The sequence below is a fragment of the Mesorhizobium sp. LNHC209A00 genome (genome assembly GCF_000502915.1).
Lineage (GTDB): Bacteria > Pseudomonadota > Alphaproteobacteria > Rhizobiales > Rhizobiaceae > Mesorhizobium.
In genome coordinates, this window is the sequence record NZ_AYWT01000015.1 from 1 (window position 1) to 86,906 (window position 86,906).

Sequence of the window (86,906 nt, forward strand, 5' to 3'; positions counted from 1 at the left end):
AGCGCCGGCGGCGTGCCGCGCTGCGGCTGCGCCACCTCTGCGTGATCCTGCCGTTCGGTATCCGCCACGCCGATCGCGGCGATGCGGGCCCGAAAGGCGTCGCTCACGTCGAGGCGCGGCAAGCGGCTGACCGCGCCTCGCAAGGCAAGGATGCGCGCATGCTCGGCGGCAAGCCGGGGATCGACGGCGATGCGACGCTCCACGGCAAGGGCCGCCGCCGCATCAAGCTCGCCATCAACAAGGGCGTGGATCATCAGTCTGATACCTTCGGGATCATTGGGCAGTCCGTCGTCATGGCTGGTCATGGCGCTCTCCCCAGTTCGGATGCCAGCAGGCCGCGGGCGCGGGCCAGCCTGGACATCACCGTACCCATCGGCACGTCGAGCATGGCCGCTATCTCGCGATAGCTGAGGCCGTTAATGTCGCGCAGCACCAGCGTTTCGCGAAACGGCTGCGGCAGGGCGGCGATCGCGGCCTCCAGTGCCGCCGTGTCGGCCCTGGCGATCAGGCTCGCTTCCGGACCGTCCTCGTCCGGTAGGCTGGTGCCATGGGCCGCCGCCATGTCGTCGAGATCGCCGAGGTCGCCGACGGCCATCATGGCGCGCGGCCGATTGCGCGCCATCCAGGTGTAGGAGGTGTTGCGCACGATGGTCAGCAGCCAGGCGCGGGCATTGCCGCCAGCGTAGCCTGATATGCCGGCATGAGCCTTGATGCAGGCGTCCTGAACGACATCCTGGGCGTCGGCGGCATTGCCGGTCAGCCAGCGGGCAAGCGCCAGCGCATCGCCGAGATGCGGCAGCACTACGTCGCTGAAACGCTCCGCCAGGGCCCTGTCGCTCAAAGCAGCACCATTATCCCCTCCGGAGCGGACAGACCGTGCCGCCTCAAGATGCGACAGCGATTTCGCCTGGCTTGCAGGAGCAAAGCCCCCGGAAACGCGCAAAGTCGTCTGCCTTGCTGAAAGTGAATTCATCCGCGTCACCAGTGTCAAGCGCAATGAAAAAGAAGGGCGCCATAGACGAGGGACTGATGACGATCATGCTCGGCAGCGCATGACGGCAGCGCATGACGGCAGCTGATGTCGCAGCCGTGTCCGCTGTGCTCGCGATGATGGGGCATGCCAGTCTCCTCGACGCCAGCCGTGGCGTATGTCGAGGAGACTTGTTGAAGAGACGATTTATTCCCGCGTCGGCAAATCCGGTTGTTCACAGTCGCGTGATCAGCCGGGTGCCTTCGGCATGGCCGGTTCAACGATCAATCCGGCCAGCGCAAGACGCCTGACGAATCCTTGCGAGCGACCTTCATCGCGTCGGCCGGGCGCTCCTCTGCGGTCAGCACGGCGCGCAGCCGTTCGGCGACGATCTCCGCCTCGCCGGGGTGAAGGTTGCAGGGGTCTAGGAAGAAATGGCCGCGCTCGACCTCGTGGTTGCGCACGATGATCGGCGGCGAGCCGGCGGCAAGGACAGAGGCAAGACCGGCGGCGGTGAAGCGGCTTTCGGGCGATATGAAGATTTGCAGGCGGTCGAGCGGATTGGCGGTGGGGTCGGGAATGATGATGGCGGCGATGCCGGGCAATCCCTGCAGCGCGTCCTTCCACAGATTGAGTGCTGCCTCCTCGCGCCGGCGGATGCCGGCATGATCGCGCTTCTCCCAGGCTTCGAGTGCCGCCATGGTGCCGGCGATGCTTTCCTTGCCGACCTTCATGGCGCGCGCGACGCCGCGGTTCTGCAGATAGGCGGCCCGCACCAGGTCCTTGCGGCCGGTGACGATGCCGCTGGTCGGCCCGCTCAGGAATTTATGGCCGCTGTAGATGACGATATCGGCGCCGCGCGCCAGAAAACCGCGCAGATCATACTCGGACGCGGCGTCGACGATCACCGGCACGCCCTTGGCGTGGCAGATCTCGCAAAATTCCTCCAGCGACAGCATGCCGTATTGCACGGTGTGGTGGGCGACGACATAGAGGCCTGCGGCCGTACGCTCGTTGATCGCCTCGCGTACATGATAGTCCTGGGTCACGCTGACTGTGCCGGCTGGCACCACCCTGGCGCCGGCGACGCGGACCGACTGGTCGATCGGGGCGCCGTAATTGACGATGTGGCCGAGCTGGATGACGACCTCCGATTTGAGATCGCCGGTGTCGTCGGGCAGGCGCTCGATGGCGAGCAGGTTGGTTCCGGTCATCGCACCGGCGATCGCCATGGTGATGCCGCTGGCGCAGCAGGCGGTGATGAAGCCGGCCTCGCCGCCGGTGAGGCGTGCGACGACCGTGCTCGCGGCGCGCTGCAGATCGTCCATTTCCACCCATTGCGAGGCCATTTCGGCCATGGCGGAGATCGCTTCCGGGACGATAATGGAGGCGCCGAGCGCGGTCATGGTGCCGGAGACGTTGATGATCGGCCGCAAGCCCAGCCGCTCGCGGATGGTGGTGTTGGAGCCGGTATCGGAAGAGGTTTTCATGTGAGCTAATCCCGTGGGTGGCAGGTCAGGCGGCGATCTCGACGACCGCTTCGATTTCGACGGTGATGTTTCCAGGCAGCGAGCCGGCGCCGATCGCCGAGCGGGCATGGCCGCCGATCTTGTCGAAGACATCGGCGAATAGGTCCGAGCAGCCATTGACCACTTTCGGGTGGTCGCTGAAGGTCGGCGTCGCGTTGACGAAGCCGAGCAGCTTGACGACGCGCACGATACGGCCGAGATCGCCGGCGGCGGCATGCATGACGGCAAGCAGGTTGAGCCCGGTCAGCCGTGCATGCTGATAGGCCTGCTCGACCGTCACGTCCTCGCCCACCTTGCCGGTGCAGAGCGTGCCGTCGGCGCGCAGCGGCCCCTGGCCGGAGAGGAAGATCAGCCGCCCGCTCTCGGCATGGGTGACGAAGTTGGCGATGGGCGTCGGCGGCTCGGGCAGCGTCAGGCCGAGTTCGGCGAGCCTGATATAAGGCGTCATGGATGAAGGCTCCTTGGGCGGCTTTGGCCGCCTGAGTTTAGAAATGCGAGGCGCGGAAGCGCGCCAGGAAAGTGCGGAGGCGCTCGTTGCTGGTCTCCGCCGCGAGGATCTCCTTCGGCGGCCCGACGGCGCTGACGCCGCCATCGGCCATGAAGACGATGCGGCTCGAAGCGTCGCGGGCAAAGGCCATTTCGTGGGTCACCATCAGCATGGTCATGCCGTCCTCGGCGAGGCTCCGCACCACTGCCAGCACCTCGCCGACGAGTTCGGGATCGAGCGCGGAGGTGATCTCGTCGAGCAGCAGGATCTTCGGCTCCATGGCCACGGCGCGGGCTATGCCGACGCGCTGCTGCTGGCCGCCGGAGAGTTCGGCCGGCAGGCTGTCAGCCTTGTGGCCAAGGCCGACGCGCCCGAGCCAGTGCTCGGCGATCGATCGCGCCTCGGCATCCCTTTTTCCGCGCACCTTGGTCAGACCCAGCATGATGTTGCCGGCCGCCGTCAGGTGAGGGAAGAGGTTGAAGCTCTGGAACACCATGCCGGTCTCGGCGCGCATGGCGGCAAGATCGCGCTCGCTGCGGCGCTGGCGCGTTCCGGCCTTGCGAAAACCGACCTCCTTGCCGTCGATGCGGATCGAGCCGCTGTCGTAGCTCTCCAGGAAGTTGACGCAGCGCAGCAGCGTGGTCTTGCCGCTGCCGGAAGGGCCGATGACCGTCACCACCTCGCCGCGCTTCACCTGAAGGCTGACGGAGCGCAACACCTCGACGGCGCCGAAGGCCTTGGAGACATCGCGCACGTCGAGCAGCGCGGGACTGGCGTTTGGGGCTTCGGACATCGTTGCTATTCCCGGATGAAGGAGAAACGCCGCTCAAGCCGCCGGCTGGCGAGCGAGAGTGCGTAGTTGACCGCGAAATAGAGGAGCGCGCCCAGTATATAGAGCGGCATCGCTTCGTAGGTGCGGCCGATGACCTGGTTGATGGCCTGCATCAAATCGGTGATGCCGAGCAGCGACACCAGCGCGCTGCCCTTGACCGCGTCGGTGACGCCATTGATCCAGGGCGGCAGGAAGCGCCTGAACGCCTGCGGAAAGATGACGTAGGTGAGCCTCTGGCGAAAGGTCAACCCGATCGCCATCGCGGCTTCGGACTGTCCCTTCGGGATCGAGCCGACCGCGCCCCTGAGGTATTCGATGACCTGCGCCGTCTTGAACAGGGTGAGCGCGGACACCGCGGCCCAGAACGACGGCAGATGCAGCCCGATCGCGGGCAGGCCGTAATAGACGAAGAACATCAGCACCAGGATCGGAATACCGCGAATGGTGTCCGAGAAGATGCGCACCGCCCACCGCAAAGGAGCGGGACCATAGACCAGGCCGACGCCCAGCAGGACGCCGGCGATGAGGGACAGCACCACGACCAGCAGCGACACCCACAAGGTCACGGCGAAGCCTTCGGCAAGGAAGGGCAGTGCGTAGAGGATCTGGCTCAGCATGTCAGCGCGCCGCCCTGAATCGGCGCTCGACGAGCCGCAGCCCGAAAAGCAGCGCATAGCCGGTTACCAGATACATCGCGGTCGTGACCAGGTAGACCTCGACGATGCGGAATGTGTTGAAGTTGATCCACTGGGCGCCGAAGGTGAGTTCGGGCACCGAGATGACCGAGGCGATCGAGGTGTCCTTGAACAGCGAGATGAAAGTGTTGGAGAGCGCCGGCAGCGTGATGCGCAGCATGGTCGGCAGACGCACGTGCAACAGCCTTTGCCACGGCGTCAGGCCGATCGCCTTGCCGGCGTCGAGCTGGCCGCGCGGGACAGCCTCGAGCCCGGAGCGAAACACCTCGACCAGATAGGCGCCGCTATAGACCGACAGGGTCAATACAAACGAGGTTGGTGCGCTGTAGGCTAGGTCGACCACGGTCGGCAGGCCGTAGAAGACGAGATAGACCAGCAGGATCAGCGGCACATTGCGGATGAATTCGACATAAGCGGCGATCACCGCCCGCACCACGCGTCCGGCCGAGACGTACCAGACCGCCAGCACCAGCCCGATGACGACGCCGATGGCGATCGAGATCACGGCAAGCTCGAGGCTGAGCAGCAGGCCGCCCCAGAGCTTGTCGAAGTGCCGCCAGATCAGGTTGAAGTTAAGGGCATAGCCCATGCATCCGCCTCGGTGTGAAGGACCTCGAGTCGATTGCGGAAGGGCGACAACGCCACCCTTCCGCAATCCGGGATCAGATGACCGGGAAGCCCGGGTGACGCGCCGGCGGCTCCTGGCCGAAATAGTCCTTGAAGGCGGCGTCATAGAGCGCCGATTCATGACCGAACATGGCGATGGTGAAAGTCTGGTTGACGAAGGTCAGCCAGTCCAAATCGCCTTGCCGCAGTGCGGCGCCGTAAAGCATCGAATACCAGCTCTTGCCGGCATCGAAATACTTGTCGGGATTGCGCGAGGCGAGCCAGCGCACGGTGGACAAGTCGACCGCGGCGGCGTCGGCGCGCTTGGATTCCAGCGCCTGCAGCACGTTCGCCTGGGTGTCGATCTGCAACACCTGGGCCTGCGGCAGAGCGTAGTGGACCGAGCTTTCGGCGTCGACATTCTGCAGGATGGAAATGCGTGTCGCCGAACCACCGGCCAGCAGCTTGTCGAAGGTCTTGTTCTCGGCGGTCGGCAGGGTCAGCAAGGCAACGCCTTCGACATAGTAGGGCCGGGAGAAATTGATCAACTGCGAGCGCTGCGCCGTCATGGTCATGAACTGAATAGTAATGTCGACCTTGTTGGTGGTCACGTTGGGAATGCGCTGGGCCGGATCCTGCATGACGAACTCGACCTTGGTCGGGTCGTCGAAAAGGCCCTTGGCGAGAATGCGGCCCATGGTGATGTCCATGCCGACCAGTTCGCCGGCATCGTTCTCGAAATGCCAGGGTGCGTTGGTGCTGCCGGTCCCGACAATCAGCTTGCCTCTGTCGAGCACGGTGCGCAACAGGCTGTCGGATGCGGCCTGTGCGGCGGCCTTCCGCGCATCGACGGCTGTCAGGACGCCGGCCGTGGCAAGTCCCGCCATTCCCAATTTCAGAAAATCACGTCTTCCGGATGTGTCGTTCACGGCGACCTCCTTTCGTGTTGTGTTCCCCTATGCACAGGCCATACACGCGGCAATGATTATCACAGGTTGTCTATTACAAGAGACACATGTATCCTGTACAAGACAGATACTAGCACCGGGAATCGACAATGCAAGATGGGAGTGTTTTGGCTGCTTCGGCCGACGAGAAGGTACCGGGCTCTCGTGAAAAGGGCCTCAACCGGGTCCTGGAGATCCTGGAGTTCCTTCACACTACGCAGCGTGCGATCGGCATTGGTGATCTCGCCAAGGGCGTCAATGCGCCGCGTTCGACCACCTACACGCTGGTGCGGTCGCTGGTCGATGCCGGCCTCCTGGAAATGGCCGGTGATGGCAATCGCGTCTATTTCGGCAAGAAGCTCTACCTCTACGGAATGGACTATGTGCGCGGCAACGATTTGTTGCGGCGCGGGCGCCAGGAGGTCGATCATCTGTCGCGCGAGACGGGCGAGACCTCGGAATTGTGCATGCTGCAGAGCGGCCGCTATACGATCGTCCATTCCAGCCCTGGTAGCAGGCCGTTCCGCATCAGTTCGGCCACTGGCTTGCAGATACCGCTGCCCTGGACCGCGTCTGGCCGGCTATTGCTTGCGGGGCAGGATAGAGCCGCGGTCGAAGCCATGGTGTCTGATGACGATCTCGTGCTGCCTGACGGGCGCAAGCTGCGGCTCGACGATTTCATCGCCGACATCGCAAAGGCAGGGGTAACCGGCTACTGCGTCACCTCGGGCCTGGTCGACGCCTATACGAAATGCCTCGCCGTGCCGGTTTTTTCAGCGCCAGGCAAGGTCGAGGCGACGATGTGCCTGGTGGTTCCGATCGATACGTCGGAGGAGCGCACCGCCGATCTCATCGGCCTGCTGCGCGGCCGCGCCGCTGGGCTCTCGATCGGCGCATAGGCGGAAAGCGCCGGCGGCGCGGGCGCTCGCGTCTCAGGCGATGATGTCTGGAATGATCCTGTCTTCCAGCTTCATCAGCCGGTCCTTGAGGAACAGCTTCTTCTTTTTCATGCGCTGGATCTGCAGCGGGTCGCAATTCATGGCGATCATCGCGTTGATCGCGGCATCGAAATCGGCGTGTTCCTGCTTCAGCCGGGAAAATTCGAGGCGAGTATCGGCCTGTTCCTGATCGGACATTCTCTACCGTCTGCACGTCTGCGGCGCCCAAAACTGGGCCTGGTTGGGCGGGGGCGGCAATTTCTGCCACCGGCGCGCAGCCCATATCACATTTCACGTTGTCGTGGAATGCTACCACGCAGCATTCGACATCGCCGCTCGATGGTGGCACACTGTCATTGTGCCGTCACAGATACGACCTGCGGTGGACGTGCCTAGGCGGCTGCAATCGAGGAAACCATGAAAGGGAGAACCAATCATGTCTCTTGCATCCCATCTTGATGAGTTGCAGCGGAAACACGGCGACATCGAACGCGAAATCGATGACGCGATGAACCACCCGTCGGTTGACGACCTCGAAATCGGGAATCTCAAGCGACGCAAGCTGGCACTCAAGGATGCGATTGAGAAACTGAGGGCGCAACCAACCACGCATTGATCCTCACCTGACATAGCCGCTCACCACTGGCGGTCTTCCTTACCGGCGGCGCCAGCCGCCGGTGCAGTGATTGCGATTTTCAGCGCTGCACCATAAGCGGAAACTAATATCCTTCGGACCTATTTTGCCGACCTGGCCGCCGCCAGGTCGTGTGCTGTTCAGGTCCCGGCCGTGACCAATTGCTGCCAGTGGCGACCTGTCGCCATTGACAAGCCATCCTTGCTCCTCCACCTCATGCCGGACTTCAGCGCATCGGCCCGGCTTGTGCGTCCAGGTGGACGCATGCGCTTCAAGAGAGACGCATAGCGCTCAGAGACAAAGGCTGCCGGCATGACCGGATATTTTTCTTCTCCCTTCCCCCGCCGCACCTCGGTCGGCGTCGATGTCGGCGGCGTGGTCGTCGGCGGCGGCGCGCCGGTGGTCGTTCAGTCGATGACCAACACCGACACTGCCGATATCGACCAGACAGTCGCGCAGATCGCGGCGCTGCACCGCGCCGGCTCCGAGATCGTGCGCATCACCGTCGACCGCGACGAGAGCGCGGCCGCCGTGCCGCGCATTCACGAGCGCTTGCTGCGGCTTGGCATCAACGTGCCGCTGGTCGGCGACTTCCACTATATCGGCCACAAGTTGCTCGCCGATCATCCGGCTTGCGCCGAGGCGCTGGCCAAATACCGCATCAATCCGGGCAATGTAGGCTTCAAGGACAAGAAGGACCGGCAGTTCACCGATATCGTCGAAATGGCGATCAAGCACGACAAGCCGGTGCGTATCGGCGTCAACTGGGGTTCGCTCGACCAGGAGCTTCTCACCCGGCTGATGGACGACAACCAGGACAAGGGTTTCCCGCTGACGGCGCAGGAAGTGACGCGCGAGACGATCGTGCAGTCGGCGATCCTGTCGGCCGAGATGGCCGAAGAGATCGGCCTTGGCCCCGAAAAGATCATCCTGTCGGCCAAGGTCAGCGGCGTGCAGGACCTGATCGCCGTCTATACCGAGCTTGCCACCCGTTCCAACCACGCGCTGCATCTCGGCCTCACCGAGGCCGGCATGGGCTCCAAAGGCATCGTCGCGTCCTCCGCGGCCATGGGCATCCTCTTGCAACAAGGCATCGGCGACACCATCCGCATCTCACTTACGCCGGAGCCGAATGGTGATCGCACCCGCGAGGTGCAGGTGTCGCAGGAACTGCTGCAGACCATGGGATTCCGGCAGTTCGTGCCGATCGTCGCGGCCTGCCCCGGCTGCGGCCGCACCACCTCCACCGTGTTCCAGGAACTGGCGCAGAACATCCAGGCGGACCTGCGCAAGAACATGCCGGTGTGGCGGGAGAAATACCCGGGCGTCGAGAACCTCAAGGTCGCGGTGATGGGCTGCATCGTCAACGGTCCCGGTGAATCCAAGCATGCCGATATCGGCATTTCGCTGCCCGGCACCGGAGAAACGCCGACCGCGCCGGTCTTCGTCGACGGCAAGAAGGCGGCGACGCTGCGCGGGCCGTCGATCGCGGCGGATTTCGAGAAAATGGTCGCTGACTATATCGAGCAACGGTTTGGTCGCGGCAAGGCCGCGGCAGAGTAGGCCAGATGCGGCGTTTCCCCTGGGTGGCGCTGATTGTCCTGTGTGGTATGGCCTGGTCGACGCTTGCCCAGGCGGATCCACCGCAATCGGCCAAGCAGCGGCTGATCGACAAGGTCTGTAACCTGATCCAGGCGCATGCCGACCAGAACGGCCTGCCCCGGGATTTCTTCGCCCGCCTGATCTGGAAGGAAAGCCGGTTCGACCCCAACGCGGTGAGCCCTGTCGGCGCCGAAGGCATCGCCCAGTTCATGCCGGGCACCGCCAAGATGCGGGGGCTGGAAAATTCCTTCGACATCAACCAGGCGATTCCGGCGTCGGCTAGATATCTCGCGGAAATGAAGGCCGGCTTTGGCAATCTCGGTCTGGCGGCCGCTGCCTACAATGCCGGCGAGAGCCGGGTGTCGCGCTGGCTGAATTCTGGTGGCTTCCTGCCGATGGAGACGGAAAGCTATGTCTTCGACGTGATGGGCGAGCCGGTCGACAAGTTCACCGACCGGGCCTATGCCGGCAAAGTCGAGCCACTCGATGCCAAGCTGGATTTCGCGGTCGCCTGCCGCAAGCTGCCGGTGATCATGTCCAGAACCGTGGCGATGGCCTCGATCAATATCAAGCCATGGGGCATCCAGGTGGCGGGCAATTTCCGCCGCAGCGCCGCGATCAGCCAATGGCTCAGGGTGCGAGGCCGTTTTCCGGCTCTGCTTGCCGGGCATGATCCGGTGGTCAGCCGAGTGCGTACGCCGATCGGCCGGCGCGGCATCTACGCGGTCCGCATCGGCATCGACGACCGCGCCGCCGCCAATGTCATCTGCCAGAAACTGCAAAGCATCGGTGGCGCCTGCGTGGTGGTGCGCAACCGGTAGCCTAGGAGGGTTGGGCTGCACGGGCTCACGCCGCTTGAATGCGCCATCGTATCCAGCAACGATTTCAGCGATAGCGGCGCCGGGCCGGTGGGCTGGCCCGCCTTCGACAGCTACAGGGACAGCGATGTTCGACGCGTACATTATCTGCGGCACGCCTAGAACCGGCAGTACCTTGCTGTGCAAACTGCTGGCGGCCACCAGAACGACCGGCGATCCACACTCATTCTATCGGCGGCAGGATGTGTCGGAGTGGGCCGAAGAATGGAACCTGCCCCCTCGCGACCTGATGGGCGAGCCTGAATTCCAGCTTGCGTATCTCAATGCGGCGATCGATGCCGGCAAGGGTGGTACGGAAATCTTCGGTCTGCGCCTGATGCGAGAAAACCTGGACGAGCTTTCAGCGATCCTCGACCGGATCTTTCCGGGGCTTGCGTCGGACAAGGCGCGTTTCGAAAGGGCTTTCGGTCGCGTTCTCTATGTGCATCTGTCGCGTGAGAACAAGCTTGCGCAGGCTGTCTCCCTGGTCAAGGCGGAGCAGACCGGCCTTTGGCACGTCGCTTCCGATGGAACGGAGATCGAAAGGGTCGGATCGCCAGGAGAACCACGGTACGACTTCCAGCGTATCAGGGATGAAGTCGCCAAGCTCGAAGCATATGACGCAGCGTGGAACACATGGTTCGCCGAGCAAGACATAACGCCGCTGCGGATTGGCTACGAGTGGCTTTCAAGCAGCCCGGCGGCAACGCTGATTTCCATCTGTCAGGCCTTGGGCCTACAGCCGCCGAACGCCGGCGATGTGAAACCGGCTGTCGCGAAGCTCGCCGACGCGACAAGCCTCGACTGGATGGGCCGCTACCATCTGGACGCAACCGTCTGACGCCGGACGGAGTTCAGGCCGTCTTGGCCACCACCGTCTCGCTGAGCCAGGTGCCGATCTTGGCGCCGAGTCGATCGGGCGAAACGGGCTTGGGCAGATAGTCGTCCATGCCGGCCTCGATGCACTTGTCGCGGTCGCCCTTCAGCGCATGCGCGGTGACGCCGATGATGGGGATGTGGCCACCCGACGATGCCTCGATCGCCCGGATGGCGCGTGTCGCCTCGTAGCCGTTCATTTCCGGCATCGAGACGTCCATCAGAACCAGCCTCGGATGCAGCGACCGGTACATCTCGACCGCCGTGCGGCCATTGCCGGCGATGCGGTAGCTCAAGCCCAGCCCATTGAGGATCTGGCCGAACACCATCTGGTTCACGTCATTGTCCTCGGCGATGAGGATGTCGATCGGGATGTTCGGCGCGGCATTCGATTCCGGCATTGCCGCGATCGGCATGGCGGGGCCGCGGATAACCGTGAAGGCCGGCGGCGCCGGCTGAGGCACCGGTTGGATCGGTTCGCGAATGAAGTGCGCCTTGCCGACCTGCGAACNCTGCGAACGCGCCTTCTGGATGACCGAGATGACGGTGCCGAGCAGGACCGCCGAGCGCGCCGGCTTGGTCAGATGCGCCGATATGCCGAAGTCGATGATCATCTTGCCGAAATCGACCTGGTCGACCGAGGTCAGGATAACGACCGGGATGGTGGACAGCCGGCTGTCGGCGGCGATGGCCCGGGCGACATCGGCGCCGTTCATGCCGGGCATCTGATAATCGAGGATGATGCAGTCGACGCTGGCGCCGAGCTGGCAGGCGCGATCGAGGAAGGCGAGACCAACCGCGCCGCTTTCGGCGGCGGCGCAGTCGAAGCTCCAGCTTCTGAGCTGTTCGAGCAGGATCTCGCGGTTGACCGGATTGTCATCGATGACCAGCACACGCGCACCGGTGACGTCGACCGGCACGATGGCGTCGCGCGCCTCGGCGCGGTGGACCGGCAGCGGCACGGCGAACCAGAAGACGGAGCCGCGGCCGATCTCGCTCTCGACGCCGATCTTGCCGGCCATCAGGTCGACGAGACGGGCGGCGATGGCGAGCCCAAGGCCGGTGCCTTCGTGACGGCGGGTCGACGAGCCATCGACCTGGGCGAACTTCTCGAACACGTTCTGCAATTTCTCGGCCGGGATGCCGATGCCGGTGTCCTCGACGCGCAGCTTGAGCTGGACGACGTCGTTGACGGTTTCGCCGCCGACATCGATCAGCACATGGCCCTTCTCGGTGAATTTCACCGCATTGCCGACCAGGTTGGTGACGATTTGCCGGAAGCGGCCGGCGTCGCCGACCACATAGGCCGGCAGCCTGGGGTCGACGCGCACGATAAGTTCCAGGTTCTTCTCGGCGACACGCGCCGAGACAAGCGTCGCCACATCCTCCACCGCTTCCGAGAGGCGGAAGGGGGCTGGGTCGAGCGTCAACTGCCCGGCATTGATCTTCGAGAAGTCGAGGATGTCGTTGATGATGGTGAGCAGCGCGTTGCCCGACTTGACGATAACGTCGGTGAACGTCTTCTGGCGCGGGTTGAGCTCGGTCTTGGCCAGCAATTCGGCCATGCCGAGCACGCCGTTCATCGGTGTGCGGATCTCGTGGCTCATATTGGCCAGGAATTCCGACTTGGCACGATCGGCGGCCTCTGCCTTGAACAAGGATTCGGCAGACTGGGCGAAGGCGCGACGGATTGCCTGTTCCATCGGCCGGAAGATCCAGAAAGCGACGATGCCCAGGACGGCAAACAACAGGCCGCTGGCCCACAAAAGCAGCCGGTCGCTAGAGGCATCCGCCTGATGGCGTTCGTCGTCCATCGCGGTGCGGACACGCACCAGCATGGGCTGAACGAACAGGTCGTTCTGGTTGCGGATCTCGCGAGGGCTCCATTCATCGGTCTTTTGCGCCACCGACATCAGGTTGAAGTTGCGGACCATGTCTCGCGGCGACCAGAACAGGTCGCCATTGACCGAAGCGGCTGCGAGCTCGCTGACGGTCTTGGCCGACAGGCGCGGGCGGATCGCGGCGAGCTGGGCGGTCAACGTCTCGATCTCGCCGGTCAGCCGCTCGGAATGGTCTCGCGCCGAAGCCGTCAGCGCATCGCGCGTCTCGATCCGCCAGGCGGAACTGGTTGTCTCGGCGAAGCTGGTGGCGTTGCGCAGATCGCGGGTAAAAATGACGAGATTGCTGCTCAGCGCATCGATTTCATGGCGCAAGGAATTGACGCGATTGAGCGAAACCATGATGGCGGCTGAAGCCAGCGCGAAAACCAACAATCCTGAAAGATAACGTATCCGGACGGACCGGATGAAGGAAGAATATTCCGGCATGCGCAACCCCAACACATACGCATCATTCTAAGGATCGGGATTACGCTTCAGTTACATTAAGATTTCGTTGGCACAACCGCAGGTGCACCGCGCAACCCATATGAGCCTGCCGTCAGCTGTTACGGGTTGCGACGAAGATCGCCGCGGCCTTTAGCAGGGCGGCATTTTCGCCATAGGGTTCGAGCAGCGCGTGCGCCTGGCCGACGAGGCCGTCGAGCTGCTTGCGTGCCCAATCCGCGCCGTGCAAGGCCACCAGCGTACCCTTGCCCGCGGCGGCATCCTTGCCGGTCGCCTTGCCCATCTGCTTGGCGTCGGCCGTCAGATCCAGCAAGTCGTCGGCCAGTTGGAAGGCTAGGCCGATCGCCGAACCGAACTCGGCAAGCCTTTCCAGGTCATCCGGCTGTGCGCCGGCCAGGATCGCACCCGCCTCGCAGGCGAAGCGGATCAGTGCGCCGGTCTTCATCGCCTGCAACGTTATGATGCCGGCCTCGTCCGGTCGCACCTGTTCGGCTTCGAGGTCCAGTTTCTGGCCGCCGACCATGCCACCGGCCCCGGCGGCGCGGGCGAGCGCCAGCACCAGGGCCGCGCGGCGCCCCGCCGGCAGCGTCGTCGCTTCGCCGGCGATGATGTCGAAGGCCAGAGTCAATAAGGCGTCGCCGGCCAGGATGGCAGTGGCTTCGTCAAAGGCCTTGTGCACGGTCGGCTGGCCGCGGCGCAGGTCATCATCGTCCATGGCCGGCAGGTCATCGTGGATCAGCGAATAGCAATGCACGCATTCGAGCGCCGCCGCGACACGCAACGCCGCTTCGCCATCGGCGGAAAACAGGGCGGCACTTTCCATGACCAGGAAGGGGCGCAGGCGCTTGCCGCCGTTCAACACGCCATGGCGCATCGCCGCCATCAGACGATCGGGCCGCGCGATCTCGCCCGAAAGCGGTCGGTCGTCGAGCAAGCGGCGCAGCATCACCTCGACGGCGGCCGCGCGCCTAATGAGCGCCATTTCGAACGCCATTTCGTCGTCATTCGTCATGGCCGGGACCGGTAGCCGACACTCAGACGTTGCGCAAGAAGGCAAGCGCCATTATGCCGGGGCAGTAAGAGCCCGTTTGGAAACTCATCTCCTGCGGTCATCTGAAGGTGTTTCCGCGCTTCCGGTGTTCACGTACTCGAATGTACGCTCCGCTCCGGTTCTCGAAAACAGCGTCACATGACCGTCACATGACTGACAGGAGCCAGTTTCAAAACGAGTTCTCTGGCATGGGTTGGGCGGCTTGGCGGAACCGATCGTCGATCATGAGACCGAAAAGCTGGACATGGCGACGAGATCGCGAGGCGTGAGCCGCCGCAGTCTCAGGCGCTGGGTCCGGCGCGGCATCGTCGTGGCCGCCGTGCTGGCGCTTATCCCGGTGGTGCTGACCTTTCTCTACCTACCGTTCTTCGTGCATCCTGTGTCGACGCTGATGCTGAAGGACCTTGCGACATTCTCCGGCTACGACCGGCGCTGGGTGTCGATCGATGACGTCGCGCCTGTGCTCGCCCATTCCGTCATCATGTCGGAGGACGGGCAGTTCTGCTTTCACCGCGGCGTCGACCTCGGCGAACTCAGGGGGGTCGTCGACGATGCGCTGGCCGGCGAGGCGACGCGTGGTGCCTCGACCATCACCATGCAGACGGTGAAGAACCTCTTCCTGTGGTCGCGGCCGCTGGGCTTTGTGCGCAAGGTCATCGAACTGCCGCTGGCCGTCTATTTCGACGCGGTGATGTCGAAGCGGCGCATTATGGAGATCTACCTCAACATCGCCGAGTGGGGACCCGGCATCTACGGCATCGAGGCGGCGGCGCAGCACCATTTCGGCATTTCGGCAAAGCAGCTGTCCAGACGGCAGGCGGCCCTTCTCGCCGTCACGCTGCCCAATCCGATCGCCCGCAATCCCGCAAAACCAGGGCCGGGTTTGAGAAGGCTCGCCAATCTGATCGAGCGGCGCGCCGGCCGCTCCGGCGCCTATGTCGGCTGCCTAGACTAGCCGGTATAAAAAAGATTCACCGCGGTGCTGGCCAAAACGGTGTCAGGCGTGTATAGGCACCCGACTTTCTCAGATTTAGGCCCCGACATGGCCCTTTCACGAGGGCGGGCGGGGCTTTTGACCATGTAGTGGAGCACATCCATGGCCGTTCCGAAACGCAAAACCTCTCCGTCCAAGCGCGGCATGCGCCGCTCGGCCGACGCCCTCAAGGCCCCGACCTATGTCGAGGACAAGAACTCCGGCGAAATGCGCCGCCCGCACCACATCGACCTGAAGACCGGCATGTATCGCGGTCGCCAGGTGCTGACGCCCAAGGAAAGCTGAGACCAGCTTTTCCGAAGGCTAGACTATGTACAAAAGACCGGCGTTTGGCCGGTCTTTTGCGTTTGGCCTCGCCGTGCGCGCCGGCTACTTCAAGCGCTGAGTTTTCGTCTCTCGTTTTTCATGTCGGCCGGGCAACCGGCTGACATGGTTATTGCATCCGGTATTCGACCGTGTTTGCGGCCGTGCACGAAAAATCTTGACGCCGTGCCTGTGGGGCATTCTACAGAAGGTGCCCCCATATGGAGACGCCAGATGTTCGGTGCCGTCCCGCTTTTGATCGTGCCTTTCGTGCTCTACAATCTCGGCCTGCTCGGTATATTCGGCGGCGGCGACGATCCGTGGGCGAGCGAGATGTTCTCGTTCCGCATGATGTCGGGCGGGGTGTTCTCGATGACGCTCGGCGACCTGATCGTGCTGATCGGGCTGATTTTTCTCTTCCTTGAAATGGTGAAGTCGGCGCGCACAACCACCGCCTCGATCATGGACCATCTGTTGTCGACGCTTGTCTTCGTTGCCTTCCTGGTCGAGTTCCTGCTGGTGAAGGGTGCCGCGCACTCCATCTTCTTCACGCTGATGATCATCGCGCTGTTCGACGTGCTGGCCGGGTTCGCGGTGTCGATGCGGTCGGCCAGCCGCGACATCAATTTGAATTAGACCGGAGCCTCAGCCCGGATCGGCGGTGAAGCCGGCGGCTTCGATGCCGGCAATCGCGGCCGCCTCGTCATTGTCCGACGTGTCGCCGGAAATGCCTACAGCGCCGACGACACTCCCTGCCTTGTCGCGGATCAGCACGCCGCCGACGACCGGCAGCACGCGTCCCCCCGAAACGTCGGAAATGCCGGCAACCAGATGCGGGCGCTCCTTGGCGAAGGCCTCGACCTTGCGCGAGCCCATGCCGATCGCCAGCGCGCCATAAGCCTTGCCGGCCGACATTTGCGGGCGCAGGAACGAGGCTCCGTCCTGGCGCTGGAAGGCGACCAGGTGCCCGCCAGCGTCGAGCACCGAGACGCCGAGCGGCTTGAGGTTGAGATCGGCGCCCCTGGCGAAGGCGGCATTTATGATCTCGACGGCTTTTTCGAGCGACAGCGCGGTCATGGCAATCTCCTGTTGAACAGCCCAATCATCTGCCAGCCGGACCAGGCAATCCCGCTTTCGGTTGAAATTGCTTCCTGCGAAGCAGCGGGATTAAAGGCGCGCCTGTCGGATGCGTCACGACCGCTCGATCCAGGACGAGGCATTGGCAGAGAGACGGGGTTATTTTTTCTTGGCGCGAGCCGGCTTCTTGGCAGGTGCAGCAGGCGCGTTGGCTAGATCTTCGGCTTCCTTCGCCAGCCGCAGCGCCCGCAGCTTGTCGGTCTTGGCCTTGCGGGCATCGCTCTCAGCGACGTATTCGGCCATGGCTTTCTGCCGGACCGTCGCCGCCTCTTCCTGCTTCTTGAAGCGCAGATCGGCACGCGCGCGGGCAGTGTCCCTAGAGTTCTCAACCAAGAGTCTATCCTATCCCGTGAAGTGTGATTTCCATCCTTTGTAGCAGAGCCGGCCTTTCAACGGGGAAAATAGTTGGTCAGGCAGCCGGGCTGGTGTTGCGGGCCTTTTCGGTAACCACCGCTTCATAGGCGGCCTGCAGCGTCGCGCGGACGGAGGAGCCGGGCGCAGTATCGAGGGGTGTGCCGAGATGCTCATGGCGCAATTCGTCCATGAATTTCTCCCACATTGGAGGGCCGCCCTTTTCCAGGAGTTCGGCACGGATCGAGAGTTCCTCGCTGGTCGGCAGCCAGACGCGGCCCCAGGCGCCGAGATGGGCGAGGATGGGCACCAGCGTGATGGCCATCTCGGTCAGGCTGTAGATCGCCTTCTGCTTGTGGCTGGGGTCGTCCGCCTTGGTCAGCATGCCGAGCTCCATCAGCCGCTTCAAACGGTCGGCGAGGATGTTGGAGGCAATGCCTTCCATCGACCCGTTGAGCAGCTCGCGAAAATGGCGCCTGCCGCCAAAAATCATGTCGCGCAGGATGATCAGGCTCCAGCGGTCGCCGAACACCTCGAGCGAAAGGTTGATCGGGCAGCCGGACCGGCGATCGAGGGTCATCCGATTTTCTCCGCAAAACCGGTTGCATTATCGTATCGGTTTTAATATCGTGCAACCGATTGCAAAATGCAATCAGTTTAGGAGGCCATGAAATGACGAGCAATGATCGTCCCGAGATCGTATCCGAAGCCTTTGGCGATCGGGCCGATCCCGCCCTGCTGCTGATCATGGGCGCGATGGCCTCGATGCTGTGGTGGCCGGAGGCGTTTTGCCGGAAGCTCGCGGATGCCGGCCTTTACGTGATCCGCTACGACAATCGCGATACCGGCCGGTCGACCAAATATCCGGTGGGGCAGCCGCCCTACACTTTCGACGACATGGCTGACGACGCGATAGCCGTTCTCGACAGCCATGGCATCGGCAATGCGCATGTCGCGGGCATGTCGATGGGCGGCATGATCGCGCAGCTTGTCGCGCTCCGGCACCCTTCGCGCGTCGCTTCGCTGACCGTGATCAGCAGTTCGCCCCTGGGCACCGACACTTCGCATCTGCCGCAAACGACCGACGCCTATATGGAGCATTCGGCCTATGGGGCCAAAGTCGACTGGGCGGACCGCCGCCAAGTCATCGACTTCATGGTCAGCGATGCACGCGCGATCGCCAGCACCGCGCATCTGTTCGACGAGACCGGGATGAGGGCATTCATCGAGCGGGATTATACCAGGTCCGGCGGCTTGCTCAGCGCCACCAATCATTTCATGCTCAACGGCAATGACCGATGGAAGGGTCGTCTGCACGAACTGGCGGCGCCGCTTCTTGTCATCCACGGCACGTCGGATCCGATCTTTCCGGTCGAGCATGGCGAGGCCTTGGCCCAAGCTGTTGCCGGCGCGAAACTCATTCGTGTCGAAGGCGGCGGTCACGAACTGCATCCGGATGACTGGCCTGATTTTGAAGCTGCCATCATCGAGCATGTTCGATCCAGCTGAGACCTCGCGGGCGGGCCTTGACGAGCGAGGCCTGCCGCAATAGTTAAGTAGATGCTTCAGTGTTGCCGCGGAACAGATGAGCACAAGAATGTCCCTGACGCTGCATTTCCATCCGCTGGCCTCCTTCTGCTGGAAGCCGCTGATCGCACTCTATGAGAACGCCACGCCATTTGCGTCTGTCATCGTCGATCTAGGCGATGAGCAATCGCGCGCGGCCTTTCTGAAGGTTTCGCCGACCGGCAAGATGCCGGCGCTGCGCGACGACGCGCGTGACCGGACGGTGCTGGAATCGACCATCGTCGTGGAATATCTGGCCGCGCACTATCCGGGACCGGCCGAACTCATTCCAGCCGACGTCGACCTGGCGCTGGCCGTCCGCCAGGCCGACCGCTTCTATGATTTCTATGTGCAGGAGCCGATGCAGAAGATCGTCGGTGACAGGTTGCGGCCCCTCGACAACACCGATCCATTCGGTGTCGAACAGGCGCGGAGCCAGTTGCGCAATTCCTACGCCATCATCGAACGGGAGATGCAGTCGAGCGAATGGGCTGTGGGCGATGCCTTCACCATGGCCGATTGCGCGGCGTCTCCGGCGCTCTTCTATGCCAACAAGGTCGAACCGTTCGGCGATAGGTATCCCGCCGTGAAGCGCTATCACGACCGCCTGCTGCGGCGCGCCGCCTTCGCCAGGGTGATCGAGGAGGCGCAGCCTTACTTCAAGTTCTTTCCCTACAACAACGGCTGATCGCAATGTTGCACGATCCCGCCCAACTCGACCTGATGTTCCAGGCGCTCGCCGATCCGGCGCGGCGGCAGATGGTCGACCGGCTATCACGCGGCCCGGCGTCGGTGAGCCAGTTGGCCGAGCCGCTGGCGATGTCGCTGTCGGCGGTGATCCAGCACCTCAATCTCCTGGAGGCGAGCGGCCTCGTGCGCACGCAAAAGGTGGGACGGGTGCGCACCTGCCAGATCGAGCCGAAGGCACTGCGCGCGGCCGAGCACTGGATCAACGAGCGGCGTCTCTCATGGGAACGCCGGCTGGATAGGCTCGGCGACTTTCTTGCGGAGAAATGAAGAGGAGCATGCCATGTCAAAGAGAAAATCCGATCTGGTCCGCGGCTATTTCGCGGCCTTTCAGGCCGGCGACCGCGCCGTCATGGAGGCGGCCCTGGCCGACGATTTCACCTTCACCAGCCCCTATGACGACGCCATCGATCGCAAGGCCTATTTCGCGCGCTGCTGGCCGAACGGCAAGCTGTTCCGGTCGATGACGATCGAGCGGATCTGCGAAGACGGCAATGACGTATTCGTTCGATACAGCTGCGAGACGCTTGAAGGAAAGACCTTTCGCAACACCGAACTGCATTCGTTTCGGGGCGACGAGTTGCGCAGCGTCGAGGTCTATTTCGGCGCGAGCTATCGCGGTGGCACCTTCATTCCGCAGAATCCATCAAGCTGACCAACGAGGACCCAACCGTGACCGAACGTTCCGTCGTTCATTCCACTTTTGTCATCGAGCGCTTCTATCCGGCCGCGCCGGCGAAAGTCTTCTTCGCGCTTAGCAACCCTGATGCCAAGCGACGATGGTTCACCGATCCAGACAATCCCATGCCTGGCCGCTTCGAGATGGACTTTCGCGTCGGCGGCAAGGAGATCAACGCTGGTGGACCAAAGGATGGGCCGATCCATGTCTACACCGCCACCTATCAGGATATCGTGCAGGATCAGCGCATCGTCTACAGCTACGACATGCTGTTCGGCGATATCAGAATTTCGGTGTCGCTGGCCACGATCGAACTTTTTGCCGAGGACAAGGGCACGCGCCTGGTGCTGACCGAGCAGGGCGCTTTCCTCGATGGCCATGACACGTCCGACACACGCGAGCATGGGACCAGGGTGTTGCTCGATCTGCTCGGCAAGTTTTTGCGGATGGAAACCTAAATATTGTGGCTGCCGATCGAAGAGGATCAGGCTTCCCAGAATTGATCGAGCCAGATGTTGAGTCTGAGGAAGCCGGCATTGCTCACCGTATAGACACGGCGCGTGCCTTCAGCCTTGGCATTGACCAGTCCGGCGTCGAGCAACACTTTCAGATGCTGTGATACCGCCGGGCGGGAGACTGGCAGCCCGGCCGCCAATTCGTTGACGGTCTTCGGACCGCGTCGAAGTTCTTCCAGAAGATGGCGCCGATTGGGGTCGGCGATCGCCATGAAGGCGTCGGAAAACATCATGCCTCATTTGTGAGGCAAAGTTTTTCAAATCTCAACTGTTTGCTTCTGCTTTTCTTCTCGGATCGAGCCGCAATGCTTCGGGGGTCACCGAACGGTCGGCCGGCTGCGTCTTGAAGGCATCGCGATCTCCGATCGGCACCGGCGCGCGGCGGCTGATGCGCAGCAGCGTGTAGCCGGCCAGCGACAGATGCGCGAAGGCTGTCGCCAGGAACAGGCCCTCCGGGCGCATCCAGCCCATCAGGGCGGCGGCCAGCAATGGCCCGATCATGGTGCCGAAGCCGTAAAGCAGCAGCAGCCCGCCCGATACCTTGACGAAATCTTCCGACCGGGCGTGGTCGTTGGCATGCGCCACGGCGATCGAATAGAGCGTGTAGGCGAAAGCGCCATAGGCGGCGGTGAAGACGAGGACGAAGACCGCCGAGCGCGGCTCGAACAGGAAGATGAGAAGCGCAAACAGCGCCGCGCCGAAGGCGGCACCGGCCAGCACGAAACGGCGGTCGGTCTTGTCGGAGAGGCGCCCGGCCGGAAGTTGCATGGCAGCACCGGCGACGACCACCAGGCTCATCATCAAGGCGATTTCGGCCGTGGAGATACCGATGCGCGCGCCGTAGACGGCGCCGAGCGTGCCCCAGGCGCCGTTGGCGATGCCGATCAAAAGGCAAGCGATCGCCGACACCGGCGAGTTGGCGTAGAGTCCCTTGACGTCGAGCTTGACGTCCTGCAGCGGCTTGGGATGCGAGGCGGTCGACACCGCGGTCGGGATCAGTGACAGGCAAAACAGGATGCCGGTGATCATGAACAACGACGCCGATTTCACGTCGCCGCCGGCGACGATCATCTGGCCGCCCATGATCGAGGCATAGGTGACCATCATGTAAAGGCCGAAGACGGTGCCGCGGTTCTCGTTGGTGGCCTTTTCGTTCAGCCAGCTCTCGATGACCATGAAGGCGCCGGCCATGGTAAAACCGGTGAAGGCACGCAGCAGGATCCAGATATATTCGTCGATGACCAGGCCCGTGAGCAGTGCCACGATGGCGCCGGACGCGGCAAAGGCGCCGAAGGCGCGCACATGTCCGGCGCGGCGCACTATGCGCGGCGCAAAGAAACAGCCGGTGACGAAGCCGCCGGCCCAGGCCGTGCCCATCAGGCCGAGCGAAGCGGTCGAGAACCCTTCCACCTGGCCGCGCAAGGGCAACAGCAGCCCGTGCAGTCCCGATGCAGCCAGAAGAAAGGCAGTGCCGCGAAGCAGGGAAAGGATCGGTCTGTAGGCTGCGAGCATTTTTTGATCCGGCTGGGGGACTGGGCGGGACGCGATTTGAAGACAGTCGCATTCGGGCTTTTCGGCGGCGACCTAGGGATTTTTTTATCCGCGGCGGAACAGCGCCTCGGCAGCCGATTTGGTGGTGTCCTTGGTCTTGAGTTCGGCCTCCAGCCGGGAGATCTCGTCGCGCAGGATGCCGATGCGCTCGGACAGTTCACCGACGGAAAGCAGCGACAGGTCTTGCCCGATCTCGTGCGGACGTGCCTTCTTCTTGGGTTCGTCGTCGAAGATCGCCATGGTTGCTCCTCCTCCGCCAGACCAGATTGGCCATTTGCCTGATTTGGCAATGAGCATACATAGGGCAAGGACGTCGATGCAAACAGCCGGTAAGAGTGCGGCGAGGAAAGACGGAAAACTTCATGGCGAGCGGACAGAAAATTCCGGCACGGATGACGGCGATCGCTATCTCGGAGCCGGGTGGCCCACGGGTGCTGAAACCGGAAACGCGCGACGTACCGCAGCCCGGCCCCGGCGAAATCCTGATCAAGGTGCATGCCGCCGGCGTCAACCGGCCGGACGTGCAGCAGCGCAAGGGGGCCTACCCGCCTCCGCCCGGTGCATCGGACCTGCCGGGCCTCGAGGTGTCGGGAGAAGTGGCGGCCCTTGGTGACCAGATATCGCGCTGGCGCATCGGGGACAGGGTCTGCGCGCTCACGCCCGGCGGCGGCTATGCCGAATATGTCAGGGTTCATGCAGGCAGCGTTCTGCCACTGCCGGCGGGCTTCACCCACACGGAAGCGGCGGCGGTGCCGGAAAACTATTTCACCGTCTGGCACAATGTGTTCGAACGGGGCGGTCTGAAGAAGGGTGAGACACTGCTCGTCCATGGCGGCTCGTCCGGCATCGGCACCACCGCGATCCAGCTCGCCTCGGCCTTCGGCGCTTATGTGATCACCACCGCCGGATCCCAGGAGAAATGCGACGCCTGCCTGAAGATCGGCGCCGACCGTGCGATCAATTACCGCGAGCAGGATTTCGTCACCGCGGTCAGGGAGGCGACCGAAGGCCGAGGCGCCAACGTCATCCTCGATATGGTCGGTGGCGATTATGTCCAGCGAAACTACGAGGCCGCCGCTGTCGAGGGCCGGATCGTGCAGATCGCGGTTCAGGCAGGTGCTGTCGCCAGTGCCGATTTTTCCAAGATCATGGTCAAGCGACTGACCCATACGGGCTCCACGCTCAGGCCGCGCACCGTCGAATTCAAGGCGGCGATCGCGGCGACGCTGGAGGCACAGGTGTGGCCTCTGCTGGGCACGCGCAAGGTGGCACCGGTGATGGACATGATCTACCCGCTCACCGACGCCTGGCGCGCGCATGAGCGGATGGAGGAGGGCGAACATATCGGCAAGATCGTGCTCGACGTCGGCTAACACGCCAGCATTTTCGGCTCGGCCTGACCGGATATCGACACGGTCCGGCCAACGTCCTTCGCCCCTGCTTACAAGATGAACAGAAACTTAATGGTGCAATGCAGCATTTGCATCATTGCTATGCAAAATCGGCTGTTCAAGTCCCGCTCGCTGATCACTATTTGAGCATCATCGAAACGAACCCAATTCAGGAGGACCACCATGAACCCGATCCGTGCTTTCCGTAACTGGCGCATGTACAACGAGACCGTTCGCGAACTGAACCGCCTCAACGCACGTCAGCTCAGCGACCTGGGCATAAACCGCGGCGACATCGAGCGGATCGCCCGTCAGGCGATCTGATTGCAAGCGCGACCCGCCGAATGGCAGGGTCGCAATGCAGAGCCGCCGCAGACGCTTGTCGTCGCCGGTTCCAAACCCGCCGGACCCTGTCCGGCGGGTTTTGTCTTTTGGAGCTTTGGATTCATCTCGGCTCCGGCGTGATTTTGCCATGGCGCTCCGCAGCAAGTGCCATGGCAGGGTTTGGACCGCCGTGGCAAACGTTAGCGCTACCGCTGCGTTGGCTGGTTAGGTCGTTTCCAGCTCTTCCAAAAACGTTGCGAAAGCAGTCTGGAACGGTTATACAGGCCGCGAATTTCCCATTTTGGTGGCTCTAAAACCACCGCCCGCGCGGGAACGCGGGCGAACGAGAAGGATTTTGCACATGGCCAATACGCTGCTGATGCCCAAGGCGACCGCCGTCTGGCTGGTCGACAACACCGCGCTTTCCTTCGAGCAGATCGCGCAGTTCTGCGGGCTGCATCCGCTCGAGGTAAAGGCGATCGCCGACGGTGAATCAGCGCAAGGCATCAAGGGCATGGATCCGATCATGACCGGCCAGCTGACCCGCGACGAGATCGCGCGCGCCGAGAAGGATCCGAACCAGCGCCTGAAGCTTTCCGATCCCAAGGTGCGGGTGCCTGAATCCAAGCGCAAGGGCCCGCGCTATACGCCGCTGTCGAAGCGCCAGGACCGGCCGAACGCCATTCTGTGGCTGGTGCGCAATCATCCCGAACTGAAGGACGCGCAGATTTCGCGCCTCGTCGGCACCACCAAGTCGACAATCGAGCAGATCCGCGAACGCAAACACTGGAATTCGGCCAATCTGCAGCCGATGGACCCGGTGACGCTGGGTCTCGCCTCGCAGATCGACCTAGATATGGAAGTCAACCGCGCCTCGCGCGGCCGCGAGCAGGCGCAGCCGGTCGGCGACACGCTGCTGCCGGCGGCATTGACCGAGCGGTTGGTGCCTGCACCGGAGAAGCCGAAGGACGAGGATGCGGAGCTCGATGCAAACGCCGTCTTCGCCAAGCTGTCGGCGCTGAAGTCGAAGGACACCGATACCGACGAGGAATAGGCTTTTCGCCAACGCAACAAAATAGCCCGCTTCGAGCGGGCTTTTTTGTGCGGTCCGGCAAGTCTCAGCTTCGCGCCGCGCGGTCGGGCGCCATGCCGTAGTCCTCGCTGCGCTCCACCGCCCGGTAGAAATCGGCAAGCTGCTTGCCGCGCTCCGGCTTGAAGATTCGGCCGGCGATGACCACGGAGGCAATGCGGTCGATGCGGAAGGCGCGGAAATCATCGCGCATCTCGCACCAGGCGACCAGCGTCCACACCTTGCCCCAGAACCACAGGCCGAGCGGCCTGATATCGCGCGCGGTGCCGCGGCCGGCTTCGTCCGAATAGTCGATGGTCAGCACCTGGCGCTTTTCGACCGCGCGCTCGATCAGGTCGATCGCCTCGCGGGCGGCATCGCTGACCACCCACATCGGCGTGTGGATCTCGGTGCGGGCAATGCGGTCCTTCTCGGCATCGGGCAGCACGGCACCGATCTTGACCAGTGCCTCGTCGGCGGCCCGCGCCATGGCGGCTCCGCCAAAGGCGCGCACCATGCGTGCGCCGGCCACCAGCGCCACGATCTCGTCACGCGTGAACATCAGCGGCGGAAGGTCGAAACCCTCCCTCATCATGTAGCCAACGCCAGCCTCGCCGTCGATCGGCACCCCGGTCGACTGCAGGTCGGCTATGTCGCGGTAGATGGTTCGCTCGGAAACCTCGAGCCATGTGCCGAGCTTCTGAGCGGTGACCAGACGGCCACCACGCAGATGCTGCACAATCTGAAAGAGCCTGTCGGCGCGGCGCATCGTTTGCTTCCCCAGTGTTTTTCCCATGCATGCCGTGGCTCCCTGACCGGATCCACTTCCACATGACATGCATTACGGTTTCAGCCCTTCGCGCTTGCGCTGCGCGGCGACGAATTCCGCGCCGAAGGACAGTTTCCTCGTTGTCGGCGTCTTCGCATCGAGCACGCGCCAGAAGGGAGCGACGTCGCTGAGCATCATGCCGCGCTCGAGATCCTCCTTGGCAGCCTCGGCGACCGTACGCAGATGATAGCCCATGGTGACCGGGCATGTCACTTCGGCGCCATGCTCGATGGCAAGGGCCGTGCGCAGCGCGCGAACGTCCATCTCGACGCCTTCGGGGATGGAGCGGATGAAATCGTCGACCTGGCGCGCGGTCGGAACCAGCATGGGCTGGCCTTCGATAATGTCCCCTACGGTGCGCGGCGTTGGCTTCACGCCGTTGATACCAGGCGTGTTCAGCCTGTCGGTCCAGTTTTTCATAGATCGTCCTCTCGGCCGGCCATGCGCATTATCCCACCATCGCACGCACCTCCTGACAGCATACTGTCAGGAGGCTTCAGTATACTCCTTGGCGAACATGGTCCGCATCTGCGCGAGTTCGCTGCCTTTTTCCGGATAGAGCGTCTGCAGGAAGGCAAGGGCGAAAGTGCCGGGCGCCGAACCTGGCGCGGACACGATTTTGCCGTCGGCCACGGCATGTGGCACATCCTGATAATTGCCGTCGCCGGCATAGCCGGGCTCGTGACCGCTGATCCAATCACGGCCATTGCTGGTGTGCTTGGCGTTCTCGAACATGCCGGCTCGGGCCAGCGCCAGCGTTCCCGCACAGATGCCACCAACGACACCGCCGCGCGATGCGACAGCCATCAGCAGTTCGGCAGCATCCGGCGGTGCCTTGCTCGCCCAGTGGTCGGAACCGATAACGGCCACGGCATCGACATCGGTATTCTCATCGATGCTGGCCGAGCGGTCTGGCGTCAGCTTAAAACCGCTGATTCCGGTCACCGGCTTGCCGTCGGGCGTCAGCGATACGGCGCGAGCGCCGAACCAATCGACCGCCGAGGCCGCCAGCAGCCCATACTCCCAGTCGGCAAAACCTTCGATAAACAGAAAGCCGATTGTCTTCTGATCGGGCATGAGCTCGCTCCATCCCTCGCGCGCCGGACTTGATATCTGGGTGCTGACGCGTGAGCATCCAGATGCTGCGTTGAAAATTTCGTCTCAATTGCCGTGATGTCGACGCTCGGCATACATGTCTGGCCAGCCGATATCCTTGCGAATGTCGGCGGGAAGCGCGTTCATGAACCGCTGGGTCCGGATCTCGTTTCGCATCGTGCGGATCTTGCCGACATAATGCTGCATGCCGCGCAGAATGGTAAAACCGTTCATGACCAATCTCCTCTCTCTAACCGGAGACACTATCGCACACCCCTCCTGACAGCAGTCTGTCAGGAGGATGGCAGGTCGTGCGGCGACTGTTCCGTTCTTGTCGTGACGGGTCACGCGAGCGCGGATTGTTCATTAAAATAGAGCTAATCGGGGCGGTATTGTTCATAACTTGGTGACGGACTGTCGGGATAGGTGGCCTTCAGCGAAGTGACCGGAGTTCTGATATGAAAGTGGAAAATTCTTCCCCAAAAACAGGGAGACCACCATGAGCTTGCAACTGAGAGGAATTCACCACCTGACCGCCATCACCGCCAATGCGCCCGGTAATCTTCACTTCTACACGAAGGTGCTGGGGCTGCGGCTGGTCAAGAAGACAGTGAACCAAGACGATACCTCGGCCTACCATCTCTTTTACGCCGACGGCGAGGCAACGCCGGGTACCGACCTCACCTTCTTCGACTGGCCGATCGGCCGCGAACGGCGCGGCACCCACAGCATCGCAAGGACCAGCCTCAGGGTCGGCAGCCAGGAGAGCCTTGGCTGGTGGAAGCAGTACCTTGCCAGCGAAGGCATCGTGACAGGAGAGACTGCCGATGTCGGCGGCTACAAGTCGCTGGATTTCGAGGACCCCGAAGGCCAGCGCCTGAGGCTCGTCAGCGATGGCGGCAAGGGCGGCAGCCATCCCTGGGCGAAAAGCCCGGTACCGGCCGAGCATCAGATCCGCGGACTTGGGCCGATCGTTATCAGTGTTCCCGACATCACCAACACCGAGGCGGTGCTGACCGGGGTGATGAACATGCGCAAGGTCCGCGACTATGCTTCGCCCGACGGCGAGGGCCAGGTCCACGTCTTCGAAATGGGCGCGGGCGGGCCGGCGGCGGAGCTTCATGTGGCCGTGCAACCTGGGCTGGCACCCGCAAGGCAGGGCGCCGGTGCGGTTCACCATGTCGCCTTCAGGGCGCCAGACGAGGAGACGCTGCATCAGTGGACAGGGCGCCTGGCCGAATTCCGGCTGCCGTCAAGCGGCGAGGTCGAGCGTTATTACTTCCGCTCGCTCTATTTCCGTGAGCCGAACGGCATCCTGTTCGAGATTGCCACCGACGGGCCAGGGTTCACCGCCGACGAGCCGCTGGAGACGCTGGGCGAAAGCCTTGCCCTGCCACCGTTCCTGGAGGCAAAACGCGCATCGATCGAGGCTGGCCTCAAGCCGCTGAAGTAGATTGCTGCGCGGTCAAGGCGTGCGTCGCGTTCCAGTTCGGGTTCGCGGCGCCTTTTCTTTCCCGGAGACCGAACGAACCGCTTTGACAGGCGCAAGCGTTGCTGGTCAAAGGCAGCATGACGAAACTCCTCGCCCTTGTCATCGTCGGGTTCATGGTCATCCAGCTCATCAAGCCGCTCGGCTGGCCGGGGCTCAGGCGCCGCGGCGACTTCTGGAAATTGGCATTGCTCGCCATGGCGGCGATCTCGCTGGCGGCCGTGCTCGGGCACTTGACATAGGGCCTGGTGACAGCGCGGTCGCTCTTCAGTCGGCAAGCACTGGGCCGACGAGATGTTCCGCCCAGGCCCGGTAGCCGGCCTCTGAGGCATGAAACCCGTCGGAAGCAAAACCGGCCTCGGGGTTGGTGATCGGCAGGCGCGGCGCCGGCACCGCGCCGCGCTCCAGGCAGAGCCGTTCGCCCATCCGGTTCACCGCGGTGGCGCGGATCTCGAGGATCTTGCCGAGCGGCGACGGCATGGCCGGCGCACGCGTGAACTCCAGCACCGGCGACCATACCACGCGCGACTCCGGCCATTTGGCGCGCAGCGCGTAAAGCAGGCCGCCGAACTCCTTCTTGAAGCGCGGCACGGAATGAAAGTTCTTGGTGTCGTTGGTGCCGATGGCGAGCACGATATGCGTCCACGGATCAGCCGACAGATTGGGCAGGACATGGTCGCGGATCTGACCGGATGTCGCCGAATTGAAGCCGGCGGCACGCCAGCGCACAGCGCTGCCGGTGCGCTGCGCAATCATGACCGCAAGCTGCGCGGCAAGTCCGTTTTCGGAATTGCCGATGCCGACCGAGGCGGCGGAGGAATCGCCCAGCACCAACAGCGAGATTGCCGGAGGCTGGCCCGAGATCTCGTGCATGACCGGTCCCCGCGCCGGCAGCATGCGCGAGGTGCGGCGGCGGACACCCAATCCCTGCCAGACATAGATCGGGAAGGCGAGCCAGGTGAGGAAGGTCGGAAAGCGTCGCATCTGGTCCATTGAACTGGTTTTCGACCAGCATTTAACGCATGTCGCGAGAGAGGTGAACGAGCATTTCCGGCGAAAACAGGATCGCCTCGAACGCTCTACCCCCTTGTCTTACGCAATTCCGGAGGCGCTCCGCACTTTTGCTGGTCAGCCATCGTGGCAATCGCGCTCCGCTTGCGGCTCGCCTGCATATTCGTCATGCAGCCGCACCCAATCCATCAGATTGCGGTAGAGGCCGGTCTCATCGCGGCCCTTCGGCGTCAGGTCCAGATAGTGGTAGGCGCCGATCAGTTGTTCGCCGCCGCGGGCACGCGAAACGAAGGTCAGGAAAATGTCGCCGTTCTCGTCCCTGTAGAAAACGCTGGCGCCCGGAAGCTCCTTCGATGTCCGGGGTCGGGTCTCGAAATTGTAGGTGGTGTCGCCAGCCGCGATCTGCCTGTCGGTGAAGGAAACCTGCATATCGAAGTTGAAATCAGACGCATAGGACGACACCCAGTCGAACTTCCAGCCCATGCGCTGCTTGTAGGCTAGAAGCTCTTCCAGCGGCGCGCGCGAGATCACGACCAGCGATACGTCGTGGTGCATGAGGTGCTGGTTGGCACCGTCGATATGATCGGCAAGAAAGGAGCAGCCTTCGCAATGATTGACGCAGCCCGGCCCGAACATGAAATGGTAGACGATCAGCTGGCTGTTGGCGCCAAACAGATCGGCAAGTTCCTTCGGCCCCCGTTCGGTCTCGAAGACGTAGTCCTTGCGGATTTTCAACCAGGGCAGTTCGCGCCGCTCGGCCGCGACGCGCTCGCGAAGCCGCGTCAGTTCCTTCTCGCGGGCCAGATGTGCCTTATGAGCCTCGAACCATTCTTCGCGCGAAACGACCTTGTTGCGATGCATGAACTTCTCCCTGTCTGCACCCCAAGGACGTACGGGATGGGCTCGCCCCGACATCGCCGCTGTCAGGAATGCCCGGAGAAAATAAGAATTCGGATGCCTTGACCCAAGGCCGGTGCGCCAAAACAAAACCCGGGCATGTCGGCCCGGGTTTGAAGGGAAGGATAGCAGGGGCTTCAGGCAGCCTGTTCCAGGCTCGCCTTCCATTTCCCAAGTGCCGCCAGGTGGTTCATGTGGGCGCGGTGGGTGAAGGCGGCCTGGCCGGCGGCGATGTTCGAGGGCTTGCCGCTCCATGCCTTCTGCGGGGCGGCCTGCAGCGCGCGGCCATAGGAGAAAGTCAGCTTCCACGGATGCTGGCCGATGGCGTTGATGGCATTGAGGTTGGCGGTCGCCTCCTCGTCCTCCTGGCCGCCCGAGAGGAAGGCAATGCCCGGCACCGCGGCCGGCACCGTCTCGCGGAACAGTTTTATCGTCTTCTCCGCGACTTGCTCAGGACTGTCCACCGTGCCGGACTTCTTGCCAGAAAGCACCATGTTGGGCTTCAGGATCGTGCCTTCGAGGACGACACCGGCAGCGTGGAGCTCGTCATAGAGTTTTATCAGCGTCGCCTTGGAGACCTCAAAACAAGTGTCGATGTCGTGAGCGCCGTCCATCAGCACTTCGGGCTCGACGATCGGCACGATGCCGGCCTCCTGGCAAAGTGCCGCATAGCGGGCAAGCGCATGGGTGTTCGAGTTGATCGAAGTGACCGAAGGCACGCCCTTGCCGGTATCGATGTCGATCACCGCGCGCCATTTGGCGAAGCGGGCCCCGAGCTTGTAATAGTCGGCAAGCCGCTCGCGCAGGCCGTCGAGGCCCTCGGTAATGGTGTCGCCGGGAAAGCCGGCCAGCGGCTTGGCGCCGGCATCGACCTTGATGCCTGGAATGGCGCCTGCCGCCTTGATGATATCGACCAGCGGCGTGCCGTCGGCGGCCTTCTGGCGAATGGTTTCGTCATAGAGGATAACGCCGGAAATGTATTTGGCCATCGCGTCCTTGGCGCGGAACATCATCTCGCGGTAATCGCGGCGGCTGTCGGGGGTAGACTCGACGCCGATGACGTCGAAGCGCTTCTTGATCGTGCCGGAGCTTTCATCGGCGGCCAGCAGGCCCTTGCCGTCGGCCACAATCGCCGCGGCAATGTCTTCGAGACGTTCGCTCATCATGCTTCTCCTAACCGGTTGGTATCGGCCAGCACGACACTACCGCCAAAGGAATGACGCCGGAAAGCTCGAATCGAGCGAAAGTGGCCGGCGCTGCCGCCAGTTCCCTTCGAGTTGATCGAATTGCCGGTGAGCCGTGGCGCCCTCAGCGCTTCAGCACGTCCACGCCGGGCAATGGCTTGCCTTCCATCCATTCCAGGAAGGCGCCGCCGGCGGTCGAGACATAGGTGAAGTCGTCAGCGACATCGGCGTGGTTCAACGCAGCCACGGTATCGCCGCCGCCGGCGACCGAAACCAGCTTGCCTGCCTTTGTGCGCGCTGCCGCATGCCTGGCCGCCGCCACCGTGGCGTGATCGAACGGCTCGATCTCGAAGGCGCCGAGCGGCCCGTTCCAGACCAGCGTCGCGGCGCGGTCGATCCACTCGCCGATCGTCGTCACGGTCCTGGCGCCGACATCGAGGATCATGCCATCGGCCGGCACGTCCGAGATGGCGACGGTCTCGCAGGCCGCACCCGCCTTGAATTCCTTGGCGACGACGCCGTCGACCGGCAGGATTATGGCGCAGCCGGCCTCTGCCGCTTCGATCATGATCTGCTTGGCGGTCGGAGCCAAGTCGTGCTCGCACAGCGACTTGCCGACATCGGTGCCGCGCGCGGCGAGAAAGGTGTTGGCCATGCCGCCGCCGATGACCAGCGCATCGACCTTCTTCACCAGGTTCATCAACAGGTCGATCTTCGTCGAGACCTTGGCGCCGCCGACGATGGCAACGACCGGACGGACCGGGTTACCCAGGCCCTTTTCCAGGGCCTCGAGTTCGGCCTGCATGGTGCGGCCGGCGAAGGACGGCAAGAGGTGCGCCAGCCCTTCAGTTGACGAATGGGCACGGTGGGCGGCGGAAAAGGCATCGTTGACGAAGATGTCGCCATTGGCGGCGAGCCGTTCGGTAAAACCGGGATCGTTCTTCTCTTCGGCCTTGTAGAAGCGGGTGTTTTCCAGGAGCAGCACGTCGCCCTTGTCCATGGCGGCGACAGCGCTGCCTGCCGTGTCGCCGATGCAGTCGGAGGCGAATGCAACGGGACGGCCGAGCACCTCGGCCGTCGCCCTGGCGATCGGCTCCAGCGAGAATTCGGGCGAGGGACCATCCTTGGGCCGACCGAAATGGGCGAGCAGGATGACCTTGGCGCCCTTGCCGGACAATTCGGCGATAGTTGGCGCGATGCGTTCGATGCGGGTGGCGTCGGAGACCTTGCCCTCAGTGACGGGAACGTTGAGGTCGACGCGCACCAGCACGCGCTTGCCGCTGATGTTGCCGATATCGTCCAGTGTCTTGAAGACAGCCATGCCGGTTCCTTTTCGTCTGAAATCGCCGGGACCATACCTGGCATCAATGACGATGCAAGGCTTGGCTGGGGCCAGGTGCGAAATTTTGAGGCGGACGGGGACATAGTCCGTGAAGACCGCCCGGCCTATGTCGGGCGGGGCGAACGGTCGCTCGCGTCAGCTTTCGGCCGACGCTTTCTCGACCGGGGGCTCAGGGGCGTCATCCGCCTGTGTTGCCCCCCGCGCCCCAGCCGGCTTGCGCCAGTTGCGGATAAAGGCGGTGAGACGGTCGCCGATCTCGCCGGCGCTCAGGAACACAGGCACGCGCGCCACCGGCGCGGTCGGCTCGAAGGATAGGCCGAGCCCGGTGATTTTGCCCTTGTCGTCGACGTCGCGCACAATCAGCTCGATCGGACCAAGCAGCACGCGGTCGGCATATTCGGCATGGCCGCCGAGCCGCGCGGTGACCAGCGCACCGACGGTCTGTTTCTGCTCGGCCTCGCTGAGACCGGGCGCATAGGCGGCTTCCAGTTCGGCGGCGGAACGCGCCGGATCGACGGCGAAGGCGCCGAAGAAATCGGCATCCTCCGGATCGACGACGGCCCGGCTGGCGAACAGCTTGTCGAGCAGGCGGGGATAGCGATCGGGCACGAAGATGTAGACCTGATCGCCGGCGGCGAGCCGGCCCATGTCCTGGAAACGCATCGAGCGGCCGTCACGCAGCACCAGCGAGGGCCGCGCCCAGCGCGGGATGCGTTCGCCGCGCGCCACCGGACTGCCCGGCGCCACACGATAGGCAAGGAGTTCGTGATGCGCGGAGCCGGGCAGTTCCAGTTCGACCTTGTCCAGCGGTCCGAGCCGGGCCGGCACGATCAGGCCGAGGCGTCGCGCCAGCGGGCCGACGGTCCAGCCCTGGATGACCAGGGACACCAGAACGATGATGAAGGCGGCGTTGAAGATGGTGCGGCCGTTTTCCAGCCCGCCGAGCAGCGGTGTGATGGCGAGCAGGATGGATACGGCGCCGCGCAGGCCGACCCAGGAGACAAAGGCGACTTCGGGACGCGGCAGGCGGAAGGGGACAAGGCAGAGCCAGACCGCGACAGGACGGGCGACGAACATCAGGAACAGGCCAAGCGCTATCGCAGGCACCATGATCGCCGGAAATTGCGAGGGCGTCGCGAACAGGCCGAGGATGAGGAACATAATGATCTGCGCCAGCCACGACATGCCGTCCTGGAAGCGTTTCAGGATGGTGACAGCGCGGATGTCGGAATTGCCGGCGATGAGCCCGGCGATATAGACCGCCAGGAAGCCGGAGCCGCCGATGGCACCGGCGGCGGCAAAGACCATCAAGGACAAGGTCAGCACGAAGATCGGCAGCAGGCCATGGTCGAGGTTGAGCCGATCGACCAGGCGCACGATGGCTAGGCCGCCAAGCACGCCGACGATCGCGCCAAGCCCCATGTTTATGAGGAAGCCGAGGATCAGATTGGTGACCAGGACATTGGCTTCGGGGTTGGCGTGGGCGGCGATGATCTCGACCAGCGTGATGGTCAGGAAGATGGCGATCGGATCATTGGTGCCCGATTCAACCTCGAGCGTGGAGCGCACGCGCTCGCGCAGATTGATCTCGCCGGCGCGCAGCAGGAAGAACACCGCCGCCGCGTCGGTCGAAGCGACGGCTGCGCCGAGCAGGAAGGATTCCAGCCAGCTGAGGTCGAGCAGGTAGTAGGCGGCGGCGCCGAACAGACCGGTGGTGAGAAGGACGCCGAAGGTCGCCAGCGACAGGGCTGGTCCTGCCGCCTGCCGCAGGGCGTTGAGCGGCGTGCCGAAACCGGAATCGAACAGGATGACGGCGAGCGCCAGTGAGCCAGCAAAATAAGCGATGCGGGCATTGTCGAACTGGATGCCGAGGCCGTCGGTTCCAGTGGCGAGCCCGATGCACAGAAACAGGAGCAGGAGCGGGGCGCCAAAGCGGAAGGCGATCAGGCTCGAAAACGCCGCGGCGACAACAAGCGCCGTGCCGACCAGCGTAACGAGATAGATCGCATGCTCCATCCGTGATTTGCCCCTCGAATTCCTCTGCCTCCTGGCTTCGCGGCAGAGTGGGGCGAAGGCGTGACCAGTGCAAGGCGGGAGGGTGGTTTTTTGCCCGGCGCCGCCGATTTTCGCGCTGCTGCTCCGGCAGATGAAAACGCCCGGACGAAGCCGGGCGTTTCGAGTGTCGGGAAGATCGATCTTCGATCAGGCGATGGTCTTGCCGAAAGCGACGGCGGTGTCGCCCATGCGGTTGGAAAAGCCCCATTCATTGTCGTACCAGGACAGCACCGAAACGAAGTTGCCGTCCATCACCTTGGTCTGGTCGAGCGCCATGATCGAGGAACGCGGATCGTGATTGAAGTCGATCGACACGTTCGGGTGATGGGTGACGCCGAGGATGCCCTTCAGCTTGCCGTTGGAGGCGGCGATGACCGCCTCGTTGATTTCCTGCACCGTGGTCGAGCGCTTGGCGATGAACTTGAAGTCGACGACCGAGACGTTCGGCGTCGGCACGCGGATCGAGATGCCGTCGAGCTTGCCCTTGAGGTCGGGCAGGACGAGGCCGATCGCCTTGGCGGCGCCGGTCGAGGTCGGGATCTGCGACAGGGCGGCGGCGCGGGCGCGGTAGAGATCCTTGTGCATGGTGTCCAGCGTCGGCTGGTCGCCCGTGTAGGAATGGATCGTCGTCATCATGCCCTTTTCGATGCCGACCGTCTCATGCAGGACGGCCGCCAGCGGCGCCAGGCAGTTGGTGGTGCAGGACGCATTCGAGATGACGATGTGGTCCTTGGTCAGCTTGTCGTGGTTGATGCCGTAGACGACGGTCAAGTCAGCGCCGTCGGCGGGCGCCGAGACCAGCACGCGCTTGGCGCCGGCGGTCAGGTGCGCGGCTGCCTTGTCGCGGGCGGTGAAGATGCCGGTGCATTCGAGCGCGATGTCGATGCCGAGTTCCTTCCACGGCAACTGCGTCGGATCCTTGATCGCGGTGACCTTGAACTTTTCCTTGCCGACGGTGATCTGGTCGCCGTCGACCGACACTTCATGCGGAAAGCGGCCGTGCACGCTGTCAAAGCGCAGCAGGTGGGCGTTGGTCTCGACCGGGCCGAGATCGTTGACGGCGACGACATCGATGTCCTTGCGGCCGGACTCATGGATGGCGCGCAGGATGTTGCGGCCGATGCGGCCAAATCCGTTGATGGCAACTCTGACAGTCATTTTTCTCTCCCGGGGAGCTGGAGGGCAGACGATTGGTCCGCAGCTTCATAGCGGCGGATGGGCAAAGAATCCAGCCGCGGCGGACTGGATTTAAATCGATTAGGTTGAGCCAGCCCGGCGAAACCGCTTTTCACGCGATCTCGTCGGGTATTTTGTTTCGTGCATGTCGTTGTCCCAAATCGCGATACACTTTTGGGCGACATGCCAGGCCTCATCTGCCTTGCAGGCGGGCTTCCGCCGCCTTGGCAGCCGCCTCGGCTGTGATGCCGAAATGCGGATAAAGCTGTTCGATCGTACCGCTCGCACCGAAGCCGGTCATGCCGATGAAGATGCCGTCCGAGCCGATGAGATGATCCCAGCCCTGGCGGATGCCGGCCTCGATCGCCATCTTGATCGGTGCGTCGCCGATCGTCTTCTTGCGATAGGCGTCGCTCTGCTTATCGAACAGTTCGAAGCAGGGCACCGAGACGACACGGGTCGGGTGACCATGCTTTTCCAGAAGGTCGCGGGCGCCAAGCGCGATCTCGACCTCGGAACCGGTGGCGAAGATCGTCACAGCGGCCTCGCCGCTGGCGGCGGCGAGTTCATAGGCCCCCTGGCTGCTCAGGTTCTTTTCGGTGAACTCGGTGCGCACCGTCGGCAGGTTCTGGCGGGTCAGCGCCAGGGTCGACGGCGTCTTTTCGGATTCGAGCGCGATCTGCCAGCATTCGGCGGTTTCCACCGCGTCGGCCGGACGGAACACATTGTGGTTGGGAATGGCGCGCAGGGCGGCCATGTGCTCGACCGGCTGGTGGGTCGGCCCGTCTTCGCCCAGACCGATGGAATCATGGGTCATGACGAAGATCGAGCGGATGCCCATCAGCGAGGCAAGCCGCATCGAGGGGCGGGCATAGTCGGAGAAGCACATGAAGGTACCGCCATAGGCAATGAGGCCGCCATGCAGCGTCAGGCCGTTGATCGCGGCAGCCATGCCGTGTTCCCGGATGCCGTAATGGACATAGCGCTGGCCGTAATCGTCCGGCGTGATGTTCTTGGTCTGGCTGGTCTTGGTGTTGTTGGAGCCGGTCAGGTCGGCCGAGCCGCCGATGGTTTCCGGCACCGCGCCATTGATGACTTCCAGCGCCATTTCCGACGATTTGCGGGTCGCGACCTTCGGCTTGTCGGCTGAAAGCTTCTTCTTGTAGTCGGCGATGACGGAGTCGAAATTCGCCGGCAGCTTGCCACTGGTACGGCGCTCGAACTCGGCCTTCAGCTTCGGATCGGCCTTGGCCAGGCGGCCTTCCCAGTCCGTGCGCGCCTTGACGCCGGCCTTGCCGGCGGTGCGCCAGGCGTCGAGAATGTCAGCCGGGATCTCGAAGGGCGGCGAGTCCCAGTTGAAGAACTTGCGCGCGCCAGCGATCTCATCTGGGCCGAGCGGCGAGCCATGCGCCTTGTTGGTGCCGGCCTTGGTCGGGGCACCGAAGCCGATGGTCGTCTTGCAGGCGATCATCGTCGGCTTGTCGGAATGGCGGGCGGCCTCGATGGCATAGGCGATCGCTTCCGGATCGGTGCCGTCGATGTGGCTGGCGTTCCAACCGGAGGCCTGGAAGCGCGCGACCTGGTCGGTGTTGTCGGCAAGCGAGACCGGACCGTCGATCGAGATGTTGTTGTTGTCCCAGAAAACAATCAGCTTGTTGAGCTTGAGGTGACCGGCAAGGGCGATGGCTTCCTGGGAAACACCTTCCATCAGGCAGCCGTCCCCGGCCAACACATAGGTGTAGTGGTCGACAAGGTCGTTGCCGAAGGCGGCGTTCATGATGCGCTCGCCGAGCGCGAAGCCGACCGAATTGGCGAGGCCCTGGCCGAGCGGGCCGGTCGTGGTCTCGATGCCGGTGGCGTGGCCATATTCGGGATGGCCGGCGGTTTTCGAGCCCAACTGGCGGAAGTGTTTGATCTGGTCGATGGTCATGTCTTCGTAGCCGGTCAGGTGCAGCAACGAATAGAGCAGCATCGAACCATGGCCCGCCGACAGGATGAAGCGGTCACGGTCGGCCCAATGCGGGGCCTTGGGGTCGTATTTCAGGAAGCGGGTGAACAGCACCGTGGCAATGTCGGCGCAGCCCATGGGCAGGCCGGGATGGCCAGAATTCGCCTTCTCGACGGCATCCATGGAGAGAAAACGGATCGCATTGGCCATCCGGTCATGTTGTTCACGCGACGTCATGGTACCTCCAGGGTGGGGGTTTGGGGGCTTGGGAGAGCCCTTGAAAAGGGTGCGCGACACATAGCAGGCGCGGGCTTTTAGTCAACAAATCGGGTGCAGATTTGCCGGTCTTGTGATGTCGGCGGTGGACCTACTTTAGCGTTAGCGGGGGACAGTCGCGAGAGCTTTATTGACGTTGCCTTCACCCGGTGCCTAATGTTTCCGGGATAAGGCGTTCTGAACGCGAACGATTCGGTGATGGGCAGGGCACAGGACGAAGCCATGACCGGGGAAACCACGCTCAAGGAAGTAATCGCCAGGCTGAGCAAGGCCATCGAAGGGCTGGAAAATGCCGTCGCGGCCAAGCTCGAGCATGAACGCGACTATTCGGAAGCCGAGGCCGAAGTGCAGCGGATGAATGCCGACCGCTCGCGGTTGGCGCAGGAACTCGACAATTCCGAAGCGCGCGCCGAACGGCTGGAAGACGCCAACAAGGAAGTGTCGCGAAGACTGGTGACCGCGATGGAAACCATTCGCGCCGTGTTGGACAGATAGGAGCTGGCCCGATGGCACAGGTCACGGTTTCAATCGACGGCAAGCAGTACCGCATGGCCTGCGACGAGGGCCAGGAAGAGCATCTGATCGATCTCGCCGAGCGCTTCGACCGATATGTCTCGCATCTGAAGGATTCTTTCGGCGAGATCGGTGACCAGCGGCTGACCGTCATGGCCGGCATCATGGTGATGGACGAGCTTTCCGAGCTGCAGAAGCGCGTCAAGGGCATGGAAAGCGAAGTGCTGACCTTGCGCAAGACGCGCGACGAGGCGCTGACCAAGGCCGACAAGAGCGACAGCGTGCTGACCGGCGCGCTCGGCGCCCTGGCGCAGCGCATGGAAGATTTGACGGCGACGCTGGCAATCAACAAGGCCTGAGGCGTCTTTGCCGATTCCTGCCGCTTGTCCTCATGCCCGATATCAATCACGTCGTAATTTTTGGCCCTGATCCCGCGTGTGTGGAAAAATTTTTGCGCATCGAGTGAATGACCGTCATCTCCAGCGTTTAATCAGTCGCGCTGCGGTGCTACGATTAGGTGCCGGGCGCCGGGCGGCGAAGATACCGGCCACATTCACAAGGGGTAGGGATAGGTCATGAGTCTTCGTATCAACGATATCGCGCCGGACTTCACCGCCGAGACCACGCAGGGAGCCATCAAATTCCATGACTGGATCGGCGACGGCTGGGCGATCCTGTTCAGCCATCCGAAGAATTTCACGCCGGTCTGCACGACCGAGCTTGGCACGATGGCGGGGCTCGAGGGCGAGTTCAAGAAGCGCAACGTCAAGATCATCGGCATTTCGGTCGACCCGGTCGAAAGCCATGGCAAATGGCAGGATGACATCAAGACGGCGACCGGCCATTCGGTGCATTACCCGCTCATCGGCGACAAGGACCTCAAGGTCGCCAAGCTTTATGACATGCTGCCAGGCGGCGCCGGCGAAACCTCGGAAGGCCGCACACCCGCCGACAACGCCACCGTACGCTCGGTCTACGTCATCGGGCCGGACAAGAAGATAAAGCTGGTGCTGACCTACCCGATGACCACGGGGCGCAACTTCGACGAGATCCTGCGGGCGGTCGATTCCATGCAGCTTACCGCCAAGCATCAGGTGGCGACGCCGGCGAACTGGAAACAGGGTGAGGACGTCATCATCACCGCCGCCGTTTCCAACGAGGATGCGATCAAGCGCTTCGGCGCCTACGAGACGATCCTGCCCTATCTCAGGAAAACCAAGCAGCCCTCCGCCTAAGCCGGTACGTCGGAATAGTTTCCGGCTTTCCGCTCCTGCGAACCAAGTCACGCTTGACTGGTTCGTCGGGGCGGACAACGATGCTCACGGTGGGTTCCGGCGGAGAAAATCGTTTCTGCCGGCTAGGTTTGGGGAAGCCGGACGTGCAGATAGCTTTGGCGAAGCCGCAGGTCAGCGGCTTTTATGACAAGCCGACCGGGGCCATCCAGTATGTCGTCGCAGACCCGGCGACGAAGCGATGCGCCATTATCGATCCGATCCTCGACTTCGATGAAAAATCCGGCGCGACCAGTACGATGAGCGCGGATAGCTTGCTCGACTTCATTGGGGAAAACGGGCTGGAACTCGAGTGGATCCTCGATACCCATCCCCACGCCGACCATTTCTCGGCGGCGCATTACCTGAAACAGAAGACTGGAGCGCCGATGGCGATCGGCGACAAGGTCGTCGACGTCCAGGCACTGTGGAAAGTGATCTATAACTGGCCGGACTTTCCGGCTGACGGCTCACAGTGGGACAGGCTGTTCGCCGAGGGTGAGACCTTCCGGATCGGAACCCTTCCGGTCAGGGTGCTGTTCTCGCCTGGACATACATTGGCATCGATTACGTATGTGATCGGCGACGCCGGCTTCATCCACGACACGCTGTTCATGCCCGACAGCGGCACGGCAAGGACGGATTTTCCCGGTGGAAGCGCCGCGCGGTTGTGGCGCTCCGTCCAAGGCATCCTGGCCTTGCCGGAGGAAACCCGGCTGTTCGTCGGCCATGATTACCAGGCTGGCGGTCGAGAACCGATGTGGGAAAGCACGGTCGCGGCACAGAAGGCGACCAACATCCACCTGGTCGCCGCGCGTACAGAGGCCGAGTTCGTCGCGCTACGCGAGGCGCGCGATCGCACATTGCCGATGCCGCGGCTGATCCTGCATGCACTGCAGATCAACATCAATGGCGGGCGGCTGCCGGAGCCGGAAGCCAATGGCCGGCGCTACCTCAAATTCCCGCTGGACGGGCTGTGAGGTTTAGTCCCTTCTCCCCGCCACTATAAGGGGAGAAGGTGGCGGCAGCCGGATGAGGGGCGGCGCCAGCATTGATGATGATGTCCGGCATGTGCTGTTGCTCCGGCAAGAACCTGGCAACCTCAGCGCCGCCCCTCATTGTCCTGCCGGACATTTCTCCCCGTGTAGTGACGGGGAGAAAGGCGCTGCGTCGGCGGCTTCGCCAACAAAAAGGCGGCGCCAGTTTCCTGACGCCGCCCTGCTATTTCCTGCCCGAAGCCGGCTTTAAGCCGCCGGCTGTGCCTCGATGGTGCGCAGCGCCTGCATCTGGCGCTTGGCGGCGGCCTTGACCGCATCCTGCACCTTCTCGAAGGCGCGCACCTCGATCTGCCGCACGCGCTCGCGGCTGATGTCGAACTCGGTCGACAGTTCCTCGAGCGTCAGCGGCTCCTCGGCGAGGCGGCGCGCCTCGAAGATGCGCCGCTCGCGATCGTTGAGCACGGCGAGAGCGCCCGACAGCATGCCGCGCCGGTTTTCCAGCTCGTCCTGCTCGATCAGCATCTCTTCCTGGCTTTCGTGGTCGTCGACCAGCCAGTCCTGCCATTCGCCGGACTCGCCTTCCGTCGCCCGGATCGGCGCGTTGAGTGACGCGTCGCCGGACAGGCGGCGGTTCATCGACACCACTTCGGCCTCGGAAACGTTCAGCCGCGTCGCGATTTCGGCGATCTGGTTGGGCTTGAGGTCGCCATCGTCCAGCGCCTGGATCTTGCCCTTCACCTTGCGGAGATTGAAGAACAGACGCTTCTGGTTGGCGGTCGTGCCCATCTTGACCAGGCTCCACGAGCGCAGGATGTATTCCTGGATCGAGGCCTTGATCCACCACATGGCGTAGGTGGCGAGGCGGAAACCACGCTCGGGTTCGAATTTCTTGACGGCCTGCATGAGGCCGACATTGCCTTCCGAGATCACTTCGCCGATCGGCAGGCCATAGCCGCGATAGCCCATGGCGATCTTGGCGACGAGCCTCAAATGGCTGGTGACGAGCTTGTGCGCGGCCGTAGTGTCTTCATGCTCGGCGTAACGCTTGGCGAGCATATACTCTTCCTGCGGCTGAAGCATGGGAAAGCGGCGGATTTCTTCCAGATAGCGGCTGAGGCCGCCTTCACCGGAAACGATACTGGGTAATGACTGGGCCATGGTAGCGCCCCCTCTCTATTGGAGTGATGCCCCCGAAACGCGGCGGGCATGTGACGCGAACACCAAAAGGCTCGCTCGCGACAACAGATCTTATACAGGAACAAAACCAGAAAAGACAGGCATTTGTTCAACACGAAACAGTGTGTCACGTTGAAGTGAACAATGCCACTCAGGTTTTTGACGGCAGGTTCAGAGCTTGCGGAAGCCGCCGACGAGTTCCTCCATGTCCCCCGGTAACGGCGCCTCGAACCTCATCGTTAGATGGGTAGTCGGGTGCCGAAATGCAAGGAGCCGTGCATGCAAGGCTTGCCGGGAAAATGCCTGGACCTGGCTTTTCAGCGGTTCGGGCAGCCGATTGGCCTTGGTACGGAAGGCGAGGCCGTAGTCTGGGTCGCCAATCACGGGATGGCCGATATGGGCCATGTGGACGCGGATCTGGTGGGTGCGGCCGGTTTCCAGCCGGCATTCGACGAGGCTAGCGGCAGCGAATTCCCGCTGGCCCTCGCCGAAACGCTCCTGCACGGCAAAACGAGTGACGGCGTGCCGCGCGTCGTCACGGCCTTCCGGCACTACGGCGCGGCGAACCCGGTCGGAGGCGCGGCCAAGCGGCGCATCGATCGTTCCGGTCGGCCTCTGCGGTATGCCCCAGACCAGCGCCAGGTAGGCGCGCTCGAGATCACCCGTCAGGCCGTGGTCGGCGAACGCCTCCGACAGGGCCTTGTGGGCACGGTCGGTCTTGGCGACCACCATGACGCCGCTGGTCTCCTTGTCGAGGCGATGGACGATGCCCGGGCGGCGCACCCCGCCAATGCCAGACAGGCTGTCGCCGCAATGATGAATCAGCGCATTGACCAGCGTGCCGGTCCAGTTGCCGGCGCCAGGGTGCACGACAAGCCCCGCCGGCTTGTTGATGACGATCAACTCGTCGTCTTCGTGGAGCACCTCGAGCGCAATGTTCTCGCCCTCCGGCTGCGCCGGCTCCGGTTCCGGCATGGCTACCGACACATTTTCGCCCGCGCGCATCTTGCGCTTGGTTTCGTCGACCGGCTTGCCGTCGATGACGACGGCGCCTTGCCTGATCAGCATCTGCACGCGACTGCGTGACATATCCGGGCCAAGTGCTGCGGCCAGCCACTGATCTAGGCGTTGGCCGGCCGCGTCCGCGCCGGCGACCAGCAAGGTGGGCGCGGCCTCTATCAACAGGTCCTCTATCAATTCGGGGGCCTCTTCGCTATGAGCGCTCATCGAAAAACCATTCCGGAATGTTTGCCATGGCCCGGCCCGATGCCGATGAAGAGCAGGAAAAGCCTCTCGACCCCGAAGTCGACAAGCTGCGCGGCAAGCTCATCCGCTTCATGGCCATCAATCTCGGCCTGCTCTTTCTGGCTCTTATGGTGGTGATCGCGGCGATTGTCTACAAATCACGCAAAGCAACGCCGGTGAGGCCGCCGCTGGCTGGCGACGTCCAGGTACCCGCCAGCGAACCGCTCACCGGGGACATCGTTCTTCCGGTTGGCGCCAGGGTGGTCGGTCAGTCACTGTCGGGCAACCGCCTTTCGATCGACGCCGCGCTTGCCGACGGCAGCCGTGCGATCTTCATCTATGATATCGCCGAGCGCCGCCTGATCGGCCGTTTCGCGATCCGCAACAAATAGGCAGGCGCCAATGCGGCAAACACATTTGCCACGGACATGACCGGCTTCGCCGAACACCGTCGTGTCGCGACCGTGGCGCTGGTCGTCGCCAACTATGACGAGGCGATCGCCTGGTATGTAGAGCGGCTGGGCTTTACGCTGACCGAGGATGTCGATCTCGGCGGCGGCAAACGCTGGGTCACGGTCGCGCCGGCCGACGGGCCGGGCGCCAGGCTGCTGCTGGCCGAGCCGTCCGACGAGACGCAGAGGAAAAGCATCGGCAACCAGACCGGCGGCCGGGTTTTTCTCTTCCTCGAAACCCACGATTTCGCCGGCGACCATGCAGCGATGCTGACAAGGGCGTCGAATTCCGCGAGGCGCCGCGTCACGAAGCCTATGGCACGGTGGCGGTTTTCGCCGATCTGCATGGCAATCTGTGGGACCTGATCCAGCCGAAACGCTAACGCGGGGGCGGCTTTTCATTCGATGCGGCAAAGCCGCCGAACCCCAGTTGCTTTTTCCCGGCCGTCAGCCTATATCGCCCCTTCTTGAGCGCGCCCATCGTCTAGCGGTCAGGACACCGCCCTCTCACGGCGGGAACAGGGGTTCGATTCCCCTTGGGCGTACCAAGCTTTCCAAGCACTCCAGGCTGTCTCGACGATTTTCGTTGCTGATTTCGTTGCTTCGCGCTTTTGGCCGACGCCAGGCAAGCCGCGTGCAATCGCGTCTTCGCCAGATATTGCGACATACGCTAAAATGCTGATCGAGTTGACTAATATGCGCCTCCCCGATAATGTAATAGACAACTGGCCGTGTATGAAACTGTTGAAACGGATGTCTCGGATTTTGGCCAATCAACGTGAGCAGCATGCTCCGAACCGAGGTCATCCATGGGCATTCAACACAGCACCAATTCACCCGCCGTACTGACCGTCAGCGAGACGGCCGTCTATTTCCGCATCAGCCGGGCTTCGATTTGGCGCCTTTTACGCTCTGGCGATCTGAAGAAGATTCGCATTGGGGGTCGGACCCTGGTGCGCCGCATCGATGCAGATGCGTTTCTCGCCAAATGCGTTGAGGCCGCCTCGTGAGCTTGCTGCGGCGAGCTCTCACCGACCTTGATCGCGGCCCCGACGACATCGTGGAGTTGCTCGGCCCGGCCCGAGTGCGGGACGTCACCATGTCTGCCCTGCGCGATGATGGATGCAAACTCGAGGGTGACACCGCGACGGTCGAGCGGCTAATCGAGTACGCGACGAAGTTTGTGGTTGAGCCGTGGCTGCGGGAGTGGCGCCAATCCTTCGAACCGGCCAACCTTGGCCGGCCGCACACCGACCTTTTTGAAATCGTCATTTGCGCAGCGGCGCTGCACCGCTTCAGAGCCGACAATCGAAATCCTGCTGCACTCGCCGCTAGATGGCTCGGCGAGCCTGCGACCAAGGACAAGGTCGAAAAGCGCGAAAAGAAGTTCCGTCGGATCTTCTCGCATGTCTACGCCTATGCCGGGCTGTCGCGAGCCGAGTCAGCCGAGCGTTCGGCTCGGCTCGTGCTGGACGTCATCCTGGATCTGGAGGCCATTGAAACGAAGATGACTGCGGAACACGCCGCAGCGTCTAGCGCCAAAAGGAACACCCGACACGGCTCTTTTTCGGCGCGGCTCGCGCCGGCAAATTAGGCGCCCCCACACAAGGAAGGCGACCAAATTGCAAATCCGGAAATCCGAATATGTGCCCTGGCGTGACCGCGCTTTTCTGTCGATCGCGGAGGCGGGAGAAATCGTTGCCCGGTCTTCCGACTGGGTCCGAAACCGTGTTGCCGAAGGCCGGCTTCATGGCTGCCGTATCACCCCAGGCGGGCCGCTCGTCGTCACCGTGCGAAGCCTCGTCGATCTCGTCGACTGCGCGCTTCTGTCGGCGCCACCGATGCGCGTGCCGCGGCTCTATCTGGCGGTCGACAATTCATAAATTAAAGGCCGGGCGCTCCTGGCAGAGCGCGCCGGCCTGAAAGGTATTTGGACCCCGTGAATATACAGCAAGTCCCGACACCCGCGCAACCGGCGAAGGCAAGCTGGGCTCAAACGCTCGAGCAGGCAAAACAGGCTGCACGGCCGCCGCTTTCGCCTGCGGCCACCGAAGCAATTCAATTTTTGAAGATCCTCGATCCGACGGGCCGGCACAATCTCGTCGCGTTCGATCCTGCGGTCGACAGTGGGCCGCCGATCGGCGCGCGTTCGTTCACGGCCGGCGACTGGAGCGGGATCGCTGAGTTCGTTGACCGGCACAGCGGAACAGCCAATCTCTACCTGACAGGCAACGAGCCAATCGAGAACGCCCCGCACGGGAAGCTCGGCAAGAAACACATCGGCGGCATCCGCGCCGTATATGCCGATGTCGATCCGACTGGCGGTGTTGATTTCGACCAGGCACGCGCCGCGCTGGCGGCCCAATCCGAAACCTTAAAGGCCGGCGCCATCCCGCCAACTGTCATTGTCGATTCCGGCGGCGGGTTCCAATATCTGTGGCTGCTCACCGAGAAGCTTGATCCGGACCAATTCCAATCATGGGCAGAGGGCCAGGGCCGGGCGCTTGCGCATCTTCTCGGCGGCGATGCTGTTCAGAACATCGACAGGCTTCTGCGCCTGCCCGGCTCCCCGAACATACCGACGCCCGGCAAGGTGGCGAAGGGCCGGACCAGGCGACTGGCTCGCGTTGTGAGCGCAGAGACGTCGCGGCTCTACAAACCTACCGACCTTTCGAGCGCCGTGGCGCCGATGCTGAAGCCGCCAACTGCGTCAGATGAGACGGACGCTCACGTCGTCGCTGCGCGTGAGGCAATCGACTTCGCTGACGTCGAGACCTACACGTCCTTCGACGAGTTGGAGCCGGAACTCCGCGCGAAGTTTTCGAAGGCGTGCGAACAGCATCCCGGCTTGCGCCGGCTTTGGGGCGGCGATAGCACGGCGCGCATCGGCGAGCCAAACGACCAAACGAGTTCGGCTTGGCGGATGAGCTTGGCGCATCGGCTCGGCAACATCGAAGGTTTCACGGCAGCCGACTACGCACGGCTAGCTTGGACCTGGCCAGTTATCGCTGATCGCCAGCACCGAATGGACGAACGGCAGCTGTCGAAGGATTGGGGCAAGTTCGGCGTCCCGGCCGTGGAGCGCCGCCGAGCGATCGGGCAGTATCATGAGTATGTCCCCGCACCGCCGAGCGCCTGGATTGATCCCAGGGAGTGGACCGGCCAGAAGCCAGTGACGCGTGAATGGGAGGTGCAGGGCTGGATACCTCGCGGTGAAGTGACGCTGCTTTACGGCGACGGCGGTATCGGGAAGACCTTGTTGGCGCACCAGTACGCCACAGCAGCGGCGACGGGCCGCCCATGGCTCGGGCAGAAAACCCGTCCGGCGCGAGTGATGTGCTTCTTTTGCGAAGATAGCGCCGACGAGTTGCACCGCCGGCAGATCGACATCAATGCCGCGCTCGGCCTCGAGCACTGCGACCTCGCCAATCTTCGCCTGGCGTCGCGGAAGCACGAGGAAAACGCCCTTGGTGTATGGGATGACAAAGCCGGCACCACGAAGCTGACCGACGCTTGGCAGCGGCTGAAAGCTGACGCGGTTGCCTTCGGCGCCGATGTACTCGTGATTGACACGCTCTCCGACGTGTTCGTCGGCGACGAAGTTCGGCGCGCCCAGGTCAACAGTTTCGTCAAGAAGTGCCTTGGTGGCCTTGCCCAGGCGATCGGCGGTTCCGTCATTGCACTGGGGCATCCGTCGGTCGCCGGCAAGAACTCCGGCGAAGGGACGTCCGGATCGACGGGCTGGAGCAACGCGGTACGATCGCGCCTCTATCTTCGCTACCCCGACAAGGTCGACAGCGGCAACGTCCGCGAGCTCGCCGGCATGAAGCTGAACTATGGGCCGAAGGGATCGTTGCTAAAGATCAGATGGGAGCACGGCGCTTTCACCGTGCTGGCCGGTCGTTCGCCGGCCGCGGATCCTGGTGACTGGCCGGCGCCAATCGTGCCGAAGCTCGACGACGCGGTGGAAAGTGCTGTCGTTGCTGCGCTGATGGAATTGGCGGGCGCAAGGATGTCGACCGCGAAGAACAGCCAGCACTTCGCGCCGCGTGTGCTGAAGCGTCGGACCTCGAGCATTCTGGACCCCTTTTCGGAAGTCGAAGTCGATGCTGCGTTGGTGCGGCTCGAGCGCGGCGGGCTGATCAAAATGGACGAAGTCGGGCGCGATGGGTCGCGCCACATTATCAACGGTTACGTTGTTCAGGTGGACAAGTTGTCCGCTGTGCAGGCGCCGACCGATAGCGTTTTTGAATAAGGACTAATTGTCGTGGTGCGGGAAAGTAAAATGGGTCTGCGCAAAGTGACCGCTAAGTCATTGATTTCATTGCGGCGAAGTGCGGCGAAGTACTTTTGCGCGCAAAGTGCGGCGAAGTGCGCGAAAGCCCATCATTCCCAAGGGTTAGAGGGTTGCGCAGAGTGCGTGCGCAAAGTACCTCCCCTACGGGGGAAGCGCGCTTCGCCGCGCGCCCTCCCCAGGCGGGTCTTGGGGTCGCGTAAAATCGAGGGTGGGATCGGTTCTGACGCTGAGTGGGCGAAACCTCATAAAGCCTACTTGGGAGAGCGGCCGTGAAGCGCAAACGTCGCGTTGGTCCGCGCAAGCCCGGCAACGCGTGGCAGTCATCCGCGCAGTGGCGGGTGATCGCTTCGGCCGCTATTTTGGATTGGAATGCCCGAAGGCCGGTTTTGCCGAAATGCGGAGCCCGACGGAAATATGACGGCGGGGTTTGTCAGCAACTCGCCTTGGCGAATGGTCGTTGTGCATGGCACGGCGGCCGATCTCCAAAGGGCGATGCCTGGGGCCTTCCCGTTTGGCCCAATCCCGATTCCCCTGATGTCGAAAAGAAGCTTCAGCGCAAGCTTGCCGAGCGTGAGCGCGCCGCGAAGAAGCGCGCCGTCCGCCTGGCCACAATGTCCACGGACCAGCGCAAGCGCCACGATGCATGGCACGCTGCGCGCAAACCCGGTAGCGCCGCGGCCCGCGAGCAAGCTCGATCCGATCGCCGGCAGGCGACAGAGTTACGCGCGATGAGGGCAAAGCCGCAGCCGCCGCCGACCCGCGAAGCGGCTGATCTCGAAAGCCAGATCGCGGCATTGCGGGCCGAACTCGAGCAACGCCAACCCGACAACCCGAAACCGATTGGAGCATTTTCGTGAGCGACGACATGGACGACGAGCTTGACGATTTCGATGGCGACGAGCGCATGCGCGCGGAGATCCTTCGACGCGCCCGCACCGAAGGAATCAGGGTCGCTTTTGAGAGCGCGTTGGAAATCTGCCAGGACAAGAAACAGCCGGCTGTGGCGCGCGCCTCATCACAGCGAACCCTATTAATGGTGGGCGGCCTGCTAGACCGCAACGACCGAAACGCGAGCGCTGAGAAAGACCCGTCGGAGATGGACGGCGCCGAATTGCAGCGCGCGACAAATGACGCCTTGCGTAAGCGCCGCGCGCTTACCGGTAAATCGGCCGGAACGGGCTCGGGCGGAAATGGGGCGTTCGACTAAACGGGATCCGCGTCGATTTCGTCCAGCCCCCTTTTTCGCCGGTGTGCATTGATAGCTTCCAACCCCAGCGAGGCAGGCAATTGCACGTGCAGGACCTGGAGTTCCGACGAGTAACGGCGGCGGCCTCTGTTTAGAACCGGCACGCTCCATATCTCGACAAAGTTTATGCCCGGCGTGCCTTCATGCGCCGCTCGAAATTTCCTGCACCATGTGTGCCAGTCGGGTAACTCGTCCAGAAGGACCACGGTCTGCATCAACATCATTCGGGCGTCAGCCTCTGGAAGCTGATGGGGGTGAAGGGACGACCATCGAGCCGCGCCAAGTTCGTCCAGGGCATACTTGTCGCGGTACATCGTTATTTTCCTTTTTCCTTCGCTCGCAGGTCCCTTTCGAACTGCGAATTTTGTCTCGCGAGGAAGATGCGCTTCGCCAGCACGCCAGGATCCTCGAGCTCCGGTAAGGCATTCTTTTTCGACTTCGCAACGATTGGCGGGCTCGCCTGGCGCTTGATGCTTGCCAGATATTTTCCCAAGTCGGCTTCCTCGATCATCACGGGCCGGCCGGGGAGGTAGGCCAGTTGCCCGGTGATCCGGAGCCGCTTCACCTTGGACGCGGAGCAGCGCAGGCGTGCGGCGACTTCGTCCTGGGTCAGGAGTTTGGATGAATTGGACGCCATGAGTACAACGTGCTGCAAATACCTTGACTTGTCAATGGAACCCTAAGTATTGATCCTCTGTTGATTGTATATTGATTGTATGTCGATCTTCTATCGTCCACTATAAATGTGAATATCGTAGCCGCCATGGTAAATAACCTTGACTATATTTCCGACTTGCGCTTTATGCATCGCGGGTTTAGCGACCCGCACACGGTTGGGAAGCGTCCGACAGGCTTCCACGCTGATAGTTTGGTCCAGGGGCCGCGCGGCATGTCCAAGGCACATCGCCTAAAACCGCGCGGAACCGTTGTGCGGTTCGCTAACCCCTGGATTCAACCCTTTAGCGAGGTGCAGCACATGTTGAATGTAATTTCCTTCACCACCAAACAGCCGATCATCAGTGACGAAGCATCGTTCGAAATTCTCGATTGGAATGATCCCGTCATGCGCAATTACACCCGCGAGATAGGCCGCGTGACAGTTGACGGCCTAGTCCCGCTCGAGATCGCAGACAAGATGAAAGCCCTGTGCGACGAGTGGAACGCGAATCGACGTGTGGCCGGCTAAAGCCTTCGCGAAGGCGCGCAGACAGAACAAGGGCGCCCCGCCGCGCCCTTTTTTGTTGCAGTCCCAAAAAGATTTTTCAGCGGGTACCGGCGGCCGCCAAGACCTTCTGAACCGTGGCTTTGCTAAAGCCCACCTGAGCCGCGACTTTCCGAATGCTCATCCCGTCGGCGTTGAGCCTGGCAATCTCCGCCTTCACCTCGGGCGTCACTAGAGCTGGACGCCCGCCCGTCCTGCCTTCAGCCTTAGCCTTGGCGATGCCCTCCATCTGGCGTTCCCTACGCAGGGCCGTCTCGAATTCAGCAATAGAAGCCAGAATGCCGAACACCAGTTTCCCGGTTCGCGTCGTCGTATCAAGCGACGCATCGTCCAGCACTCTGAAGCCGACGCCCTTGGTGTTTAGGCCCTCGACGATCTGGTGAAGGTGCCCCGCTGATCTCGCCAAGCGGTCCAGCTTCGTCACCAATAGGATGTCGCCTTCCCGGGCGTAGTCCAGGCAGCGCGCCAGTTCAGGCCGATCGCGGTCAAGCCCGGACTGCTTCTCATTGAACACCTTGGTCGCGCCTGCGGCCTTCAGCCGCTCGACCTGTGTGTCGAAATCCTGCCCCGTCGAGCTTACACGAGCGTATCCGATCACCTTGCCGTCCATTTCCGTACCCTTTCGCCTTGAACTATGAGGTCCATATCGGTAGTGTACGCAAAGTGTACAGTCAATAGAGCTGTGTCTACAAAGTGTACTTTGTGTACAGCGAGGCTCACTCCGTGGCGGGTGAGGATGAACCCCCTGCAATGGCGTTGAAGGTGTCGCTGTGCTGTCGGCGAACGATCGGCCCACACTGCCGGGCCGCGATCCCATCACCGGGGTCACTGGCTGGCCGGGACCTAGGGCGCCCCCCGGCACACTCGCTTCTGTGCGGCCAGAACCTCGGCGGACGGGCATAGGAACTTAAGGCCGCGCCAAACTTGGACACCTCCAAGCCCGCCGAAAACCGACTGAATTAACCGATTTTTCCGCGCCGGAGCTTCCCTTATCGTCAGCATAGCCAAAATGGATCCTCGCCATGCCGACCGAATTCTTGATGCCTTTCGCTGACGACGGACACGCTGAAGGTGATCCGCCGAGCCGTGCCGAGATCGACTTCGACGGCGAGATCGACCGCTTCATCTTCGGCTTCTGGAAAGCGACCCTGCCGCATGTCGACATCACCTTCGAACTGCCTTTGACCCTGGGTGCGCTTCGCAAGTTCAAGCCAGTGTTCCAACTCGACGCCAAGCGTCGGGACAAGCTGATCAGGGCGATCGCGGGCGCTGCTGTCGCGGTCGTTCAACGACTGCCGCACGCATACGATCCCCACACCGTCGTGATCTGCATGAGCGCCGCAACGATCGTCGTGCGGCATTGGGCCGAAGACGAACAGGGGCGGGCGGCCCGTCCCCCGCACCGTATCGAAGACGCCAGGATGTACGTGCGGCTGCTGGAGCGCGACCTGCACAACATCTGCGACTACGCTTGGCTGCAGCAGCGCAAAGCGCAGCGCAGGCATGACATCGTTCGATCGATGGTGGGTTTGTCCGACAGCGTCGGCGCCGTGAAAGTCGCTGCATAATGCTGGTTTTTGCAGCAACAATTGTGTATTTTAGCAATAGCCGGAAAACTGCGGAACTCGGGCTGCCGCCCCGCCACGGGCTCGCCCGTATTCTCAACCGAACACATCCTGATCGCATCTCCCGCTGAGCACTGCTCGCATGCGTCGATGGTTCGAATTGGTGGAGGTTTCCGGTGCCAGCTAAGCCTTGGGAAAAATACGCCGCCGACATCCCGCTGGCGTTCCGAGTTGTTCCGCCGGCCGGTGCGACCACGCGCCGCTCTCCCGGCGCTCCTGTAGTCGCGGCTCCAGTTTCGTCTGACCCTTGGGCAGCCTTCCCGGACGCCAAGCCCGCCGCAAACGTGGTCGACCAGTTTGACGGCCCGGCCGCGAAAGGCGATCGGCTGCCACGCTTCCCCGGCGTGCCGGCCACCACAGCACCGGCGGCGAACGACCTGTGGTCCGCGTTCCCCGACGCAAAGCCTCCCGCTGATGGTCCGTGGACGAAATACGCGGTGCCAGCGGCTCCAGCAGGGACGACCCAGCAGATCAAGGCTCCCGACGGCTCCATGGTTGAGTTCCCTGCCGGCACGCCCGCTGACGTGATGGCGAAAGCGATGCGGGAGACATTTGGCGGCCCAACCGCACCGACTGATGGACCGTGGACGAAATACGCAGCACCGGCCGCTCCGGCGCCCGCCGAGCAGCCGTCGTCCGTCAAGGACTTCCTCTATTCGGCCGCTGCCGGCGTTCCGCGTGGCGCTGTCGAAATGGGCATGCTGCCCGTAACCGCGGCGCGCGTCGTGAAGCAAGGCGGCGAGTACCTCCAAGGCAAGGTTGAAGATCCGATCCGGGCGATGTTCGGCTACGACGCCGTAACGCCGGAAGAGAAGGCGCAGCGGGAGGCCGACGACAAGAATTCTTATCTCGGCGGTTTCCTGCAGCGCATGTTCGACGGCCAGGACGCTATCCGATCGAAGATGGATGATGACCTTTACGAGCCCCGTACCACGGCTGGCAAATACGGACGCACGATCGGGGAATTCGCCGCGCCGGGCGGCATGGCCGGCAAAACCGGTAAGATCGTGGGCGATGTTATTGCCCCTGCGGTTGCCTCTGAAGCCGCGGGCCAAGCTTCGGAAGGCACGCGTTACGAGGGGCTCATGCGTTTTCTTGGCGCCGCCTTCGGCAACTCGGGCACTGCGTTTGCGCGCTCGTACTCGGCTCCAGAGAGTTATATTCGACGCGCTACCGACGGCATGACCGATGCCGACTGGCAGCGGGCTCAAGCGCTACAGGACGCCAACAAAACCGGCGTGGCATTGTCTGGGCCGGAAGCTGTTACGCAGGCTAGGGGCGGCGCTAGCGCGCTGCCTGATCTGCTTCGTGTGATCGAGGGAAGTGTGGAGGGCAGGACAAAGACCGCGCCTTTCTTCGGCCGCCGCGCCGGCCAAGTCGACACAGCCGTAGGCAACGTTCTGGATCAGATCGCACCGCAGCACCCGCAGCCGTCCACGCTTGGACCGAACGCTGCGGAAGCGGCGGGCAATGTGATTGATCAGACGCGCCAGGGCATCAACGCGCAGACGCGCCCGCTCTACGACGCAACCGGTCCTGTCGGTCCAGGCGGCCCGGTACCGCCGCAAGTCGTGCCGCAAGCGCAGTTTGCGCCGATCGCCGCCGATCCGCGATTCGCCGCTGGTCTGGCGCGGCTGCGCGGCAATGCGGAGCTCGCGCCGGATTACGCCGGCTTGCCCGACAACTCGATCACCGTCGTTGACGCGGTGACGAAGGATCTAAACGCCCGCGGCGAAGCCCTCGCCAATGCGGCCAACCCGCTCTACGGCCCCGAACTTGCGGGCCGCAGCCGAGCCGCCGCGTCCGACGCTCGCAACGCCGCGACCACAGCATCGCCGGAATACGCTCAGGCACTGGCCGAGCAGGAACGGCTCCGCCGAACCGTGCTCAACCCAATTGAGCAAGGACCGGTCGGCAAGGTGGCCGCTGCTAGTGACACCACGACCGCCGGGAACGCCCTGCTGCCGCGGAACCCGCTTACGGGCTCGGCCGGCGAGGCGGGCGATGCCGCTCGCCGGCTGGTGGCCGAGGATCCCGCGACGACGGCCGCGTTGGTGCGCCAGAACCTCGCCGATCGCCACACCAAGGCGACAACGGAGACGCAAGGCGGCGACCGCAGTCGTGCGGGTATCAAGTTTCACCAGGATGTCGCTGGCAACGATACGCGCCAGGCTGTGCTGGATGCCGTGCTTCGCGAAATGCCGAACAAGCAGGCTGGCCTGTCGATGGACGAATTGCTGCCAGTCCTGCACGCGTCTGGCTACCGCCAGCCGGTGGGCAGCCTCACGGCGTTCAACGAGGCTGTTAAGGGTGCGCTCGGCGCCGCTTCTCCCTTGGGCGTGCTGGGCGACCTGGTTTCGACCGCCGGCTTGGGGTTGGCCAAGAAAGCTGGTGACGCGACGACGCGTGCGTCGCTGCGCGGCAACATCGAATCCCTCGCTAAAATGTTTATCGCACCCGATTCAGTCCAGCAGATCAAAGACGCTGTAGCGCGCGGCCCGCGGTCCACAATACCGGACACTTTGCGGCGGACAGCGGCAGAAGCCGGCGGCACGCTCTTCGACCCAGCCGGCACCCGATATCCTTAAAGCCCTGTGGGCTGACTCTGAGATTAAGTTCAGGCGTTGCATACGCTGCAAAGATGAATGCAGGCGATATGTGAGCCGGTGTAGAAAAGTATGGTTTGTTCTGTGATTAACCTGGCGTCATTGTCGTCTATGGCGTTGCAAGTTCCGTTGTTCCGGCGGATATTTCCACGCATCGTAAGGAGATTCTGAAGGAGCAAGTAGGCATGGAAGAAGCATCATGGCACGCGTCAAAAGATCCACGACCGACACCACCCCCGCGGCCCTCCCCGCCACCACCCCCGCCACCCACGCGCCCGTCCCAGCCGCCACCCGAGCCGCGACACAAGTCCGACACCCCGTTCGCTCCGCCACCACCGCCGCCGACGCGGAGGTAACGTCTGGCGAAGTCCACGCCGTTCGTTTTCAGCTTGTCGAGGCTATCGCGTATCACGCAATCCGTGAACAGTTCCTGGCAAGGCTCAATCGACTGTTGACCGGCCTTCAGGTTTTCCTGGGCACTAGTGCAATTGCCGGGATGACCGACCTTGTGCCATTCAGTGCTCTCGTGCCGTTGGTGGCCTCGGCCCTCGCCGGCGTGCTCCTGCTTGTAATTGATCCCGCCGGAGGCGCGCGAGAACATCGCGGGCTTCGGAGCCGTCTGCACAATGTCTTGGCCGACATTGAGGAGGCGACCGTTACCGGTGAACTGCTGCGACTCGGTCGCGGAAAGATGCAGCGCATCGCTGCCGATGCGCCGCCGGCTTATAGGTGCGTACAGGCAATGGCGTACAACACCGCCGTCAATGCCACCTATGATGAAGAAACCGCCGTACGGCATCGATATGTCGTCGGCCGCTGGCAACGCTTATGCGCAAATTGGTCGCCAATGAGGGGTTTTCAATTCAAGCGCAATCTAATCTCTGGCTGATAGCATCATTTCGCGAAGCTGGCTTTTCCCAGCGAATTCGACTATGATTATTTTGCCGGTACCGCGCAGAACTCGGGCAACTGCACCAAGCCGCTTCGGGAACCCCGGAGCCAACGTCAACGGACTTCCAACAAGCATCTCAAACGTGTCGCGCAGAGCATGGCTCGAGCGCCGCGGTGCTATCTGGAAGCGACGTTCTGGTGCATCCCGAATGCCTTTTCCCACGAAGCCCGTCATCGAATTCAGCTACGCGGTACTGGAGAACTGGCCGCAAGGTGGTACCGCACTCGACAATGACCTGGCGAACCTCGCCAATAGCATCGACCAGACGATTGACGCGCTGGCCGACGTCCGACGCGCGGACGGCGCGCTGCCGAACGGCAAAGTCACTCCTGAAAGCCTTTCACCCTCCGTCCTGGCGCTGCTGCGCGGCGACGGTCCTACGGGCCCCACGGGGCCGACCGGACCCGCTGGCGTCGGCCCGACCGGCCCGACTGGCCTGACGGGCCCGACCGGGCCGACAGGGGTCACCGGTCTGACAGGCGCTACGGGTCCGACAGGGGTCGGAGCAACCGGGGCGACTGGCCCGGTCGGCGCCACAGGCGTCACCGGCCCGACAGGGCCAACAGGCGCGACCGCAGTGCCGAGCGTGGCCGGCTTGACCGGCGCCATAACGGCCGTCGATCTGCGCGACGCTCTCGACACGCCGATCTATGTGACGGATTTGACCGCGCTGGCCGCGATAAACACGGCCAAGGACAAGGTCGCTCGCGTCTACGCCGCCGGCGGCCGGAACGGCGTTTTCGTCTTCAACTCTAGCAACCTGTCGACGCTGGTGACGGCTGACACGGCGCAGGGCGTCTACGTGGCACCGGTCAGTGACGTGACCGGCGCGAGCGGCGCGTGGGTTCGCCAGAACGATGGTAGATGGTCGGCCGCATGGTTTGGGCTCGATCCTGCCGGAACAGGCGCATCCAATTCGACGGCGCTTTCCGCGGCGATCAACCTGGCCAAAGGGCTGGTCGGCGCGTTGCATATTCCATCAGGCTCTTACAATCTAAGCGGCCTGCTTACCGTCACAATGGCCAATAACGACCGCTTGCATATGACGGGTGATGGCTATGCGGCTACAACTCTGCATTGGCCGGGGACGGATGGCATCAAGATCGATATGATCGCGGCGGGCTCGTGGTGGATAATGAGTTCCGTCCTACCGGGTAACGCCGTTACCTTCGATGGGATTGGTTTCGTTACGGACGGTAATGGCGTCGCAAATACGGCTGCTGGTAATGCTGTTGTTATCAATGGCAACAATTCGGTGGGTAAACCGCCATCTGCGTTCATTATGCAGAACTGTCGTTTTACAGCCAGTATAAACTCATCTTGTTGGGCTTTCGGCTTGACGTTGAACAGCTGTAGTTCTGCCGTTGTCGATAAGACGTTCTGGTATGGTTGCTCAAATCAGCGAGATATTGGAAAATTCATCTTCATTACGGCAACAACGTTGCATGATGCCTCTCCGTACCACATTTCAAATTGTGAGGCGTATTTCTTTAGCGTCGCGGTCCAGGCCACCAGTTACGTCGAAGGTATCCACATATCGCATTGCGACTTCGTGATTGGCCAATATGGCGTCTTCTGGGATGGCTCGGCAACCGGCGAGAGCCAGCTATGCATGGTCGGGTGTCATACGAACACGACCATTCGTGGAGTATGGCTCAAGAACGTTCAGAACAATCAGATCAACGACAACCTGATATTCATCACCGCTATTAGCGCCACCGGCATCGACATGGAGGACAGTTCATCGTCGTCCATTTCGGGGAACAACATCGCTGGCAGCGGTCTTGCTGGGACCTCCGGCATCGTATTCAGGACAACTGTATTCTCGGCAGCAAATTGGCTAGCGCGGGCTTCTGCTGTCAGCGGTAATGTTATCGAGAATTGCGCAATCGGCGTCAACATGGATGCTACAACGCGCAACATCGTGGTGTCCGCCGACAACGCCAACGTGGGCTGCACGGTCAACGTGAGCGATCAAAGCGCCGGGGCAAACGACACTGGGCGCGTGCTGTCGAAGAATGCCGGAACGGCCGGGACCACGGCGGTAACGACGCTCGAAACCTTAATGTCGTACACTATGCCGGCGAACCGGCTGGCGATCGGCAAGACCGTAAAGCTCTACGCCTACGGCAAGTTTGCCGCCAACGCCAACAGCAAGACGGTGCTGCTATATTTCGGAGCCACGCAACTCGGGGGTTTGGTCGTTACCTCCAACAACCTCGCCTGGGTGCTAGAAGCTGATGTCGACATTACCGGCGCGGCGACTGAAGAATTCCTCATCCGCTCTACTGTGTCCGGCACCGGCTCTACAGTGGTCCGGAATACGGCTGCGGAAGCGCTTGCCGCTGCGGTGGCGGTGTCGTGCAGGGCTCAGAATGGGGTGGCTACCGTCAACGATATCGTCTGTGAGTATTTCCGGGTGGAAGTGGTCTAGGCGAGAACGGCTCGGGCAGAGCCGCTTTCCCCGCTCGCAAAGGTGCCGTTTATCCAGTTTCGGGCCGGCTTCTCGATAATGGTGAAGGACAGCCACGAAACTGCGGTGGTCACGATCAGCGTGAGGCCTATGAAAAGCAGTGGGCTTGTCTCGTAAATAGGCAACTGCCGCATGACGAAGTGCACGGGCATGTGAAGTAGGTAGACTGAATAGCTGATCTTGCCAGCAAAAACGCCAATGCGCCCACCAAGCAGGACGTTAGCTCCCCGTGATTTGATGACCAGCAGCACAGTCGTCGGCACGGTCAGTAGGTATACCGGCGATTCCCACAATCCTGTCGGCCTGAAACCCATGGCTGCGCTTATGTCAGGCAGGGCGAGTGTAAGCACGATCGCGGCCGGTAGGATCATAAATTCGATCAGGCGCGAGTAGGGAATTTGCACGATCGACAGCAACAGCCCGGCCGCGAAGTACGGCAGGAAAGATTGAAACAGCACGGGCGTATCAATCCACGCAGCCTCGATCGCGCAAAAGACAAGAATGAGCAGCATCGATGCCGGGCCTGCCCTGCTGAAAAGCCACCAGATGACCGGAAACAGCGCGTAGAACTGCACCTCGACCGGGATGGTCCAGAGTACGTTTTCGCCGCGCCAGAACAGCAAATAATGCCACAGGGCATCAATGCTATAGGCCGGCCACACGCTTTGCCGGGCCATGAAAAGGGTGACGCTTGCCAGGACGACCAGGTAATAGAGCGGTACGACGCGGGCAAAGCGCTTGATATAGAACGCTTGCAAGTTGCCCCGTGTAAAGGGCGTCCTCATATATAGATCGCCCATGAGGAACCCGGATATGACGAAGAACAGCATCACCCCGACTTGGCCGACCAGATGTAGGGGTTGCAGAATTGTCTGACCGGCATAGTGGGAAATCACCACTGAATAGGCGGCCACCCCGCGCAGTCCGTCGAGCGCCTCAATCCAGTCTTTCTCCATCGGCGCTTAATATCTGGGATGATGGCCATTGCCAAGATATCGACATACGCCCGCGGCGTTTTCATCCACGGAACCGCTCGGTGTACCAGGTGATCTTGCCGTCCACCTTGTGGATCATCAGACGCTTGGGAAGGTGCTCGGGATGCACTTCGAGGAGCGTGACCTTGATCGATGGCTTGCACCGGTTGCAGTCGAAATTCAGCTTAAAAGGATCAACGCCGCCGCCATAGACCATCATGAGATCGGCTGATCTGCAGTAGCGAACGTTGCCGCAACTGCATTCCACTTTCACAAGCATATTGTGCCGGGTCGCCTTCCCCAGCGTGTCGATCGGATCGTGCGCCATGAGAACAGAAAAGGAACAAATTCCTTGCTCGTCAAGCCGTCTTGTGGAATCTATCTCGCATGAGCGACGAACCGACCAAGCTCGCCGACGGCATGACGCCGGCGCCGCGAGAGCGTGCCAGAGTGCTAGGCTGTGAACCGATAAACTGACGGGTCGCGAGTTAGCGGTCGCTTTGCCCGTCTAGCTCTCGGCGCGTTCGAACTGGCTGGCGAATTTGACATTGTAAGCATGGAAATCGCCTTCCGGCGTAATCATCAACTCGGTGATGTTGGAGCGTTGGAAGGCGGTCCTCTGCTGCTTGATCGTTTATCTTCAGACTGACGGTCAGAGCGCCATCGTCTGTATCGACCAGCTTGTAATCGTAGGAGACTACTTCTCCGAAGCAGATGATCTCGCCGCCCTGAACGATCAACGCCGAAGTTGAATCTTCCACGTCGATCCACCGGCCCTGCATTTCGACAGGAAGTGGCGCGTCGCGTTCAAGTCGTTCCATGATTGACCTTTCAAAAGCTGCTCGCATCATCTTGTCATCCGACGGTGGGGGCGGCAACGGCTCATTTCGCAAGTGGCGGCTTTGGTGGGAGGCAGATTTATGTTTCAGCATCAGAATGAGCCGATATGACCTGACTGACTTCGAATGGCGCGCAATCGAGCCGCTGTTGCCCAACAAGCCGCGAGGAGTACCGCGCGTTGATGACCGCAGGGTGCTGAACGGCATCTTCTGGATACTGCGATCGGGTGCGCCATGGCGCGATCTGCCGGAGCATTACGGCCCTCGCACCACCTGCTACAATCGCTTCGTTCGATGGCGGAAAGCAGGTGTGTGGGACCGCCTCATGGATGCCATCACAAAAGCCCATGACGGCACGGTGCAGATGATCGACACCTCCATTGTTCGCGTCCATCAGCAGGGCGCGACGGCAAAAAGGGGGATCGAGATCATTGTCTCGGTCGTTCCCGAGGCGGNTGTTCGCGTCCATCAGCAGGGCGCGACGGCAAAAAGGGGGATCGAGATCATTGTCTCGGTCGTTCCCGAGGCGGCCTGACAACCAAAATCCATGCTCTTGTCGACGCCCAGGGGAGGCCAATCAAGCTGACGCTCACGGCAGGCCAGATGAGTGACATCGCCTCCGCAGCGGACTTGATCAAGGATTTGCCGGGAGGTTCCATGCTACTCGCCGACAAGGGCTACGATGCCAACGCCTTGCGCAATGCTGTCAAAGACCGAAAGGCATGGGCCAACATCCCGCCCAAGGCCAACCGCAAGGACGCGATATGCTTCAGCCCGTTCCTCTACAGGGCGCGCAACCTCGTCGAGCGTTTCTTCAACAAGGCCAAGCAGTTCCGCCGCATCGCAACCCGATACGACAAGCTGGCTGAGAACTATCTTGCCGCCCTCAAACTTGTCGCAGTTCGCATCTGGCTACGCGGTAATGAGTCTACGTCCTAGGGCACATCTGCGAGCATTCGGAATGCAACAGGCATGCGGGCTTCGGTTTTGCCCGGCCGCGACAGGACCCGCATTGGTTCTGTTTCGAGCACCGGGATGATGGGGAAAGCTTTATCTAGACGTCGAACAGGTCGCTCGGCCCCCGGCCGATCTCGTCAATGATGTCGGGCGTGTTGTTGCGCGGCGACCCGACCTTGCTGTCGATCGGCCACATCTTCATCAGGCCGGACGAAAAAGGCTTCATCAGGTCGCGTGGATCCTGCTCCGGCCCCAGCCAGCGCATGTAATCGGACGGCGCCAGGATCACCGGCATGCGGTCGTGAATCGTCGCCATCAGATCATTCGGCTCGCACGTGGCGATGGCAAAGGTCCGCACCAGTTCGCCCCTCACCTTGTCCGCAAACTCTTCCCAGATGCCGGCCATGGCGAAAGGCTCGTCGGACTTCATCGCGATGGCGTATGGCTGTTTCTTCTTGCCCGACGCGTCGAGCTTCTGCCATTCGAAATAGCCGTCGACGGGCACCAGGCAGCGGCGTGCGTTGTAAGCCTTGCGGAACAAACCATTACTGGCGATGGTCTCACAGCGGGCGTTGACAGGTGGCGGGCGGCCACCACCGTCCCGAGCCCAACCGGGAACCAGGCCCCAACGGGCCGATACGAATCCCGCCATGCTGGTCGACAGCTCTTCGCGGATGATGATCGGATAGGTCAGGCTGGGCGCGCCGTTCCAGAGAGGAAAGCTGTTGCCCAGCCGTTCGACCTCGCCTGGGTGGGCGAATTCGAACCGACGAACCATGTCGGGGATTGTAGTCTTTACGAAAACACGTCCGCACATGCACGAGAGATAGGGACCCGGAAAGCAAGAGTCTACTTTGGGACGGCTATTCGATCGCGCCACCCTCCTGATTGCTGACAGCCTCCGCCATGCAAAGGCGCGTCGGCTGCAATCGGTTCGCTTCGCAATCGGCCTATATCGCTTAGGGCACGCTGTAGCGGGCTGATCCGCATTAGCGCTCACTCGGTGATAGCATGTGTGAAACCGCTCATCGCCGAAAACTCGTACCAGCTTTCCATCAGCTCTTTGCCAATAACAATCATTTGATTGCACGACACATGGCGTTTCGCCATGGCGCCTCTAAAAACGTCCGGGAGATCTACTTCAAGGAAGGGGCAACAAAAATGGTTCACCGCGTTACTGCTGTCGTGATCGCGTTTGTTTTTGTGGGACTTAGCGCAGGCCAGGCTGCCGCATGGGGGAACTCGAAAACCCTTAAAAGGACAGCGCTTTCGGGAAAGGAAATCAGCGTTTACGACGGGGCTAGCGTTAACCCCGACTGCTCGAACGCGGGCCCGGTCGATCTGAAGGCGGTTTCCGGACCGAGCCACGGGAAAATTTCGATCGTCAATGCGAAGACGTTTCCCCACTTCACCAAAAGCAACATTCGATGGAAATGCGATTTCCGGAAGGTGGACGGCATAAAGGTGCTATACCGGTCGCAGCCAGGGTTCAAAGGCCAAGACCAGATCGACCTGTCGGTACACACATATGATGGCGTATCCTACAGCGTTACGATCAACTTGAAGGTCAGATCGGAAGAGCACACGTCTGAACTCCNGATTCGGTTGGCATCTTCGATCATGCGCAACGCTTCTTCCGGAGTAATCCCACACTTGCGGGCATAGTAAGCGGCTTCTGTTTGCACCTCGTCCTCCAACTGCGGCGCGATGATCGCCTGCCTTGCTTTGTGCTTCGCCTTCTTGCCCATGTCACGAATCATACCACAATTGTGCATGGCCATCGCGCGGATCGTGTTGCCGGTGCCTCACCCAAAGTGAGGAATATGCCGCGCCAGAATGATCCTATGGCGAAGGTACGCTAGTTGCCCGCATGGTCCACGTGATATCGAGATTTCTACAAAGATGTGGGCTACGCCGTACCCTGGGTAAGCGTGACTATTGCCTATCCCGGAAATCGAGCAGCTTGGCGTGACGTAGCTTCTCCTCGCCCTTCAGGAATCTCACGCGACCGACCAGACCAGGCTTTAGCCATTCTGCCTTTGCCTTGGCCAAGCCAATCGGAACGGGTCCGCCGACCTTCCCTTGCACGCGGTCCCATAGCGCTTGCCGTTTGTGAGCCTTAAACGTGACGAAGGCGCCACCGGCATAGCGGCCCTTGNCCTGCACGCGGTCCCATAGCGCTTGCCGTTTGTGAGCCTTAAACGTGACGAAGGCGCCACCGGCATAGCGGCCCTTGTCCGCCATCAGGACCATCGTGGGTTTCCCGGCCTCACGCTGCACGCCAATGATGTCCATTTCCTTTTCGGCATAGCACTTGATCTTGCGCCAGTTCATGCTCGGCCCGCTGCGATAGGTGCTGTCCTTGCGCTTTGAAACCATGCCCTCCAGGCCGGCTTTGTCGACAAGGTGATAGACGGCATCGCCGGTTCCCGGCATTGCTTCGCTGAACTGGAGACGGCCGCCAGTCGGGATCAACGCCTGGAGAACGTCGCGGCGGTCTTCCACCGGCATGTCGCGTAAATCGTGGCCGTTGAGGTGCAGGAGGTCGAATGCCACCAGATTGAGGTCGCGCGACGGATTGCGGCTGGTGACGGCTGATTGCAGTGTATGGAAGTCCGACAGGCCAGCTTCGTTGATGCTGATCGCCTCGCCGTCGATGATGAAGTCTTTCGCTTCGATCGCCTCTGCTTCGCCGGCGAGTTGGATGTAGCGCCCGGTCCAGTCGTAGCCGTTCTTAGTGATCAACCGAATTCCGTCGTCATCCTTGATGACCTGGGTCCTGTACCCATCGAACTTGATCTCGTGGGTCCACTCATCGCCTTGGGGCGGGGTGTCGACCAGCTCGGGCTCCATTGCCTTAATGAACTTCAGACGCATCAACTCACTCACAACACCGTCCGATTCAATAAGCTTTAGCTAAAATGGTTCCGACTGCAAATGGCNCGGGCGCGATGCAACAAAGCCCCGGGGACCACGTTGCCACCCAGCGGAATGAGGCGGCGATGACGAAGTACCAAGTGGAAGAGATCAAAGGTCACACGGTGGTGTCATCGGGCATCGTCGTGGAGAACGATCCGATGAAGGCCGCCGAAGCAACGGCGGGCCAAAGCGTCTCACCGAGAGCACTACAGGATCATTGGTTCCGGGTGGTCGATGAAGAGCAGGCCGCCGTATACGAGTACAGCTTGGCCGGCCCTGACGAGCGTCCAGACCCCGTAGAATGGAAGGAGCTGTCGGACCTTGGCCCGCGCAATCTTGGTATGTTGCATGGCGGCGAGCCCGTTAACGACGGCGTGGATCACTTCTACACGTGCGCTGTTTGCGGCCAGAGAGTCGACATGCGAGATCTGAGGCAAGTCATGTGGCATGAAGTGTCGGATCACGAGCTGCTAAAGCCGGAAGCCGTCAAAGAATCCTGATGCGCAGGACGCGTCGCGGCCTCCTTCTCCTTCGGTCGCGGCGGACTAAATGCTCTCAACGAGTGCGCACCGGGCGGCTCGGTGGTTCGACTTTCGCAGGGGCAAACCGCCGAGCCTAACTGGCAACCGCGCCAGCTTACGCGAATCTAGCATTGTAGCCACCGACCTGCGTCGTTCAAACGCACGAGTGGCAGCGTAACTCCGCTCGTTCGGCGCTTGTATGATGATAAAGCGCAGGAGGGCTAACCACTAGGTCCGCCGCCAGCCAGAAGCCACTGGCTTACGTCGCCTCGCTGATACCGGCCGTTGTCCGCCACCAAGCTACATTGTGTATTCTGCGCCCGATGATCATCAGTTGGCGAGCGGTGTTGTTGCGCAGTCGGCGAATGCGCCACGCCAATCCGGTCTCGGTGGCGATCGCCTTGGCATAGAGGCTTGAACGCATCGCCGTTTCGTCGGCAGCGGTCTTGATCGGGTCGTCGTAAAAAGCAGAAATCTTTTCTGATCCATCCCCGGTGTAGCCAACCAAAGGGGAATGTACGTCGAACACAGGCGATCGACATCAGTAAGCGCCCGATGGATGCCGTCTCCTTGCGCCGGGCATGTCGTGGAGAACGCGTCGCCGATGAACACAACACCATTGCGCCGGTGACCGCTGGTGGTCGTCAGGCTGACCTGCCTCAGCTCGACCGGGCTGTTGACGGCGAAGTCGCCGCAATGAGCGGCAATCTCCGGCATCAACTGCAACAGCATTTGTTGTGGGTCTGCGCGAAACCCTTGGGTCCACGGATCTGGCAAGTCTCTGAACGCAATTTGAATGCCCACTCCTAACTGCTAGCCGCCGTTCCTACGCTCCACCTTATCCGAGTTTTGCCAGCTTTGCCGCCTGACGAATGGCCTTGACGGCATCAGGGTTGGCCACAGGGTAGCCGGCGATGAAGCGTTCGATCGAAAACTCCGGGAACTCGGTCTGTAGCCGGGCTGCCAACCCGGCCGCTTCAACGCCCTCACCGATCGCCGCATGGGCCAACGCCAGGAACATGATCACATTGGGAGAATCAGGCGTGGCCCTGCGCAGCGATGCGATGGCCTCGCGATGCCGGCCAGCGGCGAACAGGATGCGGCCCTGCATGCCGAAATACCAGGCTGGCGCGAGCGGGTTGAGGCGCATGGCACGCTCGATGAAAGGCATCGCCTCGGCCGGATCGCCAACGACCAGTGCCCGGCTGCCGGCCAGCAGCACCAGTGTGTCGGCATGATTGGAACCGTATTCAAATGCGCGCTGGAGCGCACGCTCCGCCGCCTCGAAATCACCCAGGCAACCCATGACGTCGCACAGGCAATTTTGAGCGCTGCTATCCATCGGATCGAAACGCAGTGCATTTTCGACCGCCGCCAGCCATCTTTCGATCGCTCCGTTGATGTCGCCGCCGAAGCCGTGGCAGGACTGGATCGAATAGGCGTAGGCCAGCTCGGTCCACCCCCTGACCAGGGTAGGATCCAGTTCGAGCGCTCGCGAAAGCAGCCGGATCGCCGCGGCATTGCCGGCGCGGCTGAAGGTATTGTGCTGTTCGACACCCAGCAGATAAAGATCATAGGCACGCAGGCTGGACGGCGGCTTGCGTATGATCTCGTTGCGGCCGATCGTGGCAAGCGCCCCATTGCTGCCGGCGAGCACATTGATGACGCTTTCGGTCAGGCTGTCCTGCAGCTCGAAAATGGTCTCGACGGGGCGATCATAGCGCTCGCTCCATAGGCTGACACCGCTCCTGGCATCGGCAAGCTCGATCGTCAGCCTAACCCGCCGGTCGTGGGCGCGCAGTTGGCCCGAGACGATATAGGTGGCGCCTAGCGCCTTGCCGTCGGCGGCGAAATCCACCCGCTTGCTGCCCAGCGATTTCATAGTGTGAAAGGCGATCACCGGCAGATCGGCGTAGCGAGCGAGATCGATGCTGATGTCCGACGACAGGCCGTCGGCGAAGCGGCGCCAGCGTTCGTCGCCGCTCAGGCATTCAATCGGAAAGATGGCGAGCACCGGCGAGGCCTCGGCCAGAGAAGGTGCCAGGACCGCGAGGGCTGCGCCATTGATTTGGGAGGCAAGCGCGATCTTGTTGTTGACGCCGAGCTTCTCGTAAATGGCGGCGATATGGGTGCGGACCGTCGAGGGGGCGATGAACAGCGCCTCGCCGATCTCGCGATAGGTCAGGCCCGACGCAAATCTTTCCGCCACCGCGCGCTCGCGGTCCGATAGCGCGTCAGTCTGTGAAGACGTAGCAATGCGGTTCATAAAGTTCCCTGCCATCGGATCGGCATGGTTTCAACTGCTGCCGCCGCAAAATACTACAAATGCAGGACGCGAAACACCGCATCTGACCGATGGCGCGTTCCCTCGCCGGAGCACAGGCTCCCAGCGTGCCCAGCGAACAGGGCCATTGATATCGAGGAGCACACCCATGACAACGACTCCGACTAGCCTATCCGATGTCTACGGCGCGATGCGCCTTGACCCCAGCGAACGGCAGCCGACGGCAGCCGGGCGCACGCAGAACCGGTCCGGTTTGAAGAGCCTGGTCAAGGAATGGAGCGACCGTGCCTACTTCCGACACCAGCTGGCATGTATGGCGACCAATTCGCCCGAGCTAATCGACGACATCGGGCTGACTTTAAAACAGGTAGAGGCTGAGATAGCCAAGCCATTCTGGCGGGAATGACTTTTGGCCGGGACCCGCCTCACCGCCAGTTCCGATTTAGGCCTCGGCGGATATGTTGGCTCCTTGGGGTCACGAGCGGCATCGGCTGGAGGTCAACCGCGGGATAAAAGAGTGCTCACTGACAATCGACTACGGCAAAGCCTGATCTCAGCCGTTATATCGAACCCGTGCCCCGTTCTCAGAAAGGCTGCACGTTGAGGAGCAAATATACGGCAGCTTCTACTCTGCGACCGATCAGTCGCAGACCGTTGATTTCAAGCGAATGGACTGGGCGCATCGGCTCAACATCTCCGAGCAATTTCCGACCAACTGCTTCGAGCCTAGCTCACGGTCCCCTCCTGTCATCGGGGCTTGGTGCGTTGCTACACAAGACCGCATCCTTATACGAGTTTGCCGCCGCTGACTTGTGGCCGGAAGCACGCGAAGGGCCCGATTAGGTCTTCATGACCTCTGGTAAACTACCTTGAACCTGTCTAACCCCGGGGTCGGGACGCCTGAGGCAAAGATATGGCGACCCGATCTTCGGTGAACCTTGGCACGGGATGACACCGAGCCGTATTATTGGGCCGTGCTGTCTGCGCTCGAGCACCTCAATCATAGACTGGCGATTTCTGGCGAGGAACTGGCACGGCGCCGGAAAGACTGGGAGCGCGCGTACTTGCGGACGCCGCACGGGCAGCCCATTATGCTCGAATGAGATCTTTGCCGCTTCAAGTCGGAAGTTGAGACAAGCGTTCGCAGGTTGTACTGAGGTGGCGTGCCGCAGAGATTGGACTGCTTCGTCGGACGTCTTGACCTGCCATAGAGTGGGGCAACAGCCAACGGCCGAAATCCAGAGCCAAGGAGTTGAACGTCTCGTACGGGTTGAAAGGTCGGCGTAGCTTCGCGGCGCCATCCTGACTACGGCGATCTCCTTCTCCTGCCCTTTCAGCCGAGTACGATGAATCTCATCATGAGGGGGGTCTAATGCCGTCAGTGAGGTACAGATGCGCCGGCATAACGGTCGAGACCGACAGTTTGGACGTAACTCTGCTCGACGTATCGATCGCCCATAAGATCACCCACTGGCACGAATGCGGTGGCAATGGTCGCTGCACTACCTGCCGGGTCCGCGTCCTGGACGGCGCATCGCATCTGTCTCCACCAACAAGGCGCGAGGCGGAACTGGCCCAGGCCCGCGGTTGGGACCCGACGATCCGGCTGGCGTGTCAGACGTCCGCGAGCGGGGACGTCACGCTGGAACGGATCGTGCTGAGCGAGGCGACGGCGAGCCAGCTTCAGGCCGAAACGGTCGGTCGAGAGGCCGGTGCGGAACGTCAATTGGCAATCCTGTTCTGCGATATGCGCGATTTCACCGCACTCGCGGATTCCAACAGCGCATTTGACGTCGTCCATATTCTCAACCGCTTCTTCGAGGCCCTCGGAGATCCGATCCTCATCAATGGCGGCATCATCAGCCATTACGTTGGAGATCAAATCTGCGGGCTTTTCGGACTTGACGACGCAGATCCTGCCCGAATTTGCAGTGGAGCGATGCGGGCTGCTTTTGGGATGGTGGAGGCGATTTACAGGCTTAACGAGGAGCTCGCGAGCTCCTTCGGCATCCGGATCAGGATGGGGATCGGAGTACATTTCGGCAACGCCATCGTCGGCGATGTCGGGCATCCAACGCTCCGCAGGCTCACAGTTATCGGTGACGACGTCAACACTGCGAGCCGGATCGAGTCGATGACGAAGGAGCTTGGAACCACGATCCTCGTCTCGCGCGCCGTCGCTGACAGGTTGGCCGATGGATCCCTCTCGGTCACCTCGACCAAAATGGCACGACTGCGCGGAAAGCGGAACGACGTCGAGCTTCTTGCCGTCGACGGCTTTGCCGACCCAAGTCCGTTCGCACTGGCTCAACGCTCAGTCGGCCTGCTCCTCGATGACCCTTCTGCGTTTGCCGCGCAGTTCTACGCGAACATGTTCGCGATACAACCCGAACTGGAGGGCCTCTTCGTCAACGGTACGGGAGCTCAGGGAGCGATGCTTTCCCATATGTTGCGGACCGTGGTGTCAGGCCTTGAGAGGCGCAAGCATGTACCCGCCGGTCTGCAAACAATGGGTCGGAAACACATCGGCTACGGTGTCGAGCTGGATCATTACGACTCATTCAGGGGCGCGATGCTTAAGACGATTGACGACATCATGGGGGCAGGCCTGACCCGCGAGATCGAAGAATCCTGGTCTGAGACTCTCGATGTGATCCTGGGTCTTATGAAAAAAGGTGCCAGCGCAGAGTCCCGTCCAAAGTGAACGAGGTAAGCAAGGGTGGCGATCATACGCGCGTTCGAACGGTGGAGACAGCCGCCCGGACCGCCGGACTCCACGGCGACGAACCGGGAGAACTCTCCATGACCCGGCATGGCATGGTCGAGCCTTCAGCCGCAGGCGCTCAGCTGCCGGCAACGGATCCACGCGTGTCCAGGGTGACTACGGACGCCGAAGGGGACGCGTCCGGGCCAGCGCCGAGCTGGCAACATCGCGCGGAGGCGCAACAAAGCGGCCTGCCCGTATCAATCGCGGCGATTTCCAACGGCGGTCGCGCCATCGCTGACCTCAGCAGCAGATCGAAATCCCATAGCCATCGACTGCGGCCAGCGGGTTCCTTACTCGGGGACTTTCGTACGCCTGGCGGCGCCCGAAAGTCTTCACGGAAGCAGACGGACCGCTTCGTGCGGCCGCCAAGCGAATAGCAGCCATACAAACGTCTCGTGCTGGCTCTCAGCAACGGATAGGCGCTCGGCGAGATGCGGTGTTGAGAGGTAGCGGCCGAACATCCTAGACGTCTGCGATGTCCGATCAGGTCGAGCGATATGGTGCCAAAGCATCGCCGAGCGCTGCTACCCAGAAGGGAGTTTGACCGCGTCCGGTCAGATCGATGCCGCCCCTGATTAGCTCAATCACGCTGTTGCGGAATTACGAGGGCTGCTCCCGAAATCAGATTTTCAGAACCACCCGCCCTACTGTTTCTCCTGCCTCCAGCGCCCGGTGCGCCTCGCCGATGCCGTCGAAGGCCACGATCCGATCGATGTGTGCACGCAGTTTTCCCTCATCGACCATGTTGGCGATCGCGTCCAGAATCTTGACCTGCCTGAGCCTGTTTCGATGATCGCGGGCGATCTGCGGTAGACCGATGTTGACGAACGAAATGTCCAGGTTCTTCCACTCGGCAAGCGCGTTGCCACCGCTTGGCCACTCGGAGACGACAGTATTGACCAATCGGCCATAAGGCGCGGCGTGTTCGAAGCTTCGAGCAAAGTTCTGATGCCCGACGAAATCGAACACGACATCGGCGCCATCCTTGCCACTCCACGACCTCAGCTTCTCGTTGACGTCCTCGCGCCGGTAGCGGATCGCCACCTCGGCACCCAAGCCTAGCGCGAACTCGGCTTTGATTTCGTTCGAGACAGTAGTCGCGGTGCGGGCACCGACTATCGAAAGAAACTGGATCGCGACATGGCCGAGGCCACCCGCCCCGCCGTGCACCAGGACATGGTCGCCGGACTTGACGTTCCCTTTGCCGAAAACAGCTTCCCATGCAGTCAGGGCGACGACGGGTAGCGCCGCGGCCTGCACGAAGTCCGCACGCGTCGGTTTCCTCGAAACATACGCCCCGGGGACCACCTTGTATTCGGCATAACTGCCCGGATTTCCGGGATAACCGCCATCGACATACCAGACTTCGTCTCCGACACTGATCCCGTCGACCGCCTCGCCGATCTGTTCGACGACGCCGACGCCATCGATGCCAAGAATCGTCGGAGACCCTGTTTCGGCATTGGGATCGTGCCTTTGTCCGCTTTTCCGGTTCTGCCAGTCAGCTGGGTTCACTCCAGCTGCGCGGACCTTGACCAGGACATCAGAGGGCCTCTCAACCTTAGGCTTCACTACCTCCCGAACCTGCAAGACTTCAGGTCCGCCCGGCGCATACATTACCAGGGCTCGCATCGTCTCAGACATTGCGCGCCACTCCGGCGCTGTGCTCGACATCATGGATCAGCCGATGCAGTTTGACGGCGTCTCCGAATGTCGGGCTCTGGCGCGTTCCGGAGATCAAGTCGGAGGCAAAGAGTTCGTAGAGCTTCTTTACGTTGCCCGTCAGGACGTTGTCGTCGGCGCCGAAGTCGTCCGGGACGGAGATTGGGTGGAGGGTCTCGTCTGCTTCCGCCCCCATAAGCTTGAAACCGCCCAAGCCGATGTAGCCGACGGGGTTCGTCAGCAAAAGGTCGCCTCTGCTGCCGTTGATCTCCACATGGAAATTGGTAGCGCGCGAAAGTCCGCCGCGGAAATGGCTCGTCACCACGCCGCCTGACGTGAGCTTGCCAGTGAAGGCAATCTGGTCCGCAACGTCGAGCGGGACGACTTCCTTGCTCTCCATCATCCTTATGGTCGCGCGACGACTGACCAATGTCCCCGACACGCTGAGGAACTCCTCGTCGAGCGCGAACAGCAGGGCGTCGATCGTGTGGGTGATGGTGCTCAGAAGGCGAGCCCACTGGCCTTTCTCAGCAAAGCCATTATGAGTTCAGCTATTGTTGCAGCAATCGGAGATACTGCATGTCGGAAGAGACAAGGACCAACCACGTCGAACTGATCGAACTCACCGCCGACATCGTGTCGGCTTATGTCAGCAACAACCCGGTGCCGGTTGCGTCTCTTCCCGACCTGATTGCCAGCGTGAATTCGTCGCTGGTGAGGGTTGGACAGCCCGGCGAGCCGGAGAAGCCGACCCAGGAGCCCGCGGTCAATCCGAAGCGGTCGGTATTCCCCGACTACATCATCTGCCTCGAGGACGGGAAAAAGTTCAAATCGCTGAAGCGCCATCTCAACGTGCACTACGGCTTGAGCCCCGATGCGTACCGCGAGAAGTGGGATCTGAAGGCTAACTATCCCATGGTGGCGCCGAGCTATGCAGCGACACGCTCGGCGCTGGCGAAGTCCAGCGGGCTCGGCCGGAAGGTGGCGGCAACGCCAGTGAAGAAGGCGCCAGCTAAGCGGAAGGCATAGCCTTCCTTTATTCGTCCCGCCAAACGACCTTCTCCATCGGATCGAGACGGAAGGAGCGCCCGCTACGAGGAGGAATCAGTTGAACGCGGGGATTGTGGTGACGGTCTCCTCCCGAAGCTTCGCCTTAATCTCCTCGGCCGTGAGGTCGGGGCCTCCCGAAATCAGATCGTGCTTCTTGAGCCACCAGATCGGTAGCTCCTCGGCGTCGCAATAGGCCAGGTTCGCCTTAATCTGGGATCGCAGCAGCTTCAGTTCCTGCACGGTAATCACTGTGCTGGCGACCTGGTCGAACTTCAGCCGCACCACGCCGATACTGGTGCGGACCTCGACCACAATCGGTTCGGCGAGCTGTAGTGAGCCTGGCCCGTCGAGCTCGAGTTTCGAGGGCAGCGCGCTATCGCCGGGGGCGAAGGTGAGCCCAGTGCTGCCGTCCGTGGCGGGCATGCGCACGGGAATGACCTTGTCGACCGATACGGGCGCCGTGCCGGTCGACGTCAGCTCAGCCTCGGCATGCATGCTGATCGAGCCGGCCGGGTCGTCGTCGAATGCCTTGAGCGTGGAGTAGCCCAGCACACCGCACGACACGAACGGAGCATTTCGTGCGAACCGCGACGCGGTCACCTTCAACTCGCCGGGGCTTAAATTCGTCACGCTCCATGTGCCGCCTACGGTTACTGCGTCGGCATCGGCCGAGAATGTCGTGATCGCGCCAGGGAGGGCGCTCGGTGCCGTGAACGGAATGCGAGCGCGGTACTGAAAGCGTGCGATATCCTCGACCGTCGTACCCTGCGGGAGACCGTCGATCCCGGAGGCGATCTCGGCGATGGTGTGGGACACCTCGTCTAGCAGCACGCCGAGCACCTCGTTGAGCACGATCGCCGCCAGCCAGCCGGCGAGCGGGACCAACGCTGCGACGAGGCCGGCGATCACGGCACGAATCCCGTCGGCAAGGTCGTCGGCCGCGGAAGCGTCGATTTCGACTACTACCTTGCCGGCCTCGTATCCGACCGAGATACCGAACGAGGCGGAGACGACGTTGGTGAACAACTCGACGCCGTCCTCCCACACCTCAAGATACGGCGTGATCGTAAAGGAGGCGCGATCACCGTGGCCAGAATACAGCACATCGACCGTGCGCACCCGATACTGGCCGAGCGCTTGTGTGAGCCGCCCCCAAATTTCCGTCTGGATCGTGAGGCTTAAGTCCCCTGGCAGGGCGACAACGGCCCAGTCGGCGCCGCCGAGTCTCTCCGTGATGGCTCCGTTGTAGAACTCGGTCCAGCGATAGGGATTGCCGTCGTTGGCCACCTCGGCGCGGATGACCAGCGCGTTGCCCGTCGCGTCGAGGGCGATCCCCTGGTTCCAGAACTGCAGGCCTTTGGCGAGCGTGTCGGAGAGATCAATCTTGAGAGGCTTCGGGTTGAGAAGCGATTTCAACTTGTCTATCGCCCATTGCTTCGGGTCGACGACGCGCGCTATCGACGGGAACGAGATGCCGACCTCGAGGTCGCGGAACCTCGTCTCGAGCGCCAGCACGCCGATCGAGGACTGCTTGACCTCGAGGTCGAAGACGAGCGTGCCGTCAATGGTGACGTCGGGAGTCGCGAGGCGGTTCGGCTGAGCTGCGATGTTGGCCTCGGACGTTATCTCGACGGTAACGTCGACAGCCAGTTGCGTCTGCCGAGCGTTGATGTCGTTGTAGCCGGGACCCTGGTCGTGGCCGGCGTTGACATGCAATAAGCGGTAGGACGCCATCACGTCGCGGCGAAGGCTCGCGCTGCGGTAGCGGACCCGCTGTAGCTGCATGCCGAGGTAGGAGTCCGGGAGCGGGCGCGGTGCCGCGAGCAGCGTCTGGAGCACCTGGTCGGTGAACTTCTTGGCGCTGACCTGAAGCTCGATCGTTGAGGTCATGACGATAATCCAACTGCCTGGAAGCGCTCAGTCGTGCCCGGTTGGTGGCGATAGAGCACGTAAACAGGGCTTGCATCCGCCACAACGTGATCATGCGAAATACACATTAGCAAGATCGTATATTTATTCTCACCGAAGACCTTTATAGGATTGGTGAACAACACGTTGACATGATCTTATGCATTCTACTTGTCTAGCCAGACGATCCGCTTCTCCTATCGGATCTCCACCAACTGAACGTTGGCCGGCTGGTATCAGCACCTTGAGGATATCGCGCCGAGGGAGCGGCTCGGCGACTAAGAGGCACGCCGGGCAGAACCGCCGAGCCTAGCTGGCGGCGACGCCAGCCCTAAACCAACCTAACGTTGTGGCTGCCGGAGTGAGGTCGTTCGAACAGACGAGCAGAACAGCCGTACCTGCCCGTTCCTCATAGCCCGCCGCCCCCATTTGCAGCGGGGGGCGTTCCCCGGGGAGCTCTCACTCGAACGCTCTGAAAAGATGCTGGCCGATAATATCGCGCTGCGCAACGGCGATGGCGCGCGGGGCGTCGATGGTCGCCGGCAGGGTGTCGAGATTACGCGATCCGTGGTTAGAGACGACTGTAGCATCAGCACCTGAATAGCTGTTCGGCATCATCAGGATCGAGAATATCTGTCAGGGTAGCGGTAGGATTGTTTAGGAACGCAGCCATGCTATTTCCGCCCAAGTCGGCATGGCCCGCTGCTGCGCAAGGCCAACTTTGAGCACGCCGGTGTTCCGGCCGTTGAAGTATGGCGTTGCGAGGCAGTCGGGAATTTTGAAACCTGCCCGGAACTGCCTGCGGCGATCGCCTGGCGTTGGCATGTCGATGGGTCACACTGATCGCCTTTGCGCCCAGTGCCGCCTTGCGCGTTAAAAGCTCACCATTAAAAGTGCGGTCGCTTTGCCAATAGAGCAGGAACCAGACTGGGACTGGCTCCCTGCCAGGCAATCTTCGATAGCCGCCGTTGCCATGACCGCTGTTGCCGCTTTGCCGCCTTGCGGCACATGGTAGCCTCCCTTCACATCCTTCCAGAACGCGCCGTGCGCGGCGCAGCATCCAATATCGAGACCCCCACCGGGATCCACTTTTCTAAGGGCAGCATAAAACGGCGCGCCGAACGCAGGCTGCCGCTTCTAGGTGGAAGCGGGATTAACCTCGCTGGCGTCGATTACAAGCGCCGACGGCGAATCTGCAACTGCTCTCAAAAGGCCCAGTTTCTGAACGGCAACAGCCGCACCGGGCACGACCTCCGACTCGGAGGGGCCTATATTTGCCGCCGCGAGCCTCAATCGAGCTTCTGGATGCGCCCCTTTTCGAGACGAAACGCCCCGTGCGTTCCGCCTTGACGTTCGAAGTCGGCCTGTAGTTCATCCCATGTGCCAAGATACTCGCCACAACCGACGCAATTGATCGGCGTGCTAGGTTGAGCGTCTTTGGGAATTTGCAGTCGGATAATGCGGCAATAGGGGCATTCCAAAAGATGGTCCAGATACTTGCCGGCCGTAGTTTCAATGATCGTTATCGTCGTCCTCGCCCGTCGCAATAGGTGGACAACGTTGCCGATTACGTCAGCGGGTCGCTTGGGGCCTTTAGGTCCGGTGGGCATACCTGGATCGTCCTTAAAGACAGTGCCCGGGCAAGCGGGCCAACTGCAGCGATAATCTCAGCCGTTGGGATATGCGCGTCAATTGCAGCAACGGTAAGGTTGAACACATGGGACCCGATCCCAAGGCCTTTAAGGTCAGGATGGTTGAGGCAGTTAGCCACGTAACTGTCGAACAGTTCTCGGGCGCGGTCCGACACGGGGTCCCCTCCAAGCTCTGGCTAATATAAGAGTTTGGCACGCGGCACGACAATTAGGGTTCGCGCGGCAAATCACCATCACGAGGCGAGCGAGAGCCGGTCAGCAAACAAAAAAGGAGCGGCTACTGCAACCAATGGCGGCCTGAAAAGTTGCAGGGCCTATCACCGTCGAGGAGGGTCTGACCTTGGGCGCTTTCCTGCCTGTGCGGATTGCATTTATGAACCTCAAAACGACGAGCTTCATCTCGTCGGTGGCCGAAGCCAGAGCGGCAATGGATGCGGGATGGAAGAACAAGCACTTGCATTCATACCGAAAGGCACTCCGATTGCTGGAGGAGGCTCAGGCAGGAACTTGCCGGCAATCCGTCGCGTTTGCAGCTTTTGTCAAAGCCGCAAGAGACCAGGACATGGTTGTTTCAGATCAGCCGAGTGAGGGTCTCAAGCGCCTAGACGCGCTGGCAAGCTCGATCTATGAGCAGGCTCGCCAGTTACCGCGCTCGGTTTGAGCAACAAGTTCACCGCGCTCCCTGCCGCGAACTGGAAGCCCGCGCCCCTCGGCAGAAAAGCGCGGGCCGACCAAGTTTGCCCTTGGCCAGCAGCGCGAAGGGACGTCGGAGTGCGCTGCGTTCGCCCGAACTTGCATTCGATCGGCCTGTTCCAGGGCGCATCGCGAAAAAGCCCGCCACCTCTCGGCAGCGGGCAGGGTCACTTGGGAAGACCGCAGGGGAAGCGTGCGGCCAGTTCCCGAACCCTGGCCTACCCAATATGTTCCAGCCACCTACCAGCATAGCTCAGGAGTGGTGTAGGGCTGGTTTCGGCGTTCAACCACCTCGCAGCACCCGCCAGATGTCCGTCCTTAGGCGGTGACCAGCGACGCCGACGCCGCCGCCGCCGCCGCCATGCCGGTGACACCCAGCGCACCCAGTCCCATCAGCAAAGGGGATTGGCGTGCCTAGGGGGATAAGCTCTACAGAAGCGCCGAGCATTCGACCTCATCGCGCATCAAGGCTAGATCGTCGCGAACGAGCCATTCCGAGTAGGCCCGCAGCCGTCTGAGGCTGGCAGTCTTGGCGTGCTGCTCGGCTCGTTCGGTTTTCAGCGTTGCTAACGCTGAGCACCAGGCATTAGCTCTCTGATGCTCCGCAATCCCAGCCGCCCGAACAGAACCGTAGCGATCCACTAACTTGATCCTTCAAACTTCGCTCGCCACCAGTTTCTCAAAATATCATCAGACTTGAAGAGGCACGTCGTCCGTCATTGTGATGATATGACACCGGCGAATGTGACGTGTCAGCATCCACTAATGCTGTCTGGACTCTCTCCCGCAACGGATGCATCTCCCCTAGGGATGAAGGGATCCGGACGTGGTTTTGAGAGCCCCCCAAGCGCGCTGGCGGGCTCGCTACGGCGCCTTGGCACCCTGTGAATACATAAATCACGCCGGAAGACTCGGATCAATCACGCCGGAAGACTCGGATCGTTCAGCTCATCGGTCCGCATCTGCATTCGAAGAGAAAGGCTCAGCCTCGCCACTTGGTTGCCCTTCTCGTCCCGGACCTGAATGAATAATTCCTGGCCATCGAGGTCCATCAGGTATTCTCTTGCTAAGTCGATCAGGCCTTCCATGGCCTCACGACGTGCCTCCTCAAGCCCATCGCATTCGATGCCTACCTGATCTTTGATGACGTCATCGCTGTCGCCGGTGTCAAAGAAATATCGCGCCATCCAGCCGCCTCTCACAGCGTTTTCGCGTTCCTTTGGTGCAGATAGGTCGTGTCAAAATCTCCTGCTCGAACCAGTCCGGGCCAGTCAACAGCGTGAAATCGGGAGCCCTCGGTCACAATCAGCCCGTCGCCTCGAAGTTCCTGTAGCGTTCGGTTCACGTGCACAGTTGACAAGCCCAACGCGTCGGCAAGTTCCGCCTGCGTGATCGGAAGCTCCGCCACATGGTCCTTGATGAGCCCCATGGAACGAAGGCGGACGATGAGTTCGCACAGAATGTGCGCCATACGGGCATACGCGTCGCGCCTTCCAACGTTGGTGACCCACTCTCGATATATCGCTGCGTCGATCACCGTCGAGCGCCAAAACACCGTCGCTATGGAAGGATGTTGGGCGCAGATGGCGCGCAAGGCATCGTGCCGCATGAGGCCCACGCTGACGCGCGTGAGCGGCGAGAAGGTGCAATCCATGACAGAGAGGTGCATTCCGTGGAGATCAGGAATGTCTCCCGGAACAAAGAACGACGTGATCTGCCGTTTACCCTCGCCAGTCAGTTTCGTGGATCCAACCAGACCCTCCAGGATCACAAATGAATATGTGGGTCGCTCTCCCTCGCTCACAATGTCCTGATTGGCCTGATAGTCCCGTTCCTGGAATTGGATGCTCTCTAAAACGGCGATATCCGACTGGGTCAGGTCAGAAATGTTCTGGAGCTTGCGGATTAAAACGTTCGGGGAAGGGACATGTGCCAAATTTGGTGACCGGATGGAGTTAGATGCCGAACTCGGACGAGGAGCTAATGTTCCCGGCCTCAGCCGCCTGATGGTTCACAAGCCGATGAAGGTCGTCGGCAAGATCACCTGGTACACCGAGCCGTTTCGGGGATGACGAAGACTGGACTGCACCTGGTTTGGCAGACAACGCAGGCCCATGCCGCGGCGCGCTTGGGAAGGTACTCGGGATCGACCTCAAGCAGCGTGATCTTGATCGATGGCTTGCATCGCGGTTGGAGTCGAATTTCAGCTTCAGAGGATCGACGCCGCCGCCATAGACCATCATAGGGCGGAAAGGGCTTCATCAGGTCGCGCGGATCCTGCTCTCGACCAGCCCGCGCATGTAGTCGGCCGGCTCCAGGATCACCGCCATGCGGTCGTGAATGGTCGCCATCAGGTCGTTCGGCTCGCATGTGGCGATGGCAAAGGTCGTTTCGCGGAATGACCGGCGGAACGCGCTTGTCGATTGGCCAAACTGGGCGGTGAACCCCTTGGTGACCGATGGGTAGAAAATGTCTCCGCGCGGCGACCAAACTTCGGCGCAAAATCGAACGTTCCGGGTGCTGGGCTTCGGTCGCAAGCAATCGGGACCTAGGTACGAGGAACAAGGCGAAAGGCCGAAGCCATAGGCGTTCCAACACACTTGATGATCTAATCGGAAAGAACTCCGCGTTTCGGGCCATCTGGACCGGTGCGCTCGGTTTCCCCTTTGCACAATTCATGACGGCTGCGGGCAAGCAGTTCCCGTGAGCGCTGAACATTGCACCGCCTCCCTTCGACGTCAGCACCACGAGCGCGCGTGGCAGGACGCTCCTCTTCGGACGCCTTTGCCGCGCTCGTCCGACAGGTCTCAAGCAGAACTCTGATCATTGTCTCGTCTGCCTCGGTGCCCGAAAAGGTTTTCGCGAGGTTGCGAGCTTGCTTGTCCCATTCGCATTCGGGAATGTCGCCCTCTGCGATTATGGCCTTCAGAGCGTTCTTTATGACCTCGAAATCAAAGGCTGAGATCACGGGGCGATTGCGTGTCATATGCTTCTCTCCGCTGTTCGACGAAGCTGCCGAAGAGCGGATCGGAAGCGCCAACTACAAGGTCTAACCCGTCACCAACTTGGCGCATTAACCTGCGTTAATAGCTGGTCCGTAACTTCTGCTCGTGACGCGAGCGACTTCCGACACGACACCATAGGCGGCGGAGAGATCGAATTGCGCCAAGCGTCGGGAGAAGGGCTCGACCTGACCTCCCGTGCGCCAAAGAGCGACCAATTCCTTGCTAAGCTGACCGGTACTCCAAGTTTCGTCCACTACGTCCCTTCCACGAAAGCGCCTAGACAATGATTACGGATTGGACTTCTTGCGTTGGGTCCCAACCGCGTGGAGATGGAGCGCTCGGAACACGGCCGAGTGGCCCGGCGTAGCCACCCCCATTTTCATTCCCAGTTGATGCATGCGACCGGAAAGCCACGCGACCTCGATGGGTTTCCCTCGTTCGAGGTCATTGGCCATCGAGGATTTCACGTGCGGGGGAAACGCGGACCATCTCGTCACGACGCGGCCCACGAACCCCTCGGCCATTGGGTGGCCGGCCGCTGCGGCTACCGCCATCCCTTCATCACGCAACTGTTCAATGAGGATACGCGCCTCCGGATCGGCTAGGATCGGACCGATGCCCGAGCGCATCAGCGATGTTCCTCCCGAGAAGGCGGCAAGCGTTACAAATTTCTCCCAAAGCACTTCGTGATGTGTGCGACTGGCTTCAGCTCAAGCCCGATGGCACGATCACACAGCTCCTGCAGTTCCTCGATGACAGGATCATGTTGGCCGCCGACCAGGATGTGCGGCAGCCCGCCTGAATGAACGATCTCGCCGGGTTTGTTGATGAAGCCAGAAAGATAAGTAGCCCCACCGATCACGCGGTCGCCCCCAACATGACGACCAAGAATTTTGACGCTGTCGATGCCGTTTTGCAGCGTACACGCGCGTATTATCGGCTATGAGTGGAGCGATCGACGCAGCGGCATCCTCGCTGTCGTAGAGCTTCACTGCAAAGATCACCAAATCGACGGGTCCGATATCAACCGCCGCTTCGCTCGCGGACACAGGCGTAAGAACAAAGCTGCCGAGATCACTCTGGATCCGCAGGCCGGCCCGGAGCATTGCGGCAAGGTGTGCCCCGCGAGCAATGAAGCTCACGTCGCCCCCTGCCTGGGCTAGCCTGGCGCCGATATATCCGCCAATGCCCCCCGCTCCCATCATTGCAATCCGCATGCCGTCCCCTCGACGTCAGCTTCGCCATCGACCCGTCCAGCGCTCGGACTGATCGGTGAGCCCGCAGAATATTAGCAGTTTCCGAAGTAACCAACCAGTTCGCAGGTCATTATTACAGGCCTGCAGTTCGCAGGCCTTCGATATATCTGGCACGGTCCTCTGACCGTATCAGGGGGTGGTATTTTTCGACCCAGTCGATGCTGAGATTCGGTTGTAGACGTTTGCATTCGACGAGTCCCTGTCGTGCGGTTTCCAGATCACCGGCTAGTCCTGCGGCTGCTGTGAGTGTGCGCCAAGCGGTTCCAAAGTTTGGTCTCATCAGTACGGCCCGACGTTCAGCTCTTACCGCCTCGGCGTAGCGGCCGGCGACCAGATGGCAAAGCCCTTCGACCGAAAGATTGGCTGCTTGGGTATGATCAAGGGGACTCAATCGTTGCGCAATTTCGAGCTGACGCAGGCCATCTTCAGCAAGCCCCGCATAGCCGTACGCTACCCCTAAGATTATGTGGACGAATGCAAAGTTCGGGTTGCGCTGCAGTGCCTCGTTCAGTTCCTCCACCGCCGGCCCAAATCGTCTCGAAAACGCTGAGATGTAACCTGCCGCGAAATGGGCCCATGCGTCGTCGGGATCGAGGTCTATCGCACCCTGGGCAAGCGCGAGGGCACTGGATATGCCTGACCCAAACTCCAGATTGCCGGAAATTACACGGGTGGCGAAGGCCCACGCGAGTAGGCTGCGGGCGCGACCGTAGTGGGGATCAAGCTCAATCGCTCGCTTCAGGAGGTTGATGCCGGTGTCCTCGTCCTGGATAACCCATGTCCAGATATAAGGCATTGCTCGTACGACGCAGCCCCACGCATCGAGACTCTCCGGCGCCTTACTTTGAAGGCGGAGGCGTTCAGCTGCGTAAATCTGCGGCTCTATCGCAGCGACAACGCTGTGAGTGATTTCGTCCTGCAATGCGAAAATATCAGAGGCGGGTCGGTCGTAGCGCTCTGCCCAGATGTGATTGCCGCTGGCCGCGTCGATAAGCTGGCCAGTTACCCGCAATCGCTCACCCGCCTTGCGGACGCTGCCTTCCAGTACATAGCGCACATTTAGCTCGCGCGCGACCTGACGGATATCTGGCGCCTTGCCTTTGTACGCGAAGGACGAATTGCGCGCGATAACGAAGAAGCCTCGCAGCTTGGATAAGGCGGTAATGATGTCCTCCGCGATCCCGTCGCCGAAGTATTCCTGTTCGGGGTCGCCGCTCATGTTCTGGAACGGGAGGACAGCAATCGATGGCTTGTCGGGCGCGGCCAGTTTTCCAGCGAAAAGGTCGGGTGCCGTCGGCTCTCTTGCGGTGTCGCGGTTTAAGGCTACGCGATAGACTCGCACCGGCCGTGCAATGTTTTTGAGTTCTTTGTCGCCGATATCCTCGAAATCGACTTTCAGCTTGTCCCGCACTTGTTCATATGCCGCAGCCGACAGGCAAATACCGTTAGGTTGGGCGACCCCTTGCAGACGGGCAGCAATGTTGACGCCGTCGCCCATCAAGTCGCCGTCGCTCTCCTCGACTACATCGCCAACATGGATACCTATGCGGAACTCGATACGTCGATCAGGGGGCACCCCGGCGTTGCGCTCGCTCATGGCGTTCTGCACCTCAATGGCGCACCGCACGGCGTCGACCACGCTGCGGAACTCGACAAGGGTTCCGTCACCGGTGCGTTTCACCACGCGCCCGATGTGTACCGCGATGGTAGGATCGACTAGGTCGCTGCGGAGTGCCCGCAGGCGCGCGAGCGTCCGATCTTCGTCCAAGCCAGCCAGTCGGCTGTATCCGACGACATCGGCGGCCAGGATCGCCGCAAGCTTGCGGGTCTCGCTCATTTGCCCCTCCTTCCTCCGACATAGCACAGACTCAGGAGGGCTGCTTCATTTAGATCGGCTCGACCGAGAGTCGCCTCGGGCCCGCGCTACCACACAACCGGCATGTATACTTCCAGGAGGGCCAAGGACGGACTGCCTGAATGACAAGTATGCCGGCCGCAGATACGCGAACGGCGGCTCTCGGCGAACTGGGATCTTAAGCGAGGACCCGGTTTGCGCCGCCGGCAGTGCATGCTCGCATTCGTGGTAGGACTGGAATACGCTCGCCACCGGAGCTTCGACCTACGGGATTCGGGACACAAGCATGGAGCGACGCCTCGCCGCAATTCTTGCTGCCGACGTCGTCGGCAACAGCCGCCTCATGGGAGCCGACGACCTTCGTGGCCAAAATGCCGAATGACCCCGACACCGACCTGGCCGGAGGCAGCAAAATCGAACCCCACAACAATGCGCGAGCCGATTTGGTTGGCGTAACAACTATCCGAATAATAGCTCCGGTCCACGATCAGGAACTCGGGACGATAACGTTCCGGATAACCGACTGGCACCCGCCCATCGATGGGGTGGCCCGCGCTGGGTCGCGTGCCGGATCTTCGGCTCTCTGCTGGCGACCTCATATCTCCCCAAAATAGCGAGCACGCGCCTGATCGTCTGACGGCGCCTCTGGCCCTAGTCCCAACGCATCCGGAACGCGCGTCGGATCGCGGGCAAAAAGCGCGAAGGCATGCTCACGTCGTTTATCAGCTGCCTCTCCGCATTCGAACAGCAAGGCTGTCTGCATCGCCTCCAAGTTTCGCATCCGGCGGTAGAAATCGTCATGGTCTCTGGCATAGGCCTCCGCCGCTGATCGCCAACCAGAGCTCTCCTGCAATCGGTCCCTCAGCAGTCGGACATCCCGAAGTGTCCTCGACAGGCCTCTGCCCCAGGCAGGGTCAGTGGCGGCCGCAGTATCGCCGACCAGAACCACCCCATCGCGAAAAGGGCCATCAACCCAACGATGTGATCCTTCGAAGCTGGCGAACGGACCTACCTGCCGTGCACGGTCGAACCAATGGCCGGGCGCTCCCACTGCCTGAAGCTGCCGTATCATTTCATCTACGGAGCGGCGGCCGGAAAGACGCTTTGGCAGCACGTCCTTGTGGTGGATGAGATAGATTCGGTTGCGCCCAGGGGCGATGCGCATCGCGATCACCATTCGCCCGCCTTTGGGATCGTAGAAAAGATTGACAGTGTTCGCCGTCGGCCTCGCCTCGCGGGCGAGGAACTCCGAGCAATTAACGTCGCCCTCCAGAACCATGCCCGCCGTAACGAGTTGCTCCGGGTCGTGCCGCACCTCGAAGCCGAGAAGCGACCGCAGCCGTGAATCTCGGCCGTCCGCCAAAACGACGAGGCGGGCAGAAAGTCCTTTGACATCGCCGCCAATATGAACCCGTGGCACGTCTCCAAGTGTCACTGCAGAGGCCACGTTCCCGCGCTTAACCTCGGTTCCCAGCATTTCGGCATGTTTCAGGAGAACTGCTTGCATCTCCGGGTGAGGAAACGTCAAGCAGCACGTGGCAGCCGGAGTCGTCGTAAGCAGATTCCGCACCACAGGCGATGAGCCATTTGTGAAACTTGAAAAGTAGGTTGTCTCGATAGCGCAGCTTTCTAGAAGCAAATCGTAGATGCCCAGGCGTTTCGCCTCGAGACTTCCCCAGGGCATCAGAACCTCGCCCCGGATCCGGTCCCTGAACTCTTCTTGCTGTTCGATGATAAGAATCTTGCCGCCGTGGCCGGCAAGCGCGATGGCAAGCGAAGAGCCTGCCAGCCCGCCACCGACAATGATCAGGTCATAGTCAACGCTGACCACGTTGGACGATGGAGTTTCGCCGTTTTTCCCGTCGGGCATGGCTCGCGCTGCTCAATATTCGCAATTCCTAATATGTTGAGCCTACGACGCTTCCAAGTCAAATCCCGGAGGCCGGCCCGAGCTTGCTCTATGCCGCCGGGCCCCATACTGGATCGCTGGCGTTGGACGTGTCCTGGATAAACCCATGAAAAATGGGCGCCACAAGAATACCGCTCATTTGGGCAGAACGACTTGGTCGTCATTCCGTTCGTCATTCGTGAATGGGCCGGACTTGCTAAATTAGCAATGGCAACTCCAGCGGGGACGCCAACGGAGGCCCTCTCATCCTGATGGAGTGAATTAAATGAAAAGATCTGATGAAGCGTCGTTGATCGTGACGCACCAGAAGTGAAGTCCGATTTGGGCCGAAAGCTGCTTGTCCGCTTTCAGGACGAAGTTACCAACAAGCGGCCGTTCCGTTGACGACCCCATGCGGTGTAGAGAGCAGACGCAATAGACGGCCCGATTGAGCCCAATCCAGTCGTTCGATGCAGTCAGAGATTTAGGAGTCCTGCACGGCGGTGCTGCTCCTGGTCTGCGCGTCGACGCATCGCCGGCTTAAAGCTGCCAGGGCGTTTTCTGTTTCAACCACTCCGACCAGAAGGCTTTCGCCGCTCCTAGCAGGTCTTCCCGCGTCCGGCCGATATCGCAGATCAGGTGGTCGTCATGCCTGGCGAGAATGTCGCGGTAGACTTCCGCGTCGTGTGGGGACCTCAACCGGTTCGTCTCGTCAGCGGGGCGAGATAGAGGTTGGATAGTCAAGAGGGGTGTCACTGCACTGGTCATTGTTGCCGCCACAAGTTTGGTAGGCGGAAGATAGCAAGCCGGTTGACATTCGAGAATTGAATAGTGATGATTGGTGCTATCAGCAACCGTGATACCCGAGGCAGGCAATGCTACATCCGCTGGACCCTGAGTTGTTGCGCACCTTCCTTGCCGTCGCCGACACCGGTACCCTCACCAAGGCAGCCGAGACCGTGCATCGAACGCAGTCTGCGATCAGCATGCAGATCAAGCGGCTTGAGGAGGAGATCGGCACGCCGCTCTTTCTGCGCGGTCCGCGCGGCGTCACGCTGACGCCGAAAGGCGATCAGTTGCTTGCGAATGCCCGGCGCATCGTCTCGCTCATTGACGAGACGACCGCATCCATGGGCGCACCGCCGCTCATCGGCCGGGTTCGCCTCGGGATTCCGGAGGAGTATGGCGTTTCGGTATTGTCCCCCGCCCTTGAAGCGTTCGCGAAGGTCCATCCCGAGGTCGAGGTCTCGTTGCGCTACGGCAGATCCAAGCAAAACAAGCAGGCCCTGGCGGCTGACGAGCTCGACGTGGCGATCGTCTTCGAGTGGCAGGAGTTCACTGACTGCGAGGTTCTGATGACCGATCCCACAGTCTGGATCACGTCCGATGCTCACGCCCTACACCAACAAAGACCTATCCCGATCGCTATCTCCGACGACCCGCATTGTTCGGATTTCGCCGTTCGGCTGCTCGACGTCCGGGGCCTGCCTTACCGGATTGCGGTTCGGTGCTCTACCATTGGAAACCTCGCGGTGGCCGTCCAGTCCGGGCTGGCAATTGCGCCGTTCTCGCGCAGCAACATTCCCATCGGCTGCCGGGAACTCACCCTGGCCGATGGCTTCGGTGATACCGATGCCGCAAGGGTGGTGATGCACCAAAACATGCGTTCGGGCGGACAGGCCGTCGAGTCCATGGCGCGGGCCATTCGCAATGCGTTTGCGCGCTCGGCGATGGCAGCCTAACCGATCAGACAGCGCCGCGCAGATCGATCTATTGGAATCCTGCCGGAAGGTCCGAGAAAGGCGCAATCCCGCTGGGCTGCTTCTGATGGGAACGGGGCCGGAAGGTGTCCGTGAGCTTTCGGGATAATCGCGTCGATAAGCCGGCCTTCCGCTTCCGGCCCAATCCGGTTTTTTCTTAGCATCGCTTGAACGGCAGGTTAGCGCCCGAATTGCTGCTTGCGCCTGGTCACCGGATGTTCGCCCGTCGCAAGAGTCAGGCGAGGAATTGAGCCTTTGGCGAGTAACACTCGCGACTGCCAAGCGTAGCGATTTCAGAATTACTACTTTGGAACGAGCGTCTCGAGGCGACGTACGTCATCAGCGGCCTCGGCCAACAGCCAGTTCCGGAATGTCGTGATTTTGGGCAGCATCGACGTCGCCTTGGGACACACGATCCAATAGGTCTTGGACAATCGCAGAGCCGTGGCGAACGGTCTGACGAGCCGCCCGTTGATGAGGTCCCACGCCGCAAGCGTCGTGCGGGCGAGTGCGACGCCCTGGCCGTCGACAGCGGCGTCTAT

Annotated in this window: 92 protein-coding genes, 1 tRNA gene and 5 pseudogenes; 44 read left to right on the plus strand and 54 right to left on the minus strand. The window is 61.7% G+C overall.

Features of this window, described 5'->3' with window-relative positions:
• The 8 genes and pseudogenes from X739_RS141730 to X739_RS141690 all read right to left on the minus strand — a co-directional run.
• Positions 1-305 (minus strand): annotated as a pseudogene (locus tag X739_RS141730) (anti-sigma factor); the annotation flags it as partial.
• Positions 302-841, minus strand: coding sequence for a sigma-70 family RNA polymerase sigma factor (locus X739_RS141725; RefSeq protein ID WP_023795674.1), 540 nt, complete (start codon positions 839-841; stop codon positions 302-304). The gene X739_RS141725 and the pseudogene X739_RS141730, both read right to left, overlap by 4 nt.
• Positions 842-1,254: 413 nt before the next feature.
• Entirely contained in the window at positions 1,255-2,460 is a 1,206-nt protein-coding gene (locus X739_RS141715) for an aminotransferase class V-fold PLP-dependent enzyme (protein ID WP_031252306.1), read from the minus strand.
• A gap of 25 nt (positions 2,461-2,485) precedes the next feature.
• Positions 2,486-2,947 (minus strand): RidA family protein, encoded by a 462-nt coding sequence (locus X739_RS141710; RefSeq protein WP_023773951.1) that lies wholly within the window; start codon positions 2,945-2,947, stop codon positions 2,486-2,488.
• Between the two features lie 37 nt (positions 2,948-2,984).
• Positions 2,985-3,779: an amino acid ABC transporter ATP-binding protein gene (locus X739_RS141705; protein WP_023795677.1), complete on the minus strand. Its 795-nt coding sequence runs from the start codon at positions 3,777-3,779 to the stop codon at positions 2,985-2,987.
• 5 nt (positions 3,780-3,784) lie between these two features.
• Positions 3,785-4,435, minus strand: a complete 651-nt coding sequence (locus tag X739_RS141700; RefSeq protein ID WP_023773953.1) for an amino acid ABC transporter permease — start codon at positions 4,433-4,435, stop codon at positions 3,785-3,787.
• Position 4,436: 1 nt separating this feature from the next.
• Entirely contained in the window at positions 4,437-5,102 is a 666-nt protein-coding gene (locus X739_RS141695) for an amino acid ABC transporter permease (RefSeq protein ID WP_015315334.1), read from the minus strand.
• 73 nt (positions 5,103-5,175) lie between these two features.
• Entirely contained in the window at positions 5,176-6,006 is an 831-nt protein-coding gene (locus X739_RS141690) for a transporter substrate-binding domain-containing protein (RefSeq protein ID WP_198019231.1), read from the minus strand.
• 170 nt (positions 6,007-6,176) lie between these two features.
• Between X739_RS141690 and X739_RS141685 the strand changes: the two genes are divergently transcribed.
• A complete protein-coding gene (locus X739_RS141685; RefSeq protein WP_023773955.1) occupies positions 6,177-6,965 on the plus strand; it encodes an IclR family transcriptional regulator in 789 nt (262 codons plus the stop codon).
• A gap of 33 nt (positions 6,966-6,998) precedes the next feature.
• Here X739_RS141685 and X739_RS141680 read toward each other — a convergent pair whose 3' ends face one another.
• Positions 6,999-7,202: a YdcH family protein gene (locus tag X739_RS141680; protein WP_015315337.1), complete on the minus strand. Its 204-nt coding sequence runs from the start codon at positions 7,200-7,202 to the stop codon at positions 6,999-7,001.
• Between the two features lie 238 nt (positions 7,203-7,440).
• Here X739_RS141680 and X739_RS141675 point away from each other — a divergent pair, with 238 nt between their 5' ends.
• The 4 genes from X739_RS141675 to X739_RS141660 all read left to right on the plus strand — a co-directional run bounded on the left by X739_RS141675 (position 7,441) and on the right by X739_RS141660 (position 10,938).
• Positions 7,441-7,620: a YdcH family protein gene (locus tag X739_RS141675; protein WP_015315338.1), complete on the plus strand. Its 180-nt coding sequence runs from the start codon at positions 7,441-7,443 to the stop codon at positions 7,618-7,620.
• Positions 7,621-7,950: 330 nt separating this feature from the next.
• On the plus strand, positions 7,951-9,201 hold the full coding sequence (gene ispG, locus X739_RS141670) for a flavodoxin-dependent (E)-4-hydroxy-3-methylbut-2-enyl-diphosphate synthase (RefSeq protein WP_023795678.1): 1,251 nt from the start codon (positions 7,951-7,953) through the stop codon (positions 9,199-9,201).
• A 5-nt stretch (positions 9,202-9,206) separates the two neighbouring features.
• The gene (locus X739_RS141665) at positions 9,207-10,061 is read left to right on the plus strand and encodes a lytic transglycosylase domain-containing protein (protein WP_023795679.1); all 855 of its coding nucleotides are present in this window, start codon (positions 9,207-9,209) and stop codon (positions 10,059-10,061) included.
• Positions 10,030-10,938 carry a Stf0 family sulfotransferase gene (locus X739_RS141660; protein ID WP_245273938.1) on the plus strand — a complete coding sequence of 303 codons (909 nt, stop codon included), beginning with the start codon at positions 10,030-10,032 and terminating at the stop codon, positions 10,936-10,938. The genes X739_RS141665 and X739_RS141660 overlap by 32 nt, the downstream gene beginning before the upstream one ends.
• A 13-nt stretch (positions 10,939-10,951) precedes the next feature.
• Here the strand turns inward: X739_RS141660 and X739_RS141655 are convergent, their stop codons facing one another.
• Together X739_RS141655 and X739_RS141650 are read right to left on the minus strand one after the other, a co-directional pair.
• Positions 10,952-13,300: a response regulator gene (locus X739_RS141655; RefSeq protein WP_023795680.1), complete on the minus strand. Its 2,349-nt coding sequence runs from the start codon at positions 13,298-13,300 to the stop codon at positions 10,952-10,954.
• Between the two features lie 112 nt (positions 13,301-13,412).
• Complete coding sequence (locus X739_RS141650) at positions 13,413-14,330, minus strand: polyprenyl synthetase family protein (RefSeq protein WP_023773960.1); 918 nt, start codon at positions 14,328-14,330, stop codon at positions 13,413-13,415.
• 232 nt (positions 14,331-14,562) lie between these two features.
• On the opposite strand from X739_RS141650, the gene X739_RS141645 reads away from it, so the two are divergent.
• From X739_RS141645 to X739_RS141635, 3 genes are all read left to right on the plus strand, one after another.
• Positions 14,563-15,324 (plus strand): transglycosylase domain-containing protein, encoded by a 762-nt coding sequence (locus tag X739_RS141645; protein WP_031252307.1) that lies wholly within the window; start codon positions 14,563-14,565, stop codon positions 15,322-15,324.
• 141 nt (positions 15,325-15,465) lie between these two features.
• Positions 15,466-15,648, plus strand: coding sequence for a 50S ribosomal protein L32 (gene rpmF, locus X739_RS141640; protein WP_008834724.1), 183 nt, complete (start codon positions 15,466-15,468; stop codon positions 15,646-15,648).
• Positions 15,649-15,900: 252 nt separating this feature from the next.
• On the plus strand, positions 15,901-16,302 hold the full coding sequence (locus X739_RS141635) for a hypothetical protein (protein WP_023773963.1): 402 nt from the start codon (positions 15,901-15,903) through the stop codon (positions 16,300-16,302).
• Between the two features lie 9 nt (positions 16,303-16,311).
• On the opposite strand, the gene X739_RS141630 is transcribed toward X739_RS141635, so the two are convergent.
• The 3 genes from X739_RS141630 to X739_RS141620 all read right to left on the minus strand — a co-directional run bounded on the left by X739_RS141630 (position 16,312) and on the right by X739_RS141620 (position 17,734).
• Entirely contained in the window at positions 16,312-16,743 is a 432-nt protein-coding gene (locus tag X739_RS141630) for a heme-binding protein (RefSeq protein WP_023773964.1), read from the minus strand.
• 159 nt (positions 16,744-16,902) lie between these two features.
• Complete coding sequence (locus X739_RS141625) at positions 16,903-17,136, minus strand: hypothetical protein (protein ID WP_023773965.1); 234 nt, start codon at positions 17,134-17,136, stop codon at positions 16,903-16,905.
• Between the two features lie 76 nt (positions 17,137-17,212).
• On the minus strand, positions 17,213-17,734 hold the full coding sequence (locus X739_RS141620) for a helix-turn-helix domain-containing protein (protein WP_023773966.1): 522 nt from the start codon (positions 17,732-17,734) through the stop codon (positions 17,213-17,215).
• Positions 17,735-17,826: 92 nt separating this feature from the next.
• Between X739_RS141620 and X739_RS141615 the strand changes: the two genes are divergently transcribed.
• From X739_RS141615 to X739_RS141600, 5 genes are all read left to right on the plus strand, one after another.
• On the plus strand, positions 17,827-18,663 hold the full coding sequence (locus X739_RS141615) for an alpha/beta hydrolase (RefSeq protein ID WP_023773967.1): 837 nt from the start codon (positions 17,827-17,829) through the stop codon (positions 18,661-18,663).
• Positions 18,664-18,751: 88 nt separating this feature from the next.
• Entirely contained in the window at positions 18,752-19,408 is a 657-nt protein-coding gene (locus tag X739_RS141610) for a glutathione S-transferase family protein (protein WP_023773968.1), read from the plus strand.
• 5 nt (positions 19,409-19,413) lie between these two features.
• On the plus strand, positions 19,414-19,737 hold the full coding sequence (locus X739_RS0135250; protein ID WP_031241517.1) for a metalloregulator ArsR/SmtB family transcription factor: 324 nt from the start codon (positions 19,414-19,416) through the stop codon (positions 19,735-19,737).
• A gap of 13 nt (positions 19,738-19,750) precedes the next feature.
• Entirely contained in the window at positions 19,751-20,122 is a 372-nt protein-coding gene (locus tag X739_RS141605) for a nuclear transport factor 2 family protein (protein ID WP_023784530.1), read from the plus strand.
• Between the two features lie 17 nt (positions 20,123-20,139).
• Complete coding sequence (locus X739_RS141600; RefSeq protein ID WP_023795682.1) at positions 20,140-20,604, plus strand: SRPBCC family protein; 465 nt, start codon at positions 20,140-20,142, stop codon at positions 20,602-20,604.
• A gap of 26 nt (positions 20,605-20,630) precedes the next feature.
• On the opposite strand, the gene X739_RS141595 is transcribed toward X739_RS141600, so the two are convergent.
• The 3 genes from X739_RS141595 to X739_RS141585 form a co-directional block, all read right to left on the minus strand.
• Positions 20,631-20,894, minus strand: coding sequence for a metalloregulator ArsR/SmtB family transcription factor (locus tag X739_RS141595; protein ID WP_010911936.1), 264 nt, complete (start codon positions 20,892-20,894; stop codon positions 20,631-20,633).
• Positions 20,895-20,925: 31 nt separating this feature from the next.
• Positions 20,926-22,173: an MFS transporter gene (locus tag X739_RS141590; RefSeq protein WP_023773971.1), complete on the minus strand. Its 1,248-nt coding sequence runs from the start codon at positions 22,171-22,173 to the stop codon at positions 20,926-20,928.
• Between the two features lie 84 nt (positions 22,174-22,257).
• Positions 22,258-22,452, minus strand: coding sequence for a DUF1192 domain-containing protein (locus X739_RS141585; RefSeq protein WP_023773972.1), 195 nt, complete (start codon positions 22,450-22,452; stop codon positions 22,258-22,260).
• A 122-nt stretch (positions 22,453-22,574) separates the two neighbouring features.
• Between X739_RS141585 and X739_RS141580 the strand changes: the two genes are divergently transcribed.
• The 3 genes from X739_RS141580 (at position 22,575) to X739_RS141575 (ending at position 24,981) form a co-directional block, all read left to right on the plus strand.
• Positions 22,575-23,585, plus strand: coding sequence for an NAD(P)H-quinone oxidoreductase (locus X739_RS141580; protein ID WP_031248213.1), 1,011 nt, complete (start codon positions 22,575-22,577; stop codon positions 23,583-23,585).
• A 201-nt stretch (positions 23,586-23,786) separates the two neighbouring features.
• The gene (locus tag X739_RS1000000168445) at positions 23,787-23,927 is read left to right on the plus strand and encodes a DUF1127 domain-containing protein (protein ID WP_013892619.1); all 141 of its coding nucleotides are present in this window, start codon (positions 23,787-23,789) and stop codon (positions 23,925-23,927) included.
• A 361-nt stretch (positions 23,928-24,288) separates the two neighbouring features.
• Positions 24,289-24,981: a DUF1013 domain-containing protein gene (locus X739_RS141575; protein WP_023773976.1), complete on the plus strand. Its 693-nt coding sequence runs from the start codon at positions 24,289-24,291 to the stop codon at positions 24,979-24,981.
• Positions 24,982-25,045: 64 nt separating this feature from the next.
• Here the strand turns inward: X739_RS141575 and X739_RS141570 are convergent, their stop codons facing one another.
• The 4 genes from X739_RS141570 to X739_RS1000000168450 form a co-directional block, all read right to left on the minus strand.
• A complete protein-coding gene (locus X739_RS141570; protein ID WP_013529238.1) occupies positions 25,046-25,765 on the minus strand; it encodes a YafY family protein in 720 nt (239 codons plus the stop codon).
• A gap of 72 nt (positions 25,766-25,837) precedes the next feature.
• Positions 25,838-26,245, minus strand: a complete 408-nt coding sequence (locus X739_RS141565; RefSeq protein WP_023795684.1) for a hypothetical protein — start codon at positions 26,243-26,245, stop codon at positions 25,838-25,840.
• A 66-nt stretch (positions 26,246-26,311) separates the two neighbouring features.
• On the minus strand, positions 26,312-26,902 hold the full coding sequence (locus X739_RS141560) for a DJ-1/PfpI family protein (RefSeq protein ID WP_023795685.1): 591 nt from the start codon (positions 26,900-26,902) through the stop codon (positions 26,312-26,314).
• A gap of 84 nt (positions 26,903-26,986) precedes the next feature.
• On the minus strand, positions 26,987-27,154 hold the full coding sequence (locus X739_RS1000000168450) for a hypothetical protein (RefSeq protein ID WP_015315361.1): 168 nt from the start codon (positions 27,152-27,154) through the stop codon (positions 26,987-26,989).
• A gap of 265 nt (positions 27,155-27,419) precedes the next feature.
• Here X739_RS1000000168450 and X739_RS141555 point away from each other — a divergent pair, with 265 nt between their 5' ends.
• The gene (locus X739_RS141555; protein WP_023773979.1) at positions 27,420-28,373 is read left to right on the plus strand and encodes a ring-cleaving dioxygenase; all 954 of its coding nucleotides are present in this window, start codon (positions 27,420-27,422) and stop codon (positions 28,371-28,373) included.
• Positions 28,374-28,489: 116 nt separating this feature from the next.
• The gene (locus X739_RS05125; protein WP_015315363.1) at positions 28,490-28,651 is read left to right on the plus strand and encodes a hypothetical protein; all 162 of its coding nucleotides are present in this window, start codon (positions 28,490-28,492) and stop codon (positions 28,649-28,651) included.
• 25 nt (positions 28,652-28,676) lie between these two features.
• Here X739_RS05125 and X739_RS141550 read toward each other — a convergent pair whose 3' ends face one another.
• The 7 genes from X739_RS141550 to tkt all read right to left on the minus strand — a co-directional run bounded on the left by X739_RS141550 (position 28,677) and on the right by tkt (position 38,259).
• The gene (locus X739_RS141550; protein ID WP_023784533.1) at positions 28,677-29,393 is read right to left on the minus strand and encodes an SGNH/GDSL hydrolase family protein; all 717 of its coding nucleotides are present in this window, start codon (positions 29,391-29,393) and stop codon (positions 28,677-28,679) included.
• Positions 29,394-29,537: 144 nt separating this feature from the next.
• Positions 29,538-30,281 carry a thioredoxin family protein gene (locus tag X739_RS141545; RefSeq protein ID WP_023795686.1) on the minus strand — a complete coding sequence of 248 codons (744 nt, stop codon included), beginning with the start codon at positions 30,279-30,281 and terminating at the stop codon, positions 29,538-29,540.
• 173 nt (positions 30,282-30,454) lie between these two features.
• Positions 30,455-31,480 (minus strand): class I fructose-bisphosphate aldolase, encoded by a 1,026-nt coding sequence (locus tag X739_RS141540; RefSeq protein ID WP_023773982.1) that lies wholly within the window; start codon positions 31,478-31,480, stop codon positions 30,455-30,457.
• Positions 31,481-31,625: 145 nt separating this feature from the next.
• Complete coding sequence (locus tag X739_RS141535) at positions 31,626-32,822, minus strand: phosphoglycerate kinase (RefSeq protein ID WP_023795687.1); 1,197 nt, start codon at positions 32,820-32,822, stop codon at positions 31,626-31,628.
• Positions 32,823-32,978: 156 nt separating this feature from the next.
• Positions 32,979-34,859, minus strand: a complete 1,881-nt coding sequence (locus tag X739_RS141530; RefSeq protein ID WP_023784536.1) for a potassium/proton antiporter — start codon at positions 34,857-34,859, stop codon at positions 32,979-32,981.
• A 186-nt stretch (positions 34,860-35,045) separates the two neighbouring features.
• Positions 35,046-36,056, minus strand: coding sequence for a type I glyceraldehyde-3-phosphate dehydrogenase (gene gap, locus X739_RS141525; protein ID WP_023773985.1), 1,011 nt, complete (start codon positions 36,054-36,056; stop codon positions 35,046-35,048).
• Positions 36,057-36,267: 211 nt separating this feature from the next.
• Complete coding sequence (gene tkt / locus X739_RS141520) at positions 36,268-38,259, minus strand: transketolase (RefSeq protein WP_023773986.1); 1,992 nt, start codon at positions 38,257-38,259, stop codon at positions 36,268-36,270.
• Positions 38,260-38,520: 261 nt separating this feature from the next.
• Here tkt and X739_RS141515 point away from each other — a divergent pair, with 261 nt between their 5' ends.
• The 4 genes from X739_RS141515 (at position 38,521) to X739_RS141500 (ending at position 41,062) form a co-directional block, all read left to right on the plus strand.
• Positions 38,521-38,793, plus strand: a complete 273-nt coding sequence (locus X739_RS141515; protein ID WP_015315371.1) for a DUF4164 domain-containing protein — start codon at positions 38,521-38,523, stop codon at positions 38,791-38,793.
• A gap of 11 nt (positions 38,794-38,804) precedes the next feature.
• Complete coding sequence (locus X739_RS141510; RefSeq protein WP_023773987.1) at positions 38,805-39,170, plus strand: cell division protein ZapA; 366 nt, start codon at positions 38,805-38,807, stop codon at positions 39,168-39,170.
• Between the two features lie 216 nt (positions 39,171-39,386).
• Positions 39,387-40,046, plus strand: coding sequence for a peroxiredoxin (locus X739_RS141505; RefSeq protein ID WP_015315373.1), 660 nt, complete (start codon positions 39,387-39,389; stop codon positions 40,044-40,046).
• A gap of 143 nt (positions 40,047-40,189) precedes the next feature.
• Positions 40,190-41,062, plus strand: coding sequence for an MBL fold metallo-hydrolase (locus X739_RS141500; RefSeq protein WP_031248214.1), 873 nt, complete (start codon positions 40,190-40,192; stop codon positions 41,060-41,062).
• Between the two features lie 264 nt (positions 41,063-41,326).
• Here X739_RS141500 and rpoH read toward each other — a convergent pair whose 3' ends face one another.
• Complete coding sequence (rpoH, locus tag X739_RS141495) at positions 41,327-42,238, minus strand: RNA polymerase sigma factor RpoH (protein ID WP_023795688.1); 912 nt, start codon at positions 42,236-42,238, stop codon at positions 41,327-41,329.
• A gap of 189 nt (positions 42,239-42,427) precedes the next feature.
• Positions 42,428-43,483 carry an RluA family pseudouridine synthase gene (locus tag X739_RS141490; RefSeq protein ID WP_023773990.1) on the minus strand — a complete coding sequence of 352 codons (1,056 nt, stop codon included), beginning with the start codon at positions 43,481-43,483 and terminating at the stop codon, positions 42,428-42,430.
• A 26-nt stretch (positions 43,484-43,509) separates the two neighbouring features.
• Between X739_RS141490 and X739_RS141485 the strand changes: the two genes are divergently transcribed.
• The 9 genes and pseudogenes from X739_RS141485 to X739_RS141460 all read left to right on the plus strand — a co-directional run bounded on the left by X739_RS141485 (position 43,510) and on the right by X739_RS141460 (position 49,457).
• Positions 43,510-43,893, plus strand: a complete 384-nt coding sequence (locus X739_RS141485) for a hypothetical protein (protein WP_023773991.1) — start codon at positions 43,510-43,512, stop codon at positions 43,891-43,893.
• A 36-nt stretch (positions 43,894-43,929) separates the two neighbouring features.
• Positions 43,930-44,336 (plus strand): annotated as a pseudogene (locus tag X739_RS01000000166495) (VOC family protein).
• Positions 44,337-44,426: 90 nt separating this feature from the next.
• Positions 44,427-44,501 (plus strand) — tRNA-Glu (locus tag X739_RS141480).
• A gap of 261 nt (positions 44,502-44,762) precedes the next feature.
• The gene (locus tag X739_RS0135260) at positions 44,763-44,963 is read left to right on the plus strand and encodes a helix-turn-helix domain-containing protein (RefSeq protein ID WP_051410624.1); all 201 of its coding nucleotides are present in this window, start codon (positions 44,763-44,765) and stop codon (positions 44,961-44,963) included.
• Positions 44,960-45,547: a hypothetical protein gene (locus X739_RS141475; RefSeq protein WP_023795690.1), complete on the plus strand. Its 588-nt coding sequence runs from the start codon at positions 44,960-44,962 to the stop codon at positions 45,545-45,547. Before X739_RS0135260 ends, X739_RS141475 begins: the two co-directional genes overlap by 4 nt.
• Before the next feature lie 28 nt (positions 45,548-45,575).
• Positions 45,576-45,836 (plus strand): hypothetical protein, encoded by a 261-nt coding sequence (locus X739_RS141470; RefSeq protein WP_023795691.1) that lies wholly within the window; start codon positions 45,576-45,578, stop codon positions 45,834-45,836.
• Positions 45,837-46,642: 806 nt separating this feature from the next.
• Entirely contained in the window at positions 46,643-48,208 is a 1,566-nt protein-coding gene (locus X739_RS1000000167205; protein ID WP_245273939.1) for an AAA family ATPase, read from the plus strand.
• Between the two features lie 311 nt (positions 48,209-48,519).
• A complete protein-coding gene (locus tag X739_RS141465; RefSeq protein ID WP_156939954.1) occupies positions 48,520-49,107 on the plus strand; it encodes a hypothetical protein in 588 nt (195 codons plus the stop codon).
• Positions 49,104-49,457, plus strand: coding sequence for a hypothetical protein (locus X739_RS141460; RefSeq protein WP_023795694.1), 354 nt, complete (start codon positions 49,104-49,106; stop codon positions 49,455-49,457). Before X739_RS141465 ends, X739_RS141460 begins: the two co-directional genes overlap by 4 nt.
• Here the strand turns inward: X739_RS141460 and X739_RS141455 are convergent.
• Both X739_RS141455 and X739_RS1000000167210 read right to left on the minus strand, forming a co-directional pair.
• A complete protein-coding gene (locus X739_RS141455) occupies positions 49,454-49,810 on the minus strand; it encodes a hypothetical protein (RefSeq protein ID WP_023795695.1) in 357 nt (118 codons plus the stop codon). The genes X739_RS141460 and X739_RS141455 overlap by 4 nt on opposite strands.
• 2 nt (positions 49,811-49,812) lie before the next feature.
• A complete protein-coding gene (locus X739_RS1000000167210) occupies positions 49,813-50,133 on the minus strand; it encodes a helix-turn-helix domain-containing protein (protein ID WP_023795696.1) in 321 nt (106 codons plus the stop codon).
• 252 nt (positions 50,134-50,385) lie between these two features.
• Between X739_RS1000000167210 and X739_RS141450 the strand changes: the two genes are divergently transcribed.
• Positions 50,386-50,682, plus strand: a complete 297-nt coding sequence (locus X739_RS141450; RefSeq protein ID WP_156939956.1) for a hypothetical protein — start codon at positions 50,386-50,388, stop codon at positions 50,680-50,682.
• Positions 50,683-50,758: 76 nt separating this feature from the next.
• Here the strand turns inward: X739_RS141450 and X739_RS141445 are convergent, their stop codons facing one another.
• Positions 50,759-51,328: a recombinase family protein gene (locus tag X739_RS141445; protein ID WP_031252312.1), complete on the minus strand. Its 570-nt coding sequence runs from the start codon at positions 51,326-51,328 to the stop codon at positions 50,759-50,761.
• Between the two features lie 412 nt (positions 51,329-51,740).
• Between X739_RS141445 and X739_RS141440 the strand changes: the two genes are divergently transcribed.
• From X739_RS141440 to X739_RS1000000170055, 4 genes are all read left to right on the plus strand, one after another.
• A complete protein-coding gene (locus X739_RS141440) occupies positions 51,741-52,286 on the plus strand; it encodes a hypothetical protein (protein ID WP_023795699.1) in 546 nt (181 codons plus the stop codon).
• A 749-nt stretch (positions 52,287-53,035) separates the two neighbouring features.
• Positions 53,036-54,931: a hypothetical protein gene (locus X739_RS0135275; RefSeq protein WP_156939958.1), complete on the plus strand. Its 1,896-nt coding sequence runs from the start codon at positions 53,036-53,038 to the stop codon at positions 54,929-54,931.
• Positions 54,932-55,148: 217 nt separating this feature from the next.
• Positions 55,149-55,838 (plus strand): hypothetical protein, encoded by a 690-nt coding sequence (locus X739_RS1000000169520; protein WP_023795701.1) that lies wholly within the window; start codon positions 55,149-55,151, stop codon positions 55,836-55,838.
• Positions 55,839-56,049: 211 nt separating this feature from the next.
• Positions 56,050-58,335, plus strand: a complete 2,286-nt coding sequence (locus X739_RS1000000170055; protein ID WP_023795702.1) for a collagen-like protein — start codon at positions 56,050-56,052, stop codon at positions 58,333-58,335.
• Here X739_RS1000000170055 and X739_RS141430 read toward each other — a convergent pair.
• The 3 genes from X739_RS141430 to X739_RS1000000168465 all read right to left on the minus strand — a co-directional run bounded on the left by X739_RS141430 (position 58,332) and on the right by X739_RS1000000168465 (position 60,169).
• Positions 58,332-59,330 carry an acyltransferase gene (locus X739_RS141430; RefSeq protein WP_023795703.1) on the minus strand — a complete coding sequence of 333 codons (999 nt, stop codon included), beginning with the start codon at positions 59,328-59,330 and terminating at the stop codon, positions 58,332-58,334. The two genes, X739_RS1000000170055 and X739_RS141430, sit on opposite strands and share 4 nt — an antisense overlap.
• Before the next feature lie 61 nt (positions 59,331-59,391).
• A complete protein-coding gene (locus tag X739_RS141425) occupies positions 59,392-59,676 on the minus strand; it encodes a hypothetical protein (RefSeq protein WP_023795704.1) in 285 nt (94 codons plus the stop codon).
• A gap of 160 nt (positions 59,677-59,836) precedes the next feature.
• Positions 59,837-60,169 (minus strand): hypothetical protein, encoded by a 333-nt coding sequence (locus tag X739_RS1000000168465; RefSeq protein ID WP_198026163.1) that lies wholly within the window; start codon positions 60,167-60,169, stop codon positions 59,837-59,839.
• Positions 60,170-60,284: 115 nt separating this feature from the next.
• Between X739_RS1000000168465 and X739_RS1000000168470 the strand changes: the two are divergent.
• Positions 60,285-61,126, plus strand: a pseudogene (locus tag X739_RS1000000168470) (IS5 family transposase).
• Positions 61,127-61,241: 115 nt separating this feature from the next.
• Here the strand turns inward: X739_RS1000000168470 and X739_RS141410 are convergent.
• Together X739_RS141410 and X739_RS141405 are read right to left on the minus strand one after the other, a co-directional pair.
• The gene (locus X739_RS141410; protein ID WP_023795708.1) at positions 61,242-61,961 is read right to left on the minus strand and encodes an SOS response-associated peptidase; all 720 of its coding nucleotides are present in this window, start codon (positions 61,959-61,961) and stop codon (positions 61,242-61,244) included.
• A 1,118-nt stretch (positions 61,962-63,079) separates the two neighbouring features.
• Positions 63,080-64,021, minus strand: coding sequence for an RNA ligase family protein (locus X739_RS141405; protein ID WP_023795711.1), 942 nt, complete (start codon positions 64,019-64,021; stop codon positions 63,080-63,082).
• Positions 64,022-64,146: 125 nt separating this feature from the next.
• On the opposite strand from X739_RS141405, the gene X739_RS1000000167220 reads away from it, so the two are divergent.
• Complete coding sequence (locus X739_RS1000000167220; RefSeq protein WP_156939962.1) at positions 64,147-64,563, plus strand: hypothetical protein; 417 nt, start codon at positions 64,147-64,149, stop codon at positions 64,561-64,563.
• Positions 64,564-64,843: 280 nt separating this feature from the next.
• Here the strand turns inward: X739_RS1000000167220 and X739_RS1000000167225 are convergent, their stop codons facing one another.
• Complete coding sequence (locus tag X739_RS1000000167225; RefSeq protein ID WP_156939964.1) at positions 64,844-65,113, minus strand: hypothetical protein; 270 nt, start codon at positions 65,111-65,113, stop codon at positions 64,844-64,846.
• A gap of 26 nt (positions 65,114-65,139) precedes the next feature.
• Between X739_RS1000000167225 and X739_RS1000000169530 the strand changes: the two genes are divergently transcribed.
• Positions 65,140-65,394 (plus strand): hypothetical protein, encoded by a 255-nt coding sequence (locus X739_RS1000000169530; RefSeq protein ID WP_156939966.1) that lies wholly within the window; start codon positions 65,140-65,142, stop codon positions 65,392-65,394.
• Positions 65,395-65,422: 28 nt separating this feature from the next.
• Here the strand turns inward: X739_RS1000000169530 and X739_RS141400 are convergent, their stop codons facing one another.
• Entirely contained in the window at positions 65,423-66,850 is a 1,428-nt protein-coding gene (locus X739_RS141400) for a LuxR C-terminal-related transcriptional regulator (protein WP_023795714.1), read from the minus strand.
• A gap of 166 nt (positions 66,851-67,016) precedes the next feature.
• Here X739_RS141400 and X739_RS04960 point away from each other — a divergent pair, with 166 nt between their 5' ends.
• Both X739_RS04960 and X739_RS1000000167230 read left to right on the plus strand, forming a co-directional pair.
• Complete coding sequence (locus tag X739_RS04960) at positions 67,017-67,274, plus strand: hypothetical protein (RefSeq protein WP_023774805.1); 258 nt, start codon at positions 67,017-67,019, stop codon at positions 67,272-67,274.
• Positions 67,275-68,240: 966 nt separating this feature from the next.
• Positions 68,241-69,572: an adenylate/guanylate cyclase domain-containing protein gene (locus tag X739_RS1000000167230; protein WP_023795716.1), complete on the plus strand. Its 1,332-nt coding sequence runs from the start codon at positions 68,241-68,243 to the stop codon at positions 69,570-69,572.
• A gap of 684 nt (positions 69,573-70,256) precedes the next feature.
• Here the strand turns inward: X739_RS1000000167230 and X739_RS141395 are convergent.
• Together X739_RS141395 and X739_RS141390 are read right to left on the minus strand one after the other, a co-directional pair.
• Positions 70,257-71,279: a zinc-binding dehydrogenase gene (locus tag X739_RS141395; protein WP_031252322.1), complete on the minus strand. Its 1,023-nt coding sequence runs from the start codon at positions 71,277-71,279 to the stop codon at positions 70,257-70,259.
• Positions 71,272-71,739: a hypothetical protein gene (locus tag X739_RS141390; protein WP_023795718.1), complete on the minus strand. Its 468-nt coding sequence runs from the start codon at positions 71,737-71,739 to the stop codon at positions 71,272-71,274. The genes X739_RS141395 and X739_RS141390 overlap by 8 nt, the downstream gene beginning before the upstream one ends.
• 137 nt (positions 71,740-71,876) lie before the next feature.
• Between X739_RS141390 and X739_RS141385 the strand changes: the two genes are divergently transcribed.
• A complete protein-coding gene (locus X739_RS141385; RefSeq protein ID WP_023775508.1) occupies positions 71,877-72,326 on the plus strand; it encodes a MucR family transcriptional regulator in 450 nt (149 codons plus the stop codon).
• Positions 72,327-72,401: 75 nt separating this feature from the next.
• On the opposite strand, the gene X739_RS141380 is transcribed toward X739_RS141385, so the two are convergent.
• Positions 72,402-74,237 (minus strand): hypothetical protein, encoded by a 1,836-nt coding sequence (locus X739_RS141380; RefSeq protein ID WP_023795719.1) that lies wholly within the window; start codon positions 74,235-74,237, stop codon positions 72,402-72,404.
• A 477-nt stretch (positions 74,238-74,714) separates the two neighbouring features.
• Positions 74,715-74,873 (minus strand): alpha-hydroxy-acid oxidizing protein, encoded by a 159-nt coding sequence (locus X739_RS1000000170730; protein WP_023795720.1) that lies wholly within the window; start codon positions 74,871-74,873, stop codon positions 74,715-74,717.
• A gap of 1,374 nt (positions 74,874-76,247) precedes the next feature.
• On the opposite strand from X739_RS1000000170730, the gene X739_RS141375 reads away from it, so the two are divergent.
• Complete coding sequence (locus X739_RS141375) at positions 76,248-76,568, plus strand: DUF982 domain-containing protein (protein WP_023795722.1); 321 nt, start codon at positions 76,248-76,250, stop codon at positions 76,566-76,568.
• Between the two features lie 952 nt (positions 76,569-77,520).
• Here X739_RS141375 and X739_RS141370 read toward each other — a convergent pair.
• The 9 genes and pseudogenes from X739_RS141370 to X739_RS141350 all read right to left on the minus strand — a co-directional run bounded on the left by X739_RS141370 (position 77,521) and on the right by X739_RS141350 (position 84,586).
• Positions 77,521-77,787, minus strand: coding sequence for a hypothetical protein (locus X739_RS141370; RefSeq protein ID WP_023795723.1), 267 nt, complete (start codon positions 77,785-77,787; stop codon positions 77,521-77,523).
• A gap of 11 nt (positions 77,788-77,798) precedes the next feature.
• Positions 77,799-78,536: a Crp/Fnr family transcriptional regulator gene (locus X739_RS141365; RefSeq protein ID WP_023795724.1), complete on the minus strand. Its 738-nt coding sequence runs from the start codon at positions 78,534-78,536 to the stop codon at positions 77,799-77,801.
• Positions 78,537-78,847: 311 nt separating this feature from the next.
• A pseudogene (locus X739_RS1000000168480) lies at positions 78,848-78,987 on the minus strand (SOS response-associated peptidase family protein); the annotation flags it as partial.
• 221 nt (positions 78,988-79,208) lie between these two features.
• On the minus strand, positions 79,209-79,586 hold the full coding sequence (locus tag X739_RS1000000169540; protein ID WP_023795727.1) for a hypothetical protein: 378 nt from the start codon (positions 79,584-79,586) through the stop codon (positions 79,209-79,211).
• Between the two features lie 306 nt (positions 79,587-79,892).
• Positions 79,893-80,234: a ketopantoate reductase C-terminal domain-containing protein gene (locus X739_RS1000000170735; protein WP_023795728.1), complete on the minus strand. Its 342-nt coding sequence runs from the start codon at positions 80,232-80,234 to the stop codon at positions 79,893-79,895.
• A 32-nt stretch (positions 80,235-80,266) separates the two neighbouring features.
• Positions 80,267-80,467: a hypothetical protein gene (locus X739_RS1000000171395; protein WP_348625775.1), complete on the minus strand. Its 201-nt coding sequence runs from the start codon at positions 80,465-80,467 to the stop codon at positions 80,267-80,269.
• 94 nt (positions 80,468-80,561) lie between these two features.
• Positions 80,562-80,822: pseudogene (locus tag X739_RS1000000171400) on the minus strand (2-dehydropantoate 2-reductase); the annotation flags it as partial.
• A 112-nt stretch (positions 80,823-80,934) separates the two neighbouring features.
• Positions 80,935-82,698 carry an adenylate/guanylate cyclase domain-containing protein gene (locus X739_RS141355; RefSeq protein WP_023795731.1) on the minus strand — a complete coding sequence of 588 codons (1,764 nt, stop codon included), beginning with the start codon at positions 82,696-82,698 and terminating at the stop codon, positions 80,935-80,937.
• Between the two features lie 613 nt (positions 82,699-83,311).
• Complete coding sequence (locus X739_RS141350; RefSeq protein ID WP_051410626.1) at positions 83,312-84,586, minus strand: NAD(P)/FAD-dependent oxidoreductase; 1,275 nt, start codon at positions 84,584-84,586, stop codon at positions 83,312-83,314.
• Positions 84,587-85,479: 893 nt separating this feature from the next.
• Between X739_RS141350 and X739_RS141340 the strand changes: the two genes are divergently transcribed.
• Positions 85,480-86,346: a LysR family transcriptional regulator gene (locus tag X739_RS141340; RefSeq protein WP_023795735.1), complete on the plus strand. Its 867-nt coding sequence runs from the start codon at positions 85,480-85,482 to the stop codon at positions 86,344-86,346.
• A 320-nt stretch (positions 86,347-86,666) separates the two neighbouring features.
• Here X739_RS141340 and X739_RS0135345 read toward each other — a convergent pair.
• Positions 86,667-86,906: LysR substrate-binding domain-containing protein (locus tag X739_RS0135345; protein WP_031252325.1), on the minus strand; the 240-nt coding region annotated here is incomplete at its 5' end.

Coding starts and splice junctions, on each gene's coding strand:
- X739_RS141715 (WP_031252306.1), bottom strand. CDS start 2,460: ATGAAAACCTCTTCCGATACCGGCTCCAACACCACCATCCGCGAGCGG.
- X739_RS141710 (WP_023773951.1), bottom strand. CDS start 2,947: ATGACGCCTTATATCAGGCTCGCCGAACTCGGCCTGACGCTGCCCGAG.
- X739_RS141705 (WP_023795677.1), bottom strand. CDS start 3,779: ATGTCCGAAGCCCCAAACGCCAGTCCCGCGCTGCTCGACGTGCGCGAT.
- X739_RS141700 (WP_023773953.1), bottom strand. CDS start 4,435: ATGCTGAGCCAGATCCTCTACGCACTGCCCTTCCTTGCCGAAGGCTTC.
- X739_RS141695 (WP_015315334.1), bottom strand. CDS start 5,102: ATGGGCTATGCCCTTAACTTCAACCTGATCTGGCGGCACTTCGACAAG.
- X739_RS141690 (WP_198019231.1), bottom strand. CDS start 6,006: ATGGCGGGACTTGCCACGGCCGGCGTCCTGACAGCCGTCGATGCGCGG.
- X739_RS141685 (WP_023773955.1), top strand. CDS start 6,177: ATGCAAGATGGGAGTGTTTTGGCTGCTTCGGCCGACGAGAAGGTACCG.
- X739_RS141680 (WP_015315337.1), bottom strand. CDS start 7,202: ATGTCCGATCAGGAACAGGCCGATACTCGCCTCGAATTTTCCCGGCTG.
- X739_RS141675 (WP_015315338.1), top strand. CDS start 7,441: ATGTCTCTTGCATCCCATCTTGATGAGTTGCAGCGGAAACACGGCGAC.
- ispG (WP_023795678.1), top strand. CDS start 7,951: ATGACCGGATATTTTTCTTCTCCCTTCCCCCGCCGCACCTCGGTCGGC.
- X739_RS141665 (WP_023795679.1), top strand. CDS start 9,207: ATGCGGCGTTTCCCCTGGGTGGCGCTGATTGTCCTGTGTGGTATGGCC.
- X739_RS141650 (WP_023773960.1), bottom strand. CDS start 14,330: ATGACGAATGACGACGAAATGGCGTTCGAAATGGCGCTCATTAGGCGC.
- rpmF (WP_008834724.1), top strand. CDS start 15,466: ATGGCCGTTCCGAAACGCAAAACCTCTCCGTCCAAGCGCGGCATGCGC.
- X739_RS141635 (WP_023773963.1), top strand. CDS start 15,901: ATGTTCGGTGCCGTCCCGCTTTTGATCGTGCCTTTCGTGCTCTACAAT.
- X739_RS141630 (WP_023773964.1), bottom strand. CDS start 16,743: ATGACCGCGCTGTCGCTCGAAAAAGCCGTCGAGATCATAAATGCCGCC.
- X739_RS141620 (WP_023773966.1), bottom strand. CDS start 17,734: ATGACCCTCGATCGCCGGTCCGGCTGCCCGATCAACCTTTCGCTCGAG.
- X739_RS141615 (WP_023773967.1), top strand. CDS start 17,827: ATGACGAGCAATGATCGTCCCGAGATCGTATCCGAAGCCTTTGGCGAT.
- X739_RS141610 (WP_023773968.1), top strand. CDS start 18,752: ATGTCCCTGACGCTGCATTTCCATCCGCTGGCCTCCTTCTGCTGGAAG.
- X739_RS0135250 (WP_031241517.1), top strand. CDS start 19,414: ATGTTGCACGATCCCGCCCAACTCGACCTGATGTTCCAGGCGCTCGCC.
- X739_RS141605 (WP_023784530.1), top strand. CDS start 19,751: ATGTCAAAGAGAAAATCCGATCTGGTCCGCGGCTATTTCGCGGCCTTT.
- X739_RS141595 (WP_010911936.1), bottom strand. CDS start 20,894: ATGATGTTTTCCGACGCCTTCATGGCGATCGCCGACCCCAATCGGCGC.
- X739_RS141590 (WP_023773971.1), bottom strand. CDS start 22,173: ATGCTCGCAGCCTACAGACCGATCCTTTCCCTGCTTCGCGGCACTGCC.
- X739_RS141585 (WP_023773972.1), bottom strand. CDS start 22,452: ATGGCGATCTTCGACGACGAACCCAAGAAGAAGGCACGTCCGCACGAG.
- X739_RS141580 (WP_031248213.1), top strand. CDS start 22,575: ATGGCGAGCGGACAGAAAATTCCGGCACGGATGACGGCGATCGCTATC.
- X739_RS1000000168445 (WP_013892619.1), top strand. CDS start 23,787: ATGAACCCGATCCGTGCTTTCCGTAACTGGCGCATGTACAACGAGACC.
- X739_RS141575 (WP_023773976.1), top strand. CDS start 24,289: ATGGCCAATACGCTGCTGATGCCCAAGGCGACCGCCGTCTGGCTGGTC.
- X739_RS141570 (WP_013529238.1), bottom strand. CDS start 25,765: ATGCGCCGCGCCGACAGGCTCTTTCAGATTGTGCAGCATCTGCGTGGT.
- X739_RS141565 (WP_023795684.1), bottom strand. CDS start 26,245: ATGAAAAACTGGACCGACAGGCTGAACACGCCTGGTATCAACGGCGTG.
- X739_RS141560 (WP_023795685.1), bottom strand. CDS start 26,902: ATGCCCGATCAGAAGACAATCGGCTTTCTGTTTATCGAAGGTTTTGCC.
- X739_RS1000000168450 (WP_015315361.1), bottom strand. CDS start 27,154: ATGAACGGTTTTACCATTCTGCGCGGCATGCAGCATTATGTCGGCAAG.
- X739_RS141555 (WP_023773979.1), top strand. CDS start 27,420: ATGAGCTTGCAACTGAGAGGAATTCACCACCTGACCGCCATCACCGCC.
- X739_RS05125 (WP_015315363.1), top strand. CDS start 28,490: ATGACGAAACTCCTCGCCCTTGTCATCGTCGGGTTCATGGTCATCCAG.
- X739_RS141550 (WP_023784533.1), bottom strand. CDS start 29,393: ATGCGACGCTTTCCGACCTTCCTCACCTGGCTCGCCTTCCCGATCTAT.
- X739_RS141545 (WP_023795686.1), bottom strand. CDS start 30,281: ATGCATCGCAACAAGGTCGTTTCGCGCGAAGAATGGTTCGAGGCTCAT.
- X739_RS141540 (WP_023773982.1), bottom strand. CDS start 31,480: ATGAGCGAACGTCTCGAAGACATTGCCGCGGCGATTGTGGCCGACGGC.
- X739_RS141535 (WP_023795687.1), bottom strand. CDS start 32,822: ATGGCTGTCTTCAAGACACTGGACGATATCGGCAACATCAGCGGCAAG.
- X739_RS141530 (WP_023784536.1), bottom strand. CDS start 34,859: ATGGAGCATGCGATCTATCTCGTTACGCTGGTCGGCACGGCGCTTGTT.
- gap (WP_023773985.1), bottom strand. CDS start 36,056: ATGACTGTCAGAGTTGCCATCAACGGATTTGGCCGCATCGGCCGCAAC.
- tkt (WP_023773986.1), bottom strand. CDS start 38,259: ATGACGTCGCGTGAACAACATGACCGGATGGCCAATGCGATCCGTTTT.
- X739_RS141515 (WP_015315371.1), top strand. CDS start 38,521: ATGACCGGGGAAACCACGCTCAAGGAAGTAATCGCCAGGCTGAGCAAG.
- X739_RS141510 (WP_023773987.1), top strand. CDS start 38,805: ATGGCACAGGTCACGGTTTCAATCGACGGCAAGCAGTACCGCATGGCC.
- X739_RS141505 (WP_015315373.1), top strand. CDS start 39,387: ATGAGTCTTCGTATCAACGATATCGCGCCGGACTTCACCGCCGAGACC.
- rpoH (WP_023795688.1), bottom strand. CDS start 42,238: ATGGCCCAGTCATTACCCAGTATCGTTTCCGGTGAAGGCGGCCTCAGC.
- X739_RS141490 (WP_023773990.1), bottom strand. CDS start 43,483: ATGAGCGCTCATAGCGAAGAGGCCCCCGAATTGATAGAGGACCTGTTG.
- X739_RS141485 (WP_023773991.1), top strand. CDS start 43,510: ATGGCCCGGCCCGATGCCGATGAAGAGCAGGAAAAGCCTCTCGACCCC.
- X739_RS0135260 (WP_051410624.1), top strand. CDS start 44,763: ATGGGCATTCAACACAGCACCAATTCACCCGCCGTACTGACCGTCAGC.
- X739_RS1000000167205 (WP_245273939.1), top strand. CDS start 46,643: ATGCTGAAGCCGCCAACTGCGTCAGATGAGACGGACGCTCACGTCGTC.
- X739_RS141455 (WP_023795695.1), bottom strand. CDS start 49,810: ATGTACCGCGACAAGTATGCCCTGGACGAACTTGGCGCGGCTCGATGG.
- X739_RS1000000167210 (WP_023795696.1), bottom strand. CDS start 50,133: ATGGCGTCCAATTCATCCAAACTCCTGACCCAGGACGAAGTCGCCGCA.
- X739_RS141450 (WP_156939956.1), top strand. CDS start 50,386: ATGTCCAAGGCACATCGCCTAAAACCGCGCGGAACCGTTGTGCGGTTC.
- X739_RS141445 (WP_031252312.1), bottom strand. CDS start 51,328: ATGGACGGCAAGGTGATCGGATACGCTCGTGTAAGCTCGACGGGGCAG.
- X739_RS141440 (WP_023795699.1), top strand. CDS start 51,741: ATGCCGACCGAATTCTTGATGCCTTTCGCTGACGACGGACACGCTGAA.
- X739_RS0135275 (WP_156939958.1), top strand. CDS start 53,036: ATGGGCATGCTGCCCGTAACCGCGGCGCGCGTCGTGAAGCAAGGCGGC.
- X739_RS1000000169520 (WP_023795701.1), top strand. CDS start 55,149: ATGGCACGCGTCAAAAGATCCACGACCGACACCACCCCCGCGGCCCTC.
- X739_RS1000000170055 (WP_023795702.1), top strand. CDS start 56,050: ATGCCTTTTCCCACGAAGCCCGTCATCGAATTCAGCTACGCGGTACTG.
- X739_RS141430 (WP_023795703.1), bottom strand. CDS start 59,330: ATGGAGAAAGACTGGATTGAGGCGCTCGACGGACTGCGCGGGGTGGCC.
- X739_RS141425 (WP_023795704.1), bottom strand. CDS start 59,676: ATGGCGCACGATCCGATCGACACGCTGGGGAAGGCGACCCGGCACAAT.
- X739_RS1000000168465 (WP_198026163.1), bottom strand. CDS start 60,169: ATGGAACGACTTGAACGCGACGCGCCACTTCCTGTCGAAATGCAGGGC.
- X739_RS141410 (WP_023795708.1), bottom strand. CDS start 61,961: ATGTGCGGACGTGTTTTCGTAAAGACTACAATCCCCGACATGGTTCGT.
- X739_RS1000000167220 (WP_156939962.1), top strand. CDS start 64,147: ATGACGAAGTACCAAGTGGAAGAGATCAAAGGTCACACGGTGGTGTCA.
- X739_RS1000000169530 (WP_156939966.1), top strand. CDS start 65,140: ATGGATGCCGTCTCCTTGCGCCGGGCATGTCGTGGAGAACGCGTCGCC.
- X739_RS141400 (WP_023795714.1), bottom strand. CDS start 66,850: ATGAACCGCATTGCTACGTCTTCACAGACTGACGCGCTATCGGACCGC.
- X739_RS04960 (WP_023774805.1), top strand. CDS start 67,017: ATGACAACGACTCCGACTAGCCTATCCGATGTCTACGGCGCGATGCGC.
- X739_RS1000000167230 (WP_023795716.1), top strand. CDS start 68,241: ATGCCGTCAGTGAGGTACAGATGCGCCGGCATAACGGTCGAGACCGAC.
- X739_RS141395 (WP_031252322.1), bottom strand. CDS start 71,279: ATGTCTGAGACGATGCGAGCCCTGGTAATGTATGCGCCGGGCGGACCT.
- X739_RS141385 (WP_023775508.1), top strand. CDS start 71,877: ATGTCGGAAGAGACAAGGACCAACCACGTCGAACTGATCGAACTCACC.
- X739_RS141380 (WP_023795719.1), bottom strand. CDS start 74,237: ATGACCTCAACGATCGAGCTTCAGGTCAGCGCCAAGAAGTTCACCGAC.
- X739_RS1000000170730 (WP_023795720.1), bottom strand. CDS start 74,873: ATGATGCCGAACAGCTATTCAGGTGCTGATGCTACAGTCGTCTCTAAC.
- X739_RS141370 (WP_023795723.1), bottom strand. CDS start 77,787: ATGGCGCGATATTTCTTTGACACCGGCGACAGCGATGACGTCATCAAA.
- X739_RS1000000169540 (WP_023795727.1), bottom strand. CDS start 79,586: ATGACACGCAATCGCCCCGTGATCTCAGCCTTTGATTTCGAGGTCATA.
- X739_RS1000000170735 (WP_023795728.1), bottom strand. CDS start 80,234: ATGCGCTCGGGCATCGGTCCGATCCTAGCCGATCCGGAGGCGCGTATC.
- X739_RS141355 (WP_023795731.1), bottom strand. CDS start 82,698: ATGAGCGAGACCCGCAAGCTTGCGGCGATCCTGGCCGCCGATGTCGTC.
- X739_RS141350 (WP_051410626.1), bottom strand. CDS start 84,586: ATGCCCGACGGGAAAAACGGCGAAACTCCATCGTCCAACGTGGTCAGC.
- X739_RS141340 (WP_023795735.1), top strand. CDS start 85,480: ATGCTACATCCGCTGGACCCTGAGTTGTTGCGCACCTTCCTTGCCGTC.